General features: G+C 51.8%; 100 protein-coding genes, 4 tRNA genes, 3 pseudogenes and 1 riboswitch (2 of these 108 cut by a window edge). Of the genes and pseudogenes, 55 read left to right on the top strand and 52 right to left on the bottom strand.

What is annotated here, in order from left to right:
• A protein-coding gene (locus tag LCF41_RS04900) for a TetR/AcrR family transcriptional regulator (protein ID WP_225087128.1) crosses the window boundary here: on the top strand, nt 1-545 show its 3' portion. The gene continues 157 nt to the left of window position 1, outside the view; only the last 545 of its 702 coding nucleotides appear in the window; its start codon lies off the left edge, out of view; the stop codon is at nt 543-545.
• Between the two features lie 43 nt (nt 546-588).
• The gene (locus tag LCF41_RS04895; protein WP_225087127.1) at nt 589-1,506 is read left to right on the top strand and encodes a 4-hydroxy-tetrahydrodipicolinate synthase family protein; all 918 of its coding nucleotides are present in this window, start codon (nt 589-591) and stop codon (nt 1,504-1,506) included.
• Between the two features lie 88 nt (nt 1,507-1,594).
• Here LCF41_RS04895 and mltA read toward each other — a convergent pair whose 3' ends face one another.
• On the bottom strand, nt 1,595-2,725 hold the full coding sequence (gene mltA, locus LCF41_RS04890; RefSeq protein WP_225087126.1) for a murein transglycosylase A: 1,131 nt from the start codon (nt 2,723-2,725) through the stop codon (nt 1,595-1,597).
• 271 nt (nt 2,726-2,996) lie between these two features.
• Between mltA and LCF41_RS04885 the strand changes: the two genes are divergently transcribed.
• The 3 genes from LCF41_RS04885 (at nt 2,997) to LCF41_RS04875 (ending at nt 3,370) form a co-directional block, all read left to right on the top strand.
• Nucleotides 2,997-3,073, top strand: a tRNA-Met gene (locus LCF41_RS04885).
• A 71-nt stretch (nt 3,074-3,144) separates the two neighbouring features.
• Nucleotides 3,145-3,221, top strand: a tRNA-Met gene (locus LCF41_RS04880).
• Nucleotides 3,222-3,293: 72 nt separating this feature from the next.
• Nucleotides 3,294-3,370: transfer RNA gene (locus tag LCF41_RS04875), tRNA-Met, on the top strand.
• A 162-nt stretch (nt 3,371-3,532) separates the two neighbouring features.
• Here the strand turns inward: LCF41_RS04875 and amiC are convergent.
• A complete protein-coding gene (gene amiC, locus LCF41_RS04870) occupies nt 3,533-4,777 on the bottom strand; it encodes an N-acetylmuramoyl-L-alanine amidase AmiC (RefSeq protein WP_225087125.1) in 1,245 nt (414 codons plus the stop codon).
• Between the two features lie 258 nt (nt 4,778-5,035).
• Between amiC and argA the strand changes: the two genes are divergently transcribed.
• Nucleotides 5,036-6,379: an amino-acid N-acetyltransferase gene (gene argA, locus LCF41_RS04865; RefSeq protein WP_225087124.1), complete on the top strand. Its 1,344-nt coding sequence runs from the start codon at nt 5,036-5,038 to the stop codon at nt 6,377-6,379.
• 63 nt (nt 6,380-6,442) lie between these two features.
• Here argA and LCF41_RS04860 read toward each other — a convergent pair whose 3' ends face one another.
• Nucleotides 6,443-7,639 (bottom strand): L-talarate/galactarate dehydratase, encoded by a 1,197-nt coding sequence (locus tag LCF41_RS04860; protein WP_225087123.1) that lies wholly within the window; start codon nt 7,637-7,639, stop codon nt 6,443-6,445.
• 324 nt (nt 7,640-7,963) lie between these two features.
• Here LCF41_RS04860 and LCF41_RS04855 point away from each other — a divergent pair, with 324 nt between their 5' ends.
• Nucleotides 7,964-8,986 carry a LacI family DNA-binding transcriptional regulator gene (locus tag LCF41_RS04855; protein WP_431191552.1) on the top strand — a complete coding sequence of 341 codons (1,023 nt, stop codon included), beginning with the start codon at nt 7,964-7,966 and terminating at the stop codon, nt 8,984-8,986.
• 12 nt (nt 8,987-8,998) lie between these two features.
• On the opposite strand, the gene recD is transcribed toward LCF41_RS04855, so the two are convergent.
• The 12 genes from recD to rppH all read right to left on the bottom strand — a co-directional run bounded on the left by recD (nt 8,999) and on the right by rppH (nt 27,796).
• A complete protein-coding gene (gene recD, locus LCF41_RS04850; protein WP_225087122.1) occupies nt 8,999-10,858 on the bottom strand; it encodes an exodeoxyribonuclease V subunit alpha in 1,860 nt (619 codons plus the stop codon).
• Nucleotides 10,855-14,439, bottom strand: a complete 3,585-nt coding sequence (gene recB, locus LCF41_RS04845) for an exodeoxyribonuclease V subunit beta (protein ID WP_225087121.1) — start codon at nt 14,437-14,439, stop codon at nt 10,855-10,857. The genes recD and recB overlap by 4 nt, the downstream gene beginning before the upstream one ends.
• Entirely contained in the window at nt 14,436-17,396 is a 2,961-nt protein-coding gene (ptrA, locus tag LCF41_RS04840) for a pitrilysin (RefSeq protein WP_225087120.1), read from the bottom strand. The genes recB and ptrA overlap by 4 nt, the downstream gene beginning before the upstream one ends.
• A gap of 96 nt (nt 17,397-17,492) precedes the next feature.
• Nucleotides 17,493-20,891: an exodeoxyribonuclease V subunit gamma gene (gene recC / locus LCF41_RS04835; RefSeq protein ID WP_225087119.1), complete on the bottom strand. Its 3,399-nt coding sequence runs from the start codon at nt 20,889-20,891 to the stop codon at nt 17,493-17,495.
• Between the two features lie 56 nt (nt 20,892-20,947).
• Nucleotides 20,948-21,343, bottom strand: coding sequence for a prepilin-type N-terminal cleavage/methylation domain-containing protein (locus tag LCF41_RS04830; RefSeq protein ID WP_225088100.1), 396 nt, complete (start codon nt 21,341-21,343; stop codon nt 20,948-20,950).
• Complete coding sequence (locus LCF41_RS04825; RefSeq protein ID WP_225087118.1) at nt 21,330-21,785, bottom strand: YgdB family protein; 456 nt, start codon at nt 21,783-21,785, stop codon at nt 21,330-21,332. The genes LCF41_RS04830 and LCF41_RS04825 overlap by 14 nt, the downstream gene beginning before the upstream one ends.
• A complete protein-coding gene (locus LCF41_RS04820) occupies nt 21,782-22,408 on the bottom strand; it encodes a prepilin peptidase-dependent protein (RefSeq protein ID WP_225087117.1) in 627 nt (208 codons plus the stop codon). Before LCF41_RS04820 ends, LCF41_RS04825 begins: the two co-directional genes overlap by 4 nt.
• Nucleotides 22,402-22,905, bottom strand: coding sequence for a prepilin peptidase-dependent protein (locus LCF41_RS04815; RefSeq protein ID WP_225087116.1), 504 nt, complete (start codon nt 22,903-22,905; stop codon nt 22,402-22,404). The genes LCF41_RS04820 and LCF41_RS04815 overlap by 7 nt, the downstream gene beginning before the upstream one ends.
• A 175-nt stretch (nt 22,906-23,080) precedes the next feature.
• Complete coding sequence (thyA, locus tag LCF41_RS04810; protein ID WP_225087115.1) at nt 23,081-23,875, bottom strand: thymidylate synthase; 795 nt, start codon at nt 23,873-23,875, stop codon at nt 23,081-23,083.
• Nucleotides 23,876-23,910: 35 nt separating this feature from the next.
• The gene (gene lgt / locus LCF41_RS04805) at nt 23,911-24,777 is read right to left on the bottom strand and encodes a prolipoprotein diacylglyceryl transferase (RefSeq protein ID WP_103971920.1); all 867 of its coding nucleotides are present in this window, start codon (nt 24,775-24,777) and stop codon (nt 23,911-23,913) included.
• A 226-nt stretch (nt 24,778-25,003) separates the two neighbouring features.
• A complete protein-coding gene (gene ptsP / locus LCF41_RS04800) occupies nt 25,004-27,250 on the bottom strand; it encodes a phosphoenolpyruvate--protein phosphotransferase (RefSeq protein ID WP_225087114.1) in 2,247 nt (748 codons plus the stop codon).
• Between the two features lie 12 nt (nt 27,251-27,262).
• Nucleotides 27,263-27,796, bottom strand: a complete 534-nt coding sequence (rppH, locus tag LCF41_RS04795) for an RNA pyrophosphohydrolase (RefSeq protein ID WP_225087113.1) — start codon at nt 27,794-27,796, stop codon at nt 27,263-27,265.
• A gap of 696 nt (nt 27,797-28,492) precedes the next feature.
• Here rppH and mutH point away from each other — a divergent pair.
• The 4 genes from mutH (at nt 28,493) to LCF41_RS04775 (ending at nt 31,782) form a co-directional block, all read left to right on the top strand.
• Complete coding sequence (gene mutH, locus LCF41_RS04790; RefSeq protein WP_225087112.1) at nt 28,493-29,188, top strand: DNA mismatch repair endonuclease MutH; 696 nt, start codon at nt 28,493-28,495, stop codon at nt 29,186-29,188.
• Between the two features lie 237 nt (nt 29,189-29,425).
• Entirely contained in the window at nt 29,426-30,142 is a 717-nt protein-coding gene (locus LCF41_RS04785) for a TerC family protein (RefSeq protein WP_225087111.1), read from the top strand.
• 186 nt (nt 30,143-30,328) lie between these two features.
• A complete protein-coding gene (locus tag LCF41_RS04780) occupies nt 30,329-30,535 on the top strand; it encodes a YgdI/YgdR family lipoprotein (RefSeq protein ID WP_284144945.1) in 207 nt (68 codons plus the stop codon).
• A 206-nt stretch (nt 30,536-30,741) separates the two neighbouring features.
• On the top strand, nt 30,742-31,782 hold the full coding sequence (locus LCF41_RS04775; RefSeq protein ID WP_225087109.1) for an NADP(H)-dependent aldo-keto reductase: 1,041 nt from the start codon (nt 30,742-30,744) through the stop codon (nt 31,780-31,782).
• Nucleotides 31,783-31,941: 159 nt separating this feature from the next.
• Here the strand turns inward: LCF41_RS04775 and LCF41_RS04770 are convergent, their stop codons facing one another.
• The 3 genes from LCF41_RS04770 to trmB all read right to left on the bottom strand — a co-directional run bounded on the left by LCF41_RS04770 (nt 31,942) and on the right by trmB (nt 33,879).
• Entirely contained in the window at nt 31,942-32,655 is a 714-nt protein-coding gene (locus tag LCF41_RS04770) for a YggN family protein (RefSeq protein ID WP_225087108.1), read from the bottom strand.
• Between the two features lie 158 nt (nt 32,656-32,813).
• Nucleotides 32,814-33,158 carry a YggL family protein gene (locus LCF41_RS04765; RefSeq protein WP_180743640.1) on the bottom strand — a complete coding sequence of 115 codons (345 nt, stop codon included), beginning with the start codon at nt 33,156-33,158 and terminating at the stop codon, nt 32,814-32,816.
• Between the two features lies 1 nt (nt 33,159).
• Nucleotides 33,160-33,879 carry a tRNA (guanosine(46)-N7)-methyltransferase TrmB gene (gene trmB / locus LCF41_RS04760; RefSeq protein WP_225087107.1) on the bottom strand — a complete coding sequence of 240 codons (720 nt, stop codon included), beginning with the start codon at nt 33,877-33,879 and terminating at the stop codon, nt 33,160-33,162.
• A 165-nt stretch (nt 33,880-34,044) separates the two neighbouring features.
• On the opposite strand from trmB, the gene mutY reads away from it, so the two are divergent.
• From mutY to LCF41_RS04740, 4 genes are all read left to right on the top strand, one after another.
• Nucleotides 34,045-35,151 (top strand): A/G-specific adenine glycosylase, encoded by a 1,107-nt coding sequence (gene mutY / locus LCF41_RS04755; RefSeq protein ID WP_225087106.1) that lies wholly within the window; start codon nt 34,045-34,047, stop codon nt 35,149-35,151.
• Nucleotides 35,148-35,420 carry an oxidative damage protection protein gene (locus LCF41_RS04750; protein WP_225087105.1) on the top strand — a complete coding sequence of 91 codons (273 nt, stop codon included), beginning with the start codon at nt 35,148-35,150 and terminating at the stop codon, nt 35,418-35,420. The genes mutY and LCF41_RS04750 overlap by 4 nt, the downstream gene beginning before the upstream one ends.
• A 53-nt stretch (nt 35,421-35,473) precedes the next feature.
• Complete coding sequence (gene mltC / locus LCF41_RS04745) at nt 35,474-36,547, top strand: membrane-bound lytic murein transglycosylase MltC (RefSeq protein ID WP_225087104.1); 1,074 nt, start codon at nt 35,474-35,476, stop codon at nt 36,545-36,547.
• A gap of 96 nt (nt 36,548-36,643) precedes the next feature.
• Nucleotides 36,644-37,732: a helix-turn-helix domain-containing protein gene (locus LCF41_RS04740; RefSeq protein WP_225087103.1), complete on the top strand. Its 1,089-nt coding sequence runs from the start codon at nt 36,644-36,646 to the stop codon at nt 37,730-37,732.
• Here LCF41_RS04740 and LCF41_RS04735 read toward each other — a convergent pair.
• From LCF41_RS04735 to LCF41_RS04725, 3 genes are all read right to left on the bottom strand, one after another.
• Nucleotides 37,695-38,738 (bottom strand): alpha/beta hydrolase family protein, encoded by a 1,044-nt coding sequence (locus tag LCF41_RS04735; protein ID WP_225087102.1) that lies wholly within the window; start codon nt 38,736-38,738, stop codon nt 37,695-37,697. The two genes, LCF41_RS04740 and LCF41_RS04735, sit on opposite strands and share 38 nt — an antisense overlap.
• A 245-nt stretch (nt 38,739-38,983) precedes the next feature.
• Nucleotides 38,984-39,817 carry a phosphoenolpyruvate hydrolase family protein gene (locus LCF41_RS04730; protein WP_225087101.1) on the bottom strand — a complete coding sequence of 278 codons (834 nt, stop codon included), beginning with the start codon at nt 39,815-39,817 and terminating at the stop codon, nt 38,984-38,986.
• Between the two features lie 13 nt (nt 39,818-39,830).
• A complete protein-coding gene (locus tag LCF41_RS04725) occupies nt 39,831-41,054 on the bottom strand; it encodes a Tm-1-like ATP-binding domain-containing protein (RefSeq protein WP_225087100.1) in 1,224 nt (407 codons plus the stop codon).
• A 288-nt stretch (nt 41,055-41,342) separates the two neighbouring features.
• Between LCF41_RS04725 and LCF41_RS04720 the strand changes: the two genes are divergently transcribed.
• Both LCF41_RS04720 and ansP read left to right on the top strand, forming a co-directional pair.
• Nucleotides 41,343-41,972, top strand: a complete 630-nt coding sequence (locus LCF41_RS04720) for a TetR/AcrR family transcriptional regulator (RefSeq protein WP_225087099.1) — start codon at nt 41,343-41,345, stop codon at nt 41,970-41,972.
• Nucleotides 41,973-42,338: 366 nt separating this feature from the next.
• Complete coding sequence (gene ansP, locus LCF41_RS04715; protein WP_225087098.1) at nt 42,339-43,790, top strand: L-asparagine permease; 1,452 nt, start codon at nt 42,339-42,341, stop codon at nt 43,788-43,790.
• 60 nt (nt 43,791-43,850) lie between these two features.
• Here the strand turns inward: ansP and LCF41_RS04710 are convergent, their stop codons facing one another.
• Together LCF41_RS04710 and LCF41_RS22230 are read right to left on the bottom strand one after the other, a co-directional pair.
• Complete coding sequence (locus LCF41_RS04710) at nt 43,851-46,004, bottom strand: ornithine decarboxylase (protein ID WP_225087097.1); 2,154 nt, start codon at nt 46,002-46,004, stop codon at nt 43,851-43,853.
• Between the two features lie 231 nt (nt 46,005-46,235).
• Nucleotides 46,236-46,367: a hypothetical protein gene (locus LCF41_RS22230; RefSeq protein WP_284144944.1), complete on the bottom strand. Its 132-nt coding sequence runs from the start codon at nt 46,365-46,367 to the stop codon at nt 46,236-46,238.
• A gap of 313 nt (nt 46,368-46,680) precedes the next feature.
• Here LCF41_RS22230 and LCF41_RS04705 point away from each other — a divergent pair.
• Nucleotides 46,681-46,756 (top strand) — tRNA-Phe (locus tag LCF41_RS04705).
• 82 nt (nt 46,757-46,838) lie between these two features.
• Here the strand turns inward: LCF41_RS04705 and LCF41_RS04700 are convergent.
• Nucleotides 46,839-47,081 carry a helix-turn-helix domain-containing protein gene (locus LCF41_RS04700; RefSeq protein ID WP_225087096.1) on the bottom strand — a complete coding sequence of 81 codons (243 nt, stop codon included), beginning with the start codon at nt 47,079-47,081 and terminating at the stop codon, nt 46,839-46,841.
• A 104-nt stretch (nt 47,082-47,185) separates the two neighbouring features.
• On the opposite strand from LCF41_RS04700, the gene LCF41_RS04695 reads away from it, so the two are divergent.
• From LCF41_RS04695 to LCF41_RS04670, 6 genes are all read left to right on the top strand, one after another.
• Complete coding sequence (locus LCF41_RS04695; RefSeq protein WP_225087095.1) at nt 47,186-47,440, top strand: helix-turn-helix domain-containing protein; 255 nt, start codon at nt 47,186-47,188, stop codon at nt 47,438-47,440.
• A gap of 84 nt (nt 47,441-47,524) precedes the next feature.
• Nucleotides 47,525-47,773, top strand: a complete 249-nt coding sequence (locus tag LCF41_RS04690; RefSeq protein ID WP_010299606.1) for a helix-turn-helix domain-containing protein — start codon at nt 47,525-47,527, stop codon at nt 47,771-47,773.
• A 14-nt stretch (nt 47,774-47,787) separates the two neighbouring features.
• On the top strand, nt 47,788-48,006 hold the full coding sequence (ccdA, locus tag LCF41_RS04685; RefSeq protein WP_225087094.1) for a type II toxin-antitoxin system antitoxin CcdA: 219 nt from the start codon (nt 47,788-47,790) through the stop codon (nt 48,004-48,006).
• Between the two features lie 77 nt (nt 48,007-48,083).
• Nucleotides 48,084-48,299, top strand: a complete 216-nt coding sequence (locus LCF41_RS04680; protein ID WP_225087093.1) for a CcdB family protein — start codon at nt 48,084-48,086, stop codon at nt 48,297-48,299.
• A 395-nt stretch (nt 48,300-48,694) separates the two neighbouring features.
• On the top strand, nt 48,695-49,681 hold the full coding sequence (locus tag LCF41_RS04675; protein ID WP_225087092.1) for an SIR2 family protein: 987 nt from the start codon (nt 48,695-48,697) through the stop codon (nt 49,679-49,681).
• Nucleotides 49,682-50,463: 782 nt separating this feature from the next.
• Entirely contained in the window at nt 50,464-50,625 is a 162-nt protein-coding gene (locus LCF41_RS04670; RefSeq protein ID WP_225087091.1) for a hypothetical protein, read from the top strand.
• Between the two features lie 179 nt (nt 50,626-50,804).
• Here the strand turns inward: LCF41_RS04670 and LCF41_RS04665 are convergent, their stop codons facing one another.
• On the bottom strand, nt 50,805-51,284 hold the full coding sequence (locus LCF41_RS04665) for a hypothetical protein (RefSeq protein WP_225087090.1): 480 nt from the start codon (nt 51,282-51,284) through the stop codon (nt 50,805-50,807).
• Nucleotides 51,285-51,614: 330 nt separating this feature from the next.
• Entirely contained in the window at nt 51,615-52,571 is a 957-nt protein-coding gene (locus tag LCF41_RS04660) for an AraC family transcriptional regulator (protein WP_225087089.1), read from the bottom strand.
• A 115-nt stretch (nt 52,572-52,686) separates the two neighbouring features.
• Between LCF41_RS04660 and LCF41_RS04655 the strand changes: the two genes are divergently transcribed.
• The gene (locus LCF41_RS04655) at nt 52,687-53,874 is read left to right on the top strand and encodes an MFS transporter (RefSeq protein WP_225087088.1); all 1,188 of its coding nucleotides are present in this window, start codon (nt 52,687-52,689) and stop codon (nt 53,872-53,874) included.
• A 115-nt stretch (nt 53,875-53,989) separates the two neighbouring features.
• Here the strand turns inward: LCF41_RS04655 and LCF41_RS04650 are convergent, their stop codons facing one another.
• From LCF41_RS04650 to LCF41_RS04640, 3 genes and pseudogenes are all read right to left on the bottom strand, one after another.
• A complete protein-coding gene (locus tag LCF41_RS04650; protein WP_225087087.1) occupies nt 53,990-54,409 on the bottom strand; it encodes a hypothetical protein in 420 nt (139 codons plus the stop codon).
• A gap of 212 nt (nt 54,410-54,621) precedes the next feature.
• Nucleotides 54,622-55,824, bottom strand: coding sequence for a methyltransferase (locus tag LCF41_RS04645; RefSeq protein ID WP_225087086.1), 1,203 nt, complete (start codon nt 55,822-55,824; stop codon nt 54,622-54,624).
• A 60-nt stretch (nt 55,825-55,884) separates the two neighbouring features.
• A pseudogene (locus LCF41_RS04640) lies at nt 55,885-56,217 on the bottom strand (NAD(P)H-dependent oxidoreductase); the annotation flags it as partial.
• Between the two features lie 3 nt (nt 56,218-56,220).
• Between LCF41_RS04640 and LCF41_RS04635 the strand changes: the two are divergent.
• Nucleotides 56,221-56,478: pseudogene (locus LCF41_RS04635) on the top strand (TetR/AcrR family transcriptional regulator); the annotation flags it as partial.
• 89 nt (nt 56,479-56,567) lie between these two features.
• On the opposite strand, the gene LCF41_RS04630 reads toward LCF41_RS04635, so the two are convergent.
• On the bottom strand, nt 56,568-57,101 hold the full coding sequence (locus LCF41_RS04630) for an HPP family protein (RefSeq protein WP_180743331.1): 534 nt from the start codon (nt 57,099-57,101) through the stop codon (nt 56,568-56,570).
• Nucleotides 57,102-57,233: 132 nt separating this feature from the next.
• Between LCF41_RS04630 and LCF41_RS04625 the strand changes: the two genes are divergently transcribed.
• The 3 genes from LCF41_RS04625 to cueP all read left to right on the top strand — a co-directional run bounded on the left by LCF41_RS04625 (nt 57,234) and on the right by cueP (nt 59,052).
• Nucleotides 57,234-57,797 (top strand): TetR/AcrR family transcriptional regulator, encoded by a 564-nt coding sequence (locus tag LCF41_RS04625; protein ID WP_225087085.1) that lies wholly within the window; start codon nt 57,234-57,236, stop codon nt 57,795-57,797.
• Between the two features lie 88 nt (nt 57,798-57,885).
• A complete protein-coding gene (locus LCF41_RS04620; RefSeq protein WP_180743333.1) occupies nt 57,886-58,287 on the top strand; it encodes a VOC family protein in 402 nt (133 codons plus the stop codon).
• A 213-nt stretch (nt 58,288-58,500) separates the two neighbouring features.
• On the top strand, nt 58,501-59,052 hold the full coding sequence (cueP, locus tag LCF41_RS04615) for a copper-binding periplasmic metallochaperone CueP (RefSeq protein WP_225088099.1): 552 nt from the start codon (nt 58,501-58,503) through the stop codon (nt 59,050-59,052).
• A 136-nt stretch (nt 59,053-59,188) separates the two neighbouring features.
• Here the strand turns inward: cueP and LCF41_RS04610 are convergent, their stop codons facing one another.
• Both LCF41_RS04610 and LCF41_RS04605 read right to left on the bottom strand, forming a co-directional pair.
• Nucleotides 59,189-59,659, bottom strand: coding sequence for a FidL (locus tag LCF41_RS04610; RefSeq protein WP_225087084.1), 471 nt, complete (start codon nt 59,657-59,659; stop codon nt 59,189-59,191).
• Nucleotides 59,646-60,419, bottom strand: coding sequence for a winged helix-turn-helix domain-containing protein (locus LCF41_RS04605; RefSeq protein ID WP_225087083.1), 774 nt, complete (start codon nt 60,417-60,419; stop codon nt 59,646-59,648). Before LCF41_RS04605 ends, LCF41_RS04610 begins: the two co-directional genes overlap by 14 nt.
• Before the next feature lie 692 nt (nt 60,420-61,111).
• Here LCF41_RS04605 and LCF41_RS04600 point away from each other — a divergent pair.
• From LCF41_RS04600 to LCF41_RS04580, 5 genes are all read left to right on the top strand, one after another.
• The gene (locus LCF41_RS04600) at nt 61,112-61,660 is read left to right on the top strand and encodes a fimbrial protein (RefSeq protein WP_225087082.1); all 549 of its coding nucleotides are present in this window, start codon (nt 61,112-61,114) and stop codon (nt 61,658-61,660) included.
• 87 nt (nt 61,661-61,747) lie between these two features.
• A complete protein-coding gene (locus LCF41_RS04595; protein WP_225087081.1) occupies nt 61,748-64,288 on the top strand; it encodes a fimbria/pilus outer membrane usher protein in 2,541 nt (846 codons plus the stop codon).
• Nucleotides 64,289-64,325: 37 nt separating this feature from the next.
• Nucleotides 64,326-65,075: a fimbrial biogenesis chaperone gene (locus LCF41_RS04590; protein ID WP_225087080.1), complete on the top strand. Its 750-nt coding sequence runs from the start codon at nt 64,326-64,328 to the stop codon at nt 65,073-65,075.
• 16 nt (nt 65,076-65,091) lie between these two features.
• On the top strand, nt 65,092-66,126 hold the full coding sequence (locus LCF41_RS04585; RefSeq protein WP_225087079.1) for a hypothetical protein: 1,035 nt from the start codon (nt 65,092-65,094) through the stop codon (nt 66,124-66,126).
• A gap of 17 nt (nt 66,127-66,143) precedes the next feature.
• Nucleotides 66,144-66,713 carry a fimbrial protein gene (locus tag LCF41_RS04580; protein ID WP_225087078.1) on the top strand — a complete coding sequence of 190 codons (570 nt, stop codon included), beginning with the start codon at nt 66,144-66,146 and terminating at the stop codon, nt 66,711-66,713.
• Between the two features lie 63 nt (nt 66,714-66,776).
• Here LCF41_RS04580 and LCF41_RS04575 read toward each other — a convergent pair whose 3' ends face one another.
• The 4 genes and pseudogenes from LCF41_RS04575 to yafN all read right to left on the bottom strand — a co-directional run bounded on the left by LCF41_RS04575 (nt 66,777) and on the right by yafN (nt 70,375).
• Complete coding sequence (locus LCF41_RS04575; protein ID WP_225087077.1) at nt 66,777-66,980, bottom strand: AAA family ATPase; 204 nt, start codon at nt 66,978-66,980, stop codon at nt 66,777-66,779.
• Nucleotides 66,981-67,127: 147 nt separating this feature from the next.
• Nucleotides 67,128-69,350, bottom strand: a complete 2,223-nt coding sequence (gene fhuE, locus LCF41_RS04570; RefSeq protein WP_225087076.1) for a ferric-rhodotorulic acid/ferric-coprogen receptor FhuE — start codon at nt 69,348-69,350, stop codon at nt 67,128-67,130.
• A 329-nt stretch (nt 69,351-69,679) separates the two neighbouring features.
• Nucleotides 69,680-70,085, bottom strand: a pseudogene (locus tag LCF41_RS04565) (type II toxin-antitoxin system YafO family toxin).
• Complete coding sequence (yafN, locus tag LCF41_RS04560) at nt 70,082-70,375, bottom strand: type I toxin-antitoxin system antitoxin YafN (RefSeq protein ID WP_225087075.1); 294 nt, start codon at nt 70,373-70,375, stop codon at nt 70,082-70,084. The pseudogene LCF41_RS04565 and the gene yafN overlap by 4 nt, the downstream one beginning before the upstream one ends.
• Before the next feature lie 666 nt (nt 70,376-71,041).
• Between yafN and LCF41_RS04555 the strand changes: the two genes are divergently transcribed.
• The 4 genes from LCF41_RS04555 (at nt 71,042) to LCF41_RS04540 (ending at nt 75,554) form a co-directional block, all read left to right on the top strand.
• Nucleotides 71,042-71,455 (top strand): GNAT family N-acetyltransferase, encoded by a 414-nt coding sequence (locus LCF41_RS04555; protein WP_225087074.1) that lies wholly within the window; start codon nt 71,042-71,044, stop codon nt 71,453-71,455.
• Between the two features lie 29 nt (nt 71,456-71,484).
• Nucleotides 71,485-72,174: a helix-turn-helix transcriptional regulator gene (locus LCF41_RS04550; protein ID WP_225087073.1), complete on the top strand. Its 690-nt coding sequence runs from the start codon at nt 71,485-71,487 to the stop codon at nt 72,172-72,174.
• Between the two features lie 14 nt (nt 72,175-72,188).
• Complete coding sequence (locus LCF41_RS04545; protein WP_225087072.1) at nt 72,189-73,505, top strand: purine-cytosine permease family protein; 1,317 nt, start codon at nt 72,189-72,191, stop codon at nt 73,503-73,505.
• 180 nt (nt 73,506-73,685) lie between these two features.
• Nucleotides 73,686-75,554, top strand: a complete 1,869-nt coding sequence (locus tag LCF41_RS04540; protein ID WP_225087071.1) for an Svx/AvrXca family virulence/avirulence protein — start codon at nt 73,686-73,688, stop codon at nt 75,552-75,554.
• 108 nt (nt 75,555-75,662) lie between these two features.
• On the opposite strand, the gene azuC is transcribed toward LCF41_RS04540, so the two are convergent.
• Nucleotides 75,663-75,719, bottom strand: coding sequence for a stress response protein AzuC (gene azuC, locus LCF41_RS22405; RefSeq protein ID WP_125176151.1), 57 nt, complete (start codon nt 75,717-75,719; stop codon nt 75,663-75,665).
• A gap of 411 nt (nt 75,720-76,130) precedes the next feature.
• On the opposite strand from azuC, the gene LCF41_RS04530 reads away from it, so the two are divergent.
• The 3 genes from LCF41_RS04530 to LCF41_RS04520 all read left to right on the top strand — a co-directional run bounded on the left by LCF41_RS04530 (nt 76,131) and on the right by LCF41_RS04520 (nt 81,450).
• Complete coding sequence (locus LCF41_RS04530) at nt 76,131-77,330, top strand: multidrug efflux MFS transporter (RefSeq protein WP_225087070.1); 1,200 nt, start codon at nt 76,131-76,133, stop codon at nt 77,328-77,330.
• 134 nt (nt 77,331-77,464) lie between these two features.
• On the top strand, nt 77,465-78,838 hold the full coding sequence (locus LCF41_RS04525; RefSeq protein ID WP_225088098.1) for an esterase-like activity of phytase family protein: 1,374 nt from the start codon (nt 77,465-77,467) through the stop codon (nt 78,836-78,838).
• Between the two features lie 380 nt (nt 78,839-79,218).
• On the top strand, nt 79,219-81,450 hold the full coding sequence (locus LCF41_RS04520; protein WP_225087069.1) for a LamG-like jellyroll fold domain-containing protein: 2,232 nt from the start codon (nt 79,219-79,221) through the stop codon (nt 81,448-81,450).
• A gap of 66 nt (nt 81,451-81,516) precedes the next feature.
• Here the strand turns inward: LCF41_RS04520 and LCF41_RS04515 are convergent, their stop codons facing one another.
• From LCF41_RS04515 to ada, 7 genes are all read right to left on the bottom strand, one after another.
• Nucleotides 81,517-82,203, bottom strand: coding sequence for a GntR family transcriptional regulator (locus tag LCF41_RS04515; protein ID WP_039472085.1), 687 nt, complete (start codon nt 82,201-82,203; stop codon nt 81,517-81,519).
• A 201-nt stretch (nt 82,204-82,404) separates the two neighbouring features.
• The gene (locus tag LCF41_RS04510; RefSeq protein WP_225087068.1) at nt 82,405-83,871 is read right to left on the bottom strand and encodes a mannitol dehydrogenase family protein; all 1,467 of its coding nucleotides are present in this window, start codon (nt 83,869-83,871) and stop codon (nt 82,405-82,407) included.
• A gap of 103 nt (nt 83,872-83,974) precedes the next feature.
• Nucleotides 83,975-85,348 carry an MFS transporter gene (locus LCF41_RS04505; RefSeq protein WP_225087067.1) on the bottom strand — a complete coding sequence of 458 codons (1,374 nt, stop codon included), beginning with the start codon at nt 85,346-85,348 and terminating at the stop codon, nt 83,975-83,977.
• A 204-nt stretch (nt 85,349-85,552) separates the two neighbouring features.
• Nucleotides 85,553-86,575 carry a Zn-dependent oxidoreductase gene (locus LCF41_RS04500; RefSeq protein WP_225087066.1) on the bottom strand — a complete coding sequence of 341 codons (1,023 nt, stop codon included), beginning with the start codon at nt 86,573-86,575 and terminating at the stop codon, nt 85,553-85,555.
• Between the two features lie 44 nt (nt 86,576-86,619).
• Entirely contained in the window at nt 86,620-87,834 is a 1,215-nt protein-coding gene (gene manD, locus LCF41_RS04495; RefSeq protein ID WP_180743348.1) for a D-mannonate dehydratase ManD, read from the bottom strand.
• 177 nt (nt 87,835-88,011) lie between these two features.
• Nucleotides 88,012-88,668: a DNA oxidative demethylase AlkB gene (gene alkB / locus LCF41_RS04490; RefSeq protein WP_225087065.1), complete on the bottom strand. Its 657-nt coding sequence runs from the start codon at nt 88,666-88,668 to the stop codon at nt 88,012-88,014.
• The gene (gene ada, locus LCF41_RS04485; RefSeq protein WP_225088097.1) at nt 88,665-89,780 is read right to left on the bottom strand and encodes a bifunctional DNA-binding transcriptional regulator/O6-methylguanine-DNA methyltransferase Ada; all 1,116 of its coding nucleotides are present in this window, start codon (nt 89,778-89,780) and stop codon (nt 88,665-88,667) included. Before ada ends, alkB begins: the two co-directional genes overlap by 4 nt.
• A gap of 229 nt (nt 89,781-90,009) precedes the next feature.
• Here ada and LCF41_RS04480 point away from each other — a divergent pair, with 229 nt between their 5' ends.
• On the top strand, nt 90,010-90,672 hold the full coding sequence (locus LCF41_RS04480) for a DNA-3-methyladenine glycosylase family protein (protein ID WP_225087064.1): 663 nt from the start codon (nt 90,010-90,012) through the stop codon (nt 90,670-90,672).
• Between the two features lie 22 nt (nt 90,673-90,694).
• On the opposite strand, the gene LCF41_RS04475 is transcribed toward LCF41_RS04480, so the two are convergent.
• Entirely contained in the window at nt 90,695-91,165 is a 471-nt protein-coding gene (locus LCF41_RS04475) for a multidrug/biocide efflux PACE transporter (RefSeq protein ID WP_225087063.1), read from the bottom strand.
• A 178-nt stretch (nt 91,166-91,343) separates the two neighbouring features.
• Between LCF41_RS04475 and LCF41_RS04470 the strand changes: the two genes are divergently transcribed.
• A complete protein-coding gene (locus LCF41_RS04470; protein WP_225087062.1) occupies nt 91,344-92,222 on the top strand; it encodes a LysR family transcriptional regulator in 879 nt (292 codons plus the stop codon).
• 491 nt (nt 92,223-92,713) lie between these two features.
• Entirely contained in the window at nt 92,714-94,357 is a 1,644-nt protein-coding gene (gene fumA / locus LCF41_RS04465) for a class I fumarate hydratase FumA (protein ID WP_225087061.1), read from the top strand.
• Nucleotides 94,358-94,567: 210 nt separating this feature from the next.
• Here the strand turns inward: fumA and norR are convergent, their stop codons facing one another.
• Nucleotides 94,568-96,106 (bottom strand): nitric oxide reductase transcriptional regulator NorR, encoded by a 1,539-nt coding sequence (gene norR / locus LCF41_RS04460; protein ID WP_225087060.1) that lies wholly within the window; start codon nt 96,104-96,106, stop codon nt 94,568-94,570.
• 165 nt (nt 96,107-96,271) lie between these two features.
• Here norR and norV point away from each other — a divergent pair, with 165 nt between their 5' ends.
• From norV to tehB, 3 genes are all read left to right on the top strand, one after another.
• The gene (gene norV / locus LCF41_RS04455) at nt 96,272-97,756 is read left to right on the top strand and encodes an anaerobic nitric oxide reductase flavorubredoxin (RefSeq protein ID WP_225087059.1); all 1,485 of its coding nucleotides are present in this window, start codon (nt 96,272-96,274) and stop codon (nt 97,754-97,756) included.
• Between the two features lie 10 nt (nt 97,757-97,766).
• Entirely contained in the window at nt 97,767-98,930 is a 1,164-nt protein-coding gene (gene norW / locus LCF41_RS04450) for an NADH:flavorubredoxin reductase NorW (RefSeq protein ID WP_225087058.1), read from the top strand.
• A gap of 103 nt (nt 98,931-99,033) precedes the next feature.
• Nucleotides 99,034-99,894, top strand: coding sequence for an SAM-dependent methyltransferase TehB (tehB, locus tag LCF41_RS04445; protein WP_225087057.1), 861 nt, complete (start codon nt 99,034-99,036; stop codon nt 99,892-99,894).
• An 86-nt stretch (nt 99,895-99,980) separates the two neighbouring features.
• Here the strand turns inward: tehB and ribB are convergent, their stop codons facing one another.
• Complete coding sequence (ribB, locus tag LCF41_RS04440) at nt 99,981-100,634, bottom strand: 3,4-dihydroxy-2-butanone-4-phosphate synthase (RefSeq protein ID WP_104210040.1); 654 nt, start codon at nt 100,632-100,634, stop codon at nt 99,981-99,983.
• Between the two features lie 127 nt (nt 100,635-100,761).
• Nucleotides 100,762-100,939: riboswitch (FMN riboswitch) on the bottom strand.
• Nucleotides 100,940-101,191: 252 nt separating this feature from the next.
• On the opposite strand from ribB, the gene ubiK reads away from it, so the two are divergent.
• Entirely contained in the window at nt 101,192-101,473 is a 282-nt protein-coding gene (gene ubiK, locus LCF41_RS04435; protein ID WP_012773475.1) for a ubiquinone biosynthesis accessory factor UbiK, read from the top strand.
• A gap of 144 nt (nt 101,474-101,617) precedes the next feature.
• Here the strand turns inward: ubiK and yjeH are convergent, their stop codons facing one another.
• Complete coding sequence (gene yjeH, locus LCF41_RS04430; RefSeq protein WP_225087056.1) at nt 101,618-102,871, bottom strand: L-methionine/branched-chain amino acid transporter; 1,254 nt, start codon at nt 102,869-102,871, stop codon at nt 101,618-101,620.
• A gap of 164 nt (nt 102,872-103,035) precedes the next feature.
• Complete coding sequence (gene zipA, locus LCF41_RS04425) at nt 103,036-104,055, bottom strand: cell division protein ZipA (protein WP_225087055.1); 1,020 nt, start codon at nt 104,053-104,055, stop codon at nt 103,036-103,038.
• Between the two features lie 224 nt (nt 104,056-104,279).
• Here zipA and cysZ point away from each other — a divergent pair, with 224 nt between their 5' ends.
• The 5 genes from cysZ (at nt 104,280) to crr (ending at nt 109,364) form a co-directional block, all read left to right on the top strand.
• Nucleotides 104,280-105,071: a sulfate transporter CysZ gene (gene cysZ / locus LCF41_RS04420; RefSeq protein ID WP_225087054.1), complete on the top strand. Its 792-nt coding sequence runs from the start codon at nt 104,280-104,282 to the stop codon at nt 105,069-105,071.
• 161 nt (nt 105,072-105,232) lie between these two features.
• A complete protein-coding gene (gene cysK, locus LCF41_RS04415) occupies nt 105,233-106,201 on the top strand; it encodes a cysteine synthase A (RefSeq protein ID WP_225087053.1) in 969 nt (322 codons plus the stop codon).
• Between the two features lie 473 nt (nt 106,202-106,674).
• On the top strand, nt 106,675-106,932 hold the full coding sequence (gene ptsH, locus LCF41_RS04410) for a phosphocarrier protein Hpr (protein ID WP_009114311.1): 258 nt from the start codon (nt 106,675-106,677) through the stop codon (nt 106,930-106,932).
• A 46-nt stretch (nt 106,933-106,978) separates the two neighbouring features.
• Nucleotides 106,979-108,706 (top strand): phosphoenolpyruvate-protein phosphotransferase PtsI, encoded by a 1,728-nt coding sequence (gene ptsI, locus LCF41_RS04405; protein WP_225087052.1) that lies wholly within the window; start codon nt 106,979-106,981, stop codon nt 108,704-108,706.
• A gap of 148 nt (nt 108,707-108,854) precedes the next feature.
• Entirely contained in the window at nt 108,855-109,364 is a 510-nt protein-coding gene (crr, locus tag LCF41_RS04400) for a PTS glucose transporter subunit IIA (protein WP_010284368.1), read from the top strand.
• Nucleotides 109,365-109,430: 66 nt separating this feature from the next.
• Here crr and LCF41_RS04395 read toward each other — a convergent pair whose 3' ends face one another.
• A complete protein-coding gene (locus LCF41_RS04395; protein ID WP_225087051.1) occupies nt 109,431-110,798 on the bottom strand; it encodes an ATP-binding protein in 1,368 nt (455 codons plus the stop codon).
• Nucleotides 110,798-111,478, bottom strand: a complete 681-nt coding sequence (locus LCF41_RS04390; RefSeq protein ID WP_225087050.1) for a response regulator transcription factor — start codon at nt 111,476-111,478, stop codon at nt 110,798-110,800. The genes LCF41_RS04395 and LCF41_RS04390 overlap by 1 nt, the downstream gene beginning before the upstream one ends.
• Nucleotides 111,479-111,729: 251 nt before the next feature.
• On the opposite strand from LCF41_RS04390, the gene LCF41_RS04385 reads away from it, so the two are divergent.
• Both LCF41_RS04385 and LCF41_RS04380 read left to right on the top strand, forming a co-directional pair.
• Nucleotides 111,730-112,926 (top strand): efflux RND transporter periplasmic adaptor subunit, encoded by a 1,197-nt coding sequence (locus LCF41_RS04385; protein ID WP_225087049.1) that lies wholly within the window; start codon nt 111,730-111,732, stop codon nt 112,924-112,926.
• 3 nt (nt 112,927-112,929) lie between these two features.
• Complete coding sequence (locus LCF41_RS04380) at nt 112,930-114,882, top strand: MacB family efflux pump subunit (protein ID WP_225087048.1); 1,953 nt, start codon at nt 112,930-112,932, stop codon at nt 114,880-114,882.
• A gap of 3 nt (nt 114,883-114,885) precedes the next feature.
• Here LCF41_RS04380 and cysM read toward each other — a convergent pair whose 3' ends face one another.
• On the bottom strand, nt 114,886-115,343 hold the 3' portion of the coding sequence (cysM, locus tag LCF41_RS04375) for a cysteine synthase CysM (RefSeq protein ID WP_225087047.1). Its footprint extends 424 nt past the window's final position; 458 of the gene's 882 nt are visible here — the last part of the coding sequence; its start codon lies beyond the right edge, outside the window — the gene reads right to left on this strand; the stop codon is at nt 114,886-114,888.

The raw sequence follows: 115,343 nt of genomic DNA, 5'->3' as shown, positions 1-115,343 counted from the left end.
CGGTGAATTATTACTTTGGCTCGAAAGAAGGATTACTGCGTGCCGTACTGGACAACGTTCTCGGCCCGTTAAATGACGAAAGAACGCGTCTGCTGGATGAGGTGGAAAAGGCCAATCAGGGTGATGAACTGCCCGTTGCCGCGCTGCTGGATGCGCTATTGCGCCCGCTGGTTAAAACAGCCCGCACGCCCGACGGCGGACGTATTGTCGTGCGCCTGTTACAGCACCTGCGCGCGACGCCGGGTCTGGAGGTCACTGCCCTGCTTTCGGCGCAGTTCGATCACGTCGCTCACCGTTTTATCGATGCCTTTTCCCGTGCGCTGCCGGAGTTATCGCGCGCAGAGGTGATCTGGCGTTATGAATTTGCCCGTGGTGCCGCCATGCACGTGTTAACCGACGCCGATCCGCGCTCTGGCCGTCTGGCGTTGCTTTCCAAAGGGCTGTGTGACAACCGAGATGACGACCGCGTGCTGTCGCATCTCTTACGTTTTGTCGAGGCGGGTTTTACCGCCAAGCCACTGACTGAGACATCACTTCAGTCCTGATTTTTAGTTATTCGCAACACGTTTACATTGACAGGAAACAGACATGAGCAGAGAAAAAATTGAAGGGTCATTCGTTGCCCTTATTACGCCTTTTAATGACGATGGCAGCGTGGATTTCGGCGCATTTGAGGCGTTATTAAAATTCCAGGAAGACAACGGCACCGCAGCCGTTTTGATTATGGGCTCAACGGGGGAAGTGTCCATGCTGTCCCCAGATGAGAGAAAGGCGATCATCCGCCGAACCGCGCAATACAGCACCAGCAAAATGAAGCTGTTCTACGGCTGTACCGGTAACAATACCGATACCACCATTGACTATGTTCGCTATGCACATGACAACGGCGCAGACGGTGCCATTATCGCCGCCCCCGCCTATATCTGTGCCAGCGAGAGCGATATCGAAAGCTATTTTCTGGAAATTGCCGACGCGACCGATTTGCCGTTAGGGATTTATAACAATCCGCCACGCGTGAAAACGGATCTGCACTGGACATCGCTGCTGCGTATTTTCCAACACCCGAACTACGTTATTCATAAAGAATCCACCACCCGCGTAGGTCAGGTCGCACAGGTTCTGGCAGGGAACCCTGATGTTTCGGTGATGTGCTGCGACTCGCCCAATCTGGGTCTGGTGGTGCCAACAATGTCGTTGGGAGGGCATGGGACGGCCAACATGACCGGCAATATTGCCCCAGCAGAACTGGCTGAAATTTCTCGTCCGTGGAAAAATGGTGAGGATGCAGAGCGCTTCCGTCAGGCCTATCAACATTTGCTGCCGCTGTTGCATTACACCTATTCCGCAATCAACCCGGTAGCGGTGAAATCATTGATGAAGGCGGTAGGTTTACCGGCAGGCAGCCTGCGCCGTCCACTGCGGGGTTTGCAGGGCGAAGCGTTGGATTCAGGTATTCGTATCGTGAACGAATTAGGGCTGAGCAGCAAATACGGCTTTAACAGCTGATTCTGTTCTGGTACGTGGAGAGCAAGCGTTTCATCTCAGAAGTGGCTCATCTTTACACCACTTCTGAGATTTCAAACGAAAGAGATGACTACTGTGGATTGTTGACTAACAGCGATCCTGAACCGTTCGCCGGACTGCTTTGCGCACTCTTCAATACCCAGACCCGTCCATAGTGGTTATAGAAGCCAGCCGAATGCCCTGCATCTGGCCCAATGCCCTGATACATATCAAAGTGCTGGCCTTTAATCGCCCCACCGACATCCAGCGCAATCATCAGGCGCATTTCATATTTGCCGGTGAATTTGCCCACGTTATCCAACAGCGGCACTTCCATTAACAGCGCCGTACCAGCCGGAATCAGCGAACGGTCAGATGCCACAGAAGCTTTCGCCACCAGCGGCACGGCACTTGCCCCTTTCACAGGCGCGGACATCATGGGTTTAAAGAACACAAAAGAGGGATTCTGCTCAAACAATTCACGTACTTCATGTTCGGTGTGCTGCTCCGCCCACTTGCGGATGGCCTGCATAGACATCTCTTCACGTGGAACTTCACCCCGATCGATCAGCACTTTACCAATACTGCGGTAGGCATGGCCGTTTTTACCGGCGTAGCCGAAGAACGTCAGCGGACGTCCATCGCCAAAATCAATATAGGCGCTGCCCTGCACTTCCATCATGAAGTTATCGACCAGCGAGTTGGTCCAGGCGAGAACCAGCCTGTCATCCAGTGCACCAGCATAAATGCCAGCACGATCCGGTAGCCGACTGTTCTTTCTGCCCTTTGACGGCATGGCATATAAAGGATGGCGGAATTCACCCTGACGGGTATGGCGCGCCTGTAGCACTGGCGTGTAGTAACCGGTGAACTGCACGTTGCCAAAGTTATCGACGCCTTCCATCTGCCAGGCGTTCAGGCCAAACTTGCTCAGTTCACGGGTGTCAGCCCCAGACATCATCCAGTTTTCAATCGCCTGAAAGGTCGTATTATTGCGCGTATAGAGATTCGGTGACGCCGAGCGGATTTCAGAAACCTGAGTCATGAAATCCCGCGCGTTGACGGGTTTGCCCTTGGCATTCGGCTCATTCACCAATTCCAGAGGCTGGTTGAGGTGACCATCTTTATATTGCTGCCCGCGATCGGTTGGCCGGGATTGGCACCCCGCCAGAATGGCAATGACCACTGCGGTCAGCACGTATTTTCCCCACCGTCCCTTCATCTTTGCGCTCGCTTTTTACATCAAAAAATTTACCGTCGAACGATAACAAACGGCTATCGAGAAAGGAATGGGACAGCATATAAATCCACGGATCAAGCGAATGTCGTTCGGCATGCAGCACAGTAAAAGGTGGGGTTTCTTTTCATCGCCACATTGCGGTCATAAAACAACCTATCAGGTGGTAAATCAATCACCTGACAGCCAAATACCGCGCTTTTTAGAGAAATAGGTTGCATCAATACTCATGGAGAGTATAGTGCGCATCCACGGACGCGGGGTGGAGCAGCCTGGTAGCTCGTCGGGCTCATAACCCGAAGGTCGTCGGTTCAAATCCGGCCCCCGCAACCAATTGATGTGAGTCGTCCATCAAGAAACGTGAAAGCAGTAAAGATAGTCAGTAGTAAAGAAGTTAGTACGGACGCGGGGTGGAGCAGCCTGGTAGCTCGTCGGGCTCATAACCCGAAGGTCGTCGGTTCGAATCCGGCCCCCGCAACCAATTGATGTGAGTCGTCCATCAAGAAACGTGAAAGCAGTAAAAGATAGTCAGTAGTAAAAGAAGTCATACGGACGCGGGGTGGAGCAGCCTGGTAGCTCGTCGGGCTCATAACCCGAAGGTCGTCGGTTCAAATCCGGCCCCCGCAACCAACTAAGACTATGTCTAATTAAGAACCAAGCGACAAAGCACCTTAACGGGTGCTTTTTTGTTTTCTGCGTCACCTATTATCTATACCATTCCTACACCGCGCCCCAGATCTATTGATTTCCTCTGAACCGCGCCAGCAGGACGCGGTCATCATGCAACATCAACTACCGCTCAGCCTGACTGGCAAAGTAGGCTTTAATTCCTGCAAAAATGGATTCCGCAATTTGCTGCTGGAAATGGCTGGTGCGCAGCTTGCGTTCTTCTTCCAGATTACTGATAAATGCCGTCTCAACCAGAACAGACGGAATATCCGGCGCTTTCAGTACCGCAAATCCGGCCTGATCGACGCTGTTTTTATGCAGGCGATTCACTTTGCCCAATCGACTCAGAATCTCTTGACCAAACTTCAGGCTGTCGCTGATGGTGACGGTTTGCACCAGATCGAACATGGTGTGATCCAGATAGCGATCGCCGCTCATGCTCACACCGCCGATCAAATCTGATTCGTTCTGAGTTTCTGCCAGAAATTTGGCGGCGGTACTGGTTGCCCCTTTCTTCGAGAGGGCAAAAACCGACGATCCTCTTGCCGATCGATTAGTAAACGCATCCGCATGAATCGAAATGAACAGATCGGCACGCTGCTTGCGCGCTTTCGCCACCCGCACGCGCAGCGGAATGAACACATCTTCATTGCGCGTCATATACGCCTTCATGTTGGATTCATTATCGATCAGCTTACGCAGGCGGCGGGCGATTTGCAGCACGATGTCTTTCTCGCGCGTTTTATTCTTGCCAATCGCGCCGGGATCTTCACCGCCATGACCAGGGTCGAGCATAATAATCAGCGGACGATCCTGCCCTGCCTTCCCAGCTTTGGGCGCTTCTGCCGGCAGGGTGCGCTCCAGATCGCCTTTGTTGTAATCCTCCAAAAGCGCCAGCAGCGGATCGTCTTCGTTGTCGTAGCGCCCTGCCGCAGGATACAAATCCAGCACCAGTCGGTGCTTGAATTCGGCCACCGGCCCCAGCGTAAAAACTTTAGTCGTCGCCTGCTGTTTAAGCTCCAGCACCAGACGCACCGTGCTTTTATCAAATTGACCGATGCGCGCCTCTTTAATCAGCAGATCGTTATCCTGCTGAAACTGGCTGGCTATTTCCTTCAATACGCTGTTCAGGTGAACATTTTCGATATCCACCACGATGCGTTCGGGATTACTGAGACTAAACTGTTTATATTTCAGCGGGTTATTAGATTCCAGCGTGACGCGGGTATAGGCGGAAGACGGCCAGACACGCACGGCAACGACCTGTGTTGTCGCCGCTATCCCCACACCACTTACGCTTAACAGCCAGGTTGCTGCTGCGCTTTGTAATAGACGTCGTCGAGTCAGATGATGATTCGAATGAGACATGCCGCTCCGATCTGATTGCTGTGCGTTATCCTGAATTTTTGTTTGCTACTGCATGGGATAAGCGATCAAAAAATGAATAAAGGTAAAAATTGTCAAAAACTTTAACGAATCTGCTCTGCCCTGTCATGCAAAAATCATCTGCAGGCCTTATAACAGGCGGATATCATAAATTTGAAGCATTAACCTCGCTTTTATGGTGAATACTTCCTCTTGCCTTTTACACCATAAAGAATAAAAATACATAAATTACGAATAAAAATGCAAAGAGGGCTCGCAGTGAAGGAACGTAGTACAGAACTGGTTCAGGGCTTCCGCCATTCAGTTCCCTATATCAATGCCCACCGTGGCAAAACGTTTGTCATCATGTTAGGTGGCGAAGCCATTGAACATGCCAACTTCTCTAGCATCGTAAATGATATCGGGCTGTTACACAGTCTGGGGATCAAGCTGGTGGTGGTTTATGGCGCTCGCCCCCAGATCGACGCCAACCTGACAACACATCACTACGAGCCTCACTACCATAAAAACACCCGCATCACCGACAGCGCCACGCTGGAGCTGGTTAAGCAGGCAGCGGGGATGTTGCAACTGGATATCACGGCTCGACTGTCGATGAGCCTGAACAACACGCCGCTGCAAGGCGCCCACATTAATGTCGTCAGCGGTAATTTTATTATCGCGCAGCCGCTGGGCGTGGATGACGGCGTGGACTACTGCCACAGCGGCCGCATTCGCCGCATTGATGAGGAGGCGGTTCACCGCCAATTGAATAGCGGCGCGATTGTCCTGCTCGGCCCGGTTGCGGTGTCAGTCACCGGTGAAAGTTTCAATTTAACCTCGGAAGAGGTGGCAACCCAGCTCGCGATTAAACTGAAAGCGGAGAAGATGATCGGCTTCTGCTCGTCACAGGGCGTGACCAATGAAGAAGGCAGCATCATTTCCGAGCTGTTCCCGGATGACGCACAACGGCGTATTGATGCGCTGGAACAGGCTGGTGATTACCATTCGGGGACAGTCCGCTTCCTGCGTGGCGCAGTCAAAGCCTGCCGTAGCGGCGTACGCCGCAGCCATCTGATTAGCTATCAGGACGACGGAGCGCTGTTGCAAGAGCTCTTCTCACGCGACGGTATCGGTACGCAGATCGTGATGGAAAGCGCCGAGCAGGTTCGCCGTGCGACCATCAATGATATCGGCGGTATTCTGGAACTGATTCGCCCGCTGGAAGAACAAGGTATTCTGGTGAGACGCTCGCGCGAGCAGTTAGAAATGGAGATAGACAAATTCACCGTCGTGGTACGCGATAACCTGACCATTGCCTGCGCGGCACTTTATCCGTTCCCGGAAGAAAGCATCGGCGAAATGGCCTGCGTCGCGGTTCACCCGGATTACCGCAGTTCATCGCGCGGCGACATGCTATTGCTACGTATTGCCGCTCAGGCGCGTCAGCAGGGTCTGCAAAAGCTGTTTGTGCTGACGACGCACAGCATTCACTGGTTCCAGGAACGCGGCTTTTTACCTGCCGAAGTGGAAATGCTGCCGAAGAAAAAACAGGCACTGTACAACTACCAGCGTCGCTCGAAGATTCTGGTATTGGATCTCTGAGCGATTCCACTCAATAACGCTGCGCATGGCCGACCATAAAATCGGCCATGTGTATTTGCCTGTTTATGGATGCTTACCGAACTCGCATGTTAATGCTGTCCACTTCCTCGCTTGTTCACTCAGCGTAAATCCAAGCCCCAGACGGTCAGATACCCACATGCGCCCATCGCGCAGCTCTAGCTGCTCGTTGAACAGCGGATTCAGCCACTCGAAGTGTTCCAGCCAGGGCTCAATCGGATAGGCCGCGGCCAGATGCAAATGCACTTCCATCGCAAAATGCGGTGCCAGTTTACGACCGTGCTTCGCGGCCAAGTCCATAATTTTCAGGAAAGGCGAAATCCCGCCCACGCGCGGCGCATCCGGCTGGACGAAATCACTGGCGTTCCCAAGAATCAGCTGTTCATGCTCGCGGAAGCTGGTCAGCATCTCGCCAGTGGCAATCGGTGTATCCAGCGCCGCCGTCAGCGCCGCATGGCCTTCCACATCGTAGGCATCCAGCGGCTCTTCAATCCAAATCAGGTTAAAGGCTTCCATCTTTCTTCCCATCCGAATCGCCGTTTCGCGATCCCACTGCTGATTGGCATCCACCATCAGCGGGAAGTCATCTCCCAGCGCTTCACGCACCGCCGTAAGGCGACGGATATCCTCCGCCGTATTCGGCTGCCCGACTTTCAATTTGATCCCGCCGATACCGCTTTCACGGGAGATGACGACATTTTTTAATACCTGATCCAATGGCGTATGCAGGAAGCCGCCGGAGGTGTTGTAGCACTGCACGGAATCACGATGTGAGCCCAACAGCTTAGAAAGAGGCAGACCCGCGCGCTTAGCTTTCATATCCCACAGCGCGATGTCGAGCGGAGAAATCGCCTGTACCGCCATTCCACTGCGGCCAACCGATGCCCCAGCCCACAGCAGCTTGGTGTAGATCTTATCGATATCGTTCGGATCTTCGCCCAGCAGGTTATCGGCAATCTCTTTTGCATGGGCATAAATGCCCTGTCCACCCGCCCGCTTGGAGTAGCTGAATCCCACTCCTTCAAACCCATCACGACTGCGGATTTCGGCAAAAATAATCGCCACTTCGGTCAGCGGCTTCTGCCTTCCGGTCAGCACTTTCGCATCGCTAACCGGCGTGGCTAGCGGCAAAAACGCCAGAGAGAGTTTTACCCATTCAATTCGATCGCCCGACTCGGCAGCCGTTCTGACGTTCGTGACTTTTGCATAGCTAACCGCCGCTGAATTTGCACTGATAGTCATGTCTCACCTCGTAAAATGATTGCGCTAACATTCATAAACAGAAGGAAGATAGCGACAAATGAAGAAAAAACATGCAATGCAGATCACACAATAATCATTACCACGATAAAATCGTTCATCGAGAGACAGAATTAATGATTGCGCAATCACCACAAAAAGTAAGAGGATACAGCGGAAATACAGCCTAGCCAGCTCTGGGGTCAACCGGAAAAACGAGACAATTCGGCAGGTTGTAGAAATACAGGCGACTGGTAAACCGATGTGCCATCAACGATAATCCAGCGACATGTAAATGTGCGCGCAGCTTCAGAAGGGAACCCGTGATTGAAACGCGATAAAAACGCCAGCAACATGCCGCCGCGCGCTCCCACGCTTGAAGATGTCGCGCGTGCCGCAGGCATTTCGCCCATGACCGTCAGCCGCGCGTTGAACAACCCGAAGATTGTTCGTGCGGAAACTGTGAATAAGGTGATGGAAGCGGTCCGCGCCACGGGCTATATCCCCAATATGTTAGCAGGCGGGCTCGCCTCCCGACGCAGCAAGCTGATTGCCGTCGTTGTGCCGCAAATCAATAACAATATGTTCGTTGATACCATTCAGGCGATCAGCGATGAGCTAGCCGCACGCGGTTACCACATGCTGCTGTGCGTCTCTGGCTATACCAATGAATCCGAGGCAGAGATTGTCGCCACCCTGCTTTCTCGTCGCCCAGACGGTATCGTCCTCACCGGTATTCACCATACGCCCGAACTCAAACGTCTCCTGCTCAACGCTACGATCCCCGTTGTCGAAATCTGGGATCTCACCCCAACGCCGCTCGATATGCTGGTCGGTTTTTCCCATGAAAGCATCGGGAACGCCATCGGACACTATTTGCTGGGTAAAGGACATTTGCGCTTTGGCCTGGTCTGGACCGAAGACGCGCGTGCCGGGCTGCGTAAGAAGGGCATTTACGACGTCATACAAAAACAGCCGGGACATTACGTGCGTGAAACCCTCGCCCCGTGGCCTGCGACGCTGGCGTTAGGGCGGCAAGGGCTGATCGAACTTCTCGCCGATGGCGACGTTTTTGATGCCATCATTTGCAGTTCCGATACGCTGGCGCAAGGTGTGATGATTGAAGCTGCCGCCAGAGGATTAGCGGTGCCGAAGCAACTGGCCGTGATGGGATTTGGCGATCTCGATTTCGCCGCCCACAGCACACCAACGATTACGACGATCAGGATCGATCGCAGGAAGATCGGCACCGACGCAGCGGCCATGCTGGCAGAAAAGATTGAGGGGAAAAGCGTGCCTTCCCCCATCATGGATATCGGTTTTTCACTGATTGAGCGTGAGTCCGCCTGACGTTATCCCCCATCAAGGACGCATCATTAATGCGCTAATTCTCTCTTCCAAGCCACTATAGCGCTGCGTTGGCGTTTTCACCGCCCGGCAGAGAATGCGGACATCGGTATAGAGTGACAAACGCTGGCGCGCACGCGTGATAGCGGTATACACCAGCTCCCGCGTCAGCACCGGTAAATAGTGGTTCGGCAGCACCAGCGCCGTATGATCGAACTCCGATCCCTGCGATTTATGCACCGTCATCGCATAGGCTGTGTCGTGCGGCGGCAGACGGCTTGGCGTCACGTCTTTGGTTTCGCCATTCGGCAAGGGGAAAAACACGCGCAGCTCGCCGCTCTCCCCTATCATGGCAATACCAATATCGCCGTTGAATAGGCCCAAGGCGGCATCGTTCCGTTCAATCATGACCGGTCGGCCGGGATACCAGCGGTTAAGCGGATTACGGCTGCGCTGAATCAACCCAGCCTGATGCAAAGCCTGCTCAATACGCTGATTCAGCCCTGAGACGCCAAATGGCCCTTCACGCAACGCGCACAGTTGGCGATAACGCTGGAAGGCAAGCAATACGGCATCCGGCGCTGCTCCCGCCGTAATAAGCTGTAGATAATCACGATACCCTTCGACACACTGTGCCAGCATCGCCTGATACTCTTCAGCCTCGGCTAACGGACTACAGGTAATATCGGTAAACTCACCGTTCAGCACCGCACGCACGCGAGCATCATCGCCGCCATTCACCGCCAGCGCCAGTTGGCCAATACCGGAATGCGGATCGAAGCGGTAGCTCCGACGTAACAGACAGATACTGTCACTGACCGTCGTCTGCCCTTCAGGGCCGTTTTCATCCAGATGACAGCCCGTCAGCCGCTGCAATTGCTGCGCCCGCGCGCGGCTATAGCCAGCCTCGGCAAAACGACAGATATCGCCCAATACCGCCCCCGCCTCGACGGACGCCAGTTGATCGCGATCGCCCAGAAAGATAATTCTCGCGTGTGGTGGAAGCGCGGCAATTACATTCGCCATCATCGGCAGATCGACCATTGACGCCTCATCCACAATCAGCACATCCAGATGCAGCGGATTATCCTGATGGTGACGCAGACGTTGGCTATCCGTCACCGCGCCCAACAGCCGATGCAGCGTTGTCGCTTCCTGCGGAAACGCATCACGCTGCCGAGGTTCCACCGCCAGGCGATGCAGAGCCTGACCCAGCGACTCCGTGAGCCGCGCTGCTGCTTTCCCAGTCGGTGCGGCTAATTGAATACGTAACGCTTCTCCCGTATTCAGCTCAATCAGCGCGGCCAGCAGTCTGGCCACCGTCGTGGTTTTCCCTGTCCCTGGCCCGCCGGAAATAATCGCAATGCGACGCGTCAACGCGACAGCAGCGGCCACCTTCTGCCAGTCAACCTCTTCACTCGTGTCAGGAAATAACCTATCCAACACGGCTCGGATCGCAGGTTCATCAACGGGTAGCGTATCGCGTTCGCTGGCGATAAACCGCGCCACGCGGCACTCACTCTGCCAGCTGCGCTGTAAATAAAGCTTTTCTCCTTGCAACACCAGCGGCGTCGACGCACTGCCGTCGCTGACAGCATCAGATGCCAGCAAATGCTGCTGCCATGCGGCGACCGTGTTTAGCCCTGCCTCCGCAAGCAGCTGTTGCGCCAGCTCAGGATCGCGACCGTCAAACAGCGTCTGTGCCTGCAAATTCTCCAGCGGTAAACACACATGCCCCGCCCCTGAGTGCGCGCTCAGGCAGGCAGCAGCCAGCAGCAGATCGGGCTGCGTCTCATCCGCCAGCATTCTGGCGAACTGCACATCCAGCGGGCGCAGCAACCGCCGCACCAGCGCCGTTTCAAGTAACGCAATCATGAGGGAATTCCTGTATCAGCATCGTCAGACGTCTTTCCCTTAAAGAGTGCATCCAGCCCGAAAACAAATTCAGCAGAGGGACGACAAGCAAAGATGCCATTGCCAGGATGCGACGCTTCAACGCCGCGTAAAAACAGATAAAACACCCCGCCAAAATGGCGCTCATAGTCATAATCCGCAATACGATGACGTAGATAGCGGTGCAAAGCCAGCGTGTAGAGCTGATATTGCAGGTCGTAGCGGTGTTCGGCCATCGACTGCATCATGGCCGTTTGGGTGTACGCGCTGGCATCAGGGCCGAGCCAGTTGGACTTATAGTCCAGTAGGTAATAACGCCCTTCCCAGCGGAACACCAGATCGATAAACCCTTTCAGCATGCCTTTCACCTGCTGAAAAGAGAGCGCCGGACACCGCGCGGATAGCGGATCGTGATGCTTTGCCAGCCGATCGAGCTGCGCCGCCTGTATCGGGGCCTCAATGGGTATATAGAACTGCAATTCAGCCTGCTTATCTGCGTTATCCAGCGCTGACAGCATAATCCCTTGTTCGTTAAGCGACGTATGCAACAGCGTATCCATCCACACCTTCAACACCGGATGCCAGTGCGCTTCAAATCCCTGTAGCTGCAACTGCTCGGCCAGCCAGCCATCATCAACGGGCTGAGTGAAATCCAGCGTTTCAAACAGGCTATGCAAAAACGTCCCCGGACTCGCGCCGCGTGGGAACGTATGCGGCGTCAGCTGGGCTTCATCCGTTTCCTGACGCTCGCCTATCGCTTCGATATCCAGACGCGGCACCAGATCCTGTGCGCTTGCAGAACCATGTTGCTGAAGCCCCGAATAGCTGGTGACTCGCCAGCCGTCGCGCAGTTGGCGTTCAATGTGGCGAGCCTGTAGCTCTGCCACTTCTGGTCTATCCGGCTGCCAGCGCTGCGTTTCCGTCTCCTGTAGCGGTGTCAATGCGACGCCGTCCCCGACCATGCCTTCCAGCTCGCTAACCAACGTGGCGGCCTCAGCTTCTTTACCGCGCTGGAGTAAATAGCCCAGCGCGCTCTGGTGCATATCGCTGCTGCCGTCTTTCTTACGCGACCGCTGAATCGGCGCAACGCCCACGCTACAGTGGTAAATAGAGCGGGTCAGCGCGACATACAGCAAACGTAAATCTTCCGCCAGCCGCTCTTCTTCCGCCAACGTCTGACTTTCCTCATGATTTTGCAGATCCAACACGGCCTGATAGCTCTCGCGATCGTGATAAATGCCCTGATCCTGCACGCGGAAATTACTGATGAAAGGCAGCCACACGAGCGGATATTCCAACCCTTTTGATTTATGGATCGTGACGATCTGCACCAAATGACGGTCGCTTTCCAGGCGTAACTGCTGATTCTCTGCCTGCGGATTAGGTTGGACAATCTGCTGTGATAACCAGCGCACCAGCGCATGTTCGCTATCAAGCGTTGCGGAGGCATCCTGCAATAATTCACCGATATGCAGAATATCGGTAATGCGGCGCTCCCCGTCCGCACTCGCCAGCAGATTCTCTGCCAGTTGATGTTGGCTCATCAGCGCACGCAGCATCGGCAGTACACCTTTCTGGCGCCACAGCATGCGATAACCGGCAAACTCATCCACCAGCGCATCCCATGCGGCTTCGCTTTGCCCTAACGCATCAACCTGTTCGGCATCCAACCCCATCAGCGCCGTCGCCATTGCGCTACGTAACGTGCGTTCCTGCTCCGGCGCCAGTACCGCCTGCAACAGCCACAACATATCGCTGGCTTCAGGCGTGCTGAATACGCTATCGCGATTGGACAGATATACTGAAGGAATCGACAAACGGCTCAGCGCATCACGAATCAGCGAGGCTTCACGCCGGCTACGCACCAGCACGCTCATATCGGAAGCTTTGACCAAACGCCGGGAATCATCGCTAACCAGCCAGGCTTCATGACGCTGGCTGGCCACGAGCCAGTCACGAATCTGCGCCGCACACTGGCGCGCCATCTGTTGCTGATAATCCCCTATGCCGATCGGTTCTGAACCCGTTAGCCAGAATTGCAGTGCAGGCTGGGGCTGCCCGGCGATGTCAAACACCAGGCCGCGTTTAGAGTCGGCAGGCTTGACCGGCAGGAAAGGGATATTGTGGAAAATAAAAGGATGGGCGAGGCGCTCAAACAAACGATTAACGCCACGCACCATCTGATGCGACGAGCGCCAGTTCGTGCCCAGCGTATAATGCGCAGCCACTTCTCCGCGCGCGTGCATATAGGTAAAAATATCCGCGCCGCGAAACGCATAGATAGCCTGCTTAGGGTCACCGATCAACAGCAACCCACACTGCGGTTGCCCAACGTACAGCGTTTGGAAAATACGATATTGCTGGGGGTCGGTATCCTGAAACTCATCAATCATCGCTACCGGATAGCGCTCACGAATGGCGCTGGCAAGCTGCTCTCCCCCCGGCTGCTGCAACGCAACATCCAGACGGCTCAGCAGATCGTCAAATCCCAGCTCCGCACGCTGTCGTTTCTCCTCACGCACCGACTCCCGGATCGCCGACAGCGCACGCACAATCACCAAATCACGCAGCGATAGCGGCGTTTCAAGCAGCCGTTCAGTCTCCTCGAACAGAGCATGAACAGGCGGTTCCCCTTTCTTCGTCTTTTCAATGAGCGCTTGCTGGGAAAACCGCACTAGATCCTTCGGCAGTTGGTAATCCAGCGTCGGCTGCTGTTCTGCCCACAGCGTGACTTTCTGTAGCCAGTTGGGAAGATGCTTGCTGCTGTAGCTGCGCTTATCGACGCCAGAAGCGCTAATCAACGCTTCCAGCTCCGCTGCTGACGCTAGCCAACGCTGCTTGTACGCATCGATCGTCGCTACAATTTTCTCATGTCGGCTAAGCAGCGTTTCGTCTTCTTCTGGCGGTAAACGAAACGCAGGCGCTTCACCGTGCAGATAAGGAGCCAGATCGGCCAGCAGGTTTTCCGGCCCTTTCCATTCCAGACCGACAATACGGGCGACTTCTACCGGCAGCGGATAGCAGTAACGGCGCCAAAAATCGGCGCAGGCCTGACGACGCAACGGCTGCTCATCTTCTATCAGCACTTGTTCAAACAGTACGCCGGATTCAAACGCATTGGTACTGAGCATACGCTGGCAGAAACCGTGGATCGTGTAGATCGCCGCATCGTCCATTTGCCGTTCGGCCGCCAGCAAGACATCCGCCGCATCGTGATGGTCCGAAATCTCCGCCAGCAGTTGCGCGAGCGAAGCATCTTTAGGTTTCTCCGCCTGCTCCCCCTGCGCGCTTTTACGCAGGCAGGCGATACGCAAGGCATGGATTCTGGCACGAATACGCTCTCGCAGTTCTTCGGTCGCAGCCTCCGTAAAGGTCACAACCAGAATTTCCTCGACCAGCAGCGGACGTGGATACGCGGCTTGCTTACCCAGCCCCAGCAACAGGCGCAGATACAGTGCAGCCAGCGTATAGGTTTTCCCTGTTCCGGCCGACGCCTCAATCAGCCGCTCCCCCAGGAGCGGTAACGTCATCACGTCTAATGATTGCGGCGCGGCACTTGTCATTGTGCTGCAACCTTACCGACAGCGTCCGATGCCGCAGTATCCGCTGCGGGCTGTGCGGCTGGCGCAGGGATCATCGCAGGCGCTTTCTCACGCGGTAACGTTTTCTGCAATGAAGAGGCGTCTGCGTAGGTATGCCATCCTTTCGGTGCGGCATAGTCAGCTTTACCATGATGGCTGCCGGAAACCTGCGACAATACGGCCAGCCCCTCAGGCTTCAGCGCCTGCTGGAAGAAATCGGCCAGTTGCGCCACCGTCAGCGGTTTGATTTGTTCGAGCAGTTTCTCCCGCGAGTCAAAAGCAAAATTTTCCCGATCCACATCCTTACGCAGTCGGCTGGCTTCTTCACCCAATGTCTGCGGACGTTGATTCAGTTCATTCATCACACCTTGTTTATACTGTGCGAACTCTTCTTCACTCATTTCACGCAGTCGTTTTTGCGCTTTCAGGTAAAAATCTTCATAGCGCTGATACAGATAAGCAGGCTGTTTGCTGTTGCTTTGTAGCAGGAAGCCAATGCCCATCTGTCGGCCAACCGACATCGGGAAAGCAAACACCGCATAGCCCAACTGCTCTTCCGTTCTCAGTTGACTATAGAACCAAGGCTGAACGATCTGCCCCAGCACCGAGCTATACGCCATGCTTTGCGTTTCCGAGTAACCCGTTGGCACATACACTGCCGCTAGCGCAGAATCCGTGCTGCTGCCTGGGCGTTGTAGATTAGCGAACTGTGGTTTGCTGACTTTGACATCATCGCTGCGCGACAGATTTTCACCCTTCGCCTTCAGATGCGCTTTCAGCGTCGTCGCTAACTCGGTCACGCTCTCCGGTGTCAGATTACCGACAACCAGCATTTCCGGCGTGGCGTTTTGCAGCAGATCGTTGCGATAATTAATCACATCCTGTAAGTGGATATCTTTCAGCAATTTACGTCGTTCACCGCGCTCGAAGTAAGGCAGTTGCGATACCGCCTGAATCGGCTGTATGGCTTGTTCAAAGGCTTTGGATTTCTCGACCGCATCCAACTGCTGCAAGTACCAGGACTTTGCTTGCTCCAATTGCGCTTCCGTCGGCGTAAAGGAGGCATAGCCGTCCGCCAGCGTCAGTAGCAATCGTGGCAAATGCTGGGTATAGCCATCGGCGCTAATTACCAGACCATCATTACTGCGAGTGGAGAAGCTAATGCCACCCACTGAGGCCTGATAGCTGAGTTCATCCAACGCCAGCCCCGCAAGATAGTCATTTAACGCGAACAACACCTGATTCCGTGCGGTACTGCGCGCTTCCTGATTACGCAGGAACAGGGTGATTTCTGCTTTCGGCTCATCGGCGAAATAGTGGCTTGGCATATACAGCACGCGCAGCCCCGGCTGATTCAGCAGAAGCGTCGGCTTGGTTATCGATTTATCCGCTTTGATCAGAGAAAAATCATCTGGGATATAAGGGTTGATCGTTGGCAACGACAGCGACATTTTTTGCCCCAGCGTTTTCCATTTTGCGAATGTTGCTGACGGAATTTTATCCATCTCGTACGGCGCATCGACAAAGTAGGCCACTTTATTATGCGGTTCATTCGGACTGATAACCCAAACGCGCGCGTTCTGCGGCGTCATCTCATCCAAACGTGCAGCGATAGCCTTCGGATCGTAGCGATCCGCAACATACTGCGCATCCAGCGTATGTTCGACTGGCACGCGCAGCATGGTATCCACCAGCCACTCGATGTAGTCCATGTCCCGGCTGATGGACGGATAGCGGAAATCCAGATCCAGAACGCGTGCGATCTCATCAAAATAACGTTGTTGAATTCCCTCGGTACGGATTTCTTGCAGGTAACGGAAGATGGCCGCAATCACCTCGTCACGCTGCGCCAAACCTTTATCGGTCAGCGAGGCTGAAATAGCGAACATGCCGCCGTTACGGTCGATAATCGGTGAAGAACCCGCACCGATAGACTCAACCAGTCCTTCCTTTTGCAACCAATCAGAAAGCGTATTCTGGCTGCGGTTGCCGATCAGATAGCTAATGTAGGTATCCGTCTTGCTGCGAAATTCCTGGCTAATATCGCTGACGCGAAATTCAATACGCAGCTGTTTTCTCGGTTGCGCAGGGACATAGTGAATCATCACGCCACGCTGCTTCTCCGTCGTGACAGGGACGGTAACCGCAGGAACGCTGGCGTTGTGATTGGCAATGCGCCCGAAGGTATCGGCCGCCAGTTTTGCCAGTTCAGGGAGAGGTTGATTACTGTAAATCACCCCTTTCATCAGGTTGGCCGAGTAGTATTTCTGGTAGAACTTCACCAGTTCATCATGCAGTTTGCTGCCAGGCTTATCGCTCAGGGTTTCAAGATTCCCCCCCGAAAAACGCGCACTCGGGTGCGCAGGGTTCAGCGTCTCTGCACCGACCTGCGCCATGCGATGACCGTCACGCGAACGCGCCATCGTTAATTCCGCATTGACCGCGTTACGCTCACGATCGGCATTCACCGGATCGAGTAGCGGCTCCGCAATCGCGTCAGCCATCCGGTCTACAGCGGGCCGCAGCGCATCATTTTCGACTTCCAGATAAAACGCCGTGCGGTAAGACGCCGTGCTGGCGTTGTGGCTGCCACCATGCTTTTTCAAAAACTCGGACAGCGCTTCCGGCTCTGGGTAACGTTTTGATCCCATCAGCACCATGTGTTCAAGGTAATGCGCTAACCCCAGTTGGTTATCGGGATCGTCCAGCGAGCCAATAGGCAGCGCCAGTGATGCCAAAGATTTGGGTGCCTGCGGATCGGAAACCAGCAGAACGATCATGCCATTATCCAGTTTAATCGCCTGATATTGCCGCGGATCTTTTTCGCTTTTTCGAATGGTCTGAGCCAGCGGCTGCCAGCCCGTCTCTGCCCAACTCGCCGGAAGCCAGAATGTGAATAAAAGAAACCACCCGGTAATCCAGACCCACTGTTTACGCATGCAATTCTCCAACCTCATATCCATCACTTTTCACCTTGCAGTGCGTTCTCTTCTCGCACCTCGAAATCGACTCTGTCATTACCCAAAACAAACTCATCACGCCAGATTAGAGCGGAACGGTGGCAGTAGCCAGATTTTCGCCGCCTCAATCACCTCATTCATTCGTTTTTCATCCAACTCACGAATAATACGTTGCAGGTAATAATCCTCGCCTTCCCCCCGCATTCCCATATTGCCCTGCCAGGCTTGCAATAAACGGGCGCGCGCTTTGTTCTGCGCCTCTTCATCTGACCGCAGGCTATCGCTTTCACGATCATAACATTCAGCCAGCCAGGCGCTCCCCGCTTTATTGAGCAGTAACAGCGGCTTGCTCATTCCCTGACGATATCCATCCAGCATGAGAGCCAAATGTTCTCTGGCCTGCGTTTCCGACAAGGTAGAAAAGCGCCACGCGGTATCCTCCCGCCCATATAATCGGCTTTCGCCCTGCCCCCCCGTCGCACAATAAGCCAAGTGTTCCAACCACAGCGTCATGCCATCCTTCATGGAAAGCGTGCCGGGACGCCAGCGTAGCAAACCATCCGGCTGCACCTGATTCAGCCAGCCGCTGATGCGCACACCGTTAAGGAGGATATCCACTTCCCGGCTCACCGACAGCGAGGACGTTAACTCATCACGCACACGCGCTGCCAGTTGCGCCATATCCTGCTGTTGTTCCTGCCAGTAAATCTCACCAAACGCGCCATAGGGAAGCTCGCCCGCCGCTCGGGCCCGGCGATACAGTTTTTCCGTATCACCGTCATTAATCAACGTGTTAAGCAACTCGCTGTTCAATTGATAGCGGTTAAGGTTATCAACGACAAAGGGCTCTTCATCCAACAGTTCATCGCTGTGCAGCATGAAACTCACACCAAGCCGCAGTTGAAAAAAGGCTCGCACCGGGTGACGATAAAACCGTTTCAGATCGTCCAGACTGACATCCCTATCCGTTGTTCTTTCGGACAGCGCTTCACGATCGAAATCAGGCTGGGCTTCCCCTTTTCGGTTCGCCGCCGCCAGCCACTCTGCCGCAAAGCTCAATGGCTGCGGTGCCGACAGGAAGTTATCCGCATCGAAAGGCATACGGCTATGTTCATGGCAGAGGTGCTTCACCACCCGCTCAGCACTGCTATCAATATCCAGCGCCTCATCGCCCGGCAAGACATAACTTTGGGCGATATACTCCGTCAGTTCGCTCACCAATACGGAAGGATAGCGACGCGTATTATCCTGAATCGAGCGCCCGATATGACTGATATAAAGTTTGTGCTGCGCCGACAGAAGCGCCTCCAGAAACAGATAACGGTCATCGTCACGTCGGCTACGATCGCCGCGCTTGATCTTCCGCCCCATTAGATCGAACCCGAGCGGCGGCAGCGTTCGGGGATAAACACCATCGTTCATCCCCAGCAAACACACGACCTTAAAGGGAATAGAACGCATTGGCATCAACGTGCAAAAATTGATCGCACCGGCCAGAAAACGCTGGCTGAGCCGCTCCTGATCGAGGCGCCGCGATAGCTCATCACGTAACCGGGAAATCGGCACCTGCTGCGGATAGCGCGCCACCGTGCCCATCCCAATCACGTACTGCCACTGTTTTTCAACCAATGCCAGCGCCGCTTCGGTTTCGCTATCCGCATCAAAAAAGGTTTCGAACAGCTCTCGACACAGCGGTAGCCAGTCGACCAGCACACGCGGCTGAGACAGGCGCTGACGCCATTGGTGAATTTGCATCAGCAGTTCGGCCAGTTGACCAGCCAATTCCGCAATCAATCCGCTGGATTCATCATAAGGCAGCACCCCCTGCCAGTCGCCGACCTGACTGTCCATCGCATAGCCCAGCAGCATTCTCGTCAGACCGAAACGCCACGTATGCTGGCCCGTCGGCGGCAGCATGAGATCGCGCACATTGTCGTCATCCAATCCCCAGCGCACGCCGGACTCCACCACCCACAGGCGCAGACGCCGTAATCCTTCTTCCTGAATACCGAAACGGGCAGCCAGCGCGGGGACTTCAAGCAATGCCAGAACCTGTTCCGCCGTAAAACGGCTTGTCGGTAAATCCAGCAGGCTGATTACGGCCTGCAAGGCAGGGTGCGCATGCCGCGCACGCTGATCGGAGATGGCAAAAGGCAGATAGCGATTATCCGGCGCATTGCCAAATACCGCCTGAATAAATGGCGTATAGCTGTCGATATCCGCCATCATCACAATAACATCACGCGGCATCAGCTCAGGATCGTCTGCCATCATGGCCAGCAATCGATCGTGAAGCACTTCAACCTCACGCTGCGGGCTATGACAGGCGTGAAAATCGACCGAACGATCGTCGAGTTCCAGCAAACGTTTTTGCGTGCTGGTGTTCTGCGTTTCGTGGCTGACAGCCACCACCGCGTGGTCTTCCAGTTCAAGAATATCGCGTTGCAAGGTTTGCAGCAGATTTTCGCCATCAGACTCAACAAAGGCATCGACCTCCTGCACGTTATCCAGCTCAGCCAGCAGATAAAGGTTATCGCGCCCCAGTTTTCCCCACGATGCCAGCAGCGGATTATTAATCGACTGCTGACCGTCATCGTTAAACAACGTTTCTGCCTGTGAAGGATCGCGAAAGAGCGGGCGGGTTTCATCAGTCTGCTCATCGTCAAAACGATGTAAACGGCGGTGGCGGGCTTTTAGCTTCGCCAGAAACTTATAGTCCTGGATGTCACTCCAGTAATGGCGACAAGGGTTGGTAAAGAGCAGGTGCACGTCAATATGTCGCGCCAGCGCGTTCAACGCCTGTAAATAGATCGGGGGTAACGCCGAAATGCCGCAGATAAAAACGCGCGGCGGCAGACCGTTCGGGCACACTTTTGCCTGCGCTAACGCAGTAATAAAGCGTTGATACAGAATCGCATGATGCCATTCTGGCTGCGCCAGTTTACGCGTGTAATCCACCAGCGCGCGCCACAGCGCCGACTGCCACAGCTGGTTACCACCAAGATCGTCAACCTGTTTCCCCTCTTGCCAGGCTTTGATCCACTCAGGACGGTAAATCAGGTATTGATCGAAAAGATCCGCCACGCGCCCGGCAAGCTGATGCAGCTTTCGTTGGTTATCATCATCCTGTAGATAGTGCTTCAGTGCCGAAAAATCAGGCTGTGCCAATAAATCGGGCAACAAGTGCATGAGTTTCCACGTCATTGCGTCCTTGCTGAAGGCGCTTTCTTTTGGAATATCCGGCAGCACGTGGCGACACATATTCCACAAGAAAACACCGGGCAGCGGGAATTGAATATTCGCGGCAATACCGAAGTGCCCAGCCAGTTCAATTTGCAACCACTGCGCCATCCCCGGACTTTGCACCAAAATCACTTCCTGCTGGAAGGGATCGGCAAGCGGCTGACGTTTTATCAACTCAACCATCAGTCTTTTCAGGATATCCAACTGATTGGAGTGATAGATTCTAAACATTCTGGCTCCTGCTACCGCTGCTTACGATTGATAACTCACAGTTTACTCAAACAGGCCTATTGAACAGGCGATGACCGACAAAACCAACGGTTTAGTGTAGCCTGATAGCGGCGTGGCGTCATGACTCTTGCCGTTACCTGACGGCATTCTGGACTCTGTAACTGCTCCGACACACTAAACTGCCAGTGTTTACTCGACAGGGATGCCGCATTATCAAGAGCAAACGGATGATACGGTACGCCTGCTTCATAGGCTTCCAACTGCTGTATCGCAAACCGCCAGGCCTGACGCTGCTGCCACTGATGCTGAAATGATTGCTGTAATATCTGGTGATATTGCAGTAATCCCATCAGCGACACGGCAAACAGCAGCGCCGCCACCAGCGTCTCCGGCAAGCTAAAACCAGATTGATGATTCACACATTCCTTGTTCACTGCGCTATTCCGTTGCATCACAGCGCATCACATCCTTATCAGGGCAAAAATCCAGCCAGCCGTTACCCACTGGTCGAATAGCATTTTGACCCGATGACAGCGCCAAAAATGACACGCGCTGGTACAGCGTCAACGGTCGCACCGAACCGGGTAGCGTCCCTTCACCACGCAGTAGCCCCTGCCTCCCATCCGAGGCCGCACGCAGGCACACCACTAGCTGTTCCTCCGACAGTTGCTGACACTGCCAGCTTTCCGTTAGCGCATTCCAACGCCGCCCTTTTCCCCAGTTCAATGAGGACAGTGCCTGATTGAAGGCGCGCAGATAATGCCGCTCATCGTTTCCCACCTGAATGGCAGTATCAAGCTGACGTTGCAAACCAGACATCAACAACAGGCCAATAACGGCGATCAGCAGCACCATAGGCAGTGTTCCACTTCCCGTTTGCCATCCTTTCTTCATGGGTTACGCCCCAGTATCAGGCGGGTAATATGTTGCTTAACGGCAGGGCGTTTGGCCCAGAATCCCGCCAGTTGCAATTCATACAGCGCCACATCATTTTGTGTAGCCAGACGCTGTAACCGGAATAGGGTGAGCACGACCTCCTGCGGATCAAACAGTTTCTCCCATCGGTCGCCCTGGCAATTGTGCGCCCCGCTTTGAATTTCCAACGAGCGACCGCGCAGACGATAGCCAAAAGACTCGGCATCCTGCTGCTCTCCACCATCCCAAATACCATTTCGGTTCAGATCGTAAGAGACATTCAGGCAGCTGTTTTCCATCTCTCCCGGATAGTTCCCGATGCTAATCGCCTTCCCCTGACAGGTTCCCGCACAAAAACCGGCCCGACGGATATCTTTCTCAATCCCCATCGCTACCTGACTAAACAGCTGTTCCAGCCGGAAAAACTGTGCACTGTCCTGACTTTGACCACGCAACAGAGGGTATAGCTGCGCCGCCGACAGCATAATCAGGCTGCCTAAACTCAGCGCTAACAGGATTTCCGGCAAGGTGAAACCGCGCTGTTTACGCCATCGATTGACTCTCCCCAGCGCCGTGTCCCTCAACACAATTTGCTTCAGCATAAGGGAATCGCCAGAACCACTTGCGATTCGCTGCACAGACGCATACGCCCCCTCACAGAGATGATGAGACGCAACTGACCCGCAGCGTTCGACAGCGAGATGTGCCCGGCCTGTGCCGCATTACGCAAGCCAAAAAACGTAAACACGTTACTGGTGGACTTTGCCAGCACGACATCCTGCGTACGACGTACGAACTGTCCCGAATGGTTCTCACGGCATGTCTCTCCAGACTGTTTTTCATTCTGGCTCGCGACCATGCACCATCGCTCCCCCTGCGAGATGAGCTTCGCCGTCCGGGTTTCGTTATGCCAATAGGCATTGGCCTGAACCCGGTTCAAAAAATCCAGCAGTTGCTGCGCACTCTGCTCCAGACGAATGGCCTGCTGATACTGAATCCAGCCATGCAGGCCGCCGCCAGCCATCAGCACCACGATCGTCAACACCACTAATAATTCAAGCAAGGTAAACCCTCGCGGTTGTCGATTCCCTGTTTTCATGGCGTCAGGATAGTGAGTCTTATCAGCAAAAACAGCGTGTTAACGGCGTTATACGTAGCGGCTCGCAATGTTTTACTGCAACAATGTAACAACAGAAAAAGCGTGCGGGGAGGCGGGGGAAATGAGGGAAACAAAAAGGGCCGCATGACGCGGCCCTGAAAAGTGTGGGGAAGTTTTAGATCGCAACCGGTGCTTTGATGGCGGGATGCGGATCGTATCCCTCGATTTCAAAGTCCTCGAAGCGATAGTCGAACAGCGTATCCGGGCGACGCTTGATCACCAGTTTAGGCAGCGCACGCGGTTCACGGCTCAGCTGTAAGTGCGTCTGTTCCAGATGGTTGTTGTACAGATGCGTATCACCGCCAGTCCAGACGAAGTCACCCACATCCAGATCGCACTGCTGCGCCACCATGTGCACCAGCAGCGCATAGCTGGCGATGTTGAACGGCAGGCCAAGGAAGATATCGCACGAGCGCTGATAAAGCTGGCAAGAGAGTTTGCCATCCGCCACGTAGAACTGGAAAAACGCGTGGCACGGCGCCAGCGCCATTTTGTCCAACTCGCCCACGTTCCAGGCAGACACGATAATGCGGCGGGAATCGGGATCCTGTCTCAACTGGGTCAGGACATTCTTCAACTGGTCGATCTGGCGGCCGTCTGCGGCTCCCCATGAGCGCCACTGCTTACCATAAACCGGCCCCAAATCGCCGTTTTCATCTGCCCATTCGTCCCAAATACTGACTTTATTTTCATGCAGATAAGCAACATTGGTATCGCCGTTCAGGAACCAGAGCAGTTCATGAATAATTGAACGCAGGTGGCATTTTTTAGTGGTAACCAGCGGGAACCCGTCCTGCAAGTTGAAACGCATCTGATGGCCGAAAATAGAACGCGTTCCCGTGCCGGTACGGTCGGCCTTCGGCGTGCCCTCTTCAAGCACTTTTTTCATCAGATCCAGATACTGTTTCATACTACCTCACCACAAAATTAAAAAAGGACGGCGGATTATTGCTGCGCAGGCTGACGACGATAGGCCCAGACCATCATCAAAATACCCGCGATCACCATTGGCAGCGACAGAATTTGCCCCATGCTGAACAGATCGCCGAACAGCCCCAACTGCGCATCTGGCTGGCGGAAGAATTCGGTGATAATTCGGAACGTACCGTAACCGATCAGGAAAAGCCCTGAGACGCTGCCCATCGGCCGAGATTTACGAATAAAGAGATTCAGGATGATAAACAGCGCCACACCTTCCAGCATCATTTGATACAGTTGGGAAGGATGACGCGGCAGCATGCCATACTGATTGAAAATCGCCTGCCACTGCGGGTTGCTGACGGCCAGCATCATATCTTCGCTGCGCGAACCTGGGAACAGCATGGCCCACGGGGTATCCGTCGTCACGCGCCCCCACAGTTCGCCATTGATGAAGTTGCCCAAACGACCAGCTCCCAGCCCAAAAGGAATCAAGGGAGCAATAAAATCAGCGACCTGAAAGAAATGGCGTTTGGTGCGATGCGCGAACCACAGCATGACGCAAATAACGCCCATTAAGCCACCGTGGAACGACATACCGCCATCCCAGACTTTGAAAAGATAGAGCGGATTTTCAAGAAATGACGGGAAGGCATAAAACAGAACATAGCCCAAACGCCCGCCGACGAAGACCCCAAGGAACCCCATATACAGCAGGTTTTCGACTTCATCTTTGGTCCAACCACTACCCGGTTTATTCGCCCGACGCACCGCTAACCACATGGCAAATACAAAACCCACCAGATACATCAGCCCATACCAGTGCAGCGCCAATGGGCCAATAGAGAAAATCACTGGGTCAAACTGAGGAAACGCCAGATAGCTTGTCGTCATCATTCACCACATATTTTATTGTGTTATCCCTGCTTTCGGGATCGTCATTGATAGGCAAAAGGCAGGAGAATGAATCCGTTCCTGCGAACCGCGGTGGCGAATCATAGCATACGCACCCGCGCTCGTTGCTTGCATCGGGGAAAAGTTCTGTAAAACATTGAGTCGCTATTAAACATTTACTCGCAATTAACTGTCGATGTATTCGTCAATATCGCCTCACGTCAACTTAGCGCCCGCCGCGAATCAAGCCGCCCAGTCCGCGCTCTTCCATGAAAATCGCCGCCCACTGACGGACTTCCGCCGCGCTTTGCGCGCCCAGCAATTGTTGTACTAACGCCTGCGACTCAGCCAGCGTAATCTGGCGTAGCAGATATTTAATTCGCGCAACGCTGCGCCCGTTCATACTGAGCGAGCGATAGCCCAGCCCGGTCAGCAACAGTGCGCCAAGCGCTTCTCCCGCCATTTCACCGCATACGGAAAGCGGGATGTTATGTCGCTCGCATTCGACAGCAATCATGTTCAACGCCTGCAACATGGAAGGATGCAGACTGTCATAAAGCGATGCCACATGCGCGTTGTTACGATCTACCGCCAGCAGGTACTGCGTCAGATCGTTGGTGCCAACCGAAACAAAATCGATGCGGGAAGCCAAATGAGGAAGCAGGAACAGCATCGATGGAACTTCGATCATGATGCCGATCCGCGGTTTAGGCTGCGGGAAGCCCAATAATTCTTCGACTTCGCCCGCCGCCTGATCGATCAGGCGACGCGCTTCACTGATTTCATCCAGACTGCTGATCATCGGCAACAAAATGCTGAGATTGCCACTGTGCGCGTTAGCCCGCAGCATGGCGCGCACCTGAATCAGAAAGATTTCAGGTTGATCGAGCGTAATCCGAATACCGCGCCAGCCAAGACACGGGTTCTCTTCGCTAATGGGCAAATAAGGCAGCGGCTTATCTGCGCCGATATCCAGCGTGCGCAGCATCACCGTGCGCGTAGGGTAAAGCTGCAACATGCTTTGGTATTGCGCCATCTGTTCATCTTCGGACGGAAAACCGCTTTGCAGCATAAAAGGGATTTCCGTACGGTACAGACCCACGCCATCAACTTGATTGATGAAACGCTTTTCGTGTTCGGCGCTTAACCCGGCATTCAACATGACCTGAATACGTTCACCGCTTTTCAGCACGGCAGGCTGTTCCATTTCGCCTTCGGCTAGACGGGTCAGCTCGTTTTCTTCCGTCAGCAGACGCTGATATTCCTGTACCAGCACGGGTTCAGGATCGACCAACAGCTCACCGCGATAGCCGTCGATAATCAGCAAGCGCTGATGCAGCAGATCGGGCTGAATGTCCGCCCCCACCAGCGTCGGAATCCCCATCGCACGCACAAGAATCGCCGCGTGAGAATTAGCCGCACCATCGTACACAACAACGCCCGCCAGCCGCTCTGGCGGCAGCTCCGCCAGCAGCGTCGCCGTTAATTCGTCCGCTACGAGGATAAAGCGCTCAGGCCACTGCCCCATGATTTGCGCGTTATCATCGAGATGAAACAGCAGCCGTTGCCCCAACGCGCGCAGATCGCCCGCCCGTTCTCGTAAATACGTATCCTGCAAATTGGTGAACTGCGCGGCAAAACGTTCGATCACCAGTTTTACGGCCCACTCGGCGGCGTTGCCCGCATTTACTTCCTGAAAAAGTTCTCGTTTTAGCCGCGCATCATTCAGCAAGTGCGAGTACAAATCGAAAATCGCCGCGCTCTCTTTTTGCGCACTAGCGTTAAACCGCTTGCTGAAACGACGGAATTCCGCCGTTGCCTCTTCCAACGCCTGCGTTAAACGGGAGCGCTCACGCTCGCTGTCCAGACTCGACGCGGGAAATACTTGATCCAGAGAAGGCTGAGTACAATCCTGCCAGCCAGGGGCGATCGCCACACCGGGAGCGGCAACCAGCGCTTTCACGCGCGTCTGACGGTATTGACCGAAGAGCGTTTTGATCTGCGAAAGGGAGAGAATAGCGGCCATCTGCGTGGCCAGCGTCACCATGAACGATTCTTCGTTTTTATCAAACTGACGATGTTCACGCTGTTGCACCACCAGTACACCCAGCAGGTGGCGACGGTGGATAATGGGAACGCCAAGAAAAGAGCGAAAATGTTGCTCTTTCACCGCGGGGATATATTTGAAACTGGGATGAGCACGGGCATCGGCCAGGTTGATAGGCTCAGCGCGTTGACCAACCAGCCCGACAATACCTTGCCCAAACGCCAGCGTAACCGTGCGCCCGCGCGGCTTTTTCAAGCCACGCGTTGCCATCAGGTAATAGCATTGACGATCGTGATCGGCCAGATAAATGGAACAGACTTCCGTGTCCATAGCCTGACAGGTCTCATTGACCAGAATGTCCAGCGCATCACTAAGGCGGGCAGTTGCCGCAACGTTTTCGACAATTTCTCGCAAGCGCGTGAGCATAATGTGCCTGAATTACCCTCTTTTTCGCCGAGGACCGGATGGCGTTGTCATCCGAGCCGCAGCACTCTCCTGAAGCAATATCACCGGGTTGATAAATTCCTTCATCACGCGACGATACACATCTCGCTTAAAAGAGACGACCTGACGTACCGGATACCAGTAACTCACCCAGCGCCAACCATCAAATTCCGGCGTGCCGCTGCTCTGCATATTGATATCCGACTCATTACACATCAACTGTAGCAAAAACCATTTCTGCTTCTGGCCGATACAGACCGGTTTTGTATCCCAACGCACCAAACGCTTTGGTAATTTATAGCGTAACCAGTTACGGGTAGATGCCAACACGCGCACATCCTTTTTTCTTAACCCGACCTCTTCAAACAGTTCGCGGTACATCGCCTGCTCAGCACTTTCACCGGGGTTAATCCCCCCCTGCGGAAACTGCCAGGAGTGCTGACCATAGCGCCGGGCCCACATCACCTGCCCCTGCCGATTACAAATTACAATACCAACGTTTGGGCGGTAGCCATCATCATCGATCACCGGACTACCTCGATAAACATCAATGCAAAGATGACCTGATTGTTTCACACTCCCGTCAGGCGGTAAACCACTGCTTAGAAAGCATGTGATACTAATAAAATTAAGATAACCCACAGATAAGATCAAAGTTATAAACACGTGAAGACTGGAATCCGCAATTTATTCACTTTTTCTGTGGACATCTTTGTGCAGAACCCATGAAGAAGTGAGTAAAACTCATTTTTGATGAAGAAAAAAAACCACCATAAATTAAAAAATAGTGCTTTCTATTCATAAAATTACAAACCGTTTTACTGGCAATGGTGAACCCTTGATGCTTGTTCAAATGGCATACAATGCAAGATTGGCGAAAGATCGCGCTACGTCGATTTTATCCACAGGTAATGCCTCAAACTCAGGCAATAAATAGGCAAAAACAGCAAAAATGCCGCGAGTCAAGGCTGTAAATCGAACCAGTAATTCATGTTTATGTGGGTTATCCAAGAAATCTGTGGATAACCTAGTGTAAGATCCTGTTTATTGTCGGTGGCTATACGTGAACAGTTTGCAAAACCCAGCAAAGTGATCGCCATCACACTGAAAAAAAGCGCTACGAATCATGCTATTATTGTTTTTCTCCACCGTCTTGCAGGCTGTGCATGGGTACTCCCCATCTGTTGTATTTTTTTTGAGCGGAAAAATATCGGGCTATACGCTATGAATTCACCCACGGTTCACACGACTGCGCCGCCACATGAGCACGCTTTGCTGGAACGCGCACAATCCCTCGCGGGTTATAATCTCGCGGAATTAGCGGACATCGCACGCTTGCCGCTTCCCGCCAACCTGAAACGCGATAAAGGCTGGATTGGCGTCTTGCTGGAACGTTTTCTGGGAGCCAGCGCAGGCAGCAAGCCCGAGCAGGATTTCCCTGACATCGGCGTTGAGCTAAAAACCATTCCGATTGATGAACAAGGTAAACCGCTGGAAACCACTTTCGTTTGCGTTGCGCCGTTAACAGGCAACAGCGGCGTTACGTGGGAAAGCAGCCACGTACGACACAAGCTCGCACGGGTGCTATGGATTCCAGTGGAAGGCTCGCGACACATTCCATTGGGAGAACGCCGTATTGGCACGCCGCTGATCTGGAGCCCCAGCGAAGAAGAAGAGGAGCAGTTGCGCTGCGATTGGGAAGAGTTAATGGACCTGATCGTGCTTGGTCAGGTAGAAAGCATCACCGCCCGGCATGGAGAAGTCCTGCAATTACGTCCCAAAGCGGCAAATAGCCGAGCACTAACGGAAGCCATTGGCGAATTTGGCCAGCCAATTCTGACCTTGCCGCGCGGGTTCTACCTGAAAAAAACCTTTACCGCGCCGCTGCTGGCCCGCCACTTTATGCAGCTCAGCAACTGAGCGTCATTAGGCTATGCTTCATCAGTACGATACTTCGTCGTACACTGGTTTTATTGCGACAAGGGAATATGACCTGGGAAAAGCCTGACGCCGACCCAGAGTAAAAGGGACGCCAGCACATGGAGCACATGCGAAGTATGACGAGTATATCTTTACGACATCACACTTTCGCTTGCCTACGCACCGAGCTGGCAGAGTATAATATCGTTTACGTTTCGTTTAAGGTGTATTGATATAATGTTTGATTGGATTGTTGATCCGAACGCATGGTTGGCATTGGGAACGCTGACTATTCTGGAAATCGTTCTTGGGATCGATAACATTATTTTCCTGTCTCTGGTTGTCGCCAAACTGCCTAAAGCCCAACAAAACAAAGCACGCCGCATCGGGCTGATGGGGGCGATGTTGATGCGTTTGGGGCTGCTCGCTTCCATTGCCTGGGTCATGCGTCTGACTGACCCGCTGTTTACCGCATTCGACAACGAAATTTCCACGCGTGACCTGATTCTGTTCTTCGGGGGGCTCTTCCTGATCTGGAAGTCGAGCAAGGAAATTCACGAAACCGTCGAAGGCGGTTCAGAAGACCATACTTCCAAGGTGTACTCTTTCTTTGGCGCGATTGTGCAAATCATGCTGCTGGATATTATCTTCAGTCTGGACTCGGTGATAACCGCCGTTGGCCTGTCTGACCATCTGTTCATTATGATGGCAGCCGTCGTTATCGCCGTTGGGGTCATGATGTTCTCCGCGCGTCCTATCGGCGAGTTTGTCGAACGCCACCCGTCCGTCAAAATGCTGGCCTTGTCGTTCCTGATTCTGGTCGGGTTCACCCTGATTCTGGAAAGCTTCGACGTTCACGTACCGAAAGGCTATATCTACTTCGCCATGTTCTTCTCAATGTCCGTCGAGGCGCTGAACCTGCTGCGCAGTAAAAAAGAGAAAACGGCACACTGATCGCCGCAGAGTGAGCGCTCAAAACGCCAAACGACCTAATCAGGCGGCCACCAGCCGCCTGATTACACAAAATTAACGCCCCCAACACGCATTTTTTCCATTATTCCTACGTTATCCCTCTCAACCCTTTGCTAGACTCACTTAAGTTTTTGCATTTATTAACGGGTTAATACAATGAAAGTACGGATGAAAATGGCAGTCACACTGGCGTTATTATTTACCCTTGCGGGCTGTTCCAGTGACTACGTGATGGCGACAAAAGAGGGGCAAATGCTTCTGACGCAGGGAAAACCCGTGCTGGATAAAGATACCGGGCTGCTCAGCTATATCGATGAGCAAGGTAATCAGAAACAGATCAACAGCGACCAAGTTTCCCAGATCGTGCAGCGCTAACGGCAGCGTTAGCCCGATATTCCCCCCATCGGGCGACGCACTCTGGCAGAATCCTGCTAAAGGGCAGCAGAAGAGACTTCCCCACTCGCCACGGCTTCGTTATAGTCAAATTCAGGTGTGTTCTCCCAAACTCATTGGAATCGCAAAAAATCATGCGGAAATGAGGAGAAAGACACCTGCTATTTTCAGACATAAGGAAGCTGGCAATGCAATATCACCGTATTCCCCATAGTTCTTTAGAAGTGAGCGTGCTGGGTCTTGGTACGATGACCTTTGGCGAACAGAACAGCGAAGCAGACGCTCATGCCCAGTTAGATCACGCCATTGCCGCAGGTGTTAACCTGATTGACACAGCAGAAATGTACGCCGTTCCTCCACGCCCGGAAACACAGGGGTTAACCGAGAGCTATATCGGTTCCTGGCTGAAATCCCGTGGCGGCCGTGAAAAACTGATTGTGGCGAGCAAAGTCTCCGGTCCTGTGCGCGGAAACGATCACAGCATCCGCCCGCAGCAGGCGCTGGACAGAAAAAATATCCGTGCTGCGCTGGACGCCAGTCTGCAACGCTTGAACACTGACTATATCGACCTTTATCAGTTGCATTGGCCACAGCGCCAGACCAATTGTTTTGGCAAGCTGGCCTATCAATATACTGACGACAAACCGGTCGTTACGCTGCTGGAAACGCTGGAAGCGCTGAGTGAACAGGTTCGTGCCGGTAAGATTCGCTACGTCGGCGTCTCTAACGAAACCCCGTGGGGCGTGATGCGCTATCTGCATTTGGCGGAAAAACACGATCTGCCGCGCATTGTGTCTATCCAGAACCCCTACAGCCTGCTGAACCGCAGTTTTGAAGTCGGCTTAGCGGAAATCAGCCAGCATGAAGGCGTAGAACTTCTCGCCTATTCGTCACTGGCATTCGGTACGCTGACGGGTAAATACCTGAATGGCGCAAAACCCGCTAACGCGCGCAACACGCTATTTAGCCGCTTCACCCGCTATACCGGCCCGCAGGCTCAGGCGGCCGTTGCCGAGTACGTGGCGCTGGCGCAAAAGCACGGTTTGAATCCGGCGCAAATGGCATTGGCATTTGTGCGTCAGCAGCCGTTCGTCGCCAGCACGTTGTTAGGTGCGACCACGCTGGAGCAGTTACAAATCAACCTCGACAGCCAAAACCTGACGCTGGACGGCGAGATCCTTGATGAACTGGAAGCGATCCACCGTCGATTCACGTTCCCAGCACCGTAAACGACAAAACCGGGCACTGCCCGGTTTTCTTTAATGGGTTCACAAAAACAATGGGTTCACAAAAACAATGGGTTCACAAAAACAATGGGTTCACAAAAACAATGCATTCACAAAAACAATGCATCCACAAAACAAGGCGTGAACAAAAACGCTGAACGATTACTTCAGCGTTTGCAGCAGGCTCTTGCGCTGGTTTTCTAACGACGTCACGCGACTGCATACGTCATTACCAAAACGCTGGAACTCCAGTTCCTGATTATTCCACTCGGCCTGAATCGCTTTCTGCAAACCGCCTAGGTTGCCCATCATTGCCTGTAGCGGGTTACCGCCGCTTGACATCTGTTTTACGCCCATCTCGTTCAGGCTATCCTGCAAGACGCCGCCCATGCTTTGCTGCACGATCTGCTTGCCATCTTGCTCAACCTGTTTAATCGCCTGATGGTGGAACGTCAGACCATCACTGCGGTGTTCGATAATACGGTTCATCTGCTGTTTGAGCTGTTTATCCAGCGTAGTCAGACGGTTACGCACATTGCTGTCGCTGCCGAGCTCCTGCACGATCACTTTATCCAGCGCGACTCGCGCTTTTTCAAGATGCTGTTGCGCGCCCTGATCGATCCACGGCAGTTGCTGGCGCAAATCCGCCTGATAGGCTTTAGCCTTCTGGCGCTGTTCGGCATTCAGGGTAAGCGGCGTACCGTTACGGACGATGTCGCCCTGCGGGGAAAGCTGTAAATTGCCGCTGGCACCCACGACCTGCACGTGCTGCGGACTAATAATAATGTCGTCCTGCGGGTTCACGTTGCACTGGTAAGCTGCCTGCGCTTGCCAGGACAGCAACATCAATAAACCCAAGGTCATTTTACGCGACATATTTTCTCCTGAAGAAAACAACGGCAGTAGCGAGAAAGCAGCAATGTGCCCTTTGATGAGGCGGATAACGCCTGAGCCATCATCCGCTCAGGCGCTTTTTTACTTAGCTTAACGCGTTGGTGTAAACCAAAGCTCTTCTGCTTTTACTGAAGCAAAAATTACAGCAGGTTTTCTGGCAGATCCCACCAGATATCGAACAGATCGCTGACTTTCACATCCGTCAGTTTCTGTTCTTCCAACCAGCGACTAACCAGTTGGCGGTGTTCTTCGGTACAGTGACCCAGTTTTTGCAAGCAGATGAGACCTTCCCAGTACAGATAACCGCTGCCTTCAAATGCCAGACCCTGTGGTTCAATCACCTCATCAACGAACTTATCCATCAGTTGATCGATGTCTTCCACGTTAGTGCCTTCAGGAAAGCGGAAGCTGACCGAAAAGCCTAATTCCTGAAACTCATCAATGTGCAGTTTTTTACGTAAACGACGGCTACGAGCTTGTGCCATTTTATTTTATCCTCTCAAACATCAGATCCCATACGCCATGCCCCAAACGCTGGCCGCGCGCTTCAAATTTCGTCAGCGGACGGGAATCCGGCCGCTCAACGTAGTCATTCTTATCGGAAAGGTTGCGGTACCCGGCGACAGACGTCATCACTTCGAGCATATGTTGCGCATAAGGTTCCCAATCTGTTGCCATATGGAACACGCCGCCAACCTTCAACTTGCTTTGCACCAGTTCAACGAAAGGCACCTGGACGATGCGGCGTTTATTATGACGGGCTTTATGCCACGGGTCAGGGAAGAAGAGTTGAACCATCGACAGCGATCCATCGGGGATCATCTTCGTCAGCACTTCGATCGCATCGTGGCACATCACGCGCAGATTGCTGATGCCCGCCTCCTGTGCGGAAGCGAGACACGCCCCCACGCCCGGAAGGTGAACTTCAATACCGAGGAAATTCTGTTCAGGATGCTGTGCCGCCATCGTTACCAGCGAGGCGCCCATCCCAAAACCAATTTCCAGCACCACTGGCGCGTCACGACCAAATAGCGCGTTAAAATCTACCTGTTCGGTTTGATATTCCACGCCCATCACCGGCCAGTAGTTATCCAGCGCCAGCTGTTGCCCGTTGGTCAAACGCCCCTGACGGCGGACAAAACTGCGGATACGACGCATCGGGCGCCCATTTTCATCAAATTCCGGTGAAATGACGTTGTTAATCATAAAGAGTGCTTACTTGCTGTCCGATTTCGTTAAGGAAACGCGCATTATGCAAGGATACCGTGGTTTAGCAAGCCCACCGCCTCGGAAAGTTCCGGTTTACAGCACATTCACTCTGTGCTGGAATCGCTGTCAAACTTTTTACCTGTCGGATAGTGACCCCATTTTATGATGCAAGCGCAACAGTTCGCCCATCAGGTGCTGGACTGGTATCAACGCTATGGCCGCAAAACCCTGCCGTGGCAGCTTGAGAAAACTCCCTATAAAGTATGGCTATCCGAAGTGATGTTGCAACAAACGCAGGTCACCACGGTTATTCCCTATTTCCAACGCTTTATGGAACGTTTTCCCAATGTGAGCGCGCTGGCGGCAGCGCCGCTGGACGAAGTGCTCCACTTATGGACCGGGCTGGGCTACTACGCCCGTGCGCGCAACCTGCACAAAGCAGCACAGACCATCGTGTCACGCCACAGCGGCGACTTCCCCACGACCTTTGACGAAGTCGCGGCGCTGCCGGGCGTCGGGCGTTCTACCGCCGGTGCCGTGCTGTCGCTCTCTCTCGGCCAGCATTACCCGATTCTCGACGGCAACGTGAAGCGCGTGCTGGCACGCTGCTACGCCGTTGAGGGCTGGCCGGGCAAGAAAGAGGTCGAGAAGAAACTGTGGGCACGGAGTGAGGACGTGACGCCAGCCGAGGGCGTCAGCCAGTTTAATCAGGCAATGATGGATCTCGGCGCGATGGTGTGCACCCGCAGCCGTCCAAAGTGCGAGCTGTGCCCGCTGAGCACCGGTTGCATGGCGTACGCCAACCACAGTTGGGCGCAATACCCCGGCAAGAAACCAAAACAGACGCTGCCGGAGAAAACTGGCTGGTTCCTATTGATGCAGCAGGGATCTCAGGTCTGGCTGCAACAGCGCCCCGCCGTGGGTCTGTGGGGAGGGCTATTTTGCTTTCCGCAGTTCAGCGAACGTCGGGAATTGGAACTCTGGCTGCAACAACGCGGTCTGAATCCTGATGGATTGCAACAGCTTGTCGCGTTCCGCCATACATTTAGCCATTTTCATCTGGATATCGTACCGCTCTGGCTGGACGTATCGCAGACCGATCGCTCACAAAACAGGTCCTGCATGGATGACGATGCGGGTCTCTGGTATAACTTAGCGCAGCCGCCGTCTGTCGGACTGGCAGCCCCGGTAGAACGCCTGCTGAGGGAGCTGGCTCACCCGCAGTCTACACGTTTGAATGCCTGCGCAATTGATGAGGAAGAAGCATGAGCAGAACGATTTTTTGTACTTTTTTACAACGCGACGCCGAAGGGCAGGATTTCCAGCTCTATCCCGGCGATCTGGGCAAGCGCATCTATAACGAAATATCTAAAGACGCCTGGGCGCAGTGGCAAACCAAGCAAACCATGCTGATCAACGAGAAAAAACTCAGCATGATGAACGTTGACGACCGTAAGCTGCTGGAACAGGAAATGATCAAATTCCTGTTTGAAGGGAAGGACGTACACATCGAAGGCTATACGCCTCCGAGTCACTAAAAATGGCGGGCTTTCGGGCCCGTTAACGTCCCTATTCCGACACGGCTTGTTATATGAAGAAAATGTTAGCTTTGCTGGTGATTGCACCACTGCTGGTTTCCTGTTCGGGAAACAAAGGGAATGCCGACAACGAAGAGTTTATCAAGGATACCAACGCCTTCGATATTTTGATGGGCCAGTTTGCCCACAACATCGAAAATATCTGGGGGATGAATGAAGTTCTGATCGCCGGTCCGAAAGACTACGTCAAATATACCGATCAATATCAGACGCGTAGCCACATCAACTTTGATGCCGGTTCCATCACGATTGAAACCATTTCGGCGACCAATTCCGTTGCCAGCCTACGCCAGGCGATTATCACCACCCTGCTGATGGGCGACGACGCCAGTAACACCGATCTGTATTCCGACGCTAACGATATTCAGATTAGCCGCGAGCCGCTGCTGTATGGTCAGGTGCTGGATAACACCGGACAACCGATCCGCTGGGAAGGGCGTGCCGCCAGCTTCGCGGATTATCTGCTCCAGAACCGTCTGCAAAAACGCACTTCCGGCCTACATGTTATCTGGTCGGTCACGATCCAGCTTGTGCCGAACCACCTGGATAAGCGTGCACACAAATACTTGCCGCTGGTGCGTAAAGCCTCCGAGCGTTACGGCATTGAAGAGTCGCTGATTCTGGCGATTATGCAGACAGAATCCAGCTTCAACCCTTACGCCGTCAGCCGTTCCGATGCGTTGGGTCTGATGCAGGTGGTACAGCACAGCGCGGGGCGCGATGTCTTCAAGATGAAAGGGAAATGGGGACAGCCGAGCCGCAGTTACCTGTTCGATCCAGAACAAAACATCGACGCGGGCACGGCCTATCTGTCGATTCTGAAGAACAGCTATCTGGCCGGAATTGAAAACCCAACGTCGAAACGCTACGCCGTCATCACCGCGTATAACGGTGGCGCAGGCAGTGTGTTGCGCGTCTTCTCCAGCGATCGAGATCGCGCCGTAGGCATTATCAACAGTATGTCACCGAGCGATGTCTACCAAACGCTGACGACAAAGCACCCGTCTGGCGAATCTCGCCGCTACCTGTACAAAGTGAACACGGCGCAGAAAAATTACCGCCGTTAATTCACCGCGAGCCACAGAACGCCGCGCTACCGGAATAAACCCGGTAGCGCGGTTTCATCACACCAGATATCGACAATAACGTTTCTGAAGAACACGATGACCGCAATTCCTTTACCGTTGATTACCGCACTTCTTCTGGTTATTTTGTTTTTTCGCGTCCGATTTCTGGATACTCAGCACCCTCTTTCTAACAAGAACGTTCCTAACAAGAACGCCAAAAAACGCAATGCCAAGACTGAAGCGATATTCATCGGCGTGAGCTGTCTTGCCCTGACGTTGGTCGCGTTACGCTGGAACGGGCATGTTGCCTTACCCACGTTGATCCAACCCGCTATCGCCGCATCGATTCCTCCACTGCTATGGCTTTGCCTTTTTCCCCACGACAACGTTCACAAACGTCACAGCGCTCTCCGACACCTGTTAGCGCCCTTGCTTGTTTTTGGCGCAAGTGTCATCCAAAGCAGAACGGCCGTTCCGCTCATCGATCTGATGCTGGTGAGTATTTACTTCGGTTATGGGGCAGCGCTGATTTACACCGTTCGCCGTCTGCATTCCCCGCTTGTGTGGTGGAAAAGCGCACCGTTTAACGCCGGGCTGTATGTGATTATCTCCGGCGCTATCGATATGATGATTGCTCTGGATATTGCTCTCTACAGCGGCAGTCGCGCGACGACCATCATCACCGCATTCCACTTTGTCATGCTGGCGATATTGACTCTGCTGATCGTCACACACCGTACAAGCCCGCAAGCAGGGCTTGTACCTTCTGTTGACCAGAACCCCGAAGCCCCACCCGCCACCGAAGACGAGCACCAGCTCGCAAAAACGGTAGACGATGTCATCCGCACGCACGCGCTGTATACCGACCCGAATATGACGCTTCAACGCCTGAGTAGACGCATGGGCATACCGCTCCGGCGCTTGTCCGAGACCATCAATCGCGTTCACGGCCGTAATTTTTCGCAGGTGATGAACGAATACCGTATAGAGGAGGCGAAACGCCTCCTCAGCCAAACCGATGCCCGAATCACGGATATCATGTTGGAAAGCGGGTTTCAGACTAAATCCAACTTCAACCGCGAGTTTTTGCGACTCACGGGGATGAGCCCCAGCGTCTGGCGTAGTCAGTACCCACTTCGGGAACAGGCTACGGTTTCCGCCACGCCGCCTGAAGAAACTCGCTGACGTCCTTCACCACTTCCTGATGGATCTGCTCACGCGAACGATCTCCCCCATCGAGACAAATCATGCCGTCCCCTGGGTTCTCAGCGTTGATGATCTCAGCAGCACCCGGTTTACAAATTTGCATGAAACTAAAATGCGTCGCGTCAGCCATTTCCTTATACGCTGAATGCGCTGGCGACAGTTTCTGCGCCAGATCGTGAGATTCCAGCGCCGCAGGCAGTTCCTCATTGGGATACCCCGCCGCCATGATCAAAACGGGAACCTTTATAGTCGCCAGACTCTCTGCGGTAAACCCTCTCGCCATCCCCATATCCAGCGAAATCACCGCGCTGATACGTGGATCCGCGAGTGGCTGATCAAGCTGTGCGCGTGATGCGGCATTTTTTGCAACCTGCATCTTTTCATATACTTTGCAGGACGCCAGCCCCGCGTGCGTCAGGCAATCCTTCTCAAATTGATCCGTGCTAAAACGCCCACCCGCTAACGCCAATACCGTCCAGCCCCCCAGCGAGTGTCCCACTGCGGCAATCCGCTTCGCATCAACCTGTCCCGTTTTTTCTGGCGTGGCGAGCAATGCCGTAATCACGCGACTGAGGTCACGAGGCCGCTGCCAAAGCGCCTGAGCGTTCTCAACACGCATATCTTTAAAGGTGGTTCCGGGGTGGTTGGGCGCGGCAACAATATAGCCTTGTTTGACCAACATCTGTGCCAGCCAGAGTTGATTAAACCAACTCCCGCCGTAACCGTGTGAAACCACGATCAAGGGATGTTCACCAGATTTAGGCACGGCGTTTTTACTCACCGCTATGCCAGGAAAGACGGGATTGTCACCCATGATCGTGGTCTGTGAGGATGACGAAACCGGATAAAATACGGCAACGTCTAATGGCCTATTATTGGCCTCATCCGCTAATGCTATCTGTTGAAATCCAATGCCAGCATCCGCCATAACGGCAAAGCTGAGGAGTAAGTTCGTGACTAATCCTATCGTGATACGCCATGTCATACCTATTTCTCCGAAGTTTCTGCACCATGAAAAATAGCATTTATAACAATGACTTTCATCCCTGCGCGACCTAAAACGCTATTGAGTACCTCTCTGTGGTACACAAATTGGTGGGACATAAATCGGTAGGACACAAAAAAACTGCGGCCAGCGTGTGCTGGCCGTATTCCCTGATATTGACGCAAAATTTACCCGCCTTTGTTCCAGCATTGGGACATCAGCAGGTAGAGAGCCAAAAAAGTGTGTTAACGCTTAATTTTTTTGAATTGCTGTGTTGTAGCCGTTAGCGCGGTTTCTGTCGGCAGTCGCTCCATCGAGCTGGCGCCGTAAAAACCATCGCACTGCGGACAATGATCCATAATGAACTGCGCATCCTGCGGTGTTGAAATCGGCCCGCCGTGGCACAGAACAATCACATCCTTACGTATCGCCTTCGCCTCATCTGCCCAGTGATTAATCAACGGCACACAGTCTGCGAGATTCAGCGCCGTTTCCGCCCCAATATTGCCGCCGGTGGTTAACCCCATGTGCGGGACAATAATGTCCGCGCCCGCTTTCGTCATCGCAACAGCATCAGCCGCACTGAACACATAAGGTGTGGTCAGCATGTCTTTTTCATGCGCCAGACGGATCATATCCACTTCCAGCGCATACCCCATGCCGGTTTCTTCCAGATTAGCGCGGAAATTACCGTCGATCAGACCCACGGTTGGGAAGTTCTGTACGCCAGAAAAACCCAGCGCTTTCAGGTCATCCAGGAACTTGTCAAACTGACAGAAAGGATCGGTTCCGTTCACGCCCGCCAGCACCGGCGTATGTTTCACAACCGGTAGAACTTCTTTCGCCATATCCACGACGATCTCATTCGCGTTGCCGTAAGCCAGCAGGCCAGCCAGAGAACCTCTCCCCGCCATGCGATAGCGACCGGAGTTGTAGATCACAATCAGATCGATGCCGCCCGCTTCTTCACATTTCGCGGAAAGCCCCGTTCCTGCGCCACCACCGATAATCGGCTCACGGCGGGCGATCATTTCGCGGAATTTTGCCAGCAATGCCTGACGATTCATGCCTGACTTCATACTTTTTCCCTTCTTATTTCACTAAAGCCCGAAACGCATCGACAGCCGCGTGGGCAAATAAAGGATCGTTAATATGGAAAGGCAGACGAATAATCTGTCGTCTTGCCGTTTGCTGCACTACGCTCTCCAGCGTGCTGATAAACGCGTCACGCGCTTCCGGGTGCCAGAATGCCTGATCCGGCGCATCCAGCGCGGAGAAGCCGCCTTCTGGGATCAGGAAGCGCACCTCACCTTCACAGCGGTTCAGCTTCTCCCCAATCCAGCGCGCCATCGCGATATTTTCGTCTATCGTCGTACGCATCAGAGTGACCTGTGCGTTGTGGTTGTAGAACAGACGATGCGCGTATTTCTCCGGTATGCTGGCGGGCGCGCCAAAATTCACCATGTCCAGCGCCCCGCAGGAGGCCACGTAAGGCACCTGCGTCTTGGCTATTGCGTCAAACCGTTCCGGCCCACAGGCCAGCACGCCATCAAACAGTAAATCGCACACCTCAGTCGTCGTGAGATCGAGCACGCCAGTGAGCAAATGGCTGTCCACCAGCTTTTCCATCGCTTTCCCGCCGCTACCCGTCGCGTGAAAGACCAGACAGTCAAATTCCGCTTCCAGCAATTTACTGGCTTCCTGAATGCACGGCGTCGTTACGCCAAACATGGTCAGGCCAATCGCGGGCTTATCATCATGATGTTCCTGAATCTTAAACTTCACAGCCCCCGCGATCTGGTGCGCGGCATTACCAAGAACCTGACGAGAAATACGGTTCAGACCCGCCACATCAGTAACGGAATACATCATGCTGATATCGCTGGCACCGATGTAACCGGAGATATCGCCGGAGGCCATCGTCGACACCATCAGCTTCGGCATCCCGATCGGTAACGCCTGCATCGCAGGCGTGATCAACGCCGTACCGCCGGAACCGCCAAGCCCAAGCACCCCGGCAATGTCATCGCGCGACAGCATGAAGTGCTCAAACGCGATAGCCATGGCACCAATCGCCTGCCCTCTGTCATGGCAAAATACCGCTGACGCCCCCTGCGGGTGGTACGATGCCACCGTTTCTGCTCTGATATCTGTCACCTCTGATACCCGTGCGTCCGTTGACGGCGATGTCGTTGACAGATCGACCGTGACGGTTTTCAAGCCTGTAGCGGCAATCAGATCGCGGACGTAAATCTGTTCTTTCCCTTTAGTATCCGCTGTACTTGCAATATAAACGCTGCCAACTTTACTTCCCACTTGGTCTCCCTCCCACCATTAGTGAAACAATTAACAGATTGATATAAATAACAATTACAAGAAACCAAAAACAGATAAGATTAATTTTCCGCCATATTGAGACTTGAGTATCAGAAAGACAAATCATTAAACACCCAAATGAGACAAAAGTCTCAAAATGTTATGTACGACATTACATTAACAGTAAGAAAGCTTGACGTGGCACAAGAATCACTCAATTTGCTATAGTTCTGGCGATAACGCCGTGCTGCCCGATAGCTTCCGGCCCGAAAATTCAATGAGGTCTATGTGATTGAACGGGATGAAAAACTGACATCAACACGGGCGAAAACCCGTCGTTTATTAATTGATACCGCCATGAATATGTTCGACCAGGGCATATTCCCTTCCATTACCGATGTTGCCGCCGCGGCTCAGCTTTCACGCGCAACGGCCTATCGTTATTTTCCGACGCAAAGTGCGTTAGTCTCTGCCGTGGTCGGCGAAAGTCTTGGCCCGATTCTGGCATGGCACCCGACACAGCCGGACGCCAGAGAGCGTGTGGCTGAACTGCTGCGCTTTGCTTACCCCAGAATGCTGGAACATGAAGGTGCGTTGCGTGCCGCTCTGCATCTGTCACTGCAACAATGGGCAGACCGCCGTTCTAATCGCCTCCATACGGATCCCTTAACGCGCGGCAATCGTAAACGTCTGCTCAAAATTGCCACCGAACCGCTGGAAGGGAAAATCACGCCGGAAGCACAACAGCGGGTGATTTATGCCTTATCGCTCATTTACGGTTCCGAGGTTTTTCTGGTGCTGAAAGATATCTGGCATCTGGAAGAAGACAGCATTCAGGATGTTACGCAGTGGGTTGCCAAAGCCATTTTACGGCAGGCGGAAGAGGATGCCGCGCAGGCCGATTCACCGAAAACCTGATGAACACATTCATGCTGCGTCCCGCCCCAGTTCTAGCTCGCCTAACTGGGGGGATTTCCCGTCTGATGCCCCGCCCCCGACACCACACGCTCTGACACACTTTCCCGCTATCCATTTTTTGCCACAGCACACAGGAAAAGGTAGCATCGCTGCCGTTGTTTTCTGCCATGCGGCTGACCGCGCTCAGCGCACTGTAAAAAAACGCCGGGAGCGTTTTTCAACGTTGCGTAGCAGCGGCCCGAAGGGTGCCGGACAGGGATGTCCGGCATAAAAAAATGTCACAGGAGAAAACATAACCATTTGAATTATAAATAATAGCGAGCGCGTCGCCAAGAGATGCGTGACAGACAGGAAAACACCGAGTAAATGACACAACATTCCTCAACCAATAGCGAGCGTCATGCCGCCGAGCAACGTCTCCACGAAAAGGGTTATCACCAAAGTATCGGCAACCGCCACGTACAGATGATCGCGATTGGCGGCTCCATCGGCACCGGTTTGTTTCTTGGTGCAGGTGCACGTCTGCAAATGGCAGGGCCAGCACTGGCGCTGGTCTATCTGGTTTGCGGCATCTTCTCTTTTTTCATTCTGCGTGCATTAGGCGAGCTGATCGTGCATCGCCCCACCAGCGGCAGCTTCGTGTCGTACTCGCGCGAGTTTCTGGGTGAAAAGGCCTCCTATGTGGCTGGCTGGATGTACTTCCTCAACTGGGCGATGACCGGCATTGTCGACATCACCGCCGTCGCGCTCTACATGCACTACTGGGGCACCTTTGCCGATGTTCCGCAGTGGCTGTTCGCGCTGGGTGCGCTGTCCATCGTCACGCTGATGAACCTGATTGGCGTGAAATGGTTTGCCGAAATGGAGTTTTGGTTCGCGCTGATTAAGGTCGCAGCCATCGCCATTTTTCTGGTGGTCGGTACGGTCTATCTCGGCACAGGCAGCCCGCTGGACGGCAACACGCCCGGTCTGCACCTGATTACCGACAACGGTGGCCTGTTCCCGCACGGGATTCTGCCCGCGCTGGTGCTGGTTCAGGGGGTGATATTTGCCTTTGCCGGTATCGAGATCATCGGAACAACCGCAGGCGAATGTAAAGACCCGGAGAAAGTGCTGCCGAAAGCGGTCAACAGCGTTATCTGGCGTATCGGCCTGTTCTACGTCGGCTCTGTCGCGCTATTGGTCTGCCTGCTGCCGTGGAACGCTTATCAGGCGGGGCAAAGCCCGTTCGTGACCTTCTTCAGCAAGCTCGGCGTTCCCTATATCGGCACGATCATGAATATTGTGGTGCTGTCCGCTGCGCTGTCCAGCCTGAACTCCGGTCTGTACTCGACGGGGCGCATTCTGCGCTCGCTGTCGCTGGGCGGTTCGGCTCCCGCTTTCCTGTCAAAAATGAGTACGCAGTCCGTGCCCTATACCGGTATTTTGGTGACGGTCGGCATTCACATCATCGGCGTAGTGCTGAACTACGTGGTACCGTCGCAGGTATTTGAGATCGTTTTGAATATCGCCTCGCTCGGCATTATCTGTTCCTGGGCGTTTATCATTCTGTGCCAGATGCAGTTGCGTAAAGCGATTCGTCAGGGGAAAGCCAAGCCGGTTGCATTCAGAATGCCCGGAGCGCCCGTGACATCGTGGCTGACGCTGGCTTTTCTGGTGAGTGTGTTGGGGCTGATGGCGTTTGATTACCCGAACGGCACCTGGACGATTGCGACGATTCCGGTACTGACGATCATGCTGATCATCGGCTGGCGCGGGCTGAAAAAACAGCGCGAAGCGGTGAAACTCGCCAACCAACAGGACTCCAGCCTGCGTTAAGACAGAAAAAACTCAGGCTCGTTTCCGAGCCTGAGTGTCTTAGCTTACCGCTATCCGTAATTACTCTTCTACTACGTAACCGTACAAGCGCTTGCTGCCATCTTCTTCCGCGACGCTGTAAACGCCCTGCAATTCCGGTGAGAAGCCCGGCAGCAGGTTAATACCCGCTTCCAGCGCCAGAAAATAGCGCTGTACCGCCCCGCCCCAGGTTTCTCCCGGCACGACACACAGCACGCCCGGCGGATACGGCAATGCGCCTTCTGCCGCGATACGCCCTTCTGCTTCGGCGATAGGAACCAGTTCGATATTGCCGCGCACAAACTCTCTGTTGGCATCCTGCGGCAACATCACCACGGACGGAAACTCGGTTTTGCGGAACATGGCTTTTTGCAGATCTTTCACGTTGTGCTGAGCGTAAAAGTCATGCATTTCCTGACACAGCCGACGCAGTCGGTAACCACGGTAACGCTCTTTGTATTTCTGATACAGGCTGGGCAGCACTTCACTCAGCGGTGCATCGCGGGCGATGAGCGTCTCGAAATGCACCAGCGCATTCACCAGTTCCTGCATTTTGGCAGCATCTTCCGCTGGCGTTAGCAGGAACAGGATCGAGTTCATATCACATTTTTCCGGGATGATGCCGTGCTCGCGCAGGTAGTTGGCCAGGATCGTCGCCGGAATACCAAATTCGGTATAATCACCGCTGATCGCATCAATACCTGGCGTAGTCAGCAGTAATTTGCAAGGATCGATAAAATACTGATCCTCCGCATAACCTTCAAACGCGTGCCATTTCTCACCCGGCTCAAAGTTGAAGAAGCGTACGTCCTGCGCGATGGTTTCCGTGTCATGATCCTGCCAAAGCGCGCCCCCCACCGTCACGGGTACGAACGGTTTGATAAGCGAACAACGCGTCAGCAGCTGCTTACGCGCCTCAATGCCCAGCTTCACGCAGTCCATCCACATCCGACGCCCGCTTGCCCCTTCGTGCATTTTGGCATTGACGTCTAGCGCAGCGAACAGCGGATAAAACGGGCTGGTCGAAGCATGCAGCATAAAGGCGTTATTCAGTTGCTTATGATTGCAGAAACGGCGCTGGCCTTTGATATGGGTATCTTTTTTGTGGATCTGAGAAGTCTGGGAGAAGCCGGCCTGCTGCTTATGTACCGACTGGGTCACGAAAATCCCCGGATCGTTCTCATTCAGATCCAGTAGCAGCGGCGAGCACTGCTCCATCATCGGGATAAACTGCTCGTAGCCCACCCACGCAGAGTCAAACAGAATGTAGTCACACAGATGCCCGATGCTATCGACCACCTGACGCGCGTTATAAATCGTGCCGTCATAGGTGCCGAGCTGGATGACGGCCAGACGGAACGGGCGCGGCTCATTGGCACGCTCCGGCGCGACTTCCGCGATCAGCTTGCGCAAATAGGCTTCATCAAAACAGTGCGCATCCACGCCGCCGATAAAACCGAACGGATTACGCACGGTTTCCAGATAAACTGGCGTCGCGCCTGCCTGAATCAGTGCACCGTGGTGGTTGGATTTATGGTTGTTACGGTCAAACAGCACCAGATCGCCACGCGCCAGCAGCGCGTTCGTCACCACTTTGTTCGCGGAGGACGTGCCGTTCAACACGAAATAGGTTTTATCCGCGTTAAACACGCGCGCGGCGTGCTTCTGCGCCTTCTTCGCCGCACCTTCATGGATCAGCAAGTCGCCCAGTTTGACGTCTGCGTTACAGATGTCCGAACGGAACACGTTCTCGCCGTAAAACTCAAAAAACTGACGCCCCGCCGGATGCTTGCGGAAGAACTGGCCGCCCTGATGCCCTGGACAGGCAAACGTCGTGTTTTTCATATTGACGTATTTGGTCAGCGTATCGAAAAACGGCGGCAATAGCGCATCCTGATAGGCTTTCGCCGCACGTTCCAACACGTTGGCGTGCTCACCGTCGTCATCAAGAATCAGCCATTCGCTGCCCGCAGGCAGAACATCTAACTCTTTATCCTCATCAGGCTCTTCGACAAACGCCGGGATACTAAAGCCCGTGTGCTGCAATATCGACAGAATGCCGCTGCGGGCTTCTTCAATCGAAACCACGACCGCCGCCACATCGGTGAAGTCGGTCTGACTCAACGCGACAATCTCGCGCGTTGTGATTAAACGGGTGGCAACCGCTGCATTCGCCGCAATTTTTAACTGTTTCATGTAACCAAACCCAAACGGTTAAGGGTAAGTGTACGTGCCTGGAAGACACCGTTCAGGGATAACAATCCCGACCAATCACAATGCCAATCAATAACGACAAGCGTATGACCCCTACAGCTAAACTGTAGGCCAAGAATGGAAAAACTGGAGCCAGCACCATCCGATAGACATCAGTAAAAGCAGAGGCGTACTCTATTTTTACTCATGCCTAACAGTGAGCGAACGAACGCCTCACCGCATGGTGAAGGAGGATAATCGACAGGAAGAAAAGTCAATCGCGCAGCGGTGGAAAGAAGAAACGCGCAGTGACGTCATCAACGAACTGGCGCGAGCGTTTTGCACCATGAGCAATGAATCTGACATATCGGCAATCCTCTTTAGCTAACGCTAACTACGCTTAAAGGGGCGTTCAGGTGAACGAGACGTTAAAAAACCGCGCAATAGTGGCATTATTCTTCATCAAATTCAACAATCCAGCCTGTACTCAATACGGTAAAAAGTGCAACGAAACATGCCGCGCGCATCAGGAAGAAACATTATCACGCTAAGCATGCTGAAAGGATCGCCAGAAACTGGCTAGCAAATAATACAATTGCCTGAAAATAACGCAGGCGCTCCGCTTTGTGACAGAAACCCGTTGACGCCACGCGGCCAATACGGTTTAATTCGCCCCGTTGCCCGGATAGCTCAGTCGGTAGAGCAGAGGATTGAAAATCCTCGTGTCCTTGGTTCGATTCCGAGTCCGGGCACCACTATTCAGAGAACCCGCCCAAAAGGCGGGTTTTTGCTTTTGGGGAATGGGTCCTGAATAGGGTTCGATTCTCTACAAGAGTGTTATCTCGCCTCCCCTTCCCCATGATTCATGCTCGTGTCTTGATACCGTGACGGCCAAATCTCCTCCGGCTGCTTTCCCAATGCACAGGCAATTAGCCTTTCGCCTTTGGGCCAATGTCTTGTTAGTGCGTTAGCGAGTGTTGAAGACGCTAATCCTGATGCTCTTGATACCGCCGCAAGCGTTGTTCCTTTCTTCCTTAAGCCAGCAATAATGTCTGCCGGATGCCAATCGTGCTTATCCATTTCTCTTACCTCTCCCTATGATGAATTGCCTCAATTATCCCATTTTGGGATAAAAAGAGAAATGATTGATATTCGATTTTGGGATATTACTCAAGGTCACCAAAATGGCATCGATTTATTCAAATGAATATCAATCAGTTATAAAAATACTGCGAGAGGCCAGAATCGAAAAAGGCATGACCCAAGAAAATTTGGCGAACGCTTTAGGTCGACCTCAGTCTTTTGTAGCCAAAATCGAGAATGGGGAACGTAGGCTGGATGTTGTTGAATTTATCCACATCGCCCACCTGCTATCTGTAGACGCTTCCACTGTTTTAGAAAAAATAGCGCATAAAATACAGAAAGATAGCATTAAATAATCAACACAAAAAACTAATTATCCCACTTTGGGATAAAGTAGTGAACGACTGATATTTGATCCCAAATTTTATGGGGTTGAATCGATGGCTTCTGTTTACTCTGATGAATATCAAATCGTTATCAAGGCATTACGTGAAGCACGCATTGCCAAAGGGATCACGCAGGGAAACCTGGCACTAGCGCTGGATCGTCCTCAATCGTTTATCGCCAAAGTTGAGAACGGAGAAAGAAGGTTAGACATCGTAGAATTTATCCATATCGCCCGTTTACTTTCTCTAGACCCCGCCAGCATTATTGCTAAGATCCCTGCAAAATATAAAGCGCTTGGTTAAAGAGGATCATGGCAATGAAGCGTCGGATTAGTATTGCCGTGGACAAAGACGATAATCAGATTCCCAATGCTGCCGGAATCAATATTTCCGGTCTGGCGAATGACGTCATGGGCAAGGAAGCCCACCGCATCAAAACTGAGGTGTGGAAGAAGGAAAACCGCGAAGGGATGGAAGAAGTCGCCCGATTTATCGCGCAGTATAGTTCCTTTGCGGATGAAAATAGGAACTGGTGATCGTGTAATTCGTTGTTTATGAATACAAACGAGCCAGTAAGTAAAAAGCAGAGTGATATTGTCAAGACACTAAAGCAGTGTATAGTCATACCACTATAGAAGCGCATGATCTGTCTGATAAAGTGAATAAGACGCTGTTCCCTCAGATCCGCATCAACGGCGAAGATTATCGATTGATTGCCACTGAGCTATCGAGCGTTCCCGTTGAGGTTATTGGTGAAGCTATCGCGGATCTTGGCGAGTATGCCGATGAGATAAAGGATGCTATTAATCTTATTTTTGGGGGATTTTAGAGGTGTCAGAGTGTTTGAGGAGAATTTCGCATATTAATTGTTCCTTAATGAAAATATTCCGAAAAACTATCTAAGAGATAGGTCTATTTTCTAGAATACTTATAAAAAAATATAGTCATCACCCCTGTCTATAAAAACACAAACAACCATCTATTTGATACTAGAGCATTATACTTGAAATAATTCTTTTATAATCCATCACCTGCACTACCATTTGTATAAATTATAAAAAATGTGGTAAAATATTATAAAATCGATCAAAGTCATTGTATAATATTTTATCACTACTAATGAACACCAACAAATCATAAGTACACACAAAAGGATTTCCTGATAATGAAAAAAATCACCTATCTTTCCCAGAAAAGCATCTAAAAGATATATTGCAATCAAGCTTGGATAACAAACTAGTTTTTTTTATAGGTGCCGGATTTTCAAAATTTAGCGAAACAGACTTAATAAAAACACCGAGCTGGAATGAATTAATCGATGAATTAAAAGAAGATTTAAACATATACAATGAAAATGACCATTTGAAAATAGCCCAACTTTACTTTCTAAAATATGGACAACACACTTATGAAAATAAGGTCAAGTCATCGATTAAAGATTTAGAACCAAGCTCATTCCATAAGAAACTATTTTACTTAAACCCTCATCATGTAATTACAACAAACTGGGACAACCTAATTGAAAAAACAGTTAAAGAAATGAGCCTTGCTTATGAGCTAGTTAGTTCAGACACTGACTTAGCACAAAGTAATTTAGATAAAAAAATAATTAAAATGCATGGAGATTTTAGACAACATAATTTTATATTCAAAGAAGATGATTATTTAAAATATAGCCAGAACTTCCCTTTAATTGAAAACTATATCAAAGGGATATTTTCAACAAATACAATTGTTTTCTTAGGTTATTCATACAACGATTATAATTTAAAACAAATTGTGTCATGGATAACTAGCATATCCAAAGCAACCCCCCCAAAATATCTACTTCAAAATAACTTCGATGAAGCACAAGCACAAGCACAATACTTAAAAAACCATGGAATATCATTACTTGCACCATTAGAAAAAAAACTTTCTTATAAAGATTTATATCTTAATTTCTTTCAAAATCTAGAAACAATTCACAAACCAGATGAACTAATAAAAAAAGATTTATTATCTATTAATGAAAACCTAAAAAAAATAGATAATGATTTAACTCTCTCTCTTGTTGAGAAAAAAAACAAAAAAGAAAAGTTAAATGAAGTGCTAACTAATAGAATAAACAGGAGCTTAGATAATAAAATTAGCATTTTATCTCAATACAAAATTGTATCCCCAGATCACATATGTAAAAAATTGTCGAACTGCACGTTACCAAAATTCTAATTTATTAAAAGCAGCACTAGTTGTAATAGAGGGAAAAAGTATAGAATGGAAAAAATTTATAACAACCAATCTATTAATAAATTTGAAAAACATTGGTTCTGATGAGGTACAAGATCTTGTCAATTCCTTTGTAAGGAATAACATTTTAATCTCCCCATGTATAACACCAAGTGACTATATTGAAAGATTAATATTAATTTCCAATGGATATCCTATTCCTGATGACTTTATAACCAAGCTGAATAAATTCATTGATGAAAATATTCCTGAAAATTTATCAAATTTAGAAATGATAAAATCGGGAATTGAATCAACCCTTCCCAAGATATTAAAACATTTAATAGAGAAGAATCATTTAGAAGAATTTAATCCACTACTAGAACTATTCGAAGAAAAGATGAATATCGTTCGCAGATAGAAATTAAAGCCTACTCATCAAAATAACAGTCTTTAATACTTAAAGACTGTTATTCAATATGTTAGCTAACATAATCATCCATAGAAAACCTAATGTTACCACTATTGATCTCGAGCATATACATCACGAAAAATCATCTAAAAACTTCGCTTATAATAGCCAGACTGTCATAGAGAATAAATTTTAGACAAACGCCTTTGAACTGCTATTTATAATACTCTATTCCCCATGGAATCCAAATTACAGGACTTCCTAATTTAATTTATATTACGATAATGAATATAGAAAAATACGGATCAAACCACGGTTCTTGACGATACCACGGTCAAAATTGAATCTAATATTCAATTTAATAGAAAGCTGAATGATCCCGAGTCCGTGCACCACTAATTCAGAGAACGATGAAGCGAAATTGCAGAAATGGATTGATCTCGATTACAACTACTTTACCAATACCGTAGAAGGTAAAGGATCGCCGGACGATATTCTCTCGCTGCAAGAAAGCCTGAATATATTGCAACAATAGTCTGGACGGTTCGCTTTTGAAGTTTGGTTATGTGGAAAAAATATGCTGTTGTTGATTAAACCAACGGCATTGCAGCTATATAGCTATAAGATTACTGACACCACAAAATATTCAGGTTGTGAAACCCGATAAAAAATGACGCATCGTTACGTTACGATAATGGCAATGATGAAATGCAATTAACTCAGTAACGTTATCCAGCCACTGGGGATATCAGTAAAAAACGTGGCTTCCTGTGTGGCAGTCCGTGTGCCAACAATAACGTACTGACTAAGCGCTGGGTTAACGTTGGTTAAAATGTAGTACGGCTTGCGCCCGAACATATTCCCTTGATTTGGCTGCTGTGCACCCACGCTACCATCGAGATTGAATTCAAAATACAGGGCATTCTGCGGTGCAGTGATTTGATACTTATACTTCCCGTAGGATGCGCCATCCAGGACACAAGAGGTGGAAACAGAGTCACCTTTTGAGCTACTGATAATATAGGCACCAATATCCGCAAGGCTTTTGAAATTGTTATCTTTAATAATTTTCTGAATATACGCGATTGCCTGAACTGGTGTCCTCCCTCGGCACGACTCTATTTGTGGCTGGAACCCGGTTTTCTGAATGTCCCCAATGGCCCGATTATCCCCACGATAATAAATAGATGGCATATCTTTATCTCCTCATTAAAATGATATTCATCAGACATACAGTGTTGCTATAAACATTTTTAAAAATAACAGCAGAGATAAAAAAAGAAATTCGTCTTTTGGCGTAGGTTATTTATCGTGATGGGTTATTGTTGGCAGGTGAAGTATCTGGATTATCCGTGATGATTTAAACAGCAAAAACATAACGACGCCATCAGCCGTTATGCTCTTCATTCTGTATTATGTCGGCAGAGCGCTAAAAATGAATAGGCCGCTTTACCGGGATGCTTACATACCACCGCCAACAACAATCGATGCGATGGCCACGTTAGCTGCAAATATCACTCCCCATCACACCTCCTCAGAAACCTGACGGGTTTCCCGCAGCGTTCCCGGTGCATGACCTACGATGCGTTTAAATGCCCGGCTGAACGCCGCCAGCGATCCGTAACCCAGACGTAGCGCCACCGTTTCAATCGGCTGATGCTCATGACGGATGTACTGAACAGCTAAGCGCATGCGCAGCTCGCTGAGATATTTTACGGGCGTAGTCCCGGTTGCAGAGAGAAACCGCTCGGCAAAAACAGAGAGGGAGGTGCCCGCCTCTTTTGCCAGTTCCGCGACGTTCCAGTTGATGCCCGGATTCTGATGCATCGCGTAAATCGCCCTGCTCAGTCGCGGATCGCGCAGTACCTGTACCCAGCCCGTCGCTTTACCGCAGCCAGCTTCAACCCATCCGCGCACGATGAGCGCCGCGACCACATCGGCCAGCCTTGCCAGAATGCCGGCGAAGCCCACCTGACGCATCATCGATTCACGTTCCATCGCCGCAAGAATCGGATGGATTTCCGGCCAGGTCGACATCAGGCGGCTCACCATCATGACTTCCGGCATCGCTTTGATCAGCGGCTGCATTCCACCCAGCTCAAAATCCATGCATCCGCTGAAGATCACCGTGTTCTCGGTGTCTGTGCAGGGCTTGCAGTCGATCGCACAGACAGAATTACAAATCGCTTCACTGGGAAATGCAGAGACTGGCGTGACGTCAGCCTTTTCGTCAGAGAGCAGCGCATGCGAATTCCCGTTAGGAATAAACAGCGCATCCCCGCTTTTTAGCACAAATGTCGCGCCGCTCTCCATGCGCAGCAGTGCTGTTCCCTGGCTGACAAAATGAAACTGCGCTTTACCAGGTTCGTAGCGGAACGCCAGGCCAAAGGGAGCATGGGTTTCAATTCGGCGATATGTCACCCCGGAAAGACGCATCCCACGCAGAAGCTCGCTGATCAAATCGGGTGACTGAACGGTCATGGCAGCAACTCCGGACGAATAATCAATAAGTGAAGAGTATATGTCATAGATCGTCCACGAGGAACACTCTATGCTTCGTGACGGTTGTCACATTTTTCTAACGAGAGAGTAACAGATGAATTCATGTATAGCGGCAAGTGAGGCCATCGCGCCAGCAAAACCCGCCTGGCGAGCCGTTTATTCACTGGGACTGGGGGTATTTGGCCTGATTACGGCTGAGTTTCTACCAGCCAGTTTATTAACGCCGATGGCAGCAAGTTTAGGCGTTACAGAAGGAATGGCGGGTCAGGCGGTAACCGCAACGGCGCTGGTCGCGCTGGTAACCGGTTTGCTCATCACACCGGCGACCAAAAGTATCGACCGCCGTTGGGTACTAATGTTTTTCTCGGTGCTTCAAATCATCTCCAGCCTGTTGGTCGCGTTTGCTCCCAATCTGCATGTGTTGCTATTCGGGCGTTTATTGCTAGGCGTTGCGATTGGGGGATTCTGGGCCATGTCCACCGCCACGGCGATGCGTCTTGTGCCTGAGGATAAAGTGCCGAAAGCGCTGGCGGTGATCTTCTCCAGCGTGTCGATTGCCACCGTCGTTGCGGCACCGCTTGGCAGCTATCTGGGGAGTTTGATTGGCTGGCGCAACGTCTTTATTCTCTGCATTTTGCCGAGCGCTCTGGCGCTGTTGTGGCAGCTCTCGGTGTTGCCATCAATGAAGCCGGAAAGCAGCGGTAGTCTGGGAACACTACTTCGTGTGCTGCGCCGTCCGGGCATGATCGGCGGGTTGCTGGCAACGGTGCTGATCTTCAGCGGACATTTCGCCTTTTTCACCTACCTGCGACCGTTTCTGGAAACCGTCGGGCAGGCAAGCGTCGAAAGCATTTCTCTGATTTTACTCGGCTTTGGCCTCGCGAATTTTGTTGGTACTTCGATTGCCGGTTATTTACTGGCCCGGAACTTACGCCTGACGCTGGCGCTGGTCCCCTTTGTTATGGGCGTTCTGGCGTTGACGATGGTGGCCTTTGGGCATCTGGCAATGCTGGACGGCCTGTTGGTCGCGATGTGGGGATTTGCGTTTGGTCTGGTGCCTGTCGGGTGGTCAACCTGGCTTGCGGCCACCGTACCGGACGAAGCCGAAAGCGCAGGGGGTTTACTGGTGGCATCGATCCAGTTTGCCATCGGGGCAGGTGCCGCGGGTGGCGGGGTGATATTTGACCTCAACGGAGCCAGCGGTGTCTTTGCGGGTAGCGGATTATTGCTGGTATCGGCAATGGTGATTGTTTTTGCAGGCGTGCGGGTTCGCGCACAATAAAGCGGTATGTTGACCTCTATCTTCCGGCTAGCCTTCCTTAAATAACGTCTTGATTCAGAAACATCAGAAAAGCACGACGTCTGGGTCGTGCTTTTTGACGGGTTTAGATATCTGCTTACTGGCAGGTCGCGAAGTAAGGCCCTTTGAGATCTTTCTTGTACGAGAAAGCGTGGCAGGTTTTGAGACGAGTATTGAGATCAGTGGATTTATAGACATACGCCGTCACATGCTGTTTGCCCTTTATAGGCTCGACACCCCCAATGTGCCATAAACTGTTTTTCAGATAGAGATTCGTGTTGCCTGTGCTGTTGTAGCCATTGACGACACTGGCTTCAGATGACTCGCTGAGGGTCTGGAGAATGGTAGTCCCTTCTCCATCGGTAGACTTAGTATTAAGCTGCGCCTGGGTGATGGCAGTCCAATTGCTGCAAGCGTCGTTGCTGCAAACAAATACTGCCGCGTGCGAATAATTGGAAAGCATGCTTAATCCCAATGCTGATACCAAAGGTAGCCAGTAGGATTGGAATATTTTCATTGGAGCCTCTCTTAGATAATGTTCAGTGAAAATGACAACGTTAACATGACGGTTCTCCGTTGTTTCGAAGTTGCCCCCGCCCTCTGATAAAGCGAGAAAGGAAAACATGCCTTGCTCGCAATGCGTAGAAATAGACATCTTTATTTAAATAAAAAAACAATGCTATTACGTTATATAAATGGCGACATGAGAAATGAAGCATTTCACTCGCGCTATTTAGTATTCAATTGAATTTCAATGACCGTATGACCCGTGGTTATTTTCTTTGTATCAACAATGGTTAACCCACTTAACGTCAGAATATCTTCCATATCTTTCAAGGTTCTGTATCGCGTACCATCCTGACAAATCACTGATTGAAAAAGCGCATTCATCAATAATCTTGGGGAGGTTTCTTCATGTTCCAGCAGAGGTTCAATAATTAATAGCGTCGAATGCCCAATGGATTGCGCGATGGCTTTTAATATCTTCAGGCAAAATTCATCGTTCCAGTTGTGCAATATATTTTTAAGCAGATAAACATCATAACCAGAGGGAATCGCCTCAAAGAAACTGCCGGGAGTGAAAACCATTCTTTCTTTCAATTCAGGATAGTGCTGTGCGACACTCTTTTCACTTCGGCTACAAACCCCCGTCATATCGAAAAGACAACCGGTCAGGTTATGATACTGTTTTATAATCTCAATCAGAATAACGCCGCTACCGCCGCCAATGTCGACTACACTGCGCGTCTTATTAAAAAGAGAGGCATATTCTTTCGCCAATACATAACCAACGGGGCGTGATAAATCCCGCATAGCGAGATCGTAAATTTCTGCGCGCGATGCGGAGTTCGCCAGGTGCTCATATAATGTCAGGCCAAATACTTGCTTAAACCCTGATGCGCCCGTACGACACGTATGCAGTAAGCCATCAAACCCCTGATAATATTCATTGCCAAACAGCATACAGAAATTTTTCATTGAGTTTACGTGATCCGACATCAGTAGCGCAGAGCGGGCGTTATTTTTAATAATACTTTCATCTTTCACCTCAAAGAAACCAAAGACCTCAAGCACTTTTATAATATCCAGTACGCTTTTTTCACCGACATGACACGCTTTGGCTAATTCAGCAATACGTGAACCTCCATCCCCTATTTTATCTGCGATCCCTATTTCTGCTGCTACGCATAGTGCTTTTGCTGCCAGAGGCATCATCATGATTTCTGAAATATTTTTAATATGCTCAGCGGAATTCATAGCTTTCCCTTTATTATCTAATTTCATTACGAGGATGAGTTTATGATCTAGTACGGCATTTATACTGATACGCAAAGTATGCTGAAATGAGGCTAAAAACATATCATCCGTTTGGCCGAGCGGTAATCCGCCATTTACCGTCCGGCCAGAATAAATAAGGGAGTAAAGCCGCATTATTTAAATACGCCTTTGTTTTAATCGTATGAGGTGTTAACGGTAGATCAATCTCCGAAATTACCGGAAAATGCGCCTGCCAATATGGTGTGCAGCATCGATACACGCCTCGGGCGTTACCCGTTCTGGCATCAACAGCATTTCAGACGTCAGAACTGAAGCACCGCAGTAGTCAAAAATCCCGTCTGCGATCTGTGCATGAAAGGCATCGGCGTAGCCACGTTTTTCAAACGTCCTCTGGTTGACCGCCCCCAGCGCCACAAGATGCACCGGCAAATGCCCCAATTTCTTTACCACCTGCCCATCGGCCGTTTCTTCATAAGCCCAACCGTTTGAAAAAACGCGGTCGATCCACCCTTTCAATAATCCCGGTATGGACCACCAGTAAATCGGCCCCCCGCGCTTGAGCAAATCAGGCAGGAGTACGATGCCACTTTCACGCAAAAATGCCGCGATCTCTTTGCGCCATTCTGTGCGGGTAAGCCACTTCGTGACCCGGCATTACGCGCGATGCTCGGCTCCGCCGAAGGATTATCCTATGCCACGGTGAAAGGGATTATTACGGAACAGCAGGCTAAAGATGAACTGTTTCAGGTGATTGTCACGATGGTGCAAAGGTGTAGTGCGAGCAAAACTCATACTATTTCCATGTAAAACAGTCACATGAAAAATAGCTGCAACCTTCTCATTCTGGTGAGTGAGCCCTACATCAAAACGCCGACTCATCCTTGAGTCAGACTGTCTCAGGGCTGGCGTTTGCGCTGTCCAATACCGTGCCAATACGCAGGCCAGTGGCTTTCCTCAGCATAGTTATTGATCACGGCGGCGATCGCCACCAGCACAATGCTCCCCAATAGAACGGGTGTGACTAAGAACTCAACCCCCACGGCACTTTTCCCAGCCAGAATAATCACCAGCGGGTTGGCACCTGCCGGTGGGTGAACCGCACGAAAATATTGCATCAGCATTGTCGCTACACCCACAGCCAGCGACAACACAACGATTGTGTCGCCGAATCCATATAAAGCAATCAGTCCTACGGCTGACGTAATGAAATGCCCCCCAATAACGTTCCTCGGCTGTGCGAATGGAGACGCTGACGCAGCAAATAAAATGACGCAAGTTGCCCCGAAAGGCGCCATCAACCAAGGTACACCGCTGGACTGCCCCAAATAACTTAGGATTAGAATCCCGATGCTCCCACCAACTAACCCTTTCATTAACTGGATAAATGTTGGCTTTGGTGGCAACGCGCCACCTCCTCTGAGTCTCTTCATCGCCCATCTCCGATAAAAAACATGCGTGTTATGAAATTGCTGTGCTACATTAAGTGTACAGATCTGTACACACACAACAAAGAGTACAGATCTGTACATACAAAAACAACCTATCATTGGTGAAGAAAAACGATGAAAGAGAGCATGGGCAAAAGAGAGCACATTTTAGATATCGCCGAAGCGCTGTTTAATGAATTTGGCTATACCGCCGTTGGTGTTGATTTAATTAGAGATAAGGCGGGGGTCTCCAAAACATCCATGTATCGCCATTTCGGCTCAAAGAATAAGTTGATTGAAGCCGTGCTGGCTCGCCGACATACACGTTTTGAGGAAGGGTTAACCAGCGTGGTATCGGGCGTTAACAACGCAGAAAGTCGTCTGGATGCCGTGATGGACTGGCATTTCTCCTGGTTCCGAACCATGAACTTTAAGGGATGTATGTTCATGCATGCGCTGGCTGAGTTTAAAGGGCAAGACGACGCGATTGCGGATCTGGCTCTCCGCCATAAAACCTGGATCAAGTCATTCTTACTATCGCTATTCACTGCCGAAGAGCCAGAAAAAGAAGACAAAATCGAAGCGATCATGACTTTTATTGAAGGGATGATCGTGAGAGCCGAATTTGTTGGCCTGACCAGCGGCGAGGATGTTTATCGCCAGCACGCCAGACGGTTAGCCTTCCCTCGTCCTTCTTAGCCATAACCCGGTGCTGTTACACACCGATGAAGCAAACCGACGAACAAAGTAGTCGTCATTAACTTTATCCCTCATTGAGGAAGTCACCATGAACTCACCACTCACACACGGCGTTCACCATATAGGTCTGACGGTATCAGCATTGGAAGAAAGCGCGCGCTTTTTTACCACGCTTCTGGGATGGAAAGAGGTAAAACGAAAAGAGGATTATCCCGCTATTTTCGTCAGCGATGGTACGGTAATGCTCACACTTTGGCAGACGCAAACCACCGAGCCGGTTCAGTTCGATCGAAAACGTCATGTCGGCTTGCATCATCTTGCCATTAAGGTTGATAGCAAAGCGGCGCTGCTTGAGATCGCTGAGAAATTATCAGCGCATAACATCAACATTGAATTTGCGCCCGCTTTAGTGAGCGGTGGCCCGGCAATGCATATGATGTGCTATGAGCCAAGCGGGATCCGCATCGAGTTTTACTGGTCGGGTCAGTAAGTAAGGCTTAAGAAAATTTGACTCATGACCCGCATCAATAAAGGCAGGATATACCTGCCATTTAACATGATATAAAATTGACCAGAATCAATAAAAAACCAGTAAATACATTACTTTACCTTTCTATACATCCCACCCTTTGACCTTCCCGTAGGGGGAAGGTGTAGCGTCATAACCTGTGATTCCAGATGATGACGCTATTGAGAGGAGATGATGATGAAGATAAAGATGATGGCAGCGCTACTCGCTCTGACATTGAGCGGTCCGGGTGTCGCTGCGGCAACTGACGCCAACGCGTTCCTGGCCAAACAGGGGCTGGCGGGGAAAACTGTCGAGCAGATTGTCGATACGATCGATCAATCGCCGCAGGCAAGACCGTTGCCCTACAGCGCATCGGTTACCAGCAAGGAACTGAAGCTATCCGATGGGCAACAGCAGTACAGCTATCCGTTAGGGGATAAATTTTATCTCTCATTCGCCCCTTATATTCAGCAAACCCATCCCTGCTTTAACCACAGTTTATCCGAGTGTAAGGGTGAGCTCGCCAATACGGCGTTTGAGGTAAAAATCACGGATAAAGCAGGTAACGTTATCGTGCAGAAAACCCTGAGCAGCCATCAGAATGGTTTTGTCGGCGTATGGTTACCACGCAATATTGAAGGAACCATCAATGTCACCTATCAGGGGCGCGTAGCCAGTTCACCGTTTGCGACCTATGACGACAGCCAGACCTGCATGACGACACTGCCATTGAAAGAGGCATAGCAGAAAGCAGTCGAAGGCAACAATGCCACCCGATGCTGATGAAGCCGAGCCATGCAGAATGAAAACTGTCGAGAACCCTATCTGGCTTGGTTTTCGATAGCCTTTTACTGTGCGGCTCAAGCCATTTCTACAGGCATTAATCGCGGATATTACACGCCATCTTCGATTGTACGGTGCTAATCAGATAGGCATGCTTCGTCAGCATTTCAAACTGGATAACATCATTTTCCGCCAATATGGGAATCGCATCATTGGGGGCTTTGTCATTGATGTTCTTGTTTATCAGGATATTGTGCACCATTAATCGGTTCCCTTCCCAAACGGAGTCAAAACTGAATGTACGCCGAATCGTCAGCGGCACGCCATCCTTTCCGAGGTAAAAGCCGTTGACTAAAACCAGCGCTCTATTTTTATTATTTAGATAAAAATAGACGTCATATTCCGTTCTGATACGTTGCTCTTCTGAATAAAAAGTGACCTCACCCTGACATATCAGCGGCTTTCTGTATAAGTTGCTTTTTAAATAAAAAATAATCCCCAGGGAAAATGAAATAAAAAGCACCACCGTGGTGCAAAAAATTTTCTTTCTGACTTTAATTATTAACATAAGTTACACATCCCTTCCCATCTTTCCTGCAGGAAATAACGATTTCACTTTTCTTATCCAGCATTTCAGATATAACGATTTTTTTAGACAGGAAGAACAATGTGTTATCTGAACAGAGATTCTCATAGTCGATGGGGAGAGGATAACCAACGCTGTCATATAAATAAAACAAATCGCATTTCCCGCTCATCTTCACGTCGACAAGAGGCCGATAGGGAAAACGATTGATGTTCTCCAACGCGAGTAGAAAAACCCCAACTATCGCAGCCCATATGAGAAGGAACATGATGTATTTCTGCTTTTTTACGGGTTCAGGAATGGCGTGATGCTCTATAGAAAATGACTTTTCCCCGTCATCGATATCTTCTTCAATTTTATCTTCAACCTCCTGATTTAACCTTTCTTTCTCTTTTTCCTCCTCACCCACTGCTGGATAGTTAGTGACGCTTTTAACGTTAAAAATAATACCCAATTTAGGAATAGTCACAATCGCATCTGAAAGGTCAAATTCGCGCAATACTTTCCTTAGGAGAGAAAGATAGTTGTTGAGATTATTAAGAGAAGGACAAAGTGCGTGTTTTTCTAATGCTTCCTTTAATAAAAAATCGCGGCTTAACGTAACTCCCTGATTCTCAATGAGCAAGCAGAACAAGCGAGAAACAGGGAAACTCAAAGAAGTTGCTTCGTTTTCACGTTCTATCCATGCAAGTGTCCCCTCTCCTTCATTAAAAATGATTAAATCATTAATCAAATAAACCATACGACCTTTTTCCATCACGATTAAGAGACGTTATCGTTTTTTATAAGTAGCTTGATAGATACGTTATTTTTTAATGAAAATACCTACAGAATAGTCTGAAAATAGCACTCCACCAAAACAACCGATACGTTATCTATAAAAGTAAAATCAATTATATAGCGCGCAAAGTCGCTATATCAGTCAAGGATATAAAACTTACCAATTTATTGTCAAAGGTTATTTAACATTCGTTTAAGAACAATATAAATAAAAAGACATTTCATTATTTTTATAAAAAGACAGAGACCTTACACCATAGCCATACAAAGCAAGGGAATACTAAATAACGCGTTGAATTAACATGATTTATGTCTGAATTTATATTTTTACCCCTTAATACCTCCCGAAAGCAGAAAAACACTAAATAGAACAAAAATCTAAATAAACGTAAATTTAAAACATTTAAACTAAATAAAAGTATTTAAATCAATATATTTGACTGCAATATCCCATAACCCTACTATTCACCTCGTTCCAGAGCAATCTGGGTTGGCGGCTGATGAATATATTGCCATACGAAAGGTAATCAACCATCAGCCAACCAATAGAGTCATTCAAAAAGAGCAGCAACGATCCGTTATGCATGAATACGGAAAAGCACTCGTGCATAGCGTTCATCTTTTAAATAGAGTAACCAACAGAGAGAGCACAATATGAAATTATCAAAGATCGCCCTGACGTCCCTCATCCCCGTGGTATTTTCTTTCAGTGCCTATGCCGCAGATTCACATAATGGTTCTGTGACGTTCAAAGGAAAAATTATTGATACCCCCTGCTCCGTCTCTCAGGAAGATCTGCACCAAACGATCGAGTTTGGTGAAATCAGCAAAACCGTGCTGGAAAACGGCGGCACGTCAGAAATTAAGCCGTTCGATATCACATTAAGAGATTGCAGTCTGGATACCGCGACCAGCGCCAAAATTGTTTTCTCCGGCGGCGTGGCATCCGGCACCAATAATGAACTGCTGGCATTAAACGGCAGTGCTGGGGGTGCAGGTATTGCAGTCGAACGCATCGGTGAAAAAATTAAGTTTGATGGAACCACGCCAGCCGTTCCCGCCACACCACTGGCAAATGGAGACAACATTTTCTCCTTCACGTCTTATGTAACCAAGCTTCCTACTCCACAGGAAGGAGAGGCACCTGCCGTGACTACAGGTTCTTTCGCCAGCACCGCTAACTTTGTCGTGTCCTATCAATAAATATTGATCGGCTAGCCACACTGTATGGGAAAAAAATGGGGAGACATCCTCCCCTTGCACCTTATTCATTCATGTCGGCTGACATGAATGAATAACCACAACGCGGCATCTACTCAAGCACATATTCCTATGGCAATGAAGAATATAACGCTCAAAGAAAACGTAAAATCGGCGCTATTTCGCTATAGCGTTTTTATTTTTTCTTTGAGTACAACATCGATCAGTGCAACGGAATTTAACGTTGATGTACTGGATGTCGATGAGCGTAGTGACATTGATCTTAGCCATTTTTCCGATCCCGAATACGTCACCCCCGGAGCTTATCTTTTATCAATCAAAGTGAACTCGCGTGAAATACAACAGCAGATCATTCACTATCTGCCGGAAGGCAATACTCAATCCCGCCCAACGGCCTGCCTCCCCCCCGAACTCGTCGATAAGCTGGCGTTGAAGAAAGAAGCCCGCGACAAAATCGAATTCTGGCATAACGAAAGCTGTGTCGATCTGACCCCGATTGCCGGTGTGAAGGTCTCTAACCAGATCGGTATGGGAACGCTGAATATTACGATCCCACAGGCGTGGTTAGCCTATAGCGATCAAAACTGGATTCCGCCCGAGCAATGGGATCACGGCATCGGCGGCGCGCTATTGGATTACAATCTGGTCGGAAACGTCCGTCGAGATACCCATGGAAGAGGCACAACACACTATCTCAGCAGCTATGGCACCACGGGGTTCAATCTGGGAGCCTGGCGTTACCGTGCCGATTATCGTTATTTTCTGCAAAAGTCGCGCAACGCGAACCGCGATAGCTTTTCGTGGGATCAGTTTTACGCCTATCGTCCGCTGCCAACGCTTTCGGCCGATCTCAAGCTGGGTGAAATGTATTTCAGCAGCAATCTGTTCGATAGCTACCGTTTTACCGGCGCGTCATTAGCCAACAACGAGAACATGCTGCCTCCTTCACTACGCGGTTATGCGCCAGAAATTCGCGGCGTCGCCAAATCGAACGCGACGGTGACCGTCACGCAAAATGGCAGGCTGATCTATGAAACCACCGTGCCTGCCGGCCCCTTTGCGATTCAGGATATGAAGAACGGCGTCAGCGGCACGCTGGATGTTCGCGTGACGGAGGAAGACGGCACGGTGACAACATTCCAGACCGAGTCGGCTAATCTGCCTTACCTGACGCGGCCAGGACATGTTCAGTACAAACTCGCCGCTGGTAAACCCTCGACAACCAACCATCGCCTGCAAGGCCCTGCATTTTCTGCCGCCGAAGCCTCATGGGGGCTATCTAACGCCTGGTCGGTGTACGGCGGCAGTATTTTGTCTGATGGCTACCAGTCCTGGTCAGCAGGCATCGGGAAAAACCTCTACCTGCTGGGCGCGCTGTCCGCTGACGTCACGCAGTCACGCGCGACGCTTCCAGACACATCCTCGTCGCAAGTCGGGCATGCTTTCTCACTCAACTGGTCTAAGTATTTCAATTCGATCGATAGCCAGATCAGCTTCGCGGGCTACCGCTTTTCAGAAAAGACCTACATGAGCATGGCGCAGTATCTTTATGCGCTGAATTTGGATAACCGCTATCGCAATGAAAAAGAGCGCTACACCATTACGCTCTCAAAAAACTTCGCGACGCAGGAATCATCTTCACTACTGAGTGGACTCTCAACCTACATCACCTATACACGCCAGACCTACTGGAATGAAGCCGAGCAGGATCGCTACGGGATTTCGCTGAACAAGTACTTTGATATCGGCGCATTTAAAGGGATTGCCGCCAATGTCTCGGCCTATCGCACCGAATTCAACCGCCGTACCGATGACAGCCTGTACCTGAGCTTTTCCATTCCACTCGGGGATAAGGAGCGCCTGAGCTACAGCATGGGACGCTATAACAACAGCAGCAATCAGGCACTCACCTATTCCAATAACACCGACCCGCGCCGAACCTGGAACCTGAGCACGCGGTACGACAGCAAAGAGCACACCTACCTGAGCGGTAACTATACCCATCTGGCGCCGATGACAGATGCCACCGTAGGCGTCTCCTGGCAGCAGGATCGTTATACCTACCTGAACGGTTCGCTGCGTGGCGGCATTACCGCAACTCGCCACGGCGTGGCGGCACACCCGAAAGGCAATCAGGGTGGCACCCGCATCATGGTCGATACCGAGCAGCCGGGCGTGCCGTTCACTGGCAGCCAGGTTGAAACTAACCGCTACGGTCTGGCCGTGATTGCGGGCACCAGTAGCTACTACGACGTATCAACCCGGATTGATGTACAGAAATTACCGCAGAACATCGAGGCCATGACGACGGTGGTGCAAGGCACGCTGACCGAAGGGGCAATTGGTTACCGCAAATTCGACGTCGTTAGCGGGGAAAAAATCATGGCGCACATTGCGCTGGTCAACGGCGCATATCCCCCGTTTGCCGCGCAGATCAAAAACAAGAAAGGCCGTGATATCGCCATGGTCACTAACGGCGGACAAGCCTATATCACGGGCGTCTCGCCTGGTGAAACGCTGTCCGTCATCTGGGAGGGAAGAACGCAGTGTTCCATCACCCTGCCCGCGACCTTACATCACCTTGATGCGCTGCTGCTTCCCTGTAAATAAGCGGCGCGAAGAAATAGACAAGTCTGGAGAGTACGTTATGAAACACCCATTTTATCAGCGAGTTGCAGGATTCCTCATCGGCGGCCTGTTTTTGCTGCCTTCGGCGTATAGCGCCCTGAGTCTCGATCGCACCCGCGTTATTTTTAACGACGAGGAACAATCCGCGACGGTCATGTTGATGAACCAAAACGCGGAGAATCCGTTTCTGGCACAGTCCTGGCTGACAGACGATAAGCACAATAAAGTGAATACGCCGCTGATGGTGCTGCCACCGTTACAGCGCATCGAAGCGAAAGGATATAGCCTGATCCGTCTGGTCAAGACCGAGCAAATCAGCCAATTGCCAGCCGACCGCGAATCGCTGTTTTACCTCAACGTCCGGGAAATTCCCCCCAAAGCGGAAAAACCCAACGTATTACAGATCGCCATTCAGTCTGAAATTAAGGTGTTCTTCCGTCCCCGCGGCGTAAAACCCGCTAAGGATGAAATCTGGCAGGAAAAACTGACGATCCGAAAAACGGGAAACACCTTTCAGGTAGAAAACCCAACGCCGTACTACATCACGGTAAGCGCCATCCTAAAACAGCCTAAAGCGGCGCGCACCAATCCTGCCAGCCTACTGAAAGGGAACGCCTTTATGATCGCGCCGCGCACCACTCTGCCGGTTGAGATGAATGACGGGGCAATCGATCGCTTCTATCTGTACTACGTCAACGACTACGGCGGCCACCTGGAACTGCCTTTCACCTGCGTACAAAACCAGTGCCAGCCCACGCCCCATCAATAAACAATAGGGAACCGCCATGTCTTGGTTAGCTATTCATCAACATCGCCATGTCGCTCTCTGCGCGTCGCTCTTTTTCAGCTTAACGACGTTTAACGCCAGCGCACTGGAATGTCGGCTGGGCACCGTGACTGGCCCGGTAAACGATTATGAGGATATCGGTACGCTCAAAATCCCAGCGACATTGCCTATTGGCAGCCGCCTCTGGACGTCAAAACCCTATACCCGCAGTCTGGCCTGCTGGGCATATAAATCCGTACGCCCACAGGGTGAGATGTCCTACTTCTATCCCAATCCCGAAGGTAAGGTCATCAGTCAGGGGGTTGGCATTGGCATCATCTATAACGGTCAGGATCTCGGTGTCATTACCAATGGCGGCACCACCGCCTCCCGTGTATCCACCGGACAGTGGATCGCACCGGGCCCCAGCGGTTCAACACCGCCAGCCAACCCAACCATGCTGAATGTCACAGTGCAGCTTTATCTCGAAAAAACGGGGAATATCACCGATACCACCGCAGGCGTGGATGCGCTGCGCGTCTTCCAGATCGACGGCGAAGGGGGCATCAATAACAAGCCCGACAGCAACTATGGCTTAAGCTTGTCAGGACTACACGGCATCGACATTATGCAGTGCGCCGCAAAGATTAACGTTTCGCCCGACAGCTATGTTGATTTTGGTACGGTCAGAGCATGGGCTGGTACAGAAGCGAATGCACTGGCGCAAACAGACTTCCACATCAACGTATCAACCGACGGCGGAGAAGACTGCGGCAAGGGGTTCGATCTGGACATCAACTTTGATGCCTCGTCGCGGGGAAATTCACTCGTCGGGATAGACGGCATGAATATGGGAAATGGCGCCACGCTGAAAATCGAAGATACGCGCAGTGGCAATAACATAGTGTTTAACCAGTTCATCGGTCTGGTTGACGGCCTGACAGCATCGAGCGGCGTGATCGAACGGCGCTATACGGCCCGGCTCTACGCCTCCGGCCCCGCGGTGGTAGGCGATACCGAGAAAAACATTATTCTGCGGTTTAATTATCATTAACCCATGGGATCGCAACGATGATAAACAATAACAATACAGCAATAAAAACCCGGCCATACCGCGCGCTGCTCGCGTTTACACTCGGCATCCTGACGCTTCCTTCGGGAGAGTCCATCGCTCAGCAGGTATCATCAATGGACGACCATGAAGTAACGTTTCACGTTCTCGTCGTCAACGCCGCCTGTAATGTCAGTGCGGATAGCAAAGCGATTGTGGTGGATATGAGCGAAGTCTCTTCGCGCTATTTAAAGGCTAATCGCTACGGCGAATGGCACGACTTCGCGATTAACCTCACAGACTGCAATCTGGATACCTACCAAAACGTCACCATCCGCTTTTCAGGAAAAGAGGAGCCACTCTTGCCTAATCGACTGGCGCTGGATTCCTCATCCGGTGCCAAAGGCATCGCGGTTGGTATTTATCATGCGGACAAACTGGTCGGCATCAACAGCAGTACGGACAACATTGTGCTGCAAAGCGGGGACAACACCATTCCCTTTTCGGCCCGCATCGAAAAAATACGCGACGATCTGATTCAGTCCGGTGATTTCATGGCAACGGCGAACTTCACCTTAAGCTATTTATAGTGAATTGAGGGTAAAGCCAACGCCGTCATGTTATTTACCCAACACTGGCGGCACACGCATTATTCACTCACTGCCCATCGAAACGGCAATGGCTTCTAACAGCGTGGATTTTCCTGAGCCATTCTCGCCGATAAAAAAGGTGGCTTTCGGGTGTAACTCCAGCTTACCCAGCGAGCGAATCGACGGAATAGAAAACGGATAAACCTCGAATGAGTCCACCTTTTCATGTGCCAGCGCGATTCGGCTGATGTATTGCGTTGAGATCATTCTCAGTCTTCCTGACGGGTAATGAGTGAAAATATCCTAGCATAGCGGTAAAAGAAAAAGCGCCCATATCGCTGAGATACGGGCGCCATGCAGGTTCCCAACGACAGCTCATCGCATCGCAGGGAAAGTCACTCGCATCAACGCAAGCTAGAACGCATAGTTAACGGTCATCGAGACGCTACGCGGCGTACCATACACGGCATAAGGTGCAAGGTAGTCGTAGTACTCTTTATCAAACAGGTTGTTGATATTCGCCTGCACCGCCAGTTGCTTGGTCACCTGATAGCGACCAAACAGATTAACCAGCGCGTAGCTGCCCTGCTCGGCACGCAGCGTGGTGTTTTGCGGGCCAGAACCTTCCTGCCAGATGCCATTTTGCCAGTTCACACCGCCGCCCACGGTTAACTCCGGCAGCGTTGGCAATTGGTAGCGGGTAAACAGTTTGAACGATGTGCGCGGCTGTTCTGGATTGACCGACTTACCGTCCTGATCGTCAACAACATAGCGCGAACCGCCAAACGTCATTTGCAGGTTGTCTGTTACCGCACCGTTCACTTCAAACTCGATACCTTTACTAACGACACCGTCAACAGCGTAATAAATTGTCTCGTTCGACCCAGCAAAGCGAGCACTATTCGTCTGCGCTACGTGATCCTGTTCGATACGGAAAACCGAAACTGATGCGGTCAGACGACTGTTATACCAATCCCCTTTCAGACCCGTTTCGTAGTTTCTGCCTGTCGTCGGCTGTAGATAGGTTTTGTTGATGTCGCGTTTGTTATTCGGCTGAAAGATATCGGTATAGCTGGCATACGTCGACCAGGTATCGTTGATGTCATACACCAGCCCCGCATACGGCGTAATGCGGTTTCTGCTATCGCTATCCGAGGATCCTGCCACACTCCAGTCGGTGTAACGTGCACCGACGATCAAATGCAATGGATCAGCCAGCGAGAAGCGTGCCGAAGTATAAGCTGATTTCTGGCGTGTCGTAGCATTTTCGTAAGGCTGCCAGGAACTCCATGTAGGATCGGCAAGATTGCCATTCCAGTTGAAATAATTACCGATATCCTCTGGAGTGATTGCGCTTGTAGGATAAGAGTTATCATAGCTATTGCTCTGTTTACTATAACTCGCCCCCAAAACCAGCTCATGCTGACGACCGAGCAGCTCAAAGGGACCAGTCACGTAGGTATCGACAGAATCGATTTTACGCTTCCCTCTATTCCATCCACCATAAGCACCAGCGTTATAAGCAGGATAGTAAGGGTCAACAAGCAGCCCTGTGTTTTTGTCTGGGAAACCGTTGGCATACATCTGTTTCGAATCAAAGTTCGTCTCGTCATGCGTACCGTTCATACGCACCTGCCAGCCGTTATCAAAACGCTGGGTCAAACCGGCAAACACTTTTTTCGACGTTGAGTCGGTATAACTCCAGTTTGGCGCGGAGTTAAGGCTGCGATCAAAACGAACACGGCTGCCATCACTGTACCACGTCGGCAAGCCTCCCCACGTTGAGCTAGTATTGTGATTGTCCTGATAATCATAACCAAAGGATAACGTGGTGGAATCTGTCACATCGGCATCAATCACGCCGTAGACGAATTTCTTGCGGCTATGGTAACGATCGAGCCAGGTATCATTATCCTGATAGCCCGTAATTACACGGCCACGCACGTTGCCGGATTCTGTCAGCGGCGCAGACAAATCGGCCACCATCCGCTGTTTATCCCACGAGCCGTAGCTGCCGGATACCGAGCCTTTGAATTCACGGCTGTTCGCATGCTTGCGCACCATGTTTACCGCAGCAGAAGGGTTACCCGTTCCGGTCATTAACCCGGTCGCCCCACGCACCACTTCGATACGATCGTAGATCGCCGTGTCCGAAGCTGAATCACCAAAGTTCCAGATATCGTCAACCACCGTTGGAATACCATCAAACAGGTAGTTATTGATACGGAAACCGCGAGCGAAATACGTCGCACGTTCGGAGTCGATAATTTTAGAGGACACACCGGTCGTGTTTGCCATGACCTCGCCAATCGTCTGCAACCCTTGATCCTCGATACGCTGCTGGCTGATAACGCTCACCGACTGCGGGATATCACGCGGCGTCAGCGTCATCTTCGTTCCGGCATTAGTCACTTTCACGCTGTAATCCTGCGGGTCGCTGGCCTCTGCGTTAGCATTGGCGTTAGCGCTGACGACAAGCGTATCACCTGAGGCTGGGGTTTCTTCGGCAATAGCCTGAGCAGGCAGGAAAGAAGCTGAAATCAACAGGGCGAGAAGAGAGACTCCGAATGGTTTTGCTCCGACCAGCGAAGAATCACAAACGCGCGTTTTTTCGGCGCGAGTAACTCCAAAAGACATGGCATATCCTCGGTTAACTGATGGTGGTATTGGCGAGATGCTGAGGCGTTTTTTGTCAACATTTGCACAGAAAAGAAAATGATAACTATACGCATTATTATTGTTATTTCAAAGAAAGGATTAATTCACTTAAAATACAATTAGATAGAAAAGAGCAAATCACCATACCGTTAACAAGGTATGTTACAAAAAGAACATTCGAGACATTTACAACAGTCCGCTCAGCCCAAGCACGGCCAGCGGCAGCGCGACTATTTGTGAAAAATGACAAAGGAGGACGCATGGAACACTCGATATGTTGAAGGCACCTACGTATTTTAAGAGGCCATTCAATATTTCATTCTGAACGCTTCTGCCATCACCCCAACCTTGTGCATATTGTTATTGTTTCGTGCCATCTTATGCGCTTCAGGCTTTAAAATGATTATCAGCAGATAGATATCAGGCTCCATCGCACTTTGGCAGTAGACTAAATGGGCTTTATCGCTGGTTCTTTTGAACTGACGTAAGAACTTGGGGAAAGGCGTATGCGCATCAGCAAGATGGATGTGGGCTACTTGCTCTTTTCTTACCAATAGATAGGTGCGGTCATCATCATAGATGCGCATCACGGCCAAAAGTATCAGGCAACATGCCATCCTGTTTATAAGACAGGAAGTCCGCGACTAAATCGTCCAGCTCTTGCTGGCTCAATTGTTGACAAAGCAACATAGACTTGAAAATCCTGATGCTCATTCCGTGAACTCGTTCAGATCCTTATCAGAAGCGTTTTTCAGGAGCGCCGCCCCACTATCCGCAATATCACTTAAACGTTCAGCGGTTGGCCTGAAACGCGTTGCGGTATGCACTCTGCCCTGCTTATCTTCCAATAGGTCAATCAGAGCTTCAAAGACCTTGGCACTGACCATATAACCGGCAGGCCGATTGTTAGAAAGCACAGCAACGGGTTCATCAATAAAATACTTGGCTGGTTTTTTTCTTAACTCAGTGATGTTAATAGATTTTTCAGCAAGAATACGCTCCATAAATCACCTGTCACATGTTCTAGCCACCATTATTATATACATCAAAATATACATCATTTTATGTATTCATGAAACAAACAGTGTTGACTCCATGCTATGAATGGTAAATATCGATCCATTCCGCATGACGACTGGCCAGCAAGAGTAATGCCGATCGTTTAAGAATCGAGATACCGGGGGCTACCACGGTGCGAGGTATCCCTACGGGAACCTCATCACCGTGTTTCCCCCTAAATCCATGCTTAAGTGAACAGCATTAGGCCAGCAAGAGGGGCTTTTGCAACATACGTTGGCAGAGGAGATAAACAAGAGAGGAATGCCAGCGAAACCACGATGGCATTTCGCTGACATAAACCGGGCTGAATGATAAGTTGCTCAAGGAGAAAAATAGAGAAGTAACCTACTCATAAAAAAACATATTTTTCGACAACACATGGGTTTCATTATAAATTATCGGATATTTTCCCTGGTGAGGCAAATCCGTACTGACTTTCTGATTTTTACCTGAATACAATCAACAAATAGCAGATTGTGTTTCTTATCATAGAGCGATACAGCAACCTAAGAACGAGGGAAATCCACTCTTGCATAAATATTTTTGATATGATAAAGAAACATTCACATTAGAAGTATAATTTAGCGTGCTAATAATGAGGTCTTATTGTAATGAATCTACATATTACTCACACACCAGATTCAGATGAAGAAGAATTTGTAATAGCAAGCCTTTGGAAACACAACGAACAGTATGACACTGTTGATATTTTCCCTCTCTTTTTAAATTTCAAAGACGATGAAAATAATATTATCGCTGGGTTAATCTCCAGAACCTGGTGGGGGGCATTAGAAGTTCAATATCTTTGGGTAAGTGAGAAATATCGTAAAAGCGGACTGGGTCGTCAACTCATGCAGTTTGCTGAAAAAGAAGCGTTAAAGCGTGGTTGCCATCTAGCTTACGTAGATACGTTCGAATTCCAGGCCAAAGGGTTCTATGAAAAATTGGGATACAAAGAATATGGAAACCTACCGGGATATGCGCACAGACATACTCGACATTATTTAGCTAAATTGATCCGTTGAATTAATTCCGGCCTATTAAGGAGGGCAGGATGCCATCATCACAAACAAACATGACTGATTATATTCGCAATCTGATTATTATGATGGAGTGTTTAAATGAACCATGGGGTATTAAAGACTTATCATCGCGCCATGTTTATATGAATAAAGCCGCTTATCTCTATACCAATACGCCAATGCGTTTTGATATTGAAGGGCGACTAGATGATGAATTTCCTGCCAGTTGGGCAGAACTTTCTGACGATTTAAAAGAACATGACAGGCTCACAGAAAACAGTGAGCAAAGAGTCACTGTCATCGAAACACATTATTGGTATGGAAAGAAAGCGCTGACGCCTTTCGTCAGCGAAAAGATCCCCATCTTTGATGAAAACAAGCGTTGTATTGGTACGATGTGGAATGCCAGACCGCTGGATACGCGGTCGCCACTCATCTATATAGACCAAAAGAAGCCAACTACGTTACAAACCGAATTAACAACCAGCATTTTCACTCAATCAGAACTTGATATTATTTTTCTGCTATTACAGCGTTTATCGAATAAAGAAATTGCCAGAAAGATGAACGTTTCACCGAAAACAATAGAGAACAGAATATATAATATGTATCAAAAGGCAGAAACACATTCCTTACCTCAATTTGAGGAATTTTGTCGCCATCTTGGCATCGATGGTTATATTCCGCATTCGCTCATCGAGAAAGGCATTCAATTTATATAAGAGAACATATCCCTATGGAAAAAATAGATGATTACCCCGTCAGTCGCGTTCCGCTGAGTGTCCGGCTGCCTTTTTTAAATGTGGCATTAGTCCATATCGGCATGTTAACCGCATTAGATCAGTTTATGTTAGGTGCGGTGCTTGGCCATTCCATGACGCTGAGTCAGGCATTTCTCGCCATCTTTATTGGCAGCGTCATTTTTGGCGTAGTAACCGTGGGGCTGGGCTACGCCGGGATGAAAGAAGGGATGTCGGGCAGCCTGCTCGCACGCTGGTGCGGCTTTGGCCGTATTGGTTCCGTCCTGATTGGGCTGGTCATCGCCGTGAGTCTCATCGGCTGGTTCGGCGTTCAGAATGCCGTATTCGCCAAAGCGCTCAACTTCGCGATGGCGGATAAGCTCGGTTTTGGCTGGTCTGCCGCCCTGTCCGGTATTGCACTGACGCTACTCGTTGCCTTCGGTTTTAGAGCATTACGCTTCACCGCCAAAATTGCCGTACCAATGTTTGTCATCGTCGTCGGCTATATCTCGATCATGACGCTCTCCGGCCACAATATTGCCGAACTGATCGCGTCCGCCCCTAATGGCGCGGCAATTTCTATTAGCGCCGGCGCAACAATGGTTGTCGGCGGTTGCATCGTCGCCAGCTTAATTACTCCAGATATGACGCGCTATTCTCAAACAGGAAAACATGTTTTCTGGATGACGATGCTGTCGATTATCGTCGGGGAATTTATTGTAAATGGCCTCGCCATCATTATTGCCCGCGCACTCAATACCGCAGATGTTGTGACGATCATGTCTCAGGCAGCTGGCGGCATCGGGCTGGTTGCCGTTATATTTTCGACACTGAGAGTAAACGATATCAACCTTTATTCCTCCTCTTTGGGAATCGCCAATGCCATAGAGGGCGTTACGGGGAGAAAATTACGCTATGTCTCGATCACCCTGGTGATTGGTGTCATCGGCACAGCGCTTTCCGTCGCCGGTATTCTGGATCGTTTCATTGATTTCCTGACGCTATTAGGCGTGCTATTCCCCCCAATTATCGGTGTGATGCTGATTGATTATTATATTTTACGCACTCACAGAGCGCTGCTCGACGCCAGCCGTGCCGAAGGCCAATTACCGGATAGCGCACAAACACCGCTAATTGGCTGGGCCGCTATTATTGCCAGCATTGTCGGCGCCATCGTTGGATTAGCCTTTGAATGGGGCGTGCCGGCGTTTAATTCGTTACTGGCAGCCAGTATCCTTTATTGGATAATAAAGCATTACACCAACAATTATGTGTATTTTAGGAAACTCAAACATAACCAAAATTTAAAATGAAATAGGTAACAGGAAAAAATTAATCTATAATCCAACCGACCTCTTCCTACAGAGGTTGATATATTTTTACTTAAGAGAAACAGGCCATGATGGCCTTGGGATGGGTCTTATTTATCAACAGAGAATTTCCACTTGAAATAATAAGGCTGATTAGCAATATTCCTGCTAGGAAAAGGATTTATGTCAAAAATAAAAACACTTCTCACGCCGTTAAACTGCCTACTCGTTTTAAGCGGTGCCTTAATGGTCAATACGGCAAACGCTGCTGAGGCTTGTGTCACAGGTAACTGGCAGGTGGATAATTCCATCACCGATATGCCTTCCGTGAAATACCAGACCGAGCATTTTGCCTTCCGCTGGAATAATAACGACGTTAACCGTAATGATGCGGTTGCCGCAGGGCAGAAACTGGAACAAATTTGGGATAAGTTTATTAAACAAATTCAGTTCCCCGAGCCTTATTGCAAGCAGACCGTGAAATATAAAGCCAATATTCACATCGATCCCACCTTTGGGCTCAGCGGGGGAGTTGCGGGCGGTGGCAGCATGGGGGTATGGATCGGTCCAGCGTCACTCAAGGATAACTGGGGGCTGGCGCATGAATTTACTCATGCACTACAGGCGCAAATCGGCAGCTTCCGAACCGCAGGAGGAGAAGACTACGTTGGCTGGATTTGGGAATCCCACGCGAACTGGATGACGCACCAGATGGATGAATTCCGCGGTACGTCAGCACACTGTTCGGAAATGCAGGTCAACTACCCGCATATTTATCTGGGTTCGACGCGTAACCGTTACTGCAACTGGTCGTTTATGGAGTACCTGAAGAATCGCTTTGGCTATAGCGCTATCAACGATATGTGGTCAAAAGCACCGAAAGGAGGCGAAAGCGGCCAGTCTACCGCCGATCCGCTGTCCGTTCTGCGTACCAACATGGGCTGGAGCCAGTCTGAATTCAACGATGTCTTCGGCGACTGGGCGATGCACAACGTCAACTGGGATTACATCGATCCAGACGGTTTTGACCGTGGTCGTTTTTATCGCACAACCTACGGTGGCTATGGTGCGCTACAACCCAGTCAGGATAACGCTGACCGTCTGCTGAGAACCACGACGCTTGAGCCGGTTGTCGGTGCCAGCGCCAACCTCCGCCGTTTCTCTGTCCCGTTCGATCAAGCTCCACAGCAGTTGGGCTACAACATCGTCCGGCTGATCCCAGAAAGTGGCGCGACGCAAATCACCGTCAAATTCCGTGGCATGGTGCAGAGCAAATCTGCCATTACCCGCTTCCCTGGGTTGAAGAACGATCCGGCAACGATGCCACAGCCTAATTCCGACTGGCGCTGGGGGATTGTCGCTATCGGAGCGGATGGCGTTTCTCGCTACAGCGAGCTACAACGCGGCGCCTCTGCCACGGTGAAAAACTTCACGATCCGTCAGGACGATCGCGGCATTTACATGGTGGTCATGGGCACACCATCGCAAATGCAGAAGATCAAATGGGATCAGGCTTACTACTCCCTTTACCGCTACCCGTGGATGGCTGATTTCACTGGTGTCTGGCCGGAAGGCAGCCAGCCTGGTGCGCCAAATCCAACCGCTAACGGCTCTCGCCATCCAAACGGCGGCGGCTGGGTCTCCAACGCAGCCAATGTTGCCCCTACCGCATACGTCGGGCCTTATGCTCGCGTCATCGGCGGTACGGTAAGGGATAACGCCAGAATTGAAGATCGTGCAACGATTCTGAACGGAACAGTAGAAGGGCGTGCTGTCGTTAGCGGCCTGACGGTGCTGCAAGGCAATACCGTCGTACGCGATAACGCGCGGCTGCATACGGTCTTCATGGGGCCGGGTGCGTTTGAACGCGGCATTGTACTGTCAGGCAATGCGCAGATGCGTGGAGATGCGGAAATTCGCGGTACTTCTGCGTCGCAAGGCGTGTTCTATGGCTTTATTGATGAAAATGAAGTCAAAAGCAGCGCAGCCGGTGCTTACCTGACCGAAGCCGTGCCAGAAGTGACGGCCGTTCCGGTCTACAGCACGAAGTAAGATCACCACAAAAAGGGGAACCGACTCAGAACCACGTTGTGTTGGTTCTCGGCTCCCCATAAATACACAGGCCGCCATGATGGCGGCCTGCTTGCATAGCACAGATTCTTAGAATAGTGCGCCGGGCGGTACGTCTTTATAAGTATTCAGGTAAGCCGCCAGCATTTTTTTAAAGAAGTTACGCACTTTTTTCACCTTATTGACTTAGCTCGTTATTCTGATTACGCGATGGAATTACTCTTGCCTTACGTGGCAGTGGGCTGCCTTATGGTGGTGAATTGTACAACCCCTATGGTTCAAAAGCCAATTTTTTGTGATATACATCACATAATAAAATTCACCGACACTTTCCCCTATTCCCGCCTGCTTCCCACGCTGATTTTCTTTTGTTGCGAATCATTACCCTCAGTGACCACTACGCCGCTGGCTATGCTATGCTCATGATGAAAGACGAAATTTTAGTCACTGTCCGTTATTAATTGAGCGCCATTCACTGTCGGTTAGCACACTTTTTTGCGCGCAGTCACCACGGTTTCGCCATTGGTTATTCGCTGATGAAGGCCTATTCCGACCCCCATGGAAACCTGGAAACTTAACCTCTTCTCTGCCTGGCTGGGATGCTTTTTCACCGGGCTGGCCATGAGCCAGATATTACCCTTCCTGCCGCTGTACATTGAGCAGCTTGGCGTTCACTCGCACGAATCGCTGAGCCTGTGGTCCGGCTTGATTTTTAGTTCGTCTTTTCTCGTCTCCGCCGCCGTCGCGCCACTGTGGGGAAGCCTCGCCGACCGTAAAGGCCGCAAGCTTATGCTACTGCGCGCCGCGCTTGGCATGGCCGTCGTGATGTCGTTGCAAGGGCTGGCGACCAACGTGTGGCACCTGTTCATCCTGCGCACGCTGATGGGGCTGACTTCCGGGTACATACCCAACGCGATGGCGCTGATCGCCTCGCAGGTTCCACGTGAAAAAAGCGGCTGGGCGCTGGGTATGCTATCGACCGGGCAGATCGCCGGTGTCATTCTCGGCCCCTTATTTGGCGGCTTTATGGCCGATTATATCGGGCTACGCATCGTCTTTTTCATCACTGGCGGCATGTTGTTTACCAGTTTCCTGATTACGCTTTTCGCGATAAAAGAGAGCGTGGTTAAAGTCACCAAAGAGAATCGGCTCAGCGGGAAAGCCGTCTTTGCTTCCCTACCATATCCAGCACTCATTATCTGCCTGTTCATTACGACGATGATGATCCAGATGGCGAACGGCTCCATTAGCCCCATTCTCACCCTGTTCATCCGCGATCTAACGCCCGGCACGGACAACATCGCCTTTATCAGCGGCGTGATTGCGGCCATTCCCGGCGTATCCGCCCTGCTATCCGCCCCCCGCCTGGGTCGTTTAGGCGATCGAATCGGCGCACACCGCGTTCTGATCGCCGCACTGGCCATCAGCGTACTACTGTTCCTGATCATGGCGGCGGTAAAAAGCCCCACACAGCTTGGTATCCTGCGCTTTATGCTAGGCTTTGCCGATGGCGCACTGATGCCGACCGTGCAGGCGCTGTTAGTCAAATACAGCAGCCAGCAGGTGACGGGCCGTATCTTCGGCTATAACCAGTCATTCATGTATCTGGGCAACGTACTGGGGCCGCTGGTCGGTTCCGGTGTATCCGCCATGATGGGATTCCGCTGGGTGTTCGTCATCACCGCCTTCCTGGTGCTGTGCAACACGCTCCAGCTCTTTTTCGCTTTCAGGAATCCACACAAAAAAATCCAGAGATAACTTTTTAACCGTGAGAGAGGATGAAAACCGCATTTGATTACCAAATCAGCCATGCGATCACAGAACTGACATATCGGTTATCTATGCTCCGACAATACCTCAATCAGATCGATTCATCTTATAGAGCAAACACCATGAAACACACGTTGTTAGCACTGCTGGTTGCCGGATTTTTGCCGTTCAGCGTTCAGGCCGCGGGAGAAAAAGTGACGCGCTATATCGTCACCTTCCCAGCCAGCGAACGTGTGGCGTATCAGGGCAAATTCGCTCAGAATTTCCCCAACGGTCTGCCTGTTGGCATTGGTTCCGGTCTCTATTTCACGGGTAAACAGGGTGATGACTTGATGTTCGTCACCGTCACCGATCGCGGCCCGAATGCCGATGCGCCGCTGGTCGGCGAGAAAGAGGCCAAGATCTTCGCCAGCCCTGATTACGCGCCGTTGATGATGGATATTCGCGTCAGCGCGAAAGCCGCCGAGGCGGGCAATCCTCGCCCGCTGCACGATACCGAGGGCAATATCACTGGCCTGCCGCTGCCAGCAGACTTTATCGGCACCACTAACGAAATGGCATTGAATGACGCACTGCAACCGCTCAGCACCAGCCAGCGCGGGCTGGACACCGAAGGAATTACGCCGGACGGCAACGGCGGTTTCTGGCTGTGTGACGAATACGGCCCGTTTCTGATCCACGTTGATGCCAGCGGGAAGATTCTGCAAAAATTCGGGCCAACGCCGGCGGATAACGAACACTCGGTTGCCAGCGGCTTACCCAATGTCATCAAGTGGCGTCAGCCGAATCGCGGTTTTGAAGGTCTGACCCGCCTGCCGGATGGCACGATCGTCATGGCAGTGCAAAGCACGCTGGATATCGACGGCAAAACCAAAAACAAAGCGCAGTTTACGCGCCTGGTGATGTTTAACCCGGAAACCCAAACCAGCCGCATGCTGGGCTACCCCATCAATATCGACCGCTACAAGAAAGCGAAAGATGCCAAGATCGGCGACATCGTAGCGCTGGATAATCAGCGTATTCTGCTGGTCGAGCAAGGTGTGGATAAAGACAAACAGATGCAGAACCGCATCTATCTGGTCGATCTCAGCAAAGCGAGCGACCTGACGCCGTTCGATGCCAACGGCAAATCGCCGGAATTTGACGATCTCGCCCAGTTGGAAAAGCGCGGCATTACGCTGGCGCACAAACAGGAGTTGGTGGATCTGCGTCAGCTCGGCTGGCAGCAGGAGAAAGTGGAAGGTCTGGCGCTGGTCGATAAACAAACGCTGGCCATTATCAACGACAACGACTTTGGCCTGCAATCCGTGTTGCAATCCCCGATAAAAGCGAAAGACAACGCGGACGATTATCAGGTGACTGCCGATGGCAAACTGACGCGGAATGGCAAGGCGGTTGATACGACATTGGCAATCAAACCGCTACAGAAGCCAGAGGCCGACAATGAGCTCTGGGTGATTCATCTGGCACAACCGCTGGAGTCACCTTTTCAATAAGATCTTACTTTTACCAAGACAGTGTTTAGCGCCTGCCCCCAAAAGCAGTGCAAAAGACTAGTCAATCCCAAAAAAATGGCAGGAATAACGTTTTATGCTCATTGATTTTTAATAAGAAAAATCAATGAGCTACTCCCAGACCCACTCACCAAACAGTGCAAAACTTATCCAGCACAATTTCCCTCGACACGTCCATAAAGAAAGCCTTATTTTCAACATTCGGCATGGCAATACCGCCAAAAAACACAATCACAGTGCAACGATGGCATCTCACAGCCCTTTTTCTCGTGGCCTGATCATCGACAGGTTATGGAAAAACCGGTGCAGTGTTGATCATCGGTGAAATGATGAATACACACAGACAGGGAAGTTAAATCACCATGAAAAAAGTAGCACAGCAGACGGACAACGATCACGCAAACACATCCACGGGTTCGCACACAGAAGCGACAAGGCAGGTGTCGTTGCCTCGCCGCCGCTTTTTACAGGCTGGAGCGGGTGCGGCTTTCAGCGGATTGCTAGGCCAATTCAAAGGAAGTTTCCTCACCCGAGCCATCGCCGCAGTCGCAACAGGCGCGATGGCTCCCTCCATTTATGCCGAAGATCGTACCTTCACACACCCCGGCCTATTACATACCGAAGAGGATTTTTCTCGTATTCGAGATAAAATTGCCAGAAAAGAACAACCCTGGACAAATGCCTGGACGCCTTTCATACAGGATGGGTATTCACAGCTGGGAGCGAATCCGCGCGCAACAGATAACCTCGTACGCGGCGGCGAGGGGCAAAACTTCGCGATTTTATATATCGATGTGCAACGTTCCTACCGTCTGGCGGTACGCTGGAAAATTACCCAAGATAAGGTCTATGCCGATGAAGCGTTACGGTATCTCAACGCGTGGTCTTCCACCCTACAAAGAATCACGGGTAACGCAGACCGCTGGTTAGCAGCCGGTATCTATGGCTACCAATTCGCTAACGTCGCAGAGATTATGCGTACCTACTCCGGCTGGGCGCGCACCGATTTTGAGCGTTTCCAAAACATGATGCTGACGATCTTCTACCCGATGTCGCGTAATTTTTTGGACGTTCATAATGGCGCAGACATCACGAACTATTGGGCGAACTGGGATCAGTGTGCGATTGCCAATATTTTGGCGATCGGCGTGCTATGTGACCGACCTGATATCTATCAGGAAGCGATTGATTACTACAAGTATGGCCAGGGAAATGGGGCGGGAATGCAGGCAGTGGTGCATTTACACCCCGGCTATCTGGGGCAATGGCAAGAAAGTGGCCGCGATCAGGGGCACACCACGTTAGGTATGAGTCTGGGTGTCGCATTCTGCGAAATGGCGTGGAATCAGGGGGATGATATCTACGGTTATGCCAATAACCGCTTCCTCGCTGGTGCCGAGTATGTCGCGAAATCCAATTTGTCTGATAGCAATGGCGGCTTCCTTTCCGTGCCGTGGAAAAATTACCGTAATCGCCACGGCCTGATGGAAGGGCTTGGCACCGTCAGCCAGGGAAATAACCGCCCGTGCTGGGAAACCATCTATAACCACTACGCTAAACGCAAAGGAATTGCGACGCCCTACGTTTATAAATATGTCCAGAAGATCACACCGGAGAATGGTGGCGGAGGAGATGGTACAGGCTACGGCACACTGCTATACACTCGCGAGTTAGCCGTCGCGAATGCAGAGCTGAAGCCAACAGGCTTAACCGCTTATCGTCGCGGCGACAGTATCGAACTTTCATGGTGGGGCGTCGTCGGAGCCACCAGCTATACGCTTGAGCGTTCAACCTCGGCGAATGGGGCATTCAGCCCAATCGCTTACGACATTACCGACTTATTAACCTATACCGATCAGGATATTATCTCCAGTGCATCCCGCTACGCCTATCGTGTTAAAGCGTTGGTGAATGGTGGAGAAACACAGGCTTCTGATGCCGTGAGCGTTGCGATAAAAACAGAAGAAATTTTTCATCTGGCGTTTAATGAAGGTTCAGGCACGACGCTGGCTGACGGCACAGGAAAATGGGAAGCCAGCACCTTACATGGCGGAGCCAGTTGGGGAACCGGGCCTGATGGTGCTGGCGTTGCGCTGGTGTTAGATGGGATCGATGGCTATGTCAGCTTGCCCGGAAAAGTGATGGAAAATTTAGGTGATTTCACCGTCATTACCCGCTTCTGTGCTGACGACAAGCGCACCTGGGCGCGTATTTTCGATATGGGTTCTGGCACCCGACGCTGGATCGCCCTATTGCCTTACAGCAATCTGGGTAAACCTTCGTTCAGAATATCCAGTTTACATGGCTACATGATGGAAGCGTTTGAACCTACCACCGAGACATTCCCCGTTGGTCGTTGGGTCACCGTCGCACTGACTCAGTCTGGCAATATCGGGATTATGTATATTGACGGGAAAGAAGTCGTGCGGAGTGAAACCCTAACACTGGCACCTTACCAGCTTGGTGAATTGAGTGCCGCCTACCTTGGCCGTTCACAGTATCCGACCGATCCCTACATGAAGGGGCGCTATGATTATTTCAAAATTTACGCAGGTGCCTTGAGCAGCACTGAGATTGCGGCATTATCCCGTTAAAGCAGGTAGACCCTCACCGCATGAATACATCAAATTCATGCGGTGATAGCAGCCAGTAAACAAGGCTCAGGCGTGCTCGAACCAGTCGCTATTCTGTTGCGCAATCGGCGTGATCGAATAGATCATTTCCTGCAAATGCTCACGAATCGCTTTTTCTGCGGCATCAGGATCGCGTGCTTTCAGGGCGCTAAAGATCAGGTAGTGCTGTTGGATCAGGCTGAGCGGCGGTGAAACCTGGCTCAGGCTGAGAAAACGCACGCGGTCCATCGTCGCTTTAATCGACTCGATGGTTTCCCACGCCAGCGGACAGTTGGCAATCTGCGTCAGAAGCTGATGGAAACTGTCGTCAAGACTTAGAAACTCACGCACCTGCTCATTCTGCGCGGCCAGTTCCTGACGGCGTAAGTTGTGCTCCAGCGTCAACAGCTGTTCTTCCGTCACCATTTCTGCCGCCCGGCGCACAATCGCGCACTCCAGCGCCTGACGGATAAAGCGGGCATCCGCCACGCGCTGCTCGGAGATCTTCATCACAAACGTGCCGCGCTGCGGCATAATTTGCACCAATCCGGCCTCTGCCAGCTTGATAAAAGCCTCTCTGACCGGCTGGCGGGACACATCAAAACGCACGGAAATTTCTTTTTCAGACAGCAGTTTACCCGGCGGAATATTGCATTCCACAATGTCTTTGCGCAGTACGCGATAAATTTGCTGATTGACTGGTTCGTTGTTGTTGATCTGAAAAGAGGTGTCCATGCCGCTGTACTTACCCGAGAAATTTACCGCTTATGATACACGCTTAGCGCAGCGAGTGTCAGTGTTACAACGTCTGTCGTGGGTGGTGAGATCGGGAGACACAGGATAAGGCATTGTCGGCACTCGCCTCATCCTGTGTTGCTTTATGATTACGGCTATCTAATGCGGTCACGCGACGGCCGTCGCCGTCACGCTTTCATCCTACCAGTCGGTATCCTGCAATGTTCCCTTCACGCCCTTCGCTAACAGCGACAGGTAGTGCTGCGTCACCGCATCGACAAAGACAGGATTCTTCGGTAAATCCTCACCGAAAATCGCCGTCAGCGCCAGCAATGCCGCAACCCGACTTTCCCCTTCCAGGCTACGTTGCACCGTTTCAGCGATCAAGTCTTTCAACGGATCGCTGATCTCAATCGGTTGTCCTTGCTCATCCACGCCGCCGACATAGCGCATCCACCCTGCAACGCCGAGCGCCAACGCATCAAAACGGCTGCCGCGAACCAGATGCCAGCGGATCGAATCCAACATCCGCTGTGGCAATTTCTGCGAACCGTCCATCGCAATCTGCCAGGTACGGTGCTTTAACGCCCGATTGCGATAGCGATCCAACAGCGCCTCCGCATAGGCCGCGAGATCGACACCCTGTGTCCGCAGCGTTGGCGCTTGTTCATTCAGCATCAGATGGTGCGCCGCCGCGACCAGGTCGCCGTCCTGCATGCACTCGCTGATATGCTGATAGCCCGCAAGGTAGCCCAGATACGCCAAAAACGAGTGGCTACCGTTCAGCATACGCAGCTTCATTTCCTCAAACGGCAGGACATCCTGTACCAGCTCCGCGCCCGCTTTTTCCCACGCAGGACGGCCGTTAATGAAGTTATCTTCAATCACCCACTGGAAGAACGGTTCACAGGCGATGCCCGCCGGATCGGCAATGCCCAGTTGCCCCTGAATGGTCTCCAGCGTTTCCTCGGTAATAGCCGGAACAATTCGATCCACCATCGTGGACGGAAAGGTGACGTGCTGTTCAATCCAGCGCACCAGTTCGACATCCTGCAACTCGGCCAGTTGCACGATCACATTGCGCGTGACGTGCCCATTTTCCGGCATATTGTCGCAGGACATCACGCTGAATGCCGGTAGCTGGCGTTCCCGTCTGCGTTTGATGGCAGCCAGAATCACACCGGGCAGGGAGCGTGGCTCTGCGGGTAACCCCAGATCGTGGCAAATCAGCGGATGTTCAGTATTCAACTGCCCCGTCGCCGGATGGTGGCAATAGCCTTTCTCCGTGACGATAATCGACACGATGGCGATATCCGGTGCGCTCAGCGCTTCCAGCACCGCGTCGATACCTTCGACTTCCGCATGCAGCGCGCGGGTTGCTACGCCAATGATCCGGCTATTCCAGCCGCTGTCTGCCATTTCGGATACCGACCACAGCAAATCCTGCTGGCGAATAGCCTCAATCTGCTGCTCGCCGCCAATCAGGTCGATTTCACAATAACCCCAGTCGCTGCCGTGTTCCGCCGCCAGCTTATCGGCACAGACCGCCTGATGCGCCCGGTGGAATGCGCCAAAGCCAATATGCGCAATACGTGTTTTTAGCAGGCGTCGGTCGTAACGCGGCACCACAGCCTGCGGTTTAAGAGTAGAAAATTCGCTGATACTCATCGTTATCCCTGATAGGTGATTCAAAAAATACGTCTACGCCCTAAATGATTCGAGTTGCAGCAAGGTCACCTCATCTGCAACTCGAACAATGACAATCTGAACGTTATGCTGCGTCGTCTAATGCATCTAAATCGCGATCTTTCACTTCAGGCATACAGATAGCCGCGAATAAACCAATCACCGAATAAGCAATCAGCATCACGGCAATCGGCCACCAGGAACCGGTCATGTTGCAGAAAATACCGGCTAAGACGGGGCCGAAACCAACGGCAACCAAACCACCCGTTTCTTTGGCAATCGCCATTTGCGTAAAGCGACTGCGTCCACCGAACATTTCCGCCATGGTGATATTTTCCAGCGCAAATAATCCCAGTACCGCGAAGTTATGAATAATGATGATGCTGACGATAATCACATTGACGCTATTCTCTTTATCAACAATAAGAGAGAGCATCGGGTAGGCTAACAATATCGCCGAAATATTCAGGATAATATAAGGTACGCGGCGACCGACTTTATCTGACAGCCATCCTAATAATGGAATCGTAATAAATCCGATAATAGAACTAATCATTAACGCGTCAGTAGGAATATATTTCTCAAACAGCAGCGTTTGAACCAAATATCCGGCCAGGAAGGTCTGAATTAACCCTGAGTTTCCCGCCTGACCGAAACGCAGCCCGGTAGCCAGCCAAAACGCTTTGCTTTTGAACATCGACAGGATCGATTTCTGCTCGCTTTGCTCAACCACCAGCGCGGGGGATGGCTCTTCAGTACCGGATACATCATTGCTGACTTTCTCAAAGACCGGGCTTTCTTTCAGGTTCATACGCAGCCAGATCGCGAATATCATCACGACGACGCTGGCCAGGAACGGTACACGCCAGCCCCACGCCAGTAATTCTTCTCTGGAGAGGGCAAAGAACATGAAGGCCCAGATAACGGTGGCGCTAAGCGTACCGCAGTTGGTGCCCATCGCCACCAGTGAGGAAATAATCCCGCGTTTCCCCTTCGGCGCATATTCCGCCAGCATCGTTCCCGCACCGGAGATCTCCGCGCCCGCGCCTAACCCCTGCACGATGCGCAAGGTCACCAGCAAGATCGGCGCGAAAATACCGATCTGCGCGTAGGTCGGCAGCACGCCGATTAACGTGGTACAGATACCCATCATGGTAATGGTAATAAAGAGCACTTTCTTTCTACCGATAGAGTCCCCCATACGGCCGAAAATAAAGGCGCCGACGATACGTGCCACGTAGCCAGCGCCATAAGTCCCCATTGCCAGAATCAGCGCCATCGCCGCCGATTGTTCAGGGAAGAAGATTTCATGGAAAACCAGCGCAGCCCCGAGCGAATACAGCTGGAAATCCATAAATTCCAGTGCGGTGCCCAGCCAGCCGGACACCGCCGCTTTGACTAAGTCAGAGGTACTTCTTGCAGGCTTATTTTGTCCAGATGCTATTTTATGCGTATTCATATATATACTCTCGACGATTTGTAATTATGGTAGAGCACAGTAAATAAAATTACCGTTCATCATGGTGTCGCAATCCACTCCAGTCCGTTATTAGCGGTCTGGAGTGATTAAGAGAGAAATAATTACTTCAAAGGAATCATGATATTATTTTGTAGTCGATAACGTTTTTCCTTTTATATCATTCGGTACCATTATTTATATCTGTCATGCTTCATTAAACGTCAGCAGGACTTTACAGCAGCGCTTTTGATCTTTTTCAAAGACCTCAATCGCCTGTACCACCTGCTGATAATCAAACCGATGGGTAATCAGTTTGGCCGGATCGATACGTTTCTCTTTCAGCCACGCAATCACAATAGGGAATTTGTTGGCATTCAACCGTGATGAGAAGATGGAAAGCTCTTTGCTGGTGATTCCCTGCTGGCTAACCTGACAAGGCTCGCTGGAAAAGCCCATGATGGCGATACGCGCCGCCGGAGAGGCAATCGTAATCGCTTCCTGCAAAATAGACGGATGGCAGGCGGCGTCAACAATCAGCGTAGGCTTGATATTCAAAGCTTCCAGCTCGTCTTTTAATGACAGCGACGCGTTGTTAATGACTCTGTCTGCCCCGCTACGCAATGCCATATCCAGACGTTCAGGAATGCGATCGACGACGATGACTTCCTTCACGTTGAACACACCTTTCAGTACCTGAACCGAGGTCAGCCCCATCGGCCCCGCGCCATAAATCAGAGCGACATCCTGCTCCGTCGGTTTCACCTGCGCGGTCACATTGGCGGAAATCGTGAAGGGCTCCACCATGACGGCGAACTCGTCAGGAATTTCATCGGGAATGACGTGTGCATTCTTCGCCGGTACGGCAGCATATTCGCTGAACCCGCCGTCACGGTGCACACCCAGCACCACCAGCGAGGTACAGACGTTCGGCTTGCCGATGGAACACGGGTAGCAGTGGCCGCAGCTCACGACCGGGTCGACCGAGACGCGTTCGCCCAGACGGGAAGCCTCCACGCCCTCACCCACCGCCTCAATCACGCCGAAGAATTCATGCCCGATCACGCGCGGGTATTTGGCAAAAGGGTTATGCCCGCGATAGATGTGGCTGTCCGAACCACAAATACCCGCCAGCTTCACCTTCACCCGAACTTCGCCTGCCGCGGGTTGCGGAATACCGCGTTCTTCAATCACCAACGCATTTGGCTGCTGTATCACAATGCTTTTCATGTTTTAGCCTCTTATTCCCCATTCCACCCTTACCAATTCCACTCTTACCAATTCCACAGCGTGCCGTCTTCCAGACGGGCAACCGGCAAATAAGCGGGGTCATAGGGATATTTGGCCGCCAGCTTTTCATCGAACTCGATGCCTAACCCCGGTTTTTCGCCTGGGTGCATGTAGCCGTTATCGAACGTCCAGCTATGTGGGAACACTTCCAGCATTTGCTCCGAATACCCCATGTATTCCTGTACGCCGAAATTTGGCACCCAGAGATCGAAGTGCAGCGCCGCCGCCATGCAGATAGGCGACAGATCCGATGGCCCATGCGAACCGGTGCGTACCTGATAGAGCGAGGCAAAATCGGCGATGCGACGCATACCGGTAATCCCGCCCGCGTGGGTAATGGTCGTGCGAATGTAATCGATGAGCTGTTCTTCGATCAGCTGCTTGCAGTCCCAGATGCTGTTAAAGACTTCCCCCACCGCAATCGGCGTGACGGTGTGCTGGCGGATTAAACGGAAGCACTCCTGGTTTTCCGCAGGCGTCGGGTCTTCCATCCAGAAGAGGCGATAGTCTTCAATGCTTTTGCCAAAGCGCGCCGCTTCAATCGGCGTCAGGCGGTGGTGCATGTCGTGCAGCAGATGTTCATCAAAACCAAACTTGTCGCGCACCGCTTCAAACAGTTTCGGCGTGAAATCGAGATATTTCTCCGTCGACCACAGCTGCTCTTCCGGCCAGTTGCCTTTCGTCGCCGGCTCATACGCCAGCCCTTTGCCCTTCGCCATGCCGTAGGTGGTTTTCATACCCGGCACGCCGCACTGCACGCGAATCGCCTTGAAGCCCTGATCGCGATGCTTGGCGTAATCATCCAGCACTTCATCAATCGAGTGGCCCGTGGTGTGGCAATACACCATCACGCCCGTGCGCGATGCGCCACCCAGCAGTTGATAGAGCGGCATGTTGGCAGCTTTCGCTTTGATGTCCCACAGCGCCATATCGACCGCGGAAATGGCGGACATCGTTACCGGGCCACGACGCCAGTACGCACCTTTGTAGAAATATTGCCAAATGTCTTCGATCTGGTGCGCATCGCGGCCGATAAGCTGCGGACACACATGATCTTTGAGGTAAGAGGCGACCGGCAGTTCACGCCCGTTGAGCGTCGCATCGCCGAGGCCAGTTAATCCGCTATCTGTCGTAATTTTCAGGGTGACAAAGTTCCGTCCCGGACAGGTGACAAATACTTCAGCGCTGACAATCTTCACGTTACTTATCCTTCTGTGCATGTAGCCATTCGTTTATGCTAACTACCATACAAGTATACTAATAGCGATAATTTGAATCGCCTCACATTTATTCACATCTGCAACATTTATCTAAAATCACTGACTAGAGAGGAGAGGAACTGGAGTACGTAGAGGGGAGATAAATCCTTTTTCCACTCATCCAGCTTTGCGAAACGTCAGGTTAAAACGGCATTCGTCGGACATCCCTTCCGGCACGTTACCGCTTTTCAACGGCAGGATGCCGTGGAAATAGAGCCGCGATTCGCCACCCCAGACCACCACATCGCCGTGCGTCAGCGCCACACGCTGCGCTTTATCACTCCGCGCCCTGCCGCCAAACAGGAACGTCGCGCTGAGCCCCAGCGAGACGGATACAATCGGTTGGTGGAAATCCCGTTCGTTTTTATCCTGATGCAGAGACATACGTGTGCCGACGTCATAGCGGTTGATAAGGCAGGCATCCGGTTCAAAATCAGCAAAACCGGCTTCGCTCGCTGCCTGCTGCGCCAGTCGGGAAAAAACCTCCGGCATAGCAGGCCACGCTTCTCCGCTCAGCGGATCGTGTGAGGTGTAGCGATAGCCACGTTCATCCGTCACCCAACCGAGCGGCCCGCAGTTGCTCATCGCCACCGACATCACAAAACCGCCCGGCGTCACCATCTTCCGCAGCGGCGCACGCGCGGTGACGGCTTTCAGCCCCGCAAGCAACGCCGGGGCGTCGTCACAGGCGCGACCACGCAGGATGACGGCACCCGGTGCCAGCGTTTCCGTCCAGCGACGCGGCGCTTCATCGGCAAATAAATCAAAATTCACGATAATGAATCCCCTTGCGGATGCGTGCACTGTTCTTTCTTCAACTGCTCTTTCTTCAACAACGCACGTTTACGCACAACGCCCCAGCGATAGCCTGACAGCGCGCCGTCGTGTCGGACCACGCGATGACAGGGAATGGCAACCGCCAGCCGATTTGCCGCACAGGCACCCGCGACCGCACGCACGGCGGCAGGGGCGCCAATACGTTCAGCAACCTCACGATAGCTCAGCGTTTCTCCTGCGGGGATCGCCCGCAGCGCCTGCCAGACGCGCTGTTGGAATGCCGTACCGCGAATATCCAGCGGCAGCGTCAGCCCGATAGCCGGATCGTCGACAAATCCGACAACCTGCGCCATCCGTTGCTCAAACGCCGCATCGCCGCCAATCAGCTGTGCGTTAGCAAACATCTCCTGAAGCGCGTTGAGCAGCAATTCAGGATCGTCTCCCAGCAGGATCGCGCAGATGCCTTTCTCGCTTTCCGCCACCAGCACCTCGCCGAGTGAGCAGCAACCAACGGCAAAGTGGATCGTCATCCCTTTTCCTTTATTCTGAAACGCCGTCGGCGTCATTCCTAAATGCGCCCCCGCTGCGGCATAAAAGCGCCCGCTGGCGTCATAGCCCGCCGCGGTAATCGCTGCGGTGACCGCTCCCTTTTCTGCCAGTTGTTCACGTAGCTGCCGATGACGATGGGCGCAGGCATACTGTTTTGGCGTCAGGCCGGTGATGGTTTTGAACACGCGATGAAAATGGAACACGCTGATCCCCACGGCTTGAGCCAGCACCGCCAGCGTCGGCTGATGCGCTGACTGCTCAATTATCCGGCACGCGTGGGCAATCTGCTGCGCCTGCTGTTCCTGCCGCGAAAGCGTCCCCTGACGGCACCGTTTACACGGGCGAAACCCCGCCGCCTGCGCCTCATCGGCCGTCGCGAAAAACACCACATTTTCACGCCGAGGCTGGCGTGATGCACAGGAAGGCGTACAGTAAATCCCCGTCGTCTTCACCGCATAGATAAAGCAGCCGTCAGCCGCGTGATTGCGTGTCACCACCGACTGCCAGCGCGAGTCAGCATCCTGAAACGGTGTATCGTTAAGCATCGTGTCGTTTTGCATCATATGCACCTCATTCCACCCACTCGTAGTGCGCTCCCCCCTCTTACTATTACTGAAAGGCAGCTCATGCGCTAACGCTAAACCGAAGCCACTTTACGCACACGTGCAACGCTTGCTTTTTCATTCGGATGTTCTGTTTCATACGAATAATCCTTTCCACATGGCGCGCCATGCGGCAATCTCCTATGCTCGTCTTCCGCCTTTTGCATTCTCATCACGGAAACCGTTTATGCCATCCCATCCGCCGTCGGATTTCACACAGCAGGCCAAAACCCATCTCAGCGCCATCAATACACGCTGGGCCAGCCTGATCGAACAGATTGGCGACTGTCGCCATCAGACCGCGCCACACCGGGAACCTTATGAGGCGCTGATGCGTGCCGTTGCCTACCAGCAGTTGACGACACGTGCCGGAGACGCGATGGTCGCGAAACTCCTGCGGGTACATGGTGATGTCTTCCCCAGCCCGGAACAGATGCTGGCCTGCTCCACCGACACGCTGCGGCAATGTGGCTTTTCCGCCCGCAAAGCAGAGACGCTGCACGGCATTGCCCAGGGTGCGCTAAGCGGTCTGGTGCCTAGTCTCGAACAGGCCACAGAAATGGATGATGACACGCTCATTCAGCAGTTGACGTCGCTCAAGGGTATCGGGCGCTGGACGGTAGAAATGTTTTTGATTTATTCGCTTGAACGCACCGACATCATGCCGCTCGACGATCTCGGTATTCGTCAGGGGTTACGCTACGCTTACGATTTGCCGGAGATGCCGAAACCGCGCGAGTTGCAGGCACTCAGCCTGCCATGTCGGCCTTATCGCACGGTGGCGTCGTGGTATTTATGGCGATCGCTTGAATTACCGGCGTATCAGAGCTTTAAACTGACACACCGGTAACACACGAATTAACACAAACGAATTAGCGCAGACGGGAGTTGGCCGACACCGGACGAACATGGCGACGGCGGCTCACAATGCGTTCCCGCAACGTATCGTAGGACCAGTTATACACCACGGTGTACGGCAGGAAGAACAGGAAGAAGCCGATCTCCACCATCAGCGCCTGCCATAGCGTGACGTTCAGCATCCACGCCGCCAGAGGCAAACCAATCAGGATAAAACCGCCTTCAAACCCCAGCGCGTGAGCGATACGGATCGGCAACCGACGCTTAACGCGATCCACTGGCCATAGGCGATCGAATATCGTGTTGTAGATCATATTCCAGATCATCGCGACGCTGGACAGCATGATGGCCAGCGCGCCCATATCGAAGAGCGGCTTATTCAGCAGCCAGGCACCCGCTGGCGCACAGATCGTCAACGCGATCAGCTCAAAGCCCACGGCATGGTACACACGCTCACGTAAGGTTTTACTGGTTTTGTTCTGCATAGCACATTCACTTTTATTTATTGCGAGTAACGGGTCAATTTTCGCCATGACTATGGATGGCATCGTATTACGGCCTTATTTTCATCGTATAAGGTGGTAGAGTAAAGTTAGATTCCATCGATAAAATCGATATAATTATATTGTCCTGAAGCTCGAATTAGTTAGGGTATAGATAACAATGCGATATTCACCGGAATCCCTGCTGGCTTTTGTAACCACCGTTGATGCGGGTTCGTTTTCCGCCGCCGCCCGGCGATTGCATAAAAGTCAGTCCACTATCAGCGCGGCCATCGCCAATCTGGAAGCCGATCTGGGGCTGACGCTGTTTGATCGATCCGGCCACCAACCTGTGCTCACGCTGGCGGGCAGAAAAGTCCTTTCTCACGTACAGGCAATCTTATCCGCCAGTGAGGAACTGGATGAACTGGCGATCCGTTTGGCCGATCATATCGAACCTCGTCTGACATTTGTGCTGTCGGACATCTGGCAAGCTACCCACTACGAGCCTGTCCTCCAGCGTTTCGCTCATCATTTTCCCGATATTGAATTTGAATGCCTGATTGCGGAAGGTGATGACGTGATTGATCTGCTGCAAATGAATCGGGCGCATGTCGGGCTACTGCGTGCTCAAACGGACTACCCGCCCGATGTGGCGGCCGCGCGTTTACAGGTAAAGACCGAAATGGCCATTTTTGTGTCGGCAGCCCACCCGCTAGCAACGGAAAAAAGCGTAACACGCAGCCAGTTGGCGACCGTCCGCCAGCTCTATCTCAATACCTATAAACGCAGCGATCGGCTGCAACCGGAAGGGATCGTCTGGTCTGCGCCGTCCTACCTTATGCTGTTAGAAATGGCGCAACAGGGGCACGGCTGGAGCATCCTGCCACGCTGGCTGGTGGCGCAGTACGATAGGAAAAAGCTGGTGGAGTTACCTGTCGCGGGCTGGCCGCAGTGGATTGACGTGGACGTTGTCTGGTCCAAACCCCATCCCCCCGGTCCGGCAGGGCTGTGGATGATCGACAATCTCCTTGCCCAACAAGAGAGTACGCCGCCATAACTCCGTCACTGCATTGGAAAAACCACATCCGTCATCACATAGGCCACCGCTCCGTGGCTTTTGTGATCGGCATGTTTTTTCATGAAGCGATAAAAAAACCAATAACGGTTTCTTTATATCGCCAATGAATAACATTAAAGATTAAATGGTTATTGTTTTTAATTTCACCATTTACTTTACTTAATGAAGCCAATTAAAAGAGAAATATTTTCACGCTAAACCATGCGCATTTTCCTGTGTTTTCTGCACACGGAAACCCGAGCCGCGTGGCGGTTTCGCACGTCTGTCACAGAAAAAATAATGCACGACATCATTATTATTGTGATGTACCAAAGTGGTACTTCCCGACAAAAAACCATACTATTATGGCGATTACTACTTTTGTATTCGAGACATCCCTGTAGTGCTGCGGTAATACGCCTTAATAATAAGATGCTGAATCCTATAAGGTGAAAAATTTACTAATTAATGCAATTGCAAGTGAGAAAAAAATGTCGAATAAACCCTTCTATTACCAAGATCCTTTTCCACTCAGTAAAGATGACACCGAATATCGCCTGCTGAGCAGCGATTTTGTCTCTGTCGCCCAGTTTGAAGGTCAGGACATCCTGAAGATCGATCCAGCGGCACTGACGCTTCTGGCTCAGCAAGCCTTCCACGATGCCTCTTTCATGCTCCGCCCCGCTCACCAGCAGCAAGTTGCCGATATTCTTAGCGATCCGGAAGCCAGCGAAAACGATAAATACGTTGCCCTGCAATTCCTGCGCAACTCAGAAATTTCCGCCAAGGGCATCCTGCCGACCTGTCAGGATACCGGTACGGCGATCATCGTCGGCAAAAAAGGCCAGAACGTCTGGACCGGCGGTAACGACGCCGAGGCGCTGTCCAAGGGCGTTTACAATACGTTCATTGAAGACAACCTGCGTTACTCGCAGAACGCCGCGCTGGACATGTACAAAGAGGTCAACACCGGCACTAACCTGCCTGCGCAGATTGACCTCTACAGCACCGAGGGCGAGGACTATAAATTCCTGTTCGTCACCAAAGGCGGCGGTTCCGCTAACAAAACCTATCTGTATCAGGAAACCAAAGCGCTGCTGACGCCGGGTAAACTGAAAAGTTTCCTGATCGAGAAAATGCGCTCGCTGGGCACTGCGGCCTGTCCGCCGTACCACATCGCGTTTGTCATTGGCGGCACCTCGGCAGAAACTACGCTGAAAACCGTTAAGCTGGCGTCAACCAAGTACTACGACGAACTGCCGACAGAAGGCAATGAACATGGTCAGGCGTTTCGTGATGTCGCGCTGGAACAGGAAATTCTGGAAGCCGCACGCGATCTGGGTCTGGGCGCGCAGTTCGGCGGTAAATATTTTGCGCACGACGTGCGGATTATCCGCCTGCCACGCCACGGCGCCTCTTGCCCTGTTGGTATGGGCGTGTCCTGCTCGGCTGACCGTAACATCAAAGGCAAGATCAACCGCAAGGGCGTCTGGCTGGAGCAGTTAGAGCAGAATCCAGGTAAATATATCCCTGAGCACCTGCGTGAAACGGGCGAAGGCGATGCGGTTAAAATCGACCTGAATCGCCCGATGGCCGAGATCCTGAAGACGCTGTCGCAGTACCCCGTATCCACCCGTCTTTCCCTGACTGGCACCATCATCGTTGGTCGTGATATTGCTCACGCCAAGTTGAAAGAACGTCTGGATAACGGCGAAGGCCTGCCGCAGTACATCAAAGATCACCCGATTTACTACGCGGGGCCGGCGAAAACGCCAGAAGGTTATCCATCCGGTTCATTAGGCCCAACCACCGCTGGCCGCATGGATTCCTACGTCGATTTACTGCAAGCCAACGGCGGCAGCATGATCATGCTGGCGAAAGGCAACCGCAGCCAGCAAGTAACCGACGCGTGCCATAAACATGGCGGCTTCTACCTCGGCAGCATCGGCGGCCCGGCAGCGATTTTGGCGCAAAACAGTATCAAGAGCCTGACCTGCGTGGAATACCCGGAGCTGGGTATGGAAGCTATCTGGAAAATCGAAGTTGAAGATTTCCCAGCCTTTATTCTGGTCGATGATAAAGGCAACGATTTCTTCCAGGTGATCCAGAGCGCCAAGTGCGTGAAATGCGGTTAACTCACTCTTACTGTGATTAGAGGTTAGTAGCTAACGCCAGCCGAGCGGGAGTAACGGATAGATCGTAAAGTCGCTGTAAACACGTCCATGTGCGCTCGGCTTGCGCCATCCATGGCGCAAACGCTTTACTCTTCTATTCCGTTACTCCCGTTTTCGTTCGGTAAATAGGTTTGTCTGCGGTCTACAGCGCCCCGATTTTCGGGGCGTTTTTTATTTGATGCCCAACCGCTTCGCCAGCCGATGCAGGTTGCCGCTGTCTAGTTCAAGTTCCCTTGCGCAGGATGACCAGTTGCCCTCATGGCGTGCCAGCGTTTGTTGGATGACTCGACGCTGATAGTCGTCCGTTGCTTCTCGCAGCCCCCCTTTGATGAAAGACGCTGGTGCCGTGTCGATAGCGCTCGACGCCCCTGCGGCGGCATGAACAGGCAGGGAGGGAAGCTCAAGATTGAAATGCTCACGCCCCAACAGCACCTCGCCCGATTCCTGTCCTGCTCTCGCCAGCACGGTGGCACGGTAAATGGCGTGTTCCAGCTCGCGCACATTCCCCGGCCAGTCGTACTGTTCCAATAGCGCGCCCGCGTCGGCCGTTAACGCCAGACGCGCCAGCCCCAGTTGCACGCGGCTGCGCTCACAGAAGAACCCCGCCAACAGCGCCACATCCTGACGACGCTCGCGCAGCGGCGGTACGGATAGCGGGAACACGCTCAGACGGTGGAACAAGTCAGCACGAAAAGCGCCATCCAGCACCGCCTGCCGCAAGTCACGGTTGGTCGCCGCCAGCACGCGCACGTTCACTTTCAGGCTATTGTCATCACCCACGCGCTGGAGATCGCCGTACTGCAATACGCGCAGCAGCTTCGCCTGTAGCGTCAGCGACAGTTCGCCAATCTCATCCAGAAACAGCGTGCCGTTATCCGCCATTTCAAACTTGCCGGTGCGATGATGGATCGCTCCGGTAAACGCGCCCTTCACATGACCAAACAGCTCACTCTCCGCCACCGATTCCGGTAGCGCGGCGCAGTTCAGATAGACCAGAGGATGCGCTGCCCGGCAGGAACCGCGATGAATCGCCCGCGCCACCAGCTCTTTACCGACGCCGGTTTCTCCCATAATCAGCACGTTCAGATCGGAACCCGCGACAATATCGACTTCCTTCTTAAGCCGCTGCATCGGTTCCGACAGCCCTACCATTTCCTCCACGCTTTCCGCTGCCGGACTTTCGGCACGCACCGGGGCGGGCAACTGTCGCTCAAGACGTTCCATCAACAGCGCATTGCTCAGCGCCGCCGCCGCCATCGCCCCCACCAGCCGCAGTTCTTCATCGCTAAAATGGTCGAACTGACAGGGATCCATGCCGTCCACAGTCAGCGCACCGATCAGATTCTGATTAGCAAACAGCGGCAAGCCGACGCAAGCATGCACCTTAAGATCTTCCTGACTGGGGATCAGGCCGTCATAGGGATCGGGAAGCTGGCTATCTGCCGGAAAGCGCACCACATCGCCCGCACGGGCAATGGCCTCCAGACGGGGATGATCGGACAGGCGAAAGCGTCGCCCCAGCACGTCCGGCGCCAGACCGTCGATCGCCAACGGGCGAAACAGCTGATTTTCATAACGCAGCAGCGCCGAGGCATCACAGCGCAACAGCTGGCGCAGGCTGTTAATCAAGCGCTGAAAACGATCCTGATTCGATAGCCCCATTTGCAACTCGATAGCGATACGGGCAAGGGCATTAATGGAGAGTGTCATGGTGTGTCCTAATGACAGAATCTGTGTCATTAAGACAATAGATAAAACATGTCATTTTGACAACAACTATTTATTAAATCTTTATAAATCAATAGTTTAAAAATTGGCACATTTTCTGCATTCTCTACAGCATATTCCCGTATACGACTATTGAGGTTTCAGAACATGGCAATTCACGTTAAGAACAATATCCACTGGGTTGGACAACGCGACTGGGAAGTGCGCGATTTTCACGGCACAGAGTACAAAACGCTGCAAGGCAGCAGCTACAACAGTTACCTAATCCGCGAAGAAAAAACCGTGCTGATCGATACCGTCGATCACAAATTCAGCCGCGATTTTGTGCAGAACCTGATGGCGGAAGTGGATCTGAACACGATTGACTACATTGTGATCAACCACGCCGAAGAAGATCACGCCGGCGCGCTGAGCGAGCTGATGGCTCGTATTCCCAACACACCGATTTACTGTACTCACAACGCGATCGATTCCATCACTGGCCACCATCATCACCCTGAGTGGCATTTCCATACGGTCAAAACTGGCGACACGCTGGATATCGGTAACGGCAAGCAGTTGATCTTTATCGAGACGCCAATGCTGCACTGGCCGGACAGTATGATGACCTACATGACCGAGGATGCCGTGCTGTTCAGTAACGATGCGTTCGGCCAGCACTACTGCGATGAACACCTGTTCAATGACGAAGTGGATCAGACAGAACTGTTCGAACAATGCCAGCGCTATTTCGCCAACATTCTGACGCCGTTCAGCCGCTTAGTCACCGCCAAGATCCACGAAGTGCTGGGTTTCAACCTCCCGCTGTCGATGGTGGCGACCTCACACGGCGTGGTCTGGCGTGACGATCCTGCCCAGATCATCCACCTGTATCTGAAATGGGCGGACAGCTATCAGGAAGATCGCATCACGCTGTTTTACGACACCATGTCCAATAACACCCGCATGATGGCCGACGCCATTGCACAAGGCATCAACGATGTTGACCCCGGCGTCGCGGTGAAAATCTATAACGTCGCCCGCCACGATAAGAACGAAATCCTGACGCAGGTCTTCCGCTCGAAAGGTGTATTAGTCGGTTCGTCCACCATGAATAACGTGATGATGCCGAAGGTTGCCGCCATGCTGGAAGAGATCACCGGCCTGCGTTTCCAAAACAAGAAAGCCTCGGCGTTCGGCAGCTACGGCTGGAACGGCGGTGCGGTAGATCGCATTCAAACCCGTCTGATGGATGCCGGTTTTGAAACCACGCTGGCGCTGAAAACCAAGTGGCGTCCTGACGGTTCCGCACTGGAAATTTGCCGCGAACACGGCCGCGAAATCGCTCGTCAGTGGGCGCTGCATCCGTTGGATGATACGCCTGCCCGTCGCGTCATTTCCCCCGTAAAACAGGTCGCCGCGCCACAACCGGTGAACACGCCAACGGAGAGCGCCTGTGGTTGCAGTGAAGTCGCAGCGGTGCAGTCAGAAAGCGGCTGTATGCAGTGCAGCGTCTGCCAGTGGATTTACGATCCGACACTGGGCGAGCCGATGCAGGATGTTACACCTGGCACCCAATGGTCGGACGTACCAGACAGCTTCCTGTGCCCAGAATGCGGGCTGGGTAAAGACGTTTTCAATCCGATTCGCTAAGGAGAGGACGATGAAAGATATCGTGATTATTGGCGCGGGCTTCGCCGCCCGCCAGCTCATCCGGCAGCTACGCAAGCTGGATGCGCACTGCCCCATCCGCCTGATCACCGCCGACAGCGGCGATGAGTACAACAAACCGGATTTAAACCATGTGATGAGCCTGCAACAGCACGCCGACGATCTGACCAAGATGCAGGCCACCGCGTTTGCCGAAGAAAACCGCATTACGCTGCTGGCCAATACGCGTGTCACCGCCATTGATCGCCATACGCAACAGGTCGTCTGTGGTACGGAGCGTTACGATTACCATAAGCTGGTGTTCGCAACGGGAGCGAGCGCCATCATGCCGCCAATTCCGGGACGTGAACATATGCTGACGCTCAATAGCCAGCAAGAATACCGCGCCCATGAACGTCGCCTCTGGCAAGCCAAGCACGTACTGGTGCTCGGAGCCGGACTCATCGGCACCGAATTGGCGATGGATTTGGGTCGCGCGGGAAAACAAGTCACACTGGTTGACCGCGCCAGCCACATTCTGCCGGCATTGATACCGCCTGAAGTCAGCGCGCGCCTGCACTTTACACTTACGCAACAAGGGATTTCACTGCTGCTGAACACGACCCTGCAACAGTTGGAGAAAACCGAAACCGGCGTGCTGGCCACATTTACCGATGGCCGAACTGTCGAGGTGGACGAAATCATCTCCGCTATCGGTTTGCAGGCCAACACATTGCTGGCGAAAGCGGCGGGGTTAACGGTGCAGAAAGGCATTCAGACTAATGCGCAGTTACAGACCACCGATCCGCAGATTTATGCGCTGGGCGACTGCGCGGAAATTGGCGGTAAGCTCCTTCCCTTCCTGCAACCCATTCAGCTCAGCGCCATGACGCTGGCGAAGAACCTGCTGGGTGCCAGCGAGTCCCTGACACTGCCGCCGATGCTGGTGAAAATCAAGACGCCGCTGTTTCCTTTACAGATGGCGGGTGATACCACGCGTGGCGACTTGCACTGGCAGCAGGAATGGAACGATCAGGGGATGGTAGCGAAAGCGCTGGATAGTCAGCAGATGTTACGTGCCTTTGTGGTCGGCGGTGAACGGATGAAAGAGGCATTTCCGCTGCTGCGACAGCTTTCCACGGCGAGTGGAACCATGACGAATGTAACTACAGCCTGACACAGCAAAAACAAATAATGCATTTAAAATACATGTTTTCTGGTCAGTCAGCGTGCGGGTTAATAGAATAAAGCCATCGCTTTTGGAATTTACAGAGGTAAAGATGCAAGATCTCATTTGTTATAAGAAGATGCCGCAGTGGAACAGCCAGACGCTGCCTGCTGCGTTTCAGGAAAAGCACAACACGCAGGAAGGTACCTGGGCAAAACTGACCGTGTTGAAAGGGGAAATGACCTTTTCCATGCTGACTGAAGACGGCGAGACGCTGGAGACGTTCCGGTTCTCCGAGCAGAACCAGCCGCCGTTTGTCGCCCCACAGGCGTGGCACCGCATCGTTTCTTTCTCTGACGATCTGGAATGTCAGCTCAGCTTTTTCTGTTCAGCGGAAGATTTCTACCATAAGAAATACGGTCTGACCCGCACCCATTCCGAAGTGATCAACGCGGTACAGTACGTCAATCCGGGCAAAACGCTGGATTTAGGCTGCGGCGGTGGGCGTAATGCGCTGTATCTGAACCTGCGTGGGTTTGATGTGACGGCCTGTGACAAGCACGAGCAGAGCATTGATTCGCTGAATAACATCATCAAGAGCGAAGCGCTGGAACACATCCGGGCGGGCGTTTACAACATCAATCTGGCGGAAATCAAAGAACAGTACGACTTTATCCTGTCGACCGTCGTGCTGATGTTTCTGGAACGTGACCGTATTCCACACATCATCAGCAATATGCAGAACAACACCGTTAACGGTGGCTATAACCTGATTATTGCCGCGATGTCGACGGAGGATTGCCCGTGCCCGATGCCCTTCTCGTTTACCTTTAAAGAAGGTGAGCTGAAGAACTATTACGCCGACTGGGAGATCCTCAAATACAACGAGGATATGGGTGAACTGCATAAGACAGATGCACACGGCAACCGCATCAAACTGCGCTTTGCCACACTACTGGCAAGAAAGCCATAAACACAGGCCGGCCATTAGAAACCTACCCCGTTAAATAGAAAAGGGCCGATGAATCGGCCCTTTTGTTTGCGTGGTATCCGCGTGAATCAGCTGGCTTTGCGCTCTGCCGCAATGCGGTAAGCCACCAGATCTTCAATCGTCAGTACCGGCATGTTGTGCTGCTTGGCAAACGCGATCACTTCCGGCGCGTGCGCCATTGAGCCATCATCGTTCGTCAGTTCACACAGAACGCCAGACGGTTTCAAACCTGCCAGCGTCATCAGGTCTACCGTTGCTTCAGTGTGACCACCGCGCGTTAATACGCCACCCGGTTGGGCGCGCAGCGGGAATACGTGACCAGGACGATTCAGATCGCTCGGCTTGGCGTTATCCGCAATCGCGGCACGAATGGTGGTCAGGCGGTCGGCAGCGGAAACGCCTGTCGTCACGCCTTCGGCAGCTTCAATCGTCACCGTGAACGCCGTTTGATAATGGCTGGAGTTCTTCTCCACCATCATTGGCAATTCTAACTGCTGGCGACGCTCTTCCGTCAGGCACAGGCACACGATGCCACTACCGTGACGAATCGTCAGCGCCATTTGTTCAACGGTCATATTTTCAGCGGAGAAGATCATGTCACCTTCGTTTTCACGATCTTCATCATCCAACACCAGCACGCCGCGGCCATGACGCAATGCATCAAGTGCGCGTTCTACGCGTTCAGTCGGATTGCCAAATTCAGAAAGTAATGTCTGATTCATGGTAAAAAACCTCAATGTTATTATGAATTACCAGAATCAGGGCGAGCTTGAGGAGTAACCATTACGACTGGTTGCATAGTAATAGTTAGCAAAAATAACGCGAGCGAGCATGTAGCCCGACAGATACCGTTACTCTCTCCCATCCGGACTATAACCGTCGGCTCCGGAATTACACCGGATCTGCTGACCCCACGTTGCGAAATCGATAATCAACATCGAAAAACACAGCATGAGCGCTCGCGGGCTTCCAGTATAGATACTGGTTTACCGCCGGTGGGGAATTACACCCCGCCCTGAGAATAAGCGCATTTACTATAACGCTAATACCTCAACAGGGCAATTGATCCGCCGCAGGAAATAGGGCAAAACGTATGCTGAATTGCAGTAAAACTATTCTGAACTACAGCAAAACCATTCTGAATTACAGCAAAATCATGCTGAATATGTGCAACGCAGGGAGCAGATTTAGTTTATCCATCCCACGACTCGCATTACACTTACACTCGCATTACACTTGCTGTAGTAGTGACTTTACATAACCTAATCAGGAAAGCGACATGATTGACCCAAAGAAGATTGAGCAAATCGCCCGTCAAGTGCATGAATCTATGCCAAAAGGTATCCGGGAATTGGGTGATGATGTGGAGAAAAAGATTCGTCAGGTCTTGCAGGCACAGCTGACCCGATTGGATTTGGTGAACCGTGAAGAGTTCGATATTCAGACGCAGGTTCTGCTCCGCACGCGCGAGAAGATTGCCCGCCTGGAACAGCGCCTGACGGAGCTGGAAGCGAAACTTTCTGCGGAAGAAAAACCCGCCGCAGCGCCGGAAAACGACTAATCCTCATAGTAATTCGTCTCATCACAACCGCTCGTAACATCGCGATGCAGCGCCCTAATCAGGGCGTTGCTCGATTCCCGATGCCGCCACCGCGACCGTCTCCAACGCGCAGGTTTCACGCCACAGAACTCAGCATAAGACGACTCAGTGAGAAACCACTTCAACCTGCTTGCGCGGCAGGAACAGCCACAGCACGACCAGCATGATTAACGCATACAGCGATTTCCAGCCGATCATCAGCAACAGCGCACAGCAAAGCAAACAGCCAATTGCCGCCATCACGCGCGCACGTCCTTTCAGTAAACGCCACCCAGCCAGCATACACAGCAGATAGATCAGCACAAAGATGCCGTTCGCGTACACAATCAGCAGATCCAAAGGTAGCCTGAGCCAGTAAATCAACAGGCTGCACACCAGGCAGCAGCTCACGACCACTGACAGCGCATTTACCGGCGCCCGCCCCGCGGACAGCTTTGCCAATGCACTGCTTTTCGGTGCCTGCGACCAGACGAGGCGGGCGAAGCCCTGCGTGTAGATATTCACGCTGGCAAAGCAGGCCAAATACCCGACAAAGCAGGCGATCCACAGCGCATGCTGACCAAACAATTGCACAACGATACCCGGCAGTGACGCCGTGGCCGCCATCCCCTCACCGTAAGCCTTAAAATGCAATACCGCCACTGTGCATCCCCAGTAAACTGCACCTGCGAGCAGCATGCCGATGAGTAAAGCCCGTGGGAAATCCCGCTCCAGCACCCGAAACTCCGTCGCCATATGGGCAAAAGCTTCAAGACCCACAAAGCACCAGAACATCACGGCCAACGCACCAAAGGTGTTAGACCATGACAGCTCATTCACCGACGGCCAGGGAATGTGTGTGGGCGTAATATCGCCCTGCCACCAGATAGCAACAACCAACCCCACCACTAACATCGCGATAATAATCTGAATGTTGGCGCTGGATCCGGCGCTGCGCAGGCCAAGCAGCCAGATCCCCCCCAGCGTCAGCAGTTGTACGCAGAGCAGCCCCAGATCACTCCAGCCAAATGCTGCCTGCCAGAACCCGGCGGCAATCTGCAAAGCAGCAGGTAGCCCTAGCGGAATAACAGAGAGGAATAGCCAGCCAGTCACACGCGCCATGCGTGGACCAAAAGCCAGATTCACAAAATGCGCGGCTCCGCCCGCATTAGGAAAATGTTGCCCCAAAGCGGCAAAACCGATGGCGATAGGAAAAACAAGCAGGATCAAGATCGGCCATGCCCACAGGCTATCTTGCTGTGCCAGCTGCGCGACCAACGCAGGAACCGCAAACACCCCCGTCCCCAGCAACGAAGTCGACAGCAGCCCCACGCCCTGAATTAGACCAAGCTCTTGTTTTAATCCTTTTGCTTCACTCACAACGCTTCACCTTTTCTTGCCTTTTTACGCCACGATTTGATCTAAGAATAAAAAAAGCCTCCCTTAACGGAGGCTTCTCTCACCCATTGAATTCACAACCTTTATGCTTTCGCCTACGCTTTTGACGCTGTCACATACTTTTATAGGTTCACACAAGTGTGCTATCAGGCGTTGGCTTTCAGCACATCGCGAATGCGGGCTTTGTAGGATTCAACCTTCTGTGGTGTCATCATGCGACGTTCATCATCCTGCACCACGCCGCCAACATCATCAGCAATACGCTGGGCAGACTGTAACATCAGTTTAAAGTTCTGGCTGGCGTCGCCATAAGACGGCACCATCATGAAAATGGACACGCCGGGCGTCGAGAATTCGGACATCGCGTCCACATTAAACGAACCGGGTTTCACCATATTCGCCAGGCTGAACAACACCGGGCCGGCACCCGCTGGGTTTACATGACGATGGAAAATGTTCATTTCACCAAACTGGAAACCGGCCTGAAGCAGGCTTTGCAACAGCAGTTCGCCACCAATAACACCGCCCTGGTGCGCCACGACGTGCAGCACCAGAACCGCTTCTTTTGCCGCTGCGGGTTCGACAGGTTCAGCAGGTTGCTGAGGCTGCGCAGGCTGAACCTTCTCATGCAACGAATGTGCAGCAGGCTGCTGCGGCGCATCATAGGCAAATGACTCACGCGGCGTATCAATGTTCGACTGGGCTAGGCTTGGCGTTTCTCTGGGACTGACAACCTGCGGGTTGCTATCGCCACGCCGCGGAGAATCCACTGGCGTGGCTTCATCCAGTAAAGGATCGTAAGAAGAAACGGGAGACAGGTGCTCGAACGGCGATTTCGCCTCTGGGCGAACGTCTTCACGTGCACTGCTGTTATCAAATGATTGACTATCAAATGGCCGGTTATCAAACGAAGAGTTATCAAATGACGCGCTACCAAATGAGGGTTCATTCTGTTGCGGACGCGCACCCTTCACGCGAACCTCGCCAACGCCTTCATCCAGCTCGTCAAGCGGCGTTTCATCACGCGCTTTCTTTGCGCGTTTAACCGGGCGGTCACGAAAAAGGGACGAGCGCTCTTTACGGCTAGTCCACAAGCCGTGAAGTAAAAGCGCTATTATAGCGATCGCGCCAACAACGATTAATATCAGACGCAAGTCCTGCATCATTGCTATCCCAATTGTTCTAACAATACATTGCCACCACGGCAAATACTTATACTACTAACTCTATTTGCCTGAGTACACAAGTGCAAGCCTGCACGGTACTTTATGACAATAAAGATAGATACAACGCACTTTTTTGCTGTTTTTTCATCCAAATGCGGGCTAGTCAGCATAAGATCATCCCGATATGATGCCTCAACAAACAAATGACTGAGTATATTGTCACTATGTCTTTCGAAAAACCGTCTTACGGCAACACCGCAGGCCAGGTTCGCAGCGGCATACACTATTTTCTTGCTGGATGGCGTTTGATCTCACTGCCGGGCATCCGGCGTTTCGTCATTCTTCCCTTGCTCATGAACATCGTGCTGATGGGCGGTGCTTTTTGGTGGCTTTTCACCCAGTTGAATGATTGGATTCCTCAGCTCATGAGCCACATTCCGAGCTGGCTGCAATGGCTCAGCTACCTCATTTGGCCACTCGCCGTCCTCTCCATCCTGCTGGTATTCAGCTACCTATTCAGTACTATCGCCAATTTTATCGCCGCACCGTTTAACGGCTTATTGGCGGAGCAGTTGGAAGCTAAATTAACCGGCCAGACGCTGCCGGACAGCGGCATGCTCGGCATCGCCAAAGATGTCCCCCGGATTATGAAGCGTGAGATCCAAAAGCTGGCGTATTACCTGCCACGCGCGATTGTGCTATTGCTTCTCTATTTCATCCCCGGTATTGGGCAAACTGTCGCACCGGTGCTGTGGTTCCTGTTCAGCGCGTGGATGCTGGCGATTCAGTACTGCGATTATCCCTTTGATAACCACAAAGTGGGCTTTTCCACCATGCGGCAGGCATTACGCCGTCACAAGGTCGCCAATATGCAGTTTGGCGCCCTGGTCAGCCTGTTTACGCTGGTGCCTTTTTTGAATCTGGTCATCATGCCCGTCGCGGTATGTGGCGCAACGCAGCTGTGGGTGGATCGCTATCGGGATCTGTCAGCGACACTGCCGAAAAAAGCGCCCTAAAAGCGCGAGTGCACTGGCTGATCGGAGCCAGTGCTTTCTATTGTAATGAAAAGATATTTCTTAAGAACATAACGATATAGCAATTCTTTACTTCACTGAAAGGTGTGAACGGGTATTCTCTCTACGTTCGCAAAAATTTCATACAGTTATAAGGACAGGCTATGAGCAAGATCTACGAAGACAATTCTTTCACAATCGGCCATACGCCGCTGGTTCGCCTGAACCGTATCGGCAACGGACGCATTCTGGCTAAAGTGGAATCCCGCAACCCCAGCTTCAGCGTAAAATGCCGTATCGGCGCCAACCTGATTTGGGACGCAGAAAAACGCGGCGTTCTCAAACCAGGCATTGAACTGGTTGAACCGACCAGCGGAAACACAGGGATTGCTCTGGCCTACGTCGCAGCGGCTCGTGGTTACAAACTCACGCTCACCATGCCAGAAACCATGAGCATCGAGCGTCGTAAACTGCTGAAAGCGCTGGGTGCCAATCTGGTGCTGACCGAAGGCGCGAAAGGTATGAAAGGCGCGATTGCCAAAGCAGAAGAGATTGTCGCCAGCGATCCAAGCCGTTATCTGCTGCTACAGCAGTTCAGCAACCCCGCTAACCCGGAAATTCACGAAAAAACGACTGGTCCTGAAATCTGGGAAGACACGGATGGTCAGGTTGATGTCTTTATCTCCGGCGTCGGTACAGGCGGTACGCTGACCGGTGTCAGCCGCTATATCAAGAACACCAAAGGCAAAGCCATCATTAGCGTGGCGGTTGAACCCACCGATTCACCAGTTATCACTCAGGCACTGGCAGGCGAAGAGCTGAAACCAGGCCCACACAAGATTCAAGGCATTGGCGCGGGCTTCATTCCGGGTAACCTGGATCTGAAACTGATTGACCGCGTAGAAAAAATCACCAATGAAGAAGCGATCAGCACTGCACGCCGTTTGATGGAAGAAGAAGGCATTCTCGCCGGGATTTCTTCCGGTGCCGCCGTTGCCGCCGCGCTGAATCTGCTCAAAGAGAAAGAGTTTGACGGCAAAACTATCGTTGTCATCCTGCCGTCTTCCGGCGAACGTTATCTGAGTACGGCACTCTTTGCCGACCTGTTCACCGAGCAGGAATTGCAACAGTAATCCTCCGGTCGCACTCGAACAATAAGTGACCAATGTGTTAAAAAAGCACCTATTTAGGTGCTTTTTTGTGGCACACTTCAAACTTTCCACTACATACAGATTGCTTTTCTACATCAGGTTTAGTATTTAACCGAACAATTATTTTGATGCGTGAAATTAATGTCAGACAAACGCCACGCCCTACCACATTATTTTTGTCTTACGTAAATCGGTTTTTGTCTTGCGTAAAACGGTTTTGTCTTGCGCACGATAGCCACATCGCCGTTTTGCGACCGGGGTTAAGATAATGGGTAGCGGAAGCTGTGGTGTTTGATGGTATTTTATCCAGGAAATACGTTTGACGGTTTTCTTGTCGCATCGTGGCTCGCCCCTGTAACATAAATCAGGCGCTAACCAAACAGGCTAAAGTTCAGTGAATCAGCTAAACTTTAGTTCCACAACATTAATCTAATCCATAAGTTGGGGAAAAAAGCATGTTCCAGCAAGAAGTGACTATCACCGCACCAAATGGCCTGCACACTCGTCCCGCTGCTCAGTTCGTTAAAGAAGCCAAAGGCTTCGCTTCTGAAATCACCGTGACATCCAACGGCAAGAGCGCTAGCGCCAAAAGCCTGTTCAAATTACAAACACTCGGCTTAACCCAAGGAACTGTGGTTACTATCGCTGCGGAAGGCGAAGACGAACAAAAAGCGGTTGAACATCTGGTTAAGCTGATGGCCGAGCTCGAGTAAGCAACGGGTCTTTTTAGTGAACATCAGAATCGAGTAAGGTAGGGTTATGATTTCAGGCATATTAGTATCACCGGGGATTGCTTTTGGTAAGGCACTGTTACTGAAAGAAGATGAAATTATCATCAACCGGAAAAAAATCTCTGCGGATCAGGTGGAGCAGGAAATTGAACGTTTTCTGACTGGCCGTTCCAAAGCATCCGCACAGTTGGAAGCTATCAAGAAGAAAGCGGGCGAGACGCTGGGCGCAGAGAAAGAAGCCATCTTCGAAGGCCACATCATGTTGCTGGAAGATGAAGAGTTCGAGCAGGAAATCATAGCCCTGATTAAAGATGAACAGGCTTCCGCCGACGCCGCTGCGTTTTCCGTTATCGAAAACCAGGCCAAAGCACTGGAAGAACTTGATGATGAATATCTGAAAGAACGCGCCGCAGACATGCGTGATATCGGGAAGCGTTTGCTACGCAACATTCTCAATATGACCATCGTCGATCTGGGCGATATTCAGGATGAAGTCATTCTGGTTGCTACGGATCTGACGCCGTCAGAAACCGCGCAGTTGAATCTGGACAAAGTGCTGGGCTTCATTACCGATCTCGGTGGCCGCACGTCCCACACCTCCATTATGGCCCGTTCGCTGGAGCTGCCTGCTATCGTCGGCACGACCAATGTGACCCAACAGGTCAAAAACGGCGACTATCTGATTCTGGATGCGGTAAACAACCAGATCTATCAGAATCCGACCGCAGAAAAAATTGAAGAATTAAAAGCCATTCAGCAGCAGTACAGCGCTGAAAAATATGAGCTGGCCAAGCTGAAAGATCTGCCAGCCATCACGCTGGATGGTCATCAGGTTGAAGTCTGTGCCAACATCGGTACCGTGCGTGATGTCGCCGGGGCTGAGCGTAACGGCGCAGAAGGTGTCGGCCTGTATCGTACCGAATTCCTGTTCATGGATCGTGATTCTCTGCCGACAGAAGAAGAGCAGTTCCAGGCGTATAAGGCGGTGGCCGAAGCCGTTGGCGCTCAGGCAGTTATCGTCCGTACCATGGATATCGGCGGTGACAAAGACCTGCCTTACATGAACCTGCCGAAGGAAGAGAACCCGTTCCTTGGCTGGCGTGCTATCCGTATCTGTCTGGATCGTAAAGAAATCCTGCACGCCCAACTGCGTGCCATTCTGCGCGCATCCAGCTTTGGCAAGCTGCGTATCATGTTCCCGATGATTATCTCCGTGGAAGAAGTGCGTGAGCTGAAAGCCGAACTGGCGATGCTGAAAGCGCAGCTGAGAGAAGAAGGTAAAGCCTTCGACGAAAGCATTGAAGTCGGCGTGATGGTTGAAACCCCTGCCGCTGCCGCAATCGCGCCACATTTAGCCAAAGAAGTCGACTTCTTTAGTATTGGGACAAATGACTTAACCCAGTATACTCTGGCTGTTGATCGCGGTAATGAGCTGATTTCTCATCTCTATAATCCGATGTCCCCCGCCGTCCTTACCCTGATTAAGCAGGTTATCGATGCGTCTCATGCCGAAGGCAAGTGGACAGGGATGTGTGGTGAGCTCGCCGGTGACGAACGTGCTACACTACTGTTATTGGGAATGGGTCTGGACGAATTCAGCATGAGTGCGATCTCTATCCCGAGCATCAAGAAAATCATCCGTAATGCGAATTACGAAGATGCGAAGGCGCTGGCGGAGCAGGCATTAGCTCAACCGACAGCACAAGAGTTAAGCAATCTGGTGAGCCGCTTTATTAAAGAAAAAACGCTCTGCTGATTCTGCTTCACCTAATAGGTTTCAAGGTGGCAATCAGCCCCCCGACAGGCGATACCGTCGCGGTCGGGGTAGCGAAAAAAGCCAATGCCACAACGACTTGAAAGATTAGGGTATATGCTGGCCCAATATTAATGCTTAGGAGAGAATCATGGGTTTGTTCGATAAATTGAAATCTCTGGTTTCTGACGACAAAAAAGACACTGGCAGCATCGAAATCATTGCCCCACTGTCGGGTGAAATCGTCAATATTGAAGATGTTCCTGATGTCGTATTCGCAGAGAAAATCGTCGGTGACGGTATTGCCATCAAACCAACTGGCAACAAGATTGTCGCACCGGTAGACGGCACCATCGGTAAGATTTTTGAAACCAACCATGCGTTTTCCATCGAGTCTGACAGCGGCATTGAGCTGTTTGTGCACTTTGGTATTGATACCGTTGAATTGAAAGGCGAAGGCTTCAAACGCATCGCCGAAGAAGGCCAGCGCGTGAAGAAAGGCGATCTCGTTATCGAGTTTGACCTGGCGCTGCTGGAAGAAAAAGCGAAGTCTACTCTGACCCCAGTGGTTATTTCCAACATGGATGAAATCAAGGAATTGACCAAACTGAGTGGTACGGTCGTTGTCGGCGAAACGCCGGTTATCCGTATCAAAAAGTAAACCGCCCTTCTACGGATGGTCTACTACGTTTGCACGAAACGGCACCCGGATGGTGCCGTTTTCGTTTCAGGCTTTCCAGCGCGGTACGCACAGGCGAATCACTAATCCACGCTGTTCACCGTTGTCCGCTTCAATATGCCCACCGTGCGCCAGCACCACTTTGCGAGTAATCGCCAGTCCCAGCCCATAGCCCTTGCCAGACAGCGGCGAATCCACACGAATAAAAGGATCGAAGATGCTGGAGAGCTTACTTTTCTCCACGCCGGGTCCCTGATCGGCGACCTGAATCGTCCACTCATGCTCGTTGCCAATAAGCGATACGGAAACCTGCTGTTCGCGGGCTGAAAAACGTAGCGCGTTGCGCATCACATTATCGACCGCCCTGCGCATCAGCTCCGAGTTGCCTTTAATCGTGTAGTCCTCGTCTTCATCCGCCGCAAGTAGGATTTCGACGCCAGTGACCTGCGCTTCATAGCGCGCATCGTTGACGACGGCCGTCACCAGTCCCAGTAAATCGAAATAGGCTTCCTCAATGCCAGAATGCTCCGTGCGCGATAGCGTCAGCAGCTCGCCAATCATCTTATCCATCAGCAGCGCTTCACGCTCAATACGCTGTAAGGAGTTATCGACATTGTCTGGGTTTTGCCTTATCAACCCGATAGCGAGCTGCAAACGCGCCAGCGGGGAGCGCAGCTCGTGTGAAACATCATGAAGCAGCTGTTCACGCGCGCTGGCCAGGCTATCCAACCGTTCGACCATGGAATCAAAATCACGCGCCACGTCACTGATTTCATCATGTCGCTTATGCATTACCGGCAGCAGGCGTACATTCAGATCCCCTTGAGCTACCTGATCAAACCCTGCGCGGATCTGGTTCAGCGGACGCGCCAGACTCCATGCCAGTACCGAACTAAACAGCAGCCCACCGAACCCCGCGATAATGACAAACGGCACGGGTACGTTAAGAAACTCGATCGGACGAGGAGGACGGAATTCGCTGCGCAGCAGCTCGGTGTCATAACGTATCTGATACCACTTTCCGGCAGGCCCACTGACCTGCTTGATCATGTGCGTAGCACGCGGCGCGTTACGCTTATCCGGCGCAAAATCATCGCCGGACATCGCATTCTCCGAGGCGGAATTCAATTCCTGCTCCGACAGCGGCAACGGCGATTCCGTGACGGAAATGTATTGTTGCTCTTGCTGCGGCAACAGCGACATCACATCGTTCAGTTCACCCAGACCGCCATGTTGCAGCGCCGCCGCCACCATCTCCGTTTGCATCGTCGCAATACGGGAAACCACGATCTCTTCCAGCGGCTTATGGCGTTCGCCGTAAAAAGAAAAAGCCAGCCACAGCAACTGAGACATCACGAGGAACGTCAGCCAGAACCCGAGCAATATCTTCCAGAAAAGCCTTCCACGAATCATCATCAGCGAATCCGGTATCCCACACTGCGTACAGTTTCAATCGTCATGGTGTTGCCCGGCAATGCACAGAGCTTCTGACGAATATTGCTGATGTGCACATCCACGCTGCGGTCATACGCTTCACGGCGACGTCCCAGACATTTTTCGGACAGCTCATCTTTTGACACCACCCGCTCAGGGGAACGTAACAACAGCTCCAGCAAATTAAATTCAGACGCCGTCAGATCAAACGGCTTTCCGCGCCACTCGCTGATACGCGTCGCTGGGTTCAATACCAGATCGCCGCTGGCTGCCAGGCTCTCGTCTCGCTTTGCACTCGGCTGGTCATCATAGCGACGTAGCACCGCCCGCAACCTTGCCACCAGCTCACGCGGGTAACAGGGTTTAGGCATATAGTCATCCGCGCCCATTTCCAGACCGATAACTCTGTCGATGTTGTCACCGCGCGCCGTTAGCATAATGACAGGCAACTGTTCGGTTTTTCTGATCTGACGCAGCACGTCAATGCCGCTCATATCCGGCAACATGACATCCAGAATCATCGCGGTGTAATCCCCCGACATCGCCCCCTCGACGCCTTCTTTACCTGTCAGCACCCGGGAGGTCGAAAACCCTTCCGCATTCAGGTACTCACAGAGCATATCGCCCAGCTCTACGTCGTCATCGACCAGTAAAATATTCATATCCTGTCCTCATTAATCGGGTATACCCTACATCATTCGATGTTGCGGAAAAAAATGCACATATCGCTTGAAGCATGACGGGTATAGATGCTGTATTCTCAGGCTTAGCGTTAATATTCGCAGCCAGATTTACCTAATCCTTACCATTTCTTTGAGCAAAGATTACCGCTACCTTTACGGACTCGGGGTAAATTACTCACCTGCGTTATTTACTTCCGTTCAAATGTATTCATTAAGGACGACTCCCCCTGATGCAATCACGATTTTTTACACGACGCCGTACGACGATCGCGCTGGGTCTTATCGCCGCTGCCGTGCTTATTCATCTGTTTTTCAACAAGCCAGCCCCCGCGCCAAGCGCGATGACCACCGCCGCAGAGATCGCGGATCTCGAACAGACGGTACTCGCTGACGGCAAAATTGAGGCGCAGAAGCAGGTCAGCGTCGGTGCTCAAGCCTCAGGGCAAATCAAAGCGCTGCACGTCAAACTCGGCGATAAGGTCAAAAAAGGGCAATTGATCGCCGAGATTGATGACCTCACCCAGCAGGACACGTTAAGAAATGGCGAAGCGGCGCTAAAAAATATTCAGGCGCAGCGCACTGCCAAACTGGCGGAGTTGCGTAACAACGAATTAAGCTGGCAGCGTCAGCAAATGTTAATGAAACGCGGCGTTGGCGCACAGGCCGATTACGATAGCGCGAAAGCCACGCTGGATGCCACCAAAGCCAATATCGATGCGCTGGACGCACAGATCGTTCAGGCACAAATTACCGTCAACACCGCTAAGGTTAACCTGGGGTATACCCAGATTCGTTCACCGATGGATGGCACTGTGGTGGCCATTCCTGTTGAAGCAGGCCAAACGGTCAACGCCATCCAGACAACGCCGACCATTGCCAAAGTCGCCAATCTGGACACCATGACCATCAAGGTGAAGATTTCAGAAGCCGACGTCGTCAAGGTGAAAACCGGCATGCCCGTGTGGTTCAGTATTCTGGGCGAACCCAGTAAACGTTACGAAGCCACGCTGAGCTCGATTGAACCCGCACCGGACTCCATCAATACAGACTCAACCACGACATCATCCAGTTCGAGTAGCACCAGCTCTTCATCCAGCACCGCGATCTATTACAACGGCCTGTTCGACGTGAAGAATCCTGACGGCGTATTGCGCATTTCCATGACAGCTCAAGTATATATTCTGCTGTCTTCGGTGAAAAATGCCATTGTCGTCCCGGCAACAGCATTAACCTCGCGCAATGGCATGTGGTATGTGCAGGTGATGAATGCGAACAAGAAGATGGAATCACGCCTGGTCACACTCGGCCTCAATGATAACGTGCGCACCCAGATCCGTTCGGGGCTCAGCGTCGGGGAACAAGTGGTTGTCAGCCCGTCATCCGGTGATGTCGCGTCCACGCATCCCGGCCCGCCGATGGGGATGTAACGCATGTCCACATCCTTACTTAAGCTGACCGGCATTACCCGCCGCTTTTCCAACGGTGAACAGGACGTCACCGTCCTCAAGGACATCAACCTGACGATCAATCAGGGAGAAATGGTGGCCATTGTCGGCGCATCAGGTTCAGGAAAATCCACGCTGATGAATATTCTCGGCTGTCTGGATAAACCCTCCTCCGGGGATTATCAGGTGGCAGGGCGCGCCGTGGGCGAACTGGACAACGACCAGTTGGCAGAACTGCGTCGCGAGCATTTTGGTTTTATTTTCCAGCGCTATCACCTGCTAAGCGACCTCAGCGCGCTAGGGAATGTCGAAGTGCCGGCCATTTATGCCGGTAAGAGCAGACAGGCGCGCCGTCAACGGGCGGCGGAGCTGTTAAGCCGGCTGGGACTGGAGAATCGCCTTCACTATCGACCCAGCCAGCTTTCTGGCGGCCAGCAGCAGCGCGTCAGTATCGCCCGTGCGCTGATGAACGGCGGCGGCATTATTCTGGCGGATGAACCCACTGGCGCGCTGGACACCCACAGCGGCAACGAGGTGCTGAGCATCCTCCGCGATCTGCATAGACAGGGCAACACCGTTGTTATCGTCACGCACGACATGACGATTGCCGAGCATGCGCAGCGCATCATCGAACTGCGCGATGGCGAAGTGATTGCCGATCGACAAACGCGTCCCGAAGAGGCCACCGCGCCATCGCCTGAGGCCGCCAGTTCTCCGGCGACCTCGGCCCTGAACCAGTTCAAAGACCGCTTTATTGACGCATTCAAAATGGCGCTGCTGGCGATGAACGCCCAGCGGATGCGCACTTTTCTAACCATGCTCGGCATCATTATCGGCATCGCATCGGTTGTTTCGGTGGTGGCACTGGGGAAAGGCTCACAGGAGCAAGTGCTGGCCGACATTAACTCGATGGGCACCAGCACGCTGGAAATTTTCCCCGGCAAAGATTTCGGCGACATGGATGCCAGCGCCATTCAAACGCTGCGCGCCAGCGATATTCAGCCACTGACGCAGCATCCCTACGTGCATAGCGTCACCCCGTCTATCTCCACCAGCGTCACGATGCGCTATGGCAACATTGCCGTGTCTGCCAGCGTTTCTGGGGTGGGGGAACAGTTCTTCACCGTGCGTGGTTACACGCTGCAACGCGGCGTGCTTTTCCCTCGCAGCAGCGTCGATGAACTGGCACAGGACGCGGTGATTGACAAAAACACGCTTAACAAGCTCTTTCCCCACGGCGAGGATCCGATTGGACAAGTGATTCTGCTGGGCTCGCTGCCCGTTCGGATTATCGGCGTCGTCAGCAAGAATCAGGGTGGCTTCGGCAGTGACGAAAACCTGAATATCTGGGTGCCGTACACCACCGTGATGAAACGCATGGTCGGACAGTCCTACCTGAAAAGCATCACGGTGCGGGTGAAAGATAATGTTGATATGAACGTCGCCGAGAAAAGTATCACCGCCCTGCTGACACAGCGACACGGTACGAAAGATTTCTTTGTCATGAACACGGACAGCATCCGTCAGATGATCGAGAAAACCACCACCACGCTCACGCTGCTGGTGTCGATGATCGCGCTGATTTCGCTGCTGGTCGGCGGTATCGGCGTGATGAATATCATGCTGGTCTCCGTCACAGAGCGAACCCGAGAGATCGGCGTTCGTATGGCGGTCGGCGCACGCACCAGCGACATCATGCAGCAGTTTCTGATCGAAGCGGTGCTGGTCTGCCTGTTCGGCGGCATAATCGGTGTGGGGCTGTCGCTGGCTATCGGCGTACTGTTTGCACAGTTCAGCAGCAATTTCGCGATGATCTATTCCAGTTCATCGATTATTGCCGCATTCCTGTGCTCCAGCCTGATTGGCATTATCTTCGGCTTCTTCCCTGCCCGTCGTGCGGCGCGGATGGAACCGATTCACGCACTGGAGCGAGAATAGTCATCAGTCAAATACCCCGGTGGACAGATACCGATCGCCGCGATCGCAGGCTATTGCCACGATCACACTACCGGGGGTTTCCGCAGCAATCCGCAGTGCGCCAGCAACCGCGCCGCCGGTACTGACACCGCAGAAGATCCCTTCCTGACGCGCCAGTTGCCGCAGCGTATTCTCGGCGTCGACCTGTGTCATATCCAAAATACGATCGACCAGATCGGCGCGGAAAATGCCCGGCATATAGTCCGGTGACCAACGGCGAATACCGGGAATATGGCTGCCTTCCGCAGGCTGTAGCCCGACTGTACAGATTACTGGGTTCTGCTGCTTCAGATAGCGGCTGACGCCGGATATCGTGCCGGTCGTTCCCATGCTGGAGATAAAGTGGGTCAGCTTACCCGCCGTTTGCTGCCAGATCTCCGGGCCAGTCGTGAGAAAATGCGCCAACGAATTGTCCGGGTTAT

The sequence above is a fragment of the Pectobacterium colocasium genome (assembly GCF_020181655.1).
Classification (GTDB): Bacteria; Pseudomonadota; Gammaproteobacteria; order Enterobacterales; family Enterobacteriaceae; genus Pectobacterium; species Pectobacterium colocasium.
This window is presented reverse-complemented; position numbering and strand designations above follow the sequence as displayed.

What these genes read in the sequence shown, in the direction of transcription:
- tehB (WP_225087057.1), top strand. Translation starts at nt 99,034, where the DNA reads ATGCAAGATCTCATTTGTTATAAGAAGATGCCGCAGTGGAACAGCCAG.
- LCF41_RS04740 (WP_225087103.1), top strand. Translation starts at nt 36,644, where the DNA reads ATGACCGCAATTCCTTTACCGTTGATTACCGCACTTCTTCTGGTTATT.
- LCF41_RS04550 (WP_225087073.1), top strand. Translation starts at nt 71,485, where the DNA reads ATGCCATCATCACAAACAAACATGACTGATTATATTCGCAATCTGATT.
- LCF41_RS04700 (WP_225087096.1), bottom strand. Translation starts at nt 47,081, where the DNA reads ATGGATAAGCACGATTGGCATCCGGCAGACATTATTGCTGGCTTAAGG.
- LCF41_RS04475 (WP_225087063.1), bottom strand. Translation starts at nt 91,165, where the DNA reads ATGCAGAACAAAACCAGTAAAACCTTACGTGAGCGTGTGTACCATGCC.
- LCF41_RS04665 (WP_225087090.1), bottom strand. Translation starts at nt 51,284, where the DNA reads ATGCCATCTATTTATTATCGTGGGGATAATCGGGCCATTGGGGACATT.
- LCF41_RS04380 (WP_225087048.1), top strand. Translation starts at nt 112,930, where the DNA reads ATGTCCACATCCTTACTTAAGCTGACCGGCATTACCCGCCGCTTTTCC.
- thyA (WP_225087115.1), bottom strand. Translation starts at nt 23,875, where the DNA reads ATGAAACAGTATCTGGATCTGATGAAAAAAGTGCTTGAAGAGGGCACG.
- LCF41_RS04780 (WP_284144945.1), top strand. Translation starts at nt 30,329, where the DNA reads ATGAAAATGGCAGTCACACTGGCGTTATTATTTACCCTTGCGGGCTGT.
- LCF41_RS04695 (WP_225087095.1), top strand. Translation starts at nt 47,186, where the DNA reads ATGGCATCGATTTATTCAAATGAATATCAATCAGTTATAAAAATACTG.
- mutH (WP_225087112.1), top strand. Translation starts at nt 28,493, where the DNA reads ATGAATTCACCCACGGTTCACACGACTGCGCCGCCACATGAGCACGCT.
- LCF41_RS04390 (WP_225087050.1), bottom strand. Translation starts at nt 111,478, where the DNA reads ATGAATATTTTACTGGTCGATGACGACGTAGAGCTGGGCGATATGCTC.
- cysK (WP_225087053.1), top strand. Translation starts at nt 105,233, where the DNA reads ATGAGCAAGATCTACGAAGACAATTCTTTCACAATCGGCCATACGCCG.
- ccdA (WP_225087094.1), top strand. Translation starts at nt 47,788, where the DNA reads ATGAAGCGTCGGATTAGTATTGCCGTGGACAAAGACGATAATCAGATT.
- LCF41_RS04585 (WP_225087079.1), top strand. Translation starts at nt 65,092, where the DNA reads ATGTCTTGGTTAGCTATTCATCAACATCGCCATGTCGCTCTCTGCGCG.
- LCF41_RS04655 (WP_225087088.1), top strand. Translation starts at nt 52,687, where the DNA reads ATGAATTCATGTATAGCGGCAAGTGAGGCCATCGCGCCAGCAAAACCC.
- lgt (WP_103971920.1), bottom strand. Translation starts at nt 24,777, where the DNA reads ATGACGACAAGCTATCTGGCGTTTCCTCAGTTTGACCCAGTGATTTTC.
- LCF41_RS04770 (WP_225087108.1), bottom strand. Translation starts at nt 32,655, where the DNA reads ATGTCGCGTAAAATGACCTTGGGTTTATTGATGTTGCTGTCCTGGCAA.
- LCF41_RS04520 (WP_225087069.1), top strand. Translation starts at nt 79,219, where the DNA reads ATGAAAAAAGTAGCACAGCAGACGGACAACGATCACGCAAACACATCC.
- amiC (WP_225087125.1), bottom strand. Translation starts at nt 4,777, where the DNA reads ATGTCTCATTCGAATCATCATCTGACTCGACGACGTCTATTACAAAGC.
- mltC (WP_225087104.1), top strand. Translation starts at nt 35,474, where the DNA reads ATGAAGAAAATGTTAGCTTTGCTGGTGATTGCACCACTGCTGGTTTCC.
- LCF41_RS04895 (WP_225087127.1), top strand. Translation starts at nt 589, where the DNA reads ATGAGCAGAGAAAAAATTGAAGGGTCATTCGTTGCCCTTATTACGCCT.
- LCF41_RS04630 (WP_180743331.1), bottom strand. Translation starts at nt 57,101, where the DNA reads ATGAAGAGACTCAGAGGAGGTGGCGCGTTGCCACCAAAGCCAACATTT.
- LCF41_RS04830 (WP_225088100.1), bottom strand. Translation starts at nt 21,343, where the DNA reads ATGCAACGGAATAGCGCAGTGAACAAGGAATGTGTGAATCATCAATCT.
- LCF41_RS04610 (WP_225087084.1), bottom strand. Translation starts at nt 59,659, where the DNA reads ATGTTAATAATTAAAGTCAGAAAGAAAATTTTTTGCACCACGGTGGTG.
- ansP (WP_225087098.1), top strand. Translation starts at nt 42,339, where the DNA reads ATGACACAACATTCCTCAACCAATAGCGAGCGTCATGCCGCCGAGCAA.
- fumA (WP_225087061.1), top strand. Translation starts at nt 92,714, where the DNA reads ATGTCGAATAAACCCTTCTATTACCAAGATCCTTTTCCACTCAGTAAA.
- LCF41_RS22230 (WP_284144944.1), bottom strand. Translation starts at nt 46,367, where the DNA reads ATGTCAGATTCATTGCTCATGGTGCAAAACGCTCGCGCCAGTTCGTTG.
- ada (WP_225088097.1), bottom strand. Translation starts at nt 89,780, where the DNA reads ATGCAAAACGACACGATGCTTAACGATACACCGTTTCAGGATGCTGAC.
- LCF41_RS04690 (WP_010299606.1), top strand. Translation starts at nt 47,525, where the DNA reads ATGGCTTCTGTTTACTCTGATGAATATCAAATCGTTATCAAGGCATTA.
- LCF41_RS04735 (WP_225087102.1), bottom strand. Translation starts at nt 38,738, where the DNA reads ATGACATGGCGTATCACGATAGGATTAGTCACGAACTTACTCCTCAGC.
- LCF41_RS04510 (WP_225087068.1), bottom strand. Translation starts at nt 83,871, where the DNA reads ATGAGTATCAGCGAATTTTCTACTCTTAAACCGCAGGCTGTGGTGCCG.
- LCF41_RS04575 (WP_225087077.1), bottom strand. Translation starts at nt 66,980, where the DNA reads ATGATCTCAACGCAATACATCAGCCGAATCGCGCTGGCACATGAAAAG.
- recC (WP_225087119.1), bottom strand. Translation starts at nt 20,891, where the DNA reads ATGTTTAGAATCTATCACTCCAATCAGTTGGATATCCTGAAAAGACTG.
- ptsH (WP_009114311.1), top strand. Translation starts at nt 106,675, where the DNA reads ATGTTCCAGCAAGAAGTGACTATCACCGCACCAAATGGCCTGCACACT.
- LCF41_RS04605 (WP_225087083.1), bottom strand. Translation starts at nt 60,419, where the DNA reads ATGGTTTATTTGATTAATGATTTAATCATTTTTAATGAAGGAGAGGGG.
- LCF41_RS04580 (WP_225087078.1), top strand. Translation starts at nt 66,144, where the DNA reads ATGATAAACAATAACAATACAGCAATAAAAACCCGGCCATACCGCGCG.
- LCF41_RS04545 (WP_225087072.1), top strand. Translation starts at nt 72,189, where the DNA reads ATGGAAAAAATAGATGATTACCCCGTCAGTCGCGTTCCGCTGAGTGTC.
- cueP (WP_225088099.1), top strand. Translation starts at nt 58,501, where the DNA reads ATGATGAAGATAAAGATGATGGCAGCGCTACTCGCTCTGACATTGAGC.
- cysZ (WP_225087054.1), top strand. Translation starts at nt 104,280, where the DNA reads ATGTCTTTCGAAAAACCGTCTTACGGCAACACCGCAGGCCAGGTTCGC.
- crr (WP_010284368.1), top strand. Translation starts at nt 108,855, where the DNA reads ATGGGTTTGTTCGATAAATTGAAATCTCTGGTTTCTGACGACAAAAAA.
- norV (WP_225087059.1), top strand. Translation starts at nt 96,272, where the DNA reads ATGGCAATTCACGTTAAGAACAATATCCACTGGGTTGGACAACGCGAC.
- LCF41_RS04670 (WP_225087091.1), top strand. Translation starts at nt 50,464, where the DNA reads ATGATCCCGAGTCCGTGCACCACTAATTCAGAGAACGATGAAGCGAAA.
- zipA (WP_225087055.1), bottom strand. Translation starts at nt 104,055, where the DNA reads ATGATGCAGGACTTGCGTCTGATATTAATCGTTGTTGGCGCGATCGCT.
- LCF41_RS04775 (WP_225087109.1), top strand. Translation starts at nt 30,742, where the DNA reads ATGCAATATCACCGTATTCCCCATAGTTCTTTAGAAGTGAGCGTGCTG.
- LCF41_RS04750 (WP_225087105.1), top strand. Translation starts at nt 35,148, where the DNA reads ATGAGCAGAACGATTTTTTGTACTTTTTTACAACGCGACGCCGAAGGG.
- mutY (WP_225087106.1), top strand. Translation starts at nt 34,045, where the DNA reads ATGATGCAAGCGCAACAGTTCGCCCATCAGGTGCTGGACTGGTATCAA.
- LCF41_RS04505 (WP_225087067.1), bottom strand. Translation starts at nt 85,348, where the DNA reads ATGAATACGCATAAAATAGCATCTGGACAAAATAAGCCTGCAAGAAGT.
- LCF41_RS04385 (WP_225087049.1), top strand. Translation starts at nt 111,730, where the DNA reads ATGCAATCACGATTTTTTACACGACGCCGTACGACGATCGCGCTGGGT.
- trmB (WP_225087107.1), bottom strand. Translation starts at nt 33,879, where the DNA reads ATGATTAACAACGTCATTTCACCGGAATTTGATGAAAATGGGCGCCCG.
- LCF41_RS04480 (WP_225087064.1), top strand. Translation starts at nt 90,010, where the DNA reads ATGCCATCCCATCCGCCGTCGGATTTCACACAGCAGGCCAAAACCCAT.
- LCF41_RS04785 (WP_225087111.1), top strand. Translation starts at nt 29,426, where the DNA reads ATGTTTGATTGGATTGTTGATCCGAACGCATGGTTGGCATTGGGAACG.
- fhuE (WP_225087076.1), bottom strand. Translation starts at nt 69,350, where the DNA reads ATGTCTTTTGGAGTTACTCGCGCCGAAAAAACGCGCGTTTGTGATTCT.
- LCF41_RS04515 (WP_039472085.1), bottom strand. Translation starts at nt 82,203, where the DNA reads ATGGACACCTCTTTTCAGATCAACAACAACGAACCAGTCAATCAGCAA.
- LCF41_RS04650 (WP_225087087.1), bottom strand. Translation starts at nt 54,409, where the DNA reads ATGAAAATATTCCAATCCTACTGGCTACCTTTGGTATCAGCATTGGGA.
- LCF41_RS04660 (WP_225087089.1), bottom strand. Translation starts at nt 52,571, where the DNA reads ATGACCGTTCAGTCACCCGATTTGATCAGCGAGCTTCTGCGTGGGATG.
- norR (WP_225087060.1), bottom strand. Translation starts at nt 96,106, where the DNA reads ATGACACTCTCCATTAATGCCCTTGCCCGTATCGCTATCGAGTTGCAA.
- LCF41_RS04645 (WP_225087086.1), bottom strand. Translation starts at nt 55,824, where the DNA reads ATGCGGCTTTACTCCCTTATTTATTCTGGCCGGACGGTAAATGGCGGA.
- LCF41_RS04395 (WP_225087051.1), bottom strand. Translation starts at nt 110,798, where the DNA reads ATGATGATTCGTGGAAGGCTTTTCTGGAAGATATTGCTCGGGTTCTGG.
- ptsI (WP_225087052.1), top strand. Translation starts at nt 106,979, where the DNA reads ATGATTTCAGGCATATTAGTATCACCGGGGATTGCTTTTGGTAAGGCA.
- yafN (WP_225087075.1), bottom strand. Translation starts at nt 70,375, where the DNA reads ATGGAGCGTATTCTTGCTGAAAAATCTATTAACATCACTGAGTTAAGA.
- norW (WP_225087058.1), top strand. Translation starts at nt 97,767, where the DNA reads ATGAAAGATATCGTGATTATTGGCGCGGGCTTCGCCGCCCGCCAGCTC.
- LCF41_RS04600 (WP_225087082.1), top strand. Translation starts at nt 61,112, where the DNA reads ATGAAATTATCAAAGATCGCCCTGACGTCCCTCATCCCCGTGGTATTT.
- LCF41_RS04540 (WP_225087071.1), top strand. Translation starts at nt 73,686, where the DNA reads ATGTCAAAAATAAAAACACTTCTCACGCCGTTAAACTGCCTACTCGTT.
- LCF41_RS04620 (WP_180743333.1), top strand. Translation starts at nt 57,886, where the DNA reads ATGAACTCACCACTCACACACGGCGTTCACCATATAGGTCTGACGGTA.
- LCF41_RS04860 (WP_225087123.1), bottom strand. Translation starts at nt 7,639, where the DNA reads ATGACTATCAGTGCAAATTCAGCGGCGGTTAGCTATGCAAAAGTCACG.
- recB (WP_225087121.1), bottom strand. Translation starts at nt 14,439, where the DNA reads ATGACAAGTGCCGCGCCGCAATCATTAGACGTGATGACGTTACCGCTC.
- ptrA (WP_225087120.1), bottom strand. Translation starts at nt 17,396, where the DNA reads ATGCGTAAACAGTGGGTCTGGATTACCGGGTGGTTTCTTTTATTCACA.
- ubiK (WP_012773475.1), top strand. Translation starts at nt 101,192, where the DNA reads ATGATTGACCCAAAGAAGATTGAGCAAATCGCCCGTCAAGTGCATGAA.
- ptsP (WP_225087114.1), bottom strand. Translation starts at nt 27,250, where the DNA reads ATGCTCACGCGCTTGCGAGAAATTGTCGAAAACGTTGCGGCAACTGCC.
- LCF41_RS04525 (WP_225088098.1), top strand. Translation starts at nt 77,465, where the DNA reads ATGAAACACACGTTGTTAGCACTGCTGGTTGCCGGATTTTTGCCGTTC.
- LCF41_RS04470 (WP_225087062.1), top strand. Translation starts at nt 91,344, where the DNA reads ATGCGATATTCACCGGAATCCCTGCTGGCTTTTGTAACCACCGTTGAT.
- LCF41_RS04820 (WP_225087117.1), bottom strand. Translation starts at nt 22,408, where the DNA reads ATGCTGAAGCAAATTGTGTTGAGGGACACGGCGCTGGGGAGAGTCAAT.
- ribB (WP_104210040.1), bottom strand. Translation starts at nt 100,634, where the DNA reads ATGAATCAGACATTACTTTCTGAATTTGGCAATCCGACTGAACGCGTA.
- LCF41_RS04555 (WP_225087074.1), top strand. Translation starts at nt 71,042, where the DNA reads ATGAATCTACATATTACTCACACACCAGATTCAGATGAAGAAGAATTT.
- argA (WP_225087124.1), top strand. Translation starts at nt 5,036, where the DNA reads ATGCAAAGAGGGCTCGCAGTGAAGGAACGTAGTACAGAACTGGTTCAG.
- LCF41_RS04815 (WP_225087116.1), bottom strand. Translation starts at nt 22,905, where the DNA reads ATGAAAACAGGGAATCGACAACCGCGAGGGTTTACCTTGCTTGAATTA.
- LCF41_RS04595 (WP_225087081.1), top strand. Translation starts at nt 61,748, where the DNA reads ATGAATAACCACAACGCGGCATCTACTCAAGCACATATTCCTATGGCA.
- LCF41_RS04765 (WP_180743640.1), bottom strand. Translation starts at nt 33,158, where the DNA reads ATGGCACAAGCTCGTAGCCGTCGTTTACGTAAAAAACTGCACATTGAT.
- LCF41_RS04530 (WP_225087070.1), top strand. Translation starts at nt 76,131, where the DNA reads ATGGAAACCTGGAAACTTAACCTCTTCTCTGCCTGGCTGGGATGCTTT.
- LCF41_RS04500 (WP_225087066.1), bottom strand. Translation starts at nt 86,575, where the DNA reads ATGAAAAGCATTGTGATACAGCAGCCAAATGCGTTGGTGATTGAAGAA.
- mltA (WP_225087126.1), bottom strand. Translation starts at nt 2,725, where the DNA reads ATGAAGGGACGGTGGGGAAAATACGTGCTGACCGCAGTGGTCATTGCC.
- LCF41_RS04730 (WP_225087101.1), bottom strand. Translation starts at nt 39,817, where the DNA reads ATGAAGTCAGGCATGAATCGTCAGGCATTGCTGGCAAAATTCCGCGAA.
- LCF41_RS04825 (WP_225087118.1), bottom strand. Translation starts at nt 21,785, where the DNA reads ATGAAGAAAGGATGGCAAACGGGAAGTGGAACACTGCCTATGGTGCTG.
- LCF41_RS04710 (WP_225087097.1), bottom strand. Translation starts at nt 46,004, where the DNA reads ATGAAACAGTTAAAAATTGCGGCGAATGCAGCGGTTGCCACCCGTTTA.
- LCF41_RS04590 (WP_225087080.1), top strand. Translation starts at nt 64,326, where the DNA reads ATGAAACACCCATTTTATCAGCGAGTTGCAGGATTCCTCATCGGCGGC.
- LCF41_RS04625 (WP_225087085.1), top strand. Translation starts at nt 57,234, where the DNA reads ATGAAAGAGAGCATGGGCAAAAGAGAGCACATTTTAGATATCGCCGAA.
- recD (WP_225087122.1), bottom strand. Translation starts at nt 10,858, where the DNA reads ATGATTGCGTTACTTGAAACGGCGCTGGTGCGGCGGTTGCTGCGCCCG.